A 115,343-nucleotide genomic window follows, 5' to 3' on the forward strand; every position below is an offset into this window, starting at 1 on the left:
TATTCATATAAACGTAGCCGTATCCTATATCCTTCTCCAAATTGCGAATCTAAAGAAAAGAAAACAAATGTTCTTTTCAATCCATAAGCATTAAAAATACCTGTAAACCAACAGAAACATCGATCACCTCTCCTTATATACTATAGAGCATACTTACCTAGTATATTATACTATAGCTGAAAACAAGAAGATTTCAGTATTATGTAAAACAACCAACAAACTAATCTCTACTTCTATTTTTATGTATTATTAGCAGAATACAATTGACCAACAAAGAGAAATTACTTCAATTTCAGCAAATAAAGCAATTATACCTTCTTAAAAAAGAAGCTAAACAAAAACCAACAACTTAACAAACAACACTTTAACTATTTCACAAAATAAACATTTTACACATCTTATCGGTTTTTTGTTATTCTTACTATATTTGCATTTATAAATTTTTGAATTAAATGATAAAGATTACGCTACCCGATGGTTCGGTAAAAGAGTTTGCTAAAGGAATTTCTCCTATGGATGTTGCAAAAAACATCAGTGAAGGATTTGCAAGAAATGTTATTTCTGCTTCTTATAATGGTACAACAATTGAAACGACCACTCCTTTGACGGAAGACGGATCACTTATACTATATACATGGAATGATAAAGAAGGCAAGAAGGCTTTCTGGCATTCTACTTCTCACGTCCTTGCTCAGGCTTTACAGGAAACTTATCCGGGTATCAAACTTACAATAGGTCCTGCTATTGAAAATGGGTTCTATTATGATATAGATTTCGGTGAACATTCGTTTGGTGACAAGGATTTTAAAATGATTGAAGATAAAGTTTTGGCTATTGCAAGAGAAAAGTATGAATTTACTATGCGTTCTTCTACAAAAGCAGATGCTTTAGCTTTCTATGCAAAAGAGAATAATCCATACAAAACTGAATTAATAGAAAATCTGGAAGATGGTACTATCACATTTTGTGATCATTCAACTTTTACAGATTTGTGTCGTGGAGGTCATATACCAAATACCGGTATTATCAAAGCAATGAAAATCATGAGCGTTGCCGGTGCTTACTGGAGAGGTAATGAAAAAAACAAACAACTTACAAGAGTATATGGTATATCTTTTCCTAAACAAAAAGATCTGACAGAATATCTGGAGTTACTTGAAGAAGCTAAAAGACGTGATCACAGAAAACTAGGGAAAGAACTAGAATTATTCGCTTTTTCTCAGAAAGTAGGTCAAGGTCTTCCTTTATGGCTTCCGAAAGGAGCTGCACTGAGAGATCGTTTAGAACAGTTTTTAAAGAAAGCACAAAAGAAAGCGGGATATGAACAGGTTGTCACTCCACATATCGGACAGAAAGAACTATATGTAACTTCCGGACATTATGCAAAATATGGAGCAGATAGCTTCCAGCCTATTCACACTCCGAATGAAGGAGAAGAGTTTTTATTAAAACCTATGAACTGTCCTCATCACTGTGAAATTTATAACACTAAGCCATGGTCTTATAAAGATTTACCGAAACGTTATGCTGAATTTGGCACTGTTTACAGATATGAACAAAGCGGTGAGTTACATGGTTTAACTCGCGTAAGAGGATTTACTCAGGATGATGCTCACATTTTCTGTACTCCTGAACAATTAGACCTGGAGTTTAAACATGTTATTGATCTGGTATTATATGTTTTTAATTCTTTAGGATTTGAAAACTTTACTGCTCAGATCTCTTTAAGAGATAAAGAGAATAAAGAGAAGTATATCGGTTCTGATGAAAACTGGGAAAAAGCAGAAAATGCAATTATTAATGCAGCAAGAGACAAAAATCTAAATACTGTTATTGAGTACGGAGAAGCTGCTTTCTATGGTCCGAAACTAGATTTCATGGTAAAAGACGCTTTAGGAAGACAATGGCAATTAGGAACTATTCAGGTAGATTACAATTTACCGGAACGTTTTGAGCTAACTTATAAAGGAGCAGATAATGAATTACACAGACCTGTTATGATTCACAGAGCCCCTTTTGGTTCGATGGAACGGTTTGTTGCTATTTTATTAGAACATACAGGCGGAAATTTCCCACTTTGGCTAATGCCTGAACAGGCTATTATATTATCTCTCAGTGAGAAATATGAGAAATATGCTAAAAAAGTTTTAGATTTGCTAGAAAATCACGAAATTCGCGCCGTGATTGATAACCGAAATGAAACAATCGGTAAGAAAATCCGGGATGCAGAAATGCAGAAAGTCCCGTTCATGCTGATCGTAGGAGAAGAAGAAGAGAAAAACGGAACTATTTCCATCCGTCGTCATGGTGATTCCGGAAAAGGAAATATAAGTATTACAATAGAAGAATTTGCTTCAATTGTTAATGAAGAAATAAATAAGACATTAAAAACATTCAAAGTTTAACTTAAAATTTTAAGGCCATAGCAATAAGAAATAATAGGGGTTACCAACCTAGAGTAGAAAAGAAAGATGCGCATAGAACAAATGCAGCAATCCGTGTTCCAGAGGTAAGACTTGTAGGGGAAAACATTGAGCCTGGGGTTTTTAAAACTTCAGAAGCTCTAAGACTTGCGGAAGAGTTTGAGCTAGATTTAGTTGAGATTTCTCCAAATGCGGAGCCTCCTGTCTGTAAAATCATGGACTATAAAAAGTTTCTTTATGAACAAAAGAAGCGAGATAAAATACTTAAAGCAAAATCTACTCAGATCACAGTTAAAGAGATTCGTTTTGGACCTCAGACAGATGAACATGATTATGAGTTTAAGAGAAAAAATGCTGAGAAGTTTTTAAAAGAGGGTTCTAAACTAAAGGCATTTGTGTTTTTCAAAGGACGTTCTATCATATATAAAGATCAGGGACAGATTCTTTTATTAAGGCTGGCTACTGACTTAGAGGAATATGGTAAAGTAGAAGCAATGCCTGTATTAGAAGGAAAGCGTATGATTATGTTCATTGCTCCAAAGAAAAAGAAATAAAAATAAAGTAGTAAGATAAATTTAAACACCTAGGAAGAAGATGCCTAAAATGAAAACCAAATCTAGTGCTAAGAAGCGTTTTAAGCTTACTGGTTCTGGAAAGATTAAAAGAAAGCACGCATTTAAGAGTCATATTTTGACAAAAAAATCTAAAAAGCGTAAGCTTGCCTTGACACACTCTACATTAGTTCATAAAGCTGATGAGAAAAGTATTAAGCAACAATTAAGATTAATCTAATTAATCTTTAGGTTAAAAACAATTTAATAACCTTGGAGTATGGCCTTTAAGTTTTCAGAATCATTCTGAAACGCCTGCTACAAAAAAAAGTAAAATTATGCCAAGATCAGTTAACTCTGTAGCTAAAAGAGCTAGAAGAAAAAAAATAATGAAGCAAGCCAAAGGTTTCTTTGGTAGACGTAAAAACGTTTGGACAGTTGCTAAAAATGCGGTTGAGAAAGCAATGTGCTATGCTTACCGTGATAGAAAAGTGAATAAGAGAAATTTCCGTGCTTTATGGATTCAGCGTATTAATGCCGGAGCCAGATTAGAAGGAATGTCTTATTCTCAATTCATGGGGAAAGTAAAAGCTAACGGAATCGAATTGAACAGAAAAGTTCTTGCAGATTTAGCGATGAACCACCCGGAAGCTTTCAAAGCAATTGTAAATAAAGTTAAATAAAACGTTTGTAAAACATAATTTATCTTACTTACTTTAAAAAAAGCCGACTTATAAAATTATAAGTCGGCTTTTTTACTTCTGATAATTTTTCAGATACATAAAAAATACAAGTATAAAAAAACCATTCATATTAATATAAATGGCATTTTATCTTCTCTCTTTATTTTGATATTACAGAACCAGTAACGGAGCTATAAATCCTACACTTAATCTGCCTGTGTTATAATCTGATTGCCCCAGTACATTTTCTGCATAGTTTGAATAATCATAACTACGTCCTATGTAAGATACATAAAATCTTAAATCTAAATCTTTAAACGGTATGAACTGAACTGAAGGTATGAAACCATAACTTGTTACCAGCCTATCGGAAGCGTTTGGATCGGGGTTTCCTTTCCAATAGGTATTATTTGTCATTAAGGTTAATGATAAATTAATTTTTGGGGTAATCAGGTATTCCATTCTTACCCAGTGTTCTAAATAAGCAACATCCTCGGCAGCATATGGATAAACACCGTCAATAATATTGGAAGCAATTAATTTTCTATCTAAAGCTTCATTACTATACTGGAAATCATACATTAAAGTAAAATTCTTATTATGATATTTATTACCAAGAGCAATATAATTCATTGCTTTATTTTTTGCTTCTGTAAAATGACTGAAACTGTATGTTGTTTCGAATTTACCGTCAAAGAAACTCCCTCTCCAGTTTCCTACAAGAGCTAAGGGCGCTTTTGCTTCTTTGATACCGGGAGGTATTTTTCCATCATATATTTCACTAAAGTTTCTGGCTCTTGAATTCAGTACCTGAAAGTTCACTTTATGTTTTTCTGTCAACTGATGACTAATACCGACTCCTGTTAAGAAGTTATCTGCATTTTCGAGAATATCATTATATTCCAGAACATCAATCGGGTTGAGATCAAACTCATATCCCCCCCAGTCAGCACATAATTTACCAACTGTAAACTGTGTTTTTGATGTCACATCTATACCTATGAAAGCCAAATCTGTTGTTCTGCTGATATTATCACGAGATCCGGGATCAGCAGATCTTGTATATCTGTCTCTGAACCTGAAATACACTTTTTCATGGATCTTTCCTTTGATCTCTAATCTGAACTGATTTACATCGAATTCAGAATTATTATATTTCCCTTCATTAAACTGATTATCAAAACCAACTCTGGTATTAAAAATCACATCAACATTTTTCAGTAATTTCTGCTTGTCAGTGGGAATTAAAGGTTTAGATAAAGAATCCTGACTGGCTTGTTTATCATATTGCCCGTAAACAATAACTTGGGCTAAAAGAACTAATGTAAAAAATATTTTTTTCATACTTGTATATTTTATATTGTGCAATCCTGTATTTTATTATCCTATTTTATAATATTACAGCTCCGATAAGAAAACCTGCGGCAATTGCTGTTGCTATAGCTACAAGTCCGGGTATCATAAAACTATGATTTATAACGTATTTCCCTATTTTGGTACTTCCTGTTCTGTCAAAATTAATAGCGGCTAATAATGTTGGATATCCAGGTAATACAAAGTCTGAGTTAACTGCCGGAAAAATAGCAATTAAGGCTGGGTTAGATACTCCTAATGCCATACCTAACGGCATCATTGTTTTTGTTGTTGCAGCCTGACTAAACATAAGCGCGCCTAAAACGAAAACAGCGATAGCAAAAGTCCATGGATGATCTGTAACGACTCCTTTCATAAAGGCTTTAATAACAACTTCATTATGGGTCATAAAAGTCGCACTCATCCAGACTACACCGAAAACGGAAACAACGGCGGAAGCCATAGAAGAGAATAAACTAACTTTTGTTACTTGTACAGCACTTGTTTTTGTAATTATCATCATTACAGCGGAAGCGGTTAATGTAACAATACTGATAACGGTTACCATTTGTATTTCACCATTGGCTTTCATTACTAAATTTCCAACGCCGGGTTCAAATTGTGGTAACAAATGTGGAAAAGCTCCGGCAAAAACAATCATCAGAACTGCTATTCCAAAAATAACTACTGAGGTTTTTGCTCCTTTTCTTAATTCTGTTTTATCTCCTCCCTGATCTGAATCTAAACTGTGGGCAAATTCAGGGTCTTTCATTTTTTCAATAAAAACAGGATCGTCTACTAATTCTTTTCCTTTTTTCAAAACTGAAAAACAACCAAACAGTATTCCAATAATACAGGCTGGGATACAAACCATCATAATATCAACTAATGCGCCCGGATAAGCCAGAATACTTGCTCCTGCAAAGGCTGCTGTAGCTGCACTCATGGGACTTCCTGTTATGGCTAAATGTGATGCTATAACGGAGATACTTAATGGTCTCTCGGGTCTGATTCTTTTTTTAGCTGCAACTTCTGAAATAATCGGTAATAATGAATACAATAGGTGGGCTGTACCTGCAAACAGGCAAAAGAAATAAACTGTAAAAGGTGCTATAAAAATAATATTGGAAGGATTACTTCTAATTATTTTTTCGGCTAAACTTACCAGATAATCTAAACCACCGCAAGCCTGTAGGGTTGCTGCTGTTGTCACAATTGCCATAATAACAAGCATTACATCAATGGGAGGGTCTCCGGGTCTCATATGAAAAACAAAAACAAAGATCACCAAACCGACCATTCCCATCACTCCTAAACCAATACCTTTCATTTGTGATCCTATAAGGATCATAGCAATAAGGGTTATAAATTGAATTAATAGCATATGTCTCTAATTTTAATTAAAATTTTGTGAACTAGTCACTTACAAAAAAGGAGAGTTGTTATTTTTTTATCAAAAAAACACTCTCCTTTTTTCTTAATAGTTTTCAAAATCACTAATATGTACTCTATTTAATATTCTAAGAACATTTGCTGAATTTTTTCTCTGTCTCTTGTCTGAGTTAATGCCAACATTAATAGTACTCTTGCTTTTTGTGGATTTAAATCATCTGCAACTACAAAACCTAAAGCGGCGTCGTCTACTTCATTTAGTAAAGTAACGCGACCGGCACCGGCACGAGCGGATCTGCAAACTAAAACTCCTGCTTTTGAAGCATTTTCGAGAGCTTTACCAACTGGAGCATTGAAGTTTCCATTTCCCATACCTGCGTAAACAAGTCCTGAAACACCTTCTTCAACGGCAGCATTTACTGCTCTCGGGCTTGCATCTGCATAACCGTAAACAATCTCAACTTTTGGAAGTACGGATAATCCTGATACATCAAATTTTTGTTGTGGGGAACGAAGTGTTTTGTAGTAGTAACTTACTTTTCCATCATATATTAAACCTATTGGTCCAAAGTTTCTTGACTGAAAAGTTGCGGTACTTGTAGTAACTGTTTTTGTTACGTCACGTGCAGCGAACACTAATTCATTCATTGCAACTACAACTCCTACTCCCTGACTTTTTGGTGAAGTAGCAACCATAACAGCATCTAATAGGTTTCTGTTACCATCCTGACTCATTGCTGTTGACGGACGCATTGCTCCTACTAATACCACCGGTTTGTCTGAATTAACGGTTAACTCAAGAAAATAAGCTGTTTCTTCTTGAGTGTCTGTTCCATGCATTACTACTACTCCGTCGGCTTCATTATTTACAAAAATTTCATTAATTCTTTTACTCAGTTTTAACCAGGTTTCAATATTCATATCCTGACTACCAATTTGCGCAATCTGCTCTCCTTTTATATTGGCTATATCCCGCATTTGAGGTACTGCATTCAATAGATTATCAATTGGAATTTTACCTGCTGTATAAGCTGCTTTTGTTGAGGATTCTCCTGAACCGGCAATTGTTCCTCCGGTTGCTAAGATAATTACTCTGGGTAAATCTTTATTAGACTGATTCTTCGTATTCTTTGTTTGTCCCTGAACCTGAAAAGCAAGAACAAATAATAGAGCAACTGTTAGTAATTTTTTCATTTTCTATAAAGTTTAAATTATGAATTAATGAATTTTGGATGAATCAGATTTTCAAGAGAGAATATTTCATTCCATTTATCCTGGGTAATCAGTTTTCTTTCTAATACAACTATTCCGTGGATGCTTTTACCTGTTTTCAGGGCTTCTCCTGCAATACTGGCACTCATTTCATATCCTAAAATAGGATTCAATTGTGTTACAATACCAATACTGTTCATTACTAAATTAGCACAGTGTTCTACGTTTGCTGTGATACCTACAATACATTTATCAACTAATGTCTGAATCGCTTTACCTAAGTAATCTAATGACGTGAACATTGCGAATGCAATAACGGGTTCCATAACATTTAATTGTAACTGACCTGCTTCTGAAGCCATTGTTACTGTTAGATCTTGTCCAATCACATAGAAACAAGTCTGATTCACAACTTCTGGAATTACAGGATTGACTTTACCTGGCATGATGGATGAACCGGGCTGACGTGCAGGCAAATTGATCTCACCGAAACCTGTACGTGGTCCTGAGCTTAATAAACGTAAATCATTACAAATTTTAGAGATTTTAACCGCAGATCGTTTTAATGTACCCATAATTTGAACATATGCTCCTGTGTCTCCGGTAGCTTCAATTAAATCAGGGGATAATGTTAAAGGTAATCCTGTTTCTTTTGCTAAATAGTCAACACATATTTGTGGATATTTTTCCGGTGCGTTTACTTTAGTACCAATTGCTGTAGCTCCCATATTAATTTCAAGAACTAATTTTTGAGCTTCTTTAAGTCTGAGTATATCTTCTCCTATTGTAGTAGCGTATGCTCTGAATTCTTGTCCTAAAGTCATAGGAACGGCATCTTGTAACTGAGTACGTCCCATTTTAAGAACTGAATCAAACTCTTTTCCTTTAGCTGCAAATGCATCCTGAAGATTTTTTAATGTTTTAATGAACGTTTCCATTTTTAAATAAAGTGCAATTCTGAAAGCGGATGGATAAGCATCATTTGTAGACTGAGAGCAGTTTACATGGTTATTGGGATGTAAAAACTGATATTCTCCTTTTTTATGTCCTAAATATTCTAAACCGATATTAGCAATTACTTCATTTGCATTCATATTCACAGAAGTACCTGCTCCACCTTGAATTAAATCACTTACAAATTCATTATCAAATTTACCGGCAATAACCTGATCGCTTGCGTAACCTATTGCCTCTGCAATTTTTGAATCAAGAACTCCACAATCTTTATTCGCTAATGCAGCTGCTTTTTTTACATATCCTAAAGCTTTAATGAATAAAGTCTCTTTAGAGATCTTGATTCCGGTAATATCAAAATTTTCTACTGCTCTGAAAGTCTGAATACCATAGTATAATTCATCGGGAATATCTAATTCTCCTAAAAAATCATGTTCTTTTCTTGTTTTTTTCATAATATAAGATTTAATTTCTGACTAAATTTAATGTTTTTTACAACAAATACAAGATAAATTATCAAACAAAAGTTAAAATAAAACATATTGTTATATATTCTTCTAAACATTATGTTTTACTTATTAAAATAACAAATCTAATGCGTTTTGTTTTATTTATACCAAAGTTCTTTATTTTATCCACTCAAAAAAATGATATTTATCATTAAAAAATGACTTTAACTCCTTAATACTATATTTAATTTTAATGAAAAAGAAAACGATTTCGTAAATAAAAAAAGTAATAATTTTTAAATGTTTAATGTATTTATAATGTTAAATACTGAAAACTTATCAAAAATTAATTTTCTACACTAAACTTCCATATACTCTACATATTTGGAAAACACATCACATTATGCAAAAAAAAAATGAATTGTAAAGCAATCCATTTTCTCTATATAAACGATATAAAGCTAAAAGTATTTTAACTCGTCAGAATATGACAACTATATTTATTACGTTTTAAGTTTTTTCTTTTTTGCTGCCGGAAACAGAACATTATTTAAAATAAGTCTGTAACCGGGTGAGTTGGGATGCAGATCCAGAACAGTCGGGGCATCTCCTACTCTGTGTTGGTAATCTTCGGGGTCATGCCCTCCATAATAGGTAAACATTCCCTTTCCTTTTGTACCATGAATATATCTTGCCTCTCCATTCACCTGATTTTCACCCATAATTAGTACATTGGATTTAATCAGTTTTCTTTCAAAAGCGGTTGTCTGCCCCATAAATCCTTTTACGAGTTGTGTATGGTTCTGACATAGCATTGATGCAATCGGATCCCATTTTGCAGAAAACTCCATTAAAGTAAAGTAATCTTTTTCCGGAGGAATATCTCTTTTGGTAGTCATATCAATATCTGAAAACTCATATACTGCGGGACTGCGCTCTAAAATATAATCTTTGAAAGCAAATGTTTTGTTATAATCAATTAAAGACTGATAATTTGGTGTACTTTCATCTCCGTCAAACATCGGTTCGCATATATCAACTCCTTCTGCAGAAAGTGCAATATCAAAACTGTCGGTTGCGGAACACATCGCAAACATAAAGCCACCACCTGCTACAAAATCACGGATTTTTTCGGCAACTGCCAGTTTAGCATCTGAAACCTTTTTATATCCTAATTTAGCTGCCAGTTCTTCTGATTCTTTCTTTTGTTTAATATACCAGGGTACGTTTTTATAAGCACTGTAAAACTTTCCATATTGTCCGGTAAAATCTTCATGGTGTAAATGCAACCAGTCATATAACAGTAATGCATCTCCTAGAACTTCTTCATCATATATTGATGTGAAAGGAATTTCGGCGTAAGTAAGTACTAATGTTACTGCATCATCCCAGGGCATTTTTCCTTTTGGGGTATAAACGGCTATTTTTGGTGCTTTCTCCAGTATTACGGTTTCCATATTTTGTGATGGACTGCTGATGTCATCTAATATCGAATTAGTCTGAGCATCGGTAAGTAACTCAAAACTAACGCCTCTAATCTGGCATTCTCTTCTTATTTCGGGTACATCAGGCATTAAAAATGAACCTCCTCGATAATTCAGCAACCAGCTTACTTTGTATTGTTTTTCTAAAGACCAGTAAGTTATACCATACGCTTTTAGATGATTTTGTTGTGATGTTTCATCCATTGGCAGCAATATAAAGGAAGCCTTTGCTTGTATACTACTAATTAATAACACAATACAAAACAACAACGTACTACCCTCTTTTAATAATCTCATTTAAAATTTTTCTTTCGAAGATACATTTAATTCTTAGTTTTAACAAGAATAAACTATTACTAAACTATTATAATTTTAGAGAAAGAAGAAGTGAATTGATCGTTTATTGCTAAATCAGAAATTGAACCACGGGAATTGCGAAGTGTTATACAAAAGCAATTTATAACAAACCATTCTACTCAGTAAATATAAAATAACTAATCTCTCTTTCACTTTTGAATTATCTGCATTCTATTTTAGTAACTAAAAAAGTATTCTCTATATATAATAACACAAAAAAATTAACCAAAAAAAACTACGGATTATATTTTTAAAGCATATAAAATAAATTTTAACATCAATGGAATTATAATTATTATTTATATATATAAATAATAAATTACAAATAAATAGTGAATATTTAATGTTATTTTTTATAACTATTTTTTTTTAATAGTAAAAAATAATTATAATACTATATAGCAAAAAAACACAACAAAAAAACATTAAAACACTGTAAATAAACATTTTAAATAAAAAATAGTCTTGTGTTTAAAAAAAAGAAAAGATTAACCTTTCTTCTTTTTTTGTAGGTTTGCCATAATTAAATGGTTTTTTTACGTACAGGTATCAGATTTGGCTAGTATAATCTGTATTGTTAAATAATACAAATGTTGTTTATTCTGTTTTTATAAACTTTAAAACCATGATAATTATTAATTAAAAACAAACAAAAATGACAAAAAAACTATTCATCTTACTATTACTAATATTATCTTTTAGCTCAAAAGCCCAAACAACTATTGGCGGAAATAAACAAGCAGAAAGTTTCTCTATATTAGAAATAGTAAGTAATGGAAAAGGAGGAATAAGACTCCCCAGATTAACGACTTTAGAAAGAAATTCATTGCCCATTTCCTTAAATTCCTTAGCAGAAGGGCTGAAAATCTATAATCTGGATACTAAAACAGAAGAATATTGGGATGGAACAAAATGGATCGCTACAAAAATCATTTCTACTAACGGTCTCACAAAAACAGACAACAACCTTCGTTTAGGAGGAGAATTAATAAATCCAACCATAATTACGTCTACGGATAAAGCAAATGGTTTAACGTTTAATGCTAGTCAAAGTGGAGCCAATTTTATAATTAACGGGGAAGCTAATTTAGGGGTTGGAACAGATATCCCTACAAAAAAACTAGATATTCTTGGCGACTCCCAAATAAAAGGAAATCTGTTTCTAGACCTTCCGGCTGAAACAAAAGAAGTAAAATCCTTAAGCACAAAAGACACGCCTCTTTATATTGATATTGGGTCAAATAATGTTAAAACGATGTCCAGACCTATTTCACAAACAGTAGGAGGCTTTAGACCGGGAAGTCCTTTTCTGGTAACAAAAGTAGATTCTAAAAATACAATAGCCAGAATTAATTTTGTTTTCCACGTAGATCAGAGTGATTACGTCAATAATCAAATAATTGAAGCATATACATACGGTGATTTTGTTGTAATTGGTCATCCGGATTTTCCTCTGAGAATTGTAGAAACCAATATAAGGGGGTATGATGGTAAACCTAAAACAGGTCTTACAGTAACTGATACTGTTATTTCCTGGACAAATCCTTATCATGGTGACTGCAGTATAAAGATCGATCCGGCAACCGGAAGGATAATCGCGGAAGGAGGATTTGTATTCAGTTTCATTTTTAATATAATGGGAGGAATTTAATAGACCATAATTTTACTAATGCTAAAAAACATTAAGAGATATTATTTTAAAAAAGAAAAAACAATATCTCTTTTATATTATAATTTATAGGATTTACTGTTAACTGTAAGATTAAAGATTTTTCTAAATCTAAAAAATACAGAAACTCAATTCCTTTTTACAAGATTGTCAATTGTAAGTTATCGCTTCTTACAAAATCAGAATTTCAGATTCAATCCCAATTTTACGTTTCTTCCTTTTGTTGTGTATCCTATATTTTCAATAAAATCTACATTGAATATATTGTTTACGGAACCGAAAACGGATAATGTGTTTTTAAGTAATTCATAACGAACCATTCCGTTCAGTAGTTGATAGGATCTCAATACAACATTTTCGATCTGGAAGGTTCCTCCGTCATAATAAGCATCATTTCGGGAATCAACATACTGATAACTAATATTGAATGCTAATCTCGGATTCAGAAAATAATCAAATGAAGTATTTACTTTATGTTTTGGAACTAACAAATTCAGGGCTTTTTCTACTTCTGTAAAGGTATAATTAGCTCGTAATTTGAATATATCACTGAAATTGTAGGTTACTTCTGTTTCTATTCCTCGTGCGGTATAGGTTCCGTCAACATTGACATAATTGGAAACATAATTTATCGGATTGGTATAAAAACCTATGGTATTGGTCTGTTCTCTGTAAAAACCAATGGTATTGAAAGTCAGTTTTTTATTTAGTAATTCGATTTCAAATCCTGCTTCTACTGTTGCATTTTCTTCTGGTGTCAGATCTAAATTTCCGTAAGGGGAATATAGCTGATAGATACTTGGAGTAATATAAGCAGTACTGTAAGAGGCTAATAATTTTAAAGGATTCTCTCCGCCAAAGTTAAAGGAAGGATTCACATTAAACACCATATGATTATCATATACACTGTGAATATTAAGACGGGCTCCTGTGTTTAAATTAAATCCAAAGTCTGATGTATATACAACGGTCACATATGGATCTACGGAACTGAACTTTGCTTTATCTTTAGAGATTTGATTATATATTGTTGTTATATCTGCATCGTGAAACTGAAAATCGGTTCCTGCTACTATAAAAATCTGATCTGTAAATGTATATTTATTGAACAGATCGGCATTGACACTTCTGGACTTATAATTAGACATATCAATTGTATTGGTCCATGAATTCAGTTGCTCGTAAGTACGTTTTACTCCATTAAAACTGGCGTTTAGTACTAATTCTCCTTTTCTGTATTTATATTTTGGTGTAAAACCCAGACGATATTGTTGTGTTGTACTGGTATTTACAGGATTATCTGTATCGCTTACATTGTCAAAGGAATCATCAAAATCATTTCTGATCCTGTCAAAATTAGCAAAGAAGTCGAGTGATAAACGTGAAATTGGTGCATAACCTAGTTTTACTAAATAATTAATTCTTGAGAAAGGGTCTTCTTCATAACTAGCTTCTTTAGTATAGGAAGTGGTTTGAGAAAGTCCTTTTGTTTCGGTACTATTCATCGAAGCAAAATAGGATACTTTATTTACTTTTCCATTAACTGAAAACCCTTGATTGTAATCATTTGCCTGTGTACGAAAGCGCTCTGCAGTATTCTGGGTTCCTATGTTCAAATGTACATTTCCGCCTATTATTTTATTTCCTGCTTTTTTCAGGGTAATATTAATTACACCGGTTGCTGCTCCTGAACCATAGAGTGTACTGGAGGCTCCTTTCATAATTTCTATACTCTCAATTTGGTCAACGGACAGTAAACGCAAATCGTATTCCAGATTGATCCCGGTAGCATCTGTTACGGGAACACCATCAATTAAAATCAGAGTCTGTCTGTTCCTTCCTCCTCTTACATAATAACCAATATTTTTACCGGAAGCTGCCTGATTACCATTCACTTCAACTCCTGCAACAGTATTCAGTATATCGGCAACGGTCTGCCCCGGACTGTTCTTTAAATCTTCGGCAGTAATTAATTCGATTACTTTTCCTGATTTTTCTTTTGGTAACACAAATCTGGAATCGGATATTACCACTTCTTTTAGGGAATGGATACTATCATTTTGTTGTGCAAATGCTCCGGAAAACCATAATAGACACAGTCCGCCGAAACCAAAAATTTTTTTGTTCATTTTTAGTTTTAATTAAATAATAAAAATGGGAAAAGTATGAGAAATCACACTCCAGATTTTTATCCCGAAAATCTGATAATCATATACTTAAGGCAGGTCTCCTGGCTTGCGTCCTGTTTGTTTACCTTCCCGTCAGCAAACTGCTTAACAGTGGTTCAGAGATAACAACAGGCATAATAGCTTACAGTTGCGGGTACAGCTCAGGAATAGTAAATTATATTACGTACCTGATTCCCTTTTCATGTGGTGTATAAAACATACGGCCACAACCTTAATCGAAAGCAAATATACTTGATATGTTGACGATACTGTAATAAAATATGTGAATGCTGTAAAAAAATTCAGCTTTCCTTTTATCTTTGTAATACTCAGTACAATTGTACTGTCAAAAACTGTTTATTGTTGCTAAACAAAATAAAAATCTATTATAATGAAATCTTTTTTAATTAAGATCCTGCTTGTTTCTTCTCTTATTAGCTTTATGGGCTGTAAAAAGGAAAACGGGACAACAACTGTGAAAACGATACAGTCCAACAACACTATTGAGTATGCGAAAGGATTTGAACTCTATCATTATAACGGGTACAGTATTATAAAAGTAACTGGTCCATGGCCTAATGCATCAAAAACCTACTCTTACATATTAAAGGAAAAAAACGGTATTATTCCGGACAGTTTACAATCGTTTCCGGTTATTTCTATTCCGGTTCGGTCTATTGTAGTAACCTCAACTACTCATATTCCTGCACTGGAAATGCTTGGGGTTGAGAATACTCTGGTCGGTTTTCCTTTTACGGAGTATATCTCTTCTGAAACTACTCGCAGACATATCGATGCCGGTAAGGTAAAGGAAGTGGGGAGCAATGAAAGTCTAAACACTGAGGTTCTGATTGATCTGGCTCCGGAAGTAATTGTGGGACATGGAATTGATGATAAAAACCCGGTTCTTGATAATCTGCAGAAAAGTGGATTAAAGGTAATGCTGAATGGGGACTGGAACGAACAGACACCGCTTGGAAAAGCGGAATGGATCAAATTCTTCGGCGCTTTATACGGAATGGATCGGAAAGCGGATTCTCTCTTTTTGAATATTGTAACGGAATATAAAGCGGCACAGGAACTGGCAAAAAAAGCAACTGTAAAACCAACTGTTTTTAGTGGTGCTATGTATAAAGATCAATGGTATCTTCCGGGGGGTAAAAGTTGGGTCGCTACTTTTATTTCGGATGCTCATGCTAATTATCTATGGTCGGAAACTACGGGAACGGGTAGCTTATCTGCTACTTTTGAAACGGTTCTGGATCGTGCACAGGATGCTGAATTTTGGATCGGTGCGGCGCAGTTCTCTTCTCTGGATGAAATGGCAAAAAGCAATCCTCATTATACTCAGTTCGCTGCTTTTAAAAATAAAAGGGTATATTCGTCTACTATTAAAAAAGGTGCTACGGGAGGTGTTCTTTATTTTGAATTGTCTCCTACCCGCCCCGATATTGTTCTGAAAGATATTATTAAAATTATTCATCCGGAACTGTTATCGAATCATGAGCTTTTTTTCTTTCAAAAATTAGAATAGTTTGCAAAAGACTAATAAATATATTTTACTATTCAGCCTGTTAGTTGTGCTGTTAATTCTGCTGTTCTTTATCAATATCAGCATAGGTTCTGTATCTATTCCTTTGAAAGAGGTTATTACGAGTCTTTCCGGCGGAACGGCAGGTAAAACAACTTGGGAATATATCATTATCAATTACAGATTACCAAAAGCCATAACTGCAATACTCGCAGGGGTGGCATTATCGGTAAGCGGTCTGTTCATGCAGACCTTATTCCGAAATCCTCTTGCGGGTCCTGATGTACTGGGACTTAATTCCGGAGCAAGTCTTGGTGTTGCTTTTGTCGTTATGGGTGCGGGATTCATTCCTTCTTATTTGTCCGGTTTTCTGCTGTCGCCTTATGGAATCGTTATTGCTTCCTGTTTGGGTAGTTTTTTGGTATTACTGGCTGTTCTTGTTGTTTCTCAGAAAATGAGAGATACAATGGCTATTCTGATTATAGGATTAATGTTCGGGAGTTTTACGAGTGCTTTTGTCAGCATTCTTACTTTTTTCAGTACGGCGGAACAATTACAGAAATTCTCATTCTGGGCTCTGGGTAGTTTAGGTAATTTATCCTGGTATGCCATCCGTATCATTACGGCATGTTGTGCAACGGGTATTCTGCTGAGTATTCTTTCTATTAAATCACTGAATGCTCTTTTACTGGGGGAAAATTATGCTAAAAGTCTTGGTGTTAATTTTAAAAAGGCGCGCTTATTAATCATACTGGCAACAACTATTCTTACGGGAAGTGTTACTGCTTTTATTGGACCTGTTGCTTTTATCGGTCTTACGATTCCACATATTACAAAACTGGTATTTCAGACTAGTAATCATAATGTTCTGTTCTGGGGTACTCTTTTATTCGGACCTGTAATATTGTTATTCTGTGATATTGTGGCACAAATGCCGGGAACGGATTTCACTTTACCTATTAATGCGATCACGTCTGTTATTGGTGCGCCAATAGTAATTTGGTTATTGGTAGGCAAACGCAAAAAAGTACTGTAATGAAAGTAACGAAAATACTACTGGAAGTAAAAAACATAAGTATCGGCTATCGTTCTAAAAAAAAGAATACTGTTATAGCTGATGCTGTTACTATAACGCTGGAAACGGGAAAACTAATTGCTCTTGTGGGAGCAAACGGAATCGGGAAATCTACTTTATTAAAAACAATCACAGGGATCCAGAAACCGATCTCTGGTGATGTATTACTGCTCAATAAAAGCATTTACACCTATAATACAGAAATACTGGCGCAACATCTGAGTATTGTCCTTACGGAAAAACTACCTCCGAGTACTCTTTCAGTTTATGAATTAGTGGCGCTCGGACGTCAGCCATATACAAACTGGCTGGGTTCTCTGACAGATGAAGATCGTAAAAAAATAAATCAGGCAATGGAACTGACCGGAATCACTTCTTTAGCTGATAAAAGACATTATGAGATCAGCGATGGACAATTACAAAAAGTACTGATCGCACGCGCTCTTGCACAAGATACTCCTCTGATTATTCTGGATGAACCTACAACACATCTGGATCTGTTGCACAAAGTGGCTTTATTAAAATTACTGAAATCGCTTACTCAAGAAACTGAAAAATGTATCTTGTTTTCAACGCATGATATTGATATGGCAATACAGCTTTGTGATGAAATGATCATCATGACACCGAATCACTTTATTCAGGACAGCCCCTGTAAACTGATCGAAAATGGCACTTTTAATACTATTTTTAAAGATGAACACATTTCTTTTGATGCAGAAAAAGGGAAGTTTGTTATTCGTTAATTCTTGGTTACTGGTTGGTAGTTGTTGGTTCTTGGTTACTATTTTTGATTTTCTTTAATAAATAACTAATCTGTTCTACTTCTTGGTCTGTTAGCCCACCATATACCTGTTGATCCAGAATATTCAGTTTTTTACTGACCTGATCCAAAAGAAGTGCTCCTTCTTCTGTAATAGAAACAGCAATAAGACGCTTATCAGATGCTGCTGTTTCTTTTATAACCAGTTTTTTAAGAATTAAACGATCTACCAGACGGGAAACTCCTGCATTCTTTTCACTCATCTGTGCTAGTATATCAGAAGTTGATAGGGCTCTATGGTTTTCTTCCAGTATCTTTAAAACATTATACTGCTGAGAAGTCAGTCCGTATTCGGCAAAAAACAACTGAGACTGAGTATAAGCCCAGTTAAAAGTTTCAAGTAAATTCAAACCTAATTCTCTCCTTATGGAAGAGGTCGTATTTATATTTTTGTCGGCAGCCATAATTATATCTGTAAAAGAAATATAAAAAAGAAGAGAAGTAAATATCTCTTCTTTTTCTCCTAAATTCTTTTCAAAAATACTATTATTGGATCAAATATCCACCATCTATCGGCAAATAGGCCCCTGTACAATAACTTGCGTCATCGGAAGCCAGAAAAAGAAATACTTTTGCAATCTCTTCCGGTTTTCCGAGACGTTTCATTGCGGTTTTTGACTTTAAGTATTCGGCTGCTCCGGATCCTGCATTATCCATTAATATGGGAGTTTCAATATATCCGGGACCAATAATGTTAACACGAATATTTTCTGTTCCATTTTCCAAAGCTGCTGCTTTTGTCAAACCAACTACTCCGTGTTTTGATGAAACATAGGAAGCAATTCCCATATCTGCCACCTGACTCATAACGGAACCGATATTCACTATAGAACCGCCTCCTTGTTTACGCATCTGTGCAATCTGGTATTTCATACCGTAAAATACACCATTCAGATTAATGGAGGTTACTTTATGCCATTCTTCAAGTGTTTTTTCATTGATCGGTTTTAAACTGGTGTCGACCACACCTGCATTATTAAGGGCTACATCAAGTCTGCCAAAAATTTTTACGGTTTCGTTTACTGCATGTTCTACTTCTTCAGGTTTAGAAACATCGCATTTTACAAAAGCGGCTTTTCCTCCTGCTTTTATTATTTCTTCTACCACTTGGGAAGTTTCACTCAAATCTGCAATCATTACTGCTGCTCCTTCTTTTGCAATGGCAATGGCTGAAGCTTTTCCTATTCCTGAATTACCTCCTGTAATAAAGGCTACTTTATTTTCAAAACGTTTCATATTCATTATTTTTCAGATTAATAATCAAAGTTAATGATTAATCATTGATGTCTAGTCAATAAACAGTTAAATAAAACACAAAGCCAGGAACTCTTCTTTTAACTACAGACTTAAAAAACATAACATAATGATAATAAATAACATATAACAATTAAAAATAAAGCACTTTAAAACAGATCAACAATCCTATTTTAAAAAACAAACCACATAAAAATACCTTCTGAAATCTTTATATGGTTCTATTTAATTGGTTCGTATTGCAAAAAGTAGCTTAACTATAGAGTTTTTTCAAATATTTTGCCTGATTTTCAAGTTCTGGAAATAAAGTGGCTTCACTGATCCCTAGAATATCAAGTTCTTTTAATATTGCATTTTTAGTATCATTGACCACTTCCAGATCAATATCTTGTGGTCCGGAATTTAATATCCATTCTTCCGGTATATGTGCCGGACGGGTTTTGATCTTATCAATTCCAAAGATCAGAAATGCACCGCTTTGTTTAATGATTCTGCTGTTACTTTGTTTTACTTTTACAGCCACTACTCTTTCGATATCTGCCGGATCTATCATCGGCTGAAAATACGATTTCTCTTCTTTGATCTCATACAGTAACGAAGAGATTGCTTTCTCTTTATTAAATTCTTCCGATTCCAGCCTGTAACTGTTCTCTATCGAAAATTCAGTATTTCTTTTTGCAATATTGGAAATAATAGATACAGTATCACTGTCATAATACTTTACATCTCTTTTTGGTATTTTGAACACTAATACTTTTCCGTCCTGTTTTCCGCGTTCATAACAGGCAAAGAACAAAGCAACCAGCGGATTGCTTGTCAGATCCAGTAATCGAGTCGGCAAACCGTAATGCTGCATTTTTACTAATTTTTCCAGTGTGCTTCTTTCATCGAGAAAATCATGAGGTGTTCTTACAATGAACTCTTTAAAAATTTCGTGTTCATAGCTTATTGTTTTTTCATTTCGATAAATACTGGGAAGCAGATTATAATTTTTATCTGAATGACCCCTAAAATAAATTTCATGATTTTTATTTCTGGAAACCTTTTGTAATTCACTGATAAAATCTGCTATACTACTAATAGCCATATTTTTACTTTTTTATTCTGTCATTAAAAAGAAAATGATGTTTTTATTTCTGTTCCTGCAAAAACCATAATGGTCTAAATACGATGATAATCGGGCTTCCAGTCCTTAATTGCTTTTTTGACTGCATTACCGGAAAGACCTTCGTCAATTGCTCTTTTTACCAGTCCGGGTAATTCTTTATCTGAAGCAAAACGCAATGCAAATAACTGTGCATGGGAAAGCTGATCTTCAATCAGTTCCAGTCGTTCCTGCGTAAGTACATAATACCTGAAACGAAGCTCCGATCGGATAATCCGGTCCTGGAGTAGTATGGCATAATGCTGACGGAGCATGAACGATAACCAGATGATCACTATAAGAATGATACTTATAAAAATCCAAACCATTGACTGTGCTTCGTCTTTAAAACTATAATAAATACTGAATCCCAGTAAAACCAACATTACGGGATAAAAAATAAAATGATGCGGAGGATAAAACTGAATGTGATTCTTGTAATTCTGTGTTTTCATAATAGTTATTTTTAGTCGGATGTCAAATGTCGAAATTAGTAAACTGTATTCAGTATTCAAAAAAACTTTTCTTCTTTGCGCTTTTCGAGCAGCTATTTTGCAAATTTTACGGTTTATACCTGCTCTGCAAAAATTATTAATTATCCATTTAAAAAGACCACCCCGTCCTCCGGACACCCCTCCAAAGGAGGGGAAACGATATCAACTTTTCATATTTTACAAAAAACATCTTACAAAATTTATCGATTATACGATTCTAGGAATTGTAAAAAAATACTATCTTTGTTCTTCAAAATTCAAAACGATGTATGCAATTGTGGTTTTCATCTAACGAAAACAAATTATTTTAATACGCATTTCTAAAGACAAACTGTCGTCTCAGATGGTATTTGTCCATTCGTTTATCTCTTTTATATTTTATTTATGACACAATCAAAACCAGCCCAAAATAGGTTTTTACGTATTTTTACTATTATAAAACAGTCTTTACGCGGTGAAGACATTGATTATACTTCAGGAAGCATTCGTCTTTCTGTTCTTTTATTAGCAATACCGATGATGCTGGAAATGGCAATGGAATCGGTATTTGCTTTAGTTGATCTTTATTTTGTAGGGCATCTGGAGCACAGCAGTTATGCGATACAGACGGTAGGACTCACAGAATCGGTACTGACGATTATGTATGCTTTTGATATCGGTATCAGTATGGCTGCAACGGCGCTTGTTGCCCGACGTATCGGTGAGAAAAATCCTGTTGCGGCGGCAAAAGCGGGGATGCAGGCGATTATTATTTCACTGGTTATTACTTTCGGATTCAGTATTGCCGGATTTATCTATGCTACTGAAATATTACAATTAATGGGGGCTTCTCTTGAAGCTGCGGAACACGGAACTGCATTTATGCAGATTATGATGGGTGGTAGTTTTATTATTATGCTGTTGTTCCTGATTAACGGTATTTTCAGAGGGGTGGGAAATGCGGCTATTGCAATGAAAAGTTTATGGATCGCTAATATTATTAATATTATCCTCTGCCCGATTTTCATTAATGGCTTTGGACCTGTTCCTGCTATGGGGCTTACGGGTGCTGCGGTTGCGACTACCATTGGTCGTGGTTCGGGTGTGATCTATCAGCTGTGGAACTTATTTAACGGAAAAGGGATTTTAAAAATAGTCCTTTCTTATTTTATACCGGACTGGAAACAAATGAAAGCTATTATTGCTATTGCTGCTCCTGCTGTGGTGCAGTTTATGATCGCTTCATGCAGCTGGGTCTTTCTGGCGCAACTAGTCGCAACAACGGGAGGTGATAACGGTTCTGCGGGCTATCAGACGGCACTGCGACTAATGATGTTCTTTTTACTGCCTGCCTGGGGATTAAGTAATGCTGCGGCTACATTAGTGGGACAGAATCTGGGTGCAAAACGGGTAGACCGTGCTGAGGAAGCGGTACTGAAAACGGCTAAATATAATGCTATATTTATGTTTTGTGTTTCGCTGATCTCTCTTCTGGGAGCGGAGGTACTGGTTTCTTTCTTTACAAATGATATTCATGTTCAGGAAGTTGCGGTTCGTGCAGTTCGTATTCTGGCGACGGGTTATGTGTTCTATGGTATCGGAATGGTAATGATCGCTTCTCTAAATGGTGCGGGGGATACTAAAACGCCTACCTGGATTAATTTCTTTGGTTTCTGGATGTTTCAGATTCCGTTAGCGTATCTACTGGCAAAATATTTTAAAATGGGCCCTGATGGTGTGTTTATTGCTATTCCGGTTGCGGAAACGGCTATTTCAATTGCGGGATATGTATTGTTTAAAAGGGGACGCTGGAAAACGGTAAAAATATAACATACATCTTTCGGGAATCGAAACAATAAAGATTCTCTTATTCTACAGAGGGTTACCGAAGAACGGAAATAATAAACCCTTAATGGAATAGAAAAAAAGTGAAAAAAAATTATTTTACATAGAATATGTTCTATATTTGTAATTATCTGTTATACCTATATTTTATTTTTAAAATGTAGATTATTTATTTTTTTAGGGTAGAGATAGCAATATTTCTGCCCTTTTTTTATTTATAGAATATATCTTATAAAAACATCTGATCTCTATTACGGTTTTCCTCTTTTTCTATTCCTGTTTATTTCTTTTCTTTAATACAATACACCAAAAAACAAAGATTATGATTAAAAGAACACTTCTTGTAGAAAATAAAACAAGTATTACCTGTAAAAACAACCAGCTGATACTGCGCTCTGAAAGTGGAGAACGTACGGTTCCTATTGAAGATACGGGTTATTTAGTACTGGACCATCCGGAAATTTATCTGAGTATTCCGGCTATGAATGCACTGGTCGAAAACAATACAGCGGTTATTATCTGTACTACGGGGCATCTGCCCTCAGGTATGTTCCTGAACCTCAACGGACATTACATACAGCAGGAACTTTTTAAAAACCAAATTGAAGCTTCTGCTCCTTTAAAGAAAAACTTATGGCAACAGACTGTTATTGAAAAAATAAAGAATCAGGGGGAACTACTCGGCAGAATCCGACAGGAAAAGAACCATTTTGACTATCTGGCAAGTAAGGTACTGAGTGGGGATACAACGAATATGGAAGGGGTTGCGGCACAACATTACTGGAAATTCTTTTTTGAAACGAATTTTAAACGGGAACGTTTTGGTAACTATCCTAATAATTTTCTGAATTACGGTTATGCGATCCTGAGAGCGGCAACGGCAAGGGCTTTATCGGGAAGCGGATTACTGAATACATTAGGGATTCATCATCGGAACAAATACAATGCTTTTGCTCTGGCGGATGATATTATGGAGCCTTTCCGACCGATCATTGATGAAAAGGTGTATCATATCCTGCAAAACTATGAGGAACAGGAACTGACTACGGCTATTAAAGCGGAATTACTACAGACTTTAACGCAAACGGTTTATTTTAAAACCGAGAAAAGTCCGCTGATGGTAGGACTGCAAAAAACAGCGTCTTCTTTACAGCAGTGTTATACGGGTACTCGAAAGAAAATAAAATATCCTAAATTATGGAATTCAATGCCTATCGAATAATGTGGTTGTTTGTATTCTTTGATCTGCCTACAGAAACGAAAAAAGATCGAAAAAATGCTTCAGGGTTTCGGACGAGTCTGCTGAAAGATGGTTTTACGATGATGCAGTATTCGGTTTATACTCGCCATTGTGCCAGTAGCGAAAGCGCTGATGTTCATGAAAAACGAATTCATAAACTGTTACCGCCCATGGGAAAGGTAAGTATACTGCGAATTACGGATAAACAGTTTGGTAATATTATGAACTTCTGGGGGAAAACGGAAGTTGGGAATGAACCAATACCGATGCAACTGGAACTGTTCTAAATGAAAAAATGCCTCAAATACAGCGTTTCTTACTGTAAAAGAGGCATTTTTATTTACGATATTCTCTACTAATCTTATGATATTCAGAAGCTAACAGCACAACTAATATCGTAATCTCTAATCTTTAATCAAACTACAACACGGTTTGTAATTTCCTTTTACCGTTTGCCAATATCGTAATCTCTAATCTTTAATCAAACTACAACGCAACTAACAAACTCATTGTCTGGAACAAAATATCGTAATCTCTAATCTTTAATCAAACTACAACGATTCCAAAGGACAGGACGAATCTATCATAATATCGTAATCTCTAATCTTTAATCAAACTACAACTACACGGATTTATCTTATCAACGTCGATGTAATATCGTAATCTCTAATCTTTAATCAAACTACAACGAATAGATTCCACCGATCAAGATTCTATCAAATATCGTAATCTCTAATCTTTAATCAAACTACAACACAACTAACAAACTCATTGTCTGGAACAACAATATCGTAATCTCTAATCTTTAATCAAACTACAACCAGCTGGCAGTTTTTTTATATGTGATATAAATATCGTAATCTCTAATCTTTAATCAAACTACAACTAGCAGGGGTTATTTACTAGGCACAGCTGCAATATCGTAATCTCTAATCTTTAATCAAACTACAACAATCGGCTAGTATAGATAATTCAGCAGATAATATCGTAATCTCTAATCTTTAATCAAACTACAACTAAGATGTAGAGCTAAATTAAATAAACTAAATATCGTAATCTCTAATCTTTAATCAAACTACAACACGAGATCCCTGATATGCAAGAGCTATAATAATATCGTAATCTCTAATCTTTAATCAAACTACAACTACGTCGCTGAATTCGTCAAAGCGGTGTCCAATATCGTAATCTCTAATCTTTAATCAAACTACAACTGTTAACGAAAAATCAAAAAAGTTTATAGAATATCGTAATCTCTAATCTTTAATCAAACTACAACTCGTCCTTGATCCTGCCATTATTATAGTTAATATCGTAATCTCTAATCTTTAATCAAACTACAACTGATACATAGGTCTATCGGCGGAGACGGACAATATCGTAATCTCTAATCTTTAATCAAACTACAACTGTAAGAGAAAAGACATTTTTACATGCTATAATATCGTAATCTCTAATCTTTAATCAAACTACAACTGAGTCGCTTACATTCCATTTAAAAGAGTAATATCGTAATCTCTAATCTTTAATCAAACTACAACTAAAGGGACTGAAAGACAAGGGGTTGTATAATATCGTAATCTCTAATCTTTAATCAAACTACAACTCTTTTCGCCAGATACATTAACTCCCGTCTAATATCGTAATCTCTAATCTTTAATCAAACTACAACTACGTCGCTGAATTTGTCAAAGCCGCGTCAAATATCGTAATCTCTAATCTTTAATCAAACTACAACAACCCGCCCACAAAGAATCACTGGTTATATAATATCGTAATCTCTAATCTTTAATCAAACTACAACGGGATAACGTTGCGTTTCGCGCGAATCAACAATATCGTAATCTCTAATCTTTAATCAAACTACAACAATCCACCCACAAAGAATCACTGGTTATATAATATCGTAATCTCTAATCTTTAATCAAACTACAACAACACATTCAGGACAACGACCACAAGGAACAATATCGTAATCTCTAATCTTTAATCAAACTACAACGAACATCAAAGCGGAATATGATAAGTTATTAATATCGTAATCTCTAATCTTTAATCAAACTACAACGAGTCCTATTTCTACAATATGATGTAGAGTAATATCGTAATCTCTAATCTTTAATCAAACTACAACACAACGGATCCTAATGCATTAAATCGATACAATATCGTAATCTCTAATCTTTAATCAAACTACAACTGGGAGTCGTTTATGGATCTCATGTTACAAATATCGTAATCTCTAATCTTTAATCAAACTACAACTATAGGATTTTACATATACTCTTCATCTGAAATATCGTAATCTCTAATCTTTAATCAAACTACAACATAATTTGAGCAGTTTTGCCATTCTACTCTAATATCGTAATCTCTAATCTTTAATCAAACTACAACTACAGCTTTCTCAAAAGCATAAGATGCCCAATATCGTAATCTCTAATCTTTAATCAAACTACAACAGGTGAATTTATCGGGAAATTCAAGACACAAATATCGTAACTTCTAATCTTTAATCAAACTACAACTTAAATCAATGTGACTGTACGAAATTGCCAAATATCGTAACTTCTAATCTTTAATCAAACTACAACTTATTGTTAAACAAAGCTCAACATCTTTGAATATCGTAACTTCTAATCTTTAATCAAACTACAACAGGATTAGCATTGTCTAAAATAGGAACACCAATATCGTAACTTCTAATCTTTAATCAAACTACAACTACAGCAACCGAATCATTTATAAATAAATCAATATCGTAACTTCTAATCTTTAATCAAACTACAACACCATTCTAAAAGAATGTGGAATGTTTAAAAATATCGTAACTTCTAATCTTTAATCAAACTACAACTACGTAACTTGCATTTACGCCCAAACTAATAATATCGTAACTTCTAATCTTTAATCAAACTACAACAATTTGAATTAGATAGTCTTCAAATTTTTAATATCGTAACTTCTAATCTTTAATCAAACTACAACCGGCGGAATATACATAGGGTGCAATGGAAAAATATCGTAACTTCTAATCTTTAATCAAACTACAACTAAAATTAAATGAAGCAAATGAACCTGAAGAATATCGTAACTTCTAATCTTTAATCAAACTACAACTGAAGCAGCTCTCATTATAAATTTATTATCAATATCGTAACTTCTAATCTTTAAAATTATTTTTTATTATTTTACCAAACGAATTTATCTTAACCTTTATTGGAGTAATTAAACTTAATCCTTTTAAACTTAATCGGTTTTCTTCTTCTTTATTATTAATAGATGAAGCTTTATGAAGTCTAAAGAAATAATCATTACTTGTTAACTTCTGCACTCTATATAAATGTTCCTGTAGCACTTTATGATCCGGATTCTCCCAAGTGATCTCTTCTTCATTAATCCCTAATAAAAAAAGATCATTAATATGTAAAGTAGTTATGATTTCCTTACCGTCCTCAGGTAACTGATAAACAGGCATTCCTTGTCGTTTACGCTCTACTACGGTCCAGAACGTCTCCACTACTTCGTTCAGTGTTCCGGCTGTATCTTTATAGATTAGTACATGATGATTATTTCTCGGATTTACCCACTGGTTGGTCTCTGTTTTTAATTGTTCGGCTCTTCCTATATTTTCTCTCATTCTTACTTTTAATATCGGAACCGGATTTCCGTTTTTATTGGGTAAAAAGAGCTGAGGCTGTTTTATTCCTTCTTGATCGACGATAAAAAAAGTATCGGCAGGAATTTTATCTTTTACAAAACCACCTAACAGATGTACTCGTTTTAAAATCAGTTCCCGAATCACCGGATCGACCACTTTCTCAATCTGTTTTTCGGTGGTTAAGCCGTCTATCGGCTTTCGAACATGAAAGGCTTCTTCACTACAGGGAGCGGTTCGCCTGCCGTAAATCGTTTCTTTATGTAAAGGTCCACGAGCAGCAACACCAATATTTGTATATTCTTTTCCGTTTTTCTTTGTTTTATGTTTTCGAACGGTTATAATGGTATTGACCTGCTTATGAGAAACCAGAATCTGGTCTGTTGCCTGCTCTGCATCAAAACGAAAGGTCGTCCAGGGCAATGGAAAATCTTTCAAATCATAAGTCCGATCATAACGGTTCCATTTTGATAACTCTTGTAAATAGCTTGTTTTACTGCATGCCATTACCAACGCATCAATGGCATGGTGTCGATGATCTTCACGGGACTTAGTAGCATTATCGGTATTGAGGATATGATTCAGCCCCCATTTCTGACGTAGATTAGCGGTCATCTGTCCTGGTGAGACTGCTACATTTTCACATATTTGTACCAGATAATCCTTTGCTTCTTTACTGATATAACGGGTATCGTTTAACTGTCGGGAAGAAAAATCATCATCAAATTTTTGCTGTACAAAGCGTTTGAATTTTGCATATGCATTCGGATAAGCAGGCGTATCGGAAAACAACTTTAAAGCACGTTCTTTCATCGCTGCCCAGTTCGCTTCGTCATCACCATAGAATTCAAAAGGGGTTTTATTTCCTTTTTTTCGGTTCTCATCTGCCCAGCAAAGAGTTTTATTGGAAAAACTATCGTTTAATGAACGACTCCACGGATGAATATGTTCGATCTGGATTTCTCCTGTAAATAATTTTTCAACAGGTATAGTAACTCCGGTATACGGACAAATCTGTCTGCACTCTTCCCATAACTTATATTTTAAAACGGCTTCATGTGTGGGGCGCTGACCATATTCCTGTAATCGCTCTTTTACTCTGTCATTTTCTCGCTCTAATCGCTGTTGGTCTCTTCTAATCTTGTTCCGCTGCGTTTTTGAAACTTTTAGATCCCGTGCCATTTCCACATTAATCTGATCGATCTTTCCATATTCATCAATTAGTTCATTTACCAATTTTCTGATTTCAAACAGAGCGGTAATAACAATCGGATTACGGATATTCTGAATTTCTTTATCTGCTTCTTTCCCTGTCGGCAGTTTTTCCAGCAGTTGTGTTGCAGTGATGGAAGCGGAATGATGATAGAGTTTTTTCAGCTGCTGTTCTGTCAATCCAAATTCTTTTCGCAACAGTTCGCGTATCGTTTCTATAAAGCCTCCTGTTATTTTAAAACGTACAATGGAAGGTACGTTATCCAAAATAAAGGCTTTCTTATCCTCGGGAAGCAACTCCCACTCTTTCCCGAAAGCATTTCGTATTCCTCCCAGAACAACTGCAATATCATATTCAAAACCCAGTTGTAGAAAAGGCAAAATAGAACCAATCGCTTTTCTGCTCAGACTGGAATAACCGTCTTTTAAATTAAAAGAAGCAATTGCCTCTGCCTGATCGGCAGTAAAACCCCAGTATTTCAGTGCATATTCTGCTACTTTTTCTTTACTATCAAAGAAATAAAGGATGTGCCAGATATCTTCCTGTTCTTTTTCGGTAAGAGAGAACCATTTGTTACCAAAGAATTTTTTATTAGATAAATTTGAAATAGTATAGGTTCCTACTATCTTATCGACATCTTTATAATTGAATTTATACTGTGCTTCTGTTTTCCCTATTGCTTTACGCAATTCTTTAAACGTTGGTTTTTCTTTCCGGAACAGCATCTCAGCCATTGCTTTTCTTTCGGATTCGTTTAACTTAGTATCATTATATTCAACGGTATTTACCCACTGATATACTCTAAACTGTTCGAAAGGAACGGCACTGAGAGGACATTTGGTTTTTGAAGGTTCAAGGGAACAGTTCCCTACCAGATGTTTCTGGGAACGCAACGGACGCTGATGAAATAAAATACCTTCTTCTGCATAACCATCCTGTTTTCTGCCTCCGAAAAGGGCTTTCAGTTCTTCTGTCAGCACGGAATGGAACTGACACTGTTTGTTCCAGATCAGCTCAAATTCATCTACATACATCTGACGGGTCGTATATCGGTTTCGGATACGTTCTGCTCCGGATACGAAAGGCTGATTCTCTTTTGGATGGATCTGATACAGAAAAGCACCAAGTGTGGTATCCTGTATTTCCTGACGGGTTTGATCAATCCCAATCTTACCTTCTTTCGGATTGCCTTTAAAAATAGCACCGTCATCTTTTCCGGCGCTTCTGCTGTTGCTCAGAAAACCCCTGCGTTGAATGATATGATAAAAAATACGCCCAATTTCTTCCAACGATAATTTTTCGTGTAATGCTCTATACCGTAGTTCATACGGATTAATCGCAAACCACTCCGCTAACTTCGCTGACGGAAAGGCTTTTGTTTTTTTCCAGTCTTCAAAATCGGCTTCGATCATCGGACACATTCCGTTCTCGGAAAGCGCCTTTAATAAGATTTTTTTGCGTAATCGCCTTCTGAAAAACTGTCTTCTTATTCCTCTTGCTCCTGTTCTTCCTGCATTTTTGGAAACTTCGCGATCTCCGTCTCCTAAATTTTCTACGCCCATCGGGAACACTCTGCTGCCCATTCCGATGATCTTCTGTAATCGGTCATCAATCAATGCCCAACCTATGGAATTGGTGCCCAAATCTAATCCTAGTATTCTTGCCATAATCTGTATTTCTATAATAAGGTTAAAACTACAACAAAAGAAAATTTCGTTTTTACGGTTTCCCTCAGTGGGTAATCTAATTATTTTATATACCTTTGTAAGGTGAAAATTTTATTCTAATCTTTAATCTTATCACAATAAGGCTATATGCCGTAGATGAAAATCTTGAGTCCTGCTTCGGTGGGACTTTTTTTATGCTCTTACAAGAAACAAAATAAAAACAACTTCTATATTATAATTTTTAAATATTTTTAAATAAAATAGTTTTAATTCACTAATTTACAACTAATATTTAATAGTTTTATGGAATTGGAGATTTAAGCGCAAAGGTTTACGCAAGGGACGCAAAGCTGTTTTGAATACTGCTACTGAAAACGGTTTACTGAATACTGATTTTCACATTATGACATTTGACCTTAGACTTTCTGACTAAATAGAACTAATCCAATTTTCAGCTATAAGTCGAAAACAATTTGTTATTTTTACTTTTTAAAAAAATAAAATCTCCATGACCGAAATTGTACCGATCGTTTTTGTTTTTATTCTTGCTCTGGCAATAGGTGTTTTTATTGGGAAACTCTTATTCTCTGCCCGTTTTAAATCTGAAAAGATCTCTCTGGAAGAAAAACTGATTAGTCTGAACACACAGTATGACAGCCTGAAAGAACAGGTTCTGAATGATAAAACCGCTTTTGAAAAACAGTTACAGATCGTTTCCGGTGAAAGGGAAGAAATCCGTCGTGAGAAAGATGCTTTTGCGTTACAGCTAACCAAAAAAGAGGTTGATTTTGATAATCTTCGGGAGCGCAATCAGGAGCAGAAACAGGAGGTGGAACAGCTACAGGAAAAATTCACTAAAGAATTTGAAAACCTTGCCAATAAAATATTGGAAGAAAAATCGAATAAATTCACGGAACAAAACCGCGAGAATATAAAAAATATCCTTTTGCCATTACAGGATAAAATCCAGCTATTTGAGAAAAAGGTGGAAGACACGCATAAGGAAAGTATCGATTATCACGCCGCTCTGCGTCAGCAGATTCTGGGCTTACGGGATATGAACGAACAAATGAGCAAAGAGACTATTAACCTGACCCGAGCTTTAAAAGGCGACAGTAAAATGCAGGGGAACTGGGGCGAACTGGTCTTAGAGCGTGTTCTGGAAAAATCAGGTCTGGAAAAAGGCAGGGAATATGAGGTACAACAAAGTCACGTAACGGAAGAAGGTAGCCGTGTATTACCGGATGTGGTAATTAATCTGCCGGACGGCAAAAAAATGATCGTTGATTCAAAAGTATCTTTATCAGCCTATGAAAAATATATTAATGAGGAGGATGAACAGCTGAAAAACACTTTTTTACGGGATCATGTCACTTCTATTAAACGTCATGTGGAACAGCTGGGAGAAAAAAACTACCATGATCTGTATGAAATGGAAAGTCCGGATTTTGTATTGCTGTTTATCCCAATGGAACCGGCTTTTGCACTGGCACTGAATATGGAACCGGCTTTATATAATAAGGCTTTTGAAAAGAATATCGTTATTGTTACGCCTTCTACTCTTCTGGCTACTTTACGTACTATTGACAGTATGTGGACGAATCAGAAACAACAACAGAATGCATATGAAATCGCCCGTCAGGCAGGTGCTCTGTATGATAAATTTGAAGGCTTTGTTTCGGATCTGGTAAAGATCGGTAAGAAGATGGAGGAGGCTAAAAGTGAATATGGTAATGCAATGAATAAACTCGTTGACGGAAAAGGAAATATCATTACCAGTATCGAAAAACTGAAAAAAATGGGGGCTAAGGCTAAAAAAGCACTTCCGGAAAATATACTGCAACGGGCAAACAGTAAAAATGATGAAATTGAAGAGGAAATTACGTGAAAATTAGTTTTCAGTTTTCAGTCTCAGTATTCAAAACAGCTTTGCGTCCCTTGCGTAAACCTTTGCGCTCTTAACGTAAATTTCCGGTTCTGCAAAAAACTTTAAACCTTAAACTTTAAACAAAATTTACAACTATCAACTAAACACCAACAACTGATAACTAAAAAATGGAAAAACGTTCTAAATCTATACATTCATCCCGCATTTCAATATCCCAGTTAATGCTTCCTTCTCACTCTAACTTTAGTGGAAAAATTCACGGAGGTTATATATTGTCTTTACTGGATCAGATCGCTTTTGCCTGTGCTTCTAAATACTCGGGGACTTACTGTGTAACGGCTTCAATTGATACGGTAGATTTCCTGAATCCTATTGAAATAGGGGAACTGGTTACTTTAAAAGCATCTGTTAACTATGTCGGAAACAGTTCTATGGTGGTGGGTATTCGTGTAATTGCAGAAAACATACAGACGGGGAAAACAAAACACTGTAATTCTTCTTATTTTACCATGGTTGCCAAAGATTCTGATGGAAATAATGTAATGGTTCCTAAACTGATCCTCTCCGACCTCAACGATGTAAGACGTTTTTATGCCAGTATCAAACGGATAAATCTCAAAAAAGAGAAAAGCCACCACGAAGAAACTTTTGATCATACTACTAAAGAGGCTATAAAAAATCTGGCTTCTTATAATGTGGAAATAGATTTTAAATAATAAAAAAAGGTTCCAACTAGTTGGAACCTTTTTTACAATCCTAAGCTTATTTACTCAGGTACATTTTTCTTCTGGAATATAATTCATAGAACTGATCGTCTTTTAGACTGTCAATAAACAAAATACTTTCTCCTGTACTCTTCATTTCGGGTCCTAATGCTTTATTTACATTGGGGAATTTATTAAAAGAGAAAACGGGTTGCTTAATCGCAAATCCTTTTAACTGAGGGTTAAATTTAAAATCGGTTACTTTATTATGACCCAGCATTACTTTTGTTGCATAATTCACATACGGTTCTCCATACGCTTTTGCAATAAAAGGAACGGTACGGGAAGCTCTTGGATTTGCTTCGATAATATAAACCAAATCATCCTTGATCGCAAACTGAATATTGATCAAACCAACGGTTTTAAGTGCTAAAGCAATTTTCTTAGTATGATCCTTGATCTGCTGCATTACAAATGCTCCAATATTGAATGGTGGTAAAGTAGCATTACTGTCCCCGGAATGTACTCCGCAAGGCTCAATATGCTCCATGATACCAATGATGTATACATTCTCTCCGTCACAGATAGCATCTGCTTCTGCCTCAATCGCTCCGTCAAGGTAATGATCTAGTAACAGTTTATTTCCCGGAATATTCTGTAATAAACTGATTACATGTTCTTCCAGTTCTTTTTTATTAATCACAATCTTCATTCCTTGCCCTCCCAACACATAGGAAGGTCTTACCAATAAAGGAAAATCCAGTTTATCAGCTAAGGCTGACGCCTGATCTGCTGTTTCTGCAATTCCGAATTTAGGGAATGGTATTTTCAATTCTGTCAGTAATTCTGAAAATCGTCCTCTGTCTTCTGCCAGATCCAGTGCTTCAAAACTGGTTCCAATAATCTTTACACCATGCTTAGACAGTTTTTCCGCCAGTTTAAGAGCCGTTTGCCCTCCTAGCTGCACAATTACACCTTCTGGTTTTTCGTGCTGAATAATGTCATAGATATGCTCCCAGAACACCGGTTCAAAATATAATTTGTCTGCTGTATCAAAATCAGTTGAAACGGTTTCCGGATTACAGTTAATCATAATTGTTTCATAACCACACTCTGCCGCAGCCATTACACCATGTACACAGGAATAATCAAATTCGATTCCCTGCCCGATTCGGTTAGGTCCTGAACCCAGAACAACTACTTTCTTTTTATCGGTAACAATACTTTCGTTATCGACATATCTTTCGCCATTTGGTTTTTCTATTTCAGCTTCAAACGTAGAGTAATAATAAGGTGTTTTCGCTTTAAACTCTGCGGCACAGGTATCTACCAGTTTATAAACACGTTTAATCTGAAACTCTTCACGTTTTTTATACACCTGACTTTCTAAACAGTTTAGCATATGAGCAATCTGTCTATCAACAAATCCTTTTTGTTTTGCTTCGAGTAACAGTTCTTTTGGTAAAGTCTCTATTGTAAAAGTAGATATTTCTTTATCTAGTATATAAAGTCCTTCATACTGTTTTAAGAACCACATATCAATCTTTGTAATCTCATGGATTCTGCTTAGCGGAATTCCTTTTGCAATCGCATCATAGATTACAAATACACGATCCCAGCTTGCGTTGGTCAGTTTATCAATGATCTGATCGTAGTTTGTATATCCTTTTCCATCTGCTCCCAGACCATTCCTTTTTATTTCTAAGGATTGTGTCGCCTTGTGTAAGGCTTCCTGAAAGGAACGCCCAATACCCATTACTTCACCTACGGACTTCATTTGTAAACCTAAGGTTCTATCTGAACCTTCGAATTTATCAAAGTTCCAACGTGGTATCTTCACAATCACATAATCCAGTGTTGGCTCAAATAAAGCAGAGGTCGATTTTGTAATCTGATTTTGTAATTCATCCAGATGGTATCCTAAAGCCAGTTTCGTAGCAATCTTAGCAATCGGATATCCGGTTGCTTTTGAAGCCAAAGCGGAAGAACGGGATACACGAGGATTAATCTCAATAGCAACTATATCTTCTTTTTCATCGGGACTTACTGCAAACTGAACGTTACATCCTCCTGCGAAATTACCGATACTACGCATCATTTTAATCGCCATATCACGCATTCTCTGGAAAGTTGTATCGGAAAGAGTCATTGCCGGTGCTACTGTAATGGAATCTCCTGTGTGAATCCCCATCGGATCCATATTTTCAATAGAACAAATAATCACTACATTATCATTCTTGTCTCTTAATAATTCTAATTCGTATTCTTTCCATCCCAGTAAAGCCTTATCAATTAATACTTCATGGATAGGAGAAGCTTCAAGACCACGTGTCAGTAAATCATCAAAATCTTCTTTATTATGTACAAAAGCTGCTCCTGTTCCTCCTAAGGTGAAGGAAGGACGAATTACTAACGGAAAACCAAATTCCTGTGCGATCTCTTTTCCTTTCAGGAAAGAAGTAGCCGTTTTTGCCGGTGCAGTAGGAATATCAATTCGTTCTAATAACTGTTTAAACTGTTCTCTGTCCTCAGTAATGTTGATTGCATTAATATCTACACCAATCAATTTTACATTAAAATCTTCCCAGATTCCTTTTTCATCTGCTTCCAGACACAGGTTCAGAGCGGTCTGCCCTCCCATTGTGGGTAAAACAGCATCAATATTAGGATGTGCTGTTAAAATTTCAATGATCGATTTAGTAGTAAGTGGTTTTAAATACACATGGTCCGCCATTGTAGGATCTGTCATAATCGTAGCAGGATTCGAGTTGATAAGCACAACTTCTATTCCTTCTTCACGAAGTGAACGTGCCGACTGAGACCCGGCATAATCAAATTCACAAGCTTGTCCGATAACAATTGGTCCGGAACCAATAATTAAAACCGATTTTATAGAATTATCTTTTGGCATTATATATTTGTTTGTTTTTAATTTTAAAGTTTATAAAAAAATTAAAGTCACTGAACATCAATCCTAAACTTAATGTAAAAGAACCTTTCGTAACCAGATATAAAAAAAGGCGTTACTAAAATAAGTAACACCTTTTATTTATGCTTAAAAACAAGAACATTATTTTTTATGTCTTGGTTCACAAGAAACAGTTAATTTGTGTCTTCCTTTAGCTCTTCTACGAGCAAGCACCTTTCTGCCGCTAGCGGAAGCCATTCTATCCATGAAACCATGCTTATTTCTTCTTTTTCTCTTTGATGGTTGAAACGTTCTTTTGCTCATTGCTTTTTATCTTTAGAATCTTGAATTTAAATATCTCTTTTGTGGGGTATTAAAATTTTATTCGTTTTAAAACCGAGTGCAAATATACAAAGAGTTTTTTCTCTCACAAATGGTTTTATAAAAATATTTATATTTGATTTTACTATCTTTGCAAATTAACATAAAAAACGAACTATGTTTCATAGGAATATTAAACTGATTATTGCTGCACTGATTATTGCTGCGGGCATTTGGCAATTTACAGAAAGTAACATTGGGAACGGAATTTTCTTATTACTTCTATCCACCATATTTATCTTTCTTTACTTCAAGAATGAATTCATTCTTCTTGCTTTCTTACAATTAAGAAAACAAAATTTTCCGGGAGCTCAGAAATGGCTAAACAAAATCAAACATCCGGAAACGGCTTTAGTAAAGAAACAACAGGGTTATTTTAATTACTTGCACGGTCTTATGGTTTCACAAACGAACCTTACTCAGGCAGAAAAATATTTTAAAAAAGCAATAGAACTGGGTCTGAATATGGATCAGGATCTGGCTTTAGCTAAATTAAATCTGGCAGGTATTGCAATGACTAAAAGAAGAAAAATGGAAGCAACTACCCTGCTTAATGAAGCTAAAAAACTGGATAAACAAAACATGCTAAAAGAACAGATTCAACAGATGAAACAACAAATGAAGAAAATATAAGAAAGCAAAGTCGAAAGTTTAAAGGTCTTAAAGTTGGTATACAATTAAGGCTTTCGACTTTAAGACCTTTAAACTTTCGACTATAATTAATAATTAATATCCAGCAACAGGAATATCAAGAACATATTTCTTATTCTTAGTATTAGTCAATTTCGTATCTCTTAACCAGGGATTGTGTATTTTCAATACTTTATAATTGATTCCCTGTGCAATAGCAAAATCTGCCCAGTTTGTTACAGTTGTATCTACTTCTATTTGTTTTATAGGAGGATTAGTGTATAATTCTTCTTTTGTCGTCAGATTATATCCGTAAGCTTCCGGATTACTCATAACTTCTTTAACCGCAATAATTCTGAAAACATATCTGGAGGTCTCATCTGTTAAAAGGAGATCGTAATAATCATTCACTTTCTGAATACTTATTTGTTTTGTAACACCAGCCATACCACCATTATAAGCCGCTGCTGCCAGAGTCCATGTTCCCAGTTTGTTTTTAGCTGCTAATAGATATTTACAGGCTGCCTCAGTAGATTTCTCTAAATGATATCTTTCATCTACTTCATTTGTAACCTCCATACCTTGTTCTTTAGCTGTAGCCGGCATAAACTGCCATATACCACGAGCTCCGGCAGGAGAAATCACATTTACCAGTCCGCTTTCTATGACTGCTAAATATTTAAAATCATCAGGAACACCATATTTTTGCAATATCGGTTCCATAATAGGAAAAACCTTATTCGCTCTTTTAAGAATTAAATAAGTATTGGAATGCCAGTTTGCATTCACTAATAATTCTCTGTCAAATCGTTCTTTAACATCTGAAATATGTAAAGGCGTTTTCTCTCCTGCAAAATTTACATCCTGAGGAAGGTAGCTCCCTTTTTCATTTCTCATCTGTCCTTTAAGATGCTCTCCTGATGTAGCATGCATTAAAAAACCACTAATAGCCACTACTACGACTACTGCCCCTACGTTCTTTATCCAGTTCATATTTATTTTTTACTTGTAAAGTTACAAAAACCAAACCAAACTTTTTTTCATCAGTCTTTCAAAATTATTTCAGGCAGATGCTCATTAAACCATTTATACCTGATAACGATCATAATATGCGTACCTTTTTTCACATGAATATAATTTTTTATATTCTTTGTGGAAAAGATCTCATCTCTGTCTCCCTGAATATGAATCACTTTTTTATCCGGAACGCTCCTGTCCCACATAACGATCTGTTCTATTGCCCAGTTCAGATATTTCGGATCGGTAACGGATAAATATTTTCTGAATAGCTTTAAACGATTTTTTGATTTATTTCTGAAAAACAGTTTTGACAACTCCTCTATTCGTATCAGAAAGGTAGGAACAAGTTTATATATTCTTATTTTCCTAGCCAGTTTTATTCTTAGGGGAAACTCAAGATTCGATTTCACACTTGAAATAATAATTACTTTTCTTACCTTAATGAGCTCTGCAATTTCCTGAACCAGAATCCCTCCAAATGAAACGCCTATCAGTACAGGATTTTCATGTTTTATATTTTTGATCATTCGCTCTGCATACTCTTTCAAAGTCTCTTTCTCTAATGGAATCATCCATTCTAACATGAAAACATCAAAGGAATCTGACGGCAATTCTATTTTTTCAAAAATTAAAGAGTTTGCTGCCATACCAGGCATAAAATAAACCGGAATTTTACTCATCATTACTATAAATTAAAAAAACAATCCATTTTTCACACCATATTCTCCGGCAAATAACCGCCTGTTTTTATTTCTGTTCAAAGATTATAGAATAATTCCCTGATCTGCAATCCCTGAATTAACCGGGTAATCTCTACAAGATATTATTTTTATTTTAAAAATAAAAACATTCTGGTAATACGCATAAGATATATCGAAAAAATATTTGATATTGATTTGAAAACCAGTATCTTTGCTGAGTCTAACCCTAAGGACATTAAAAACGCAGAAATAAATTCTTACTAATCCCAAAAGAACTTACAAAGCACGTAATTATTTCTGTATACAATCAAAAAATTAGGTTCTAAAGCCTGAAATTATTTTTTAATTGTCAACAATGTATTAAACTATTATAGCTTAATAATTAAGCTGTAACATAATATTTAATTCTAATAAAGCACAAATTATGGAAATTAAAGACAATGAATTCTCTAGACAATTTGAAACCTTAGCAGACGGACAGTTAGTTACTGTAGAATATTCTTTTCAGGAAAGAAAAATATTTCTGACTAGAATAAATTTACCTGATAACTTTAATGATGAAGAATTCCTGAATAATTTCCTAAAAAAGATCTTAGAAATCAGCGAAGAAAGAAAACTGAAAGTAGTCCCTATTAATCCAAGGATCGCTTCTTTTTTTAGAAAAAATCCTATTTACAAAGAATTACTCCCTCCGGGAATCAGAATTTAAATAATTATAATAAATGGAAATCTTAAAAGGTAAAAATGCCATCATTACCGGTGCCGGAAAAGGTATTGGTAAAGCAGTGGCAATTGCACTGGCAAAAGAAGGTGTAAATGTAATTTTATTAGCCCGCACAAAAACGGATCTGGATCATGTTGCTTCTGAAGTAAATGCTCTTGGTGTCAAATCATTAGTTTTAACAGCAGATATTTCGGATATCAATTCTGTAAATACAGTTATGGAACAGGCAATCTCCGAATTTAAATCTATTGACATCCTGATTAATAATGCAGGAATCGCTTCTTTTGGAAAATTCATGGAACTGGAACCAAAAGAATGGGAACGTATTATTCAGGTAAACTTAATGGGAGTATATTATACTACCCGTGCCGTTTTACCTAATATGATCGAAAGACAAACCGGAGACATCATTAATATTTCATCTACAGCCGGTCAGAGAGGAGCAGCGCTTACAAGCGCTTACAGTGCTTCAAAGTTTGCCGTCTTAGGATTAACCGAATCTCTGATGCAGGAAGTACGCAAACACAATATCCGTGTTACCGCCTTAACCCCAAGTACTGTTGCAACAGATATGTCAAAAGAATTAAAACTTACTGACGGAAATCCTAATAAAGTAATGCAGTCCGAAGATGTCGCAGAATTAATTATTGCTCAACTGAAATTAAACAGAAGAGTTTTTATAAAAGAAAGTGGAATCTGGTCGACTAACCCTTAAATATTTAGTCAAAGGTCTTAATGTCTTAACGTGAAATCAGTTTACAGTCTCAGTATTCAAAAGAACTTAGCGCAATTATTTTGCGAGCCTTGCCTTGCGTAAATCTTTGCGCCCTTAGCGGTTAAATCTATGATTCTGCAAACTTTAAACTTTTAAACCTTTACACTAGACTACTCTCGTTTATAAACTCCATTCTTACTGTTCCGTCCTCATCAATCTTTGTTAAATGAACGGCATGCAATGTATTTACCAATTCAGGATTCCAAGGTGTTTTTACTTTTACATAATTCTCCGTAAAACCATGGATGTACCCTTCTTTATTTTCGCTTTCAAATAAAACAGTTCTGTCCGTACCTAACTGACTTTCATAAAACGCACGGCGTTTCTTTACTGACAACCCTCTGAGCATTTTACTACGTTTACTGCGTACATTCATCGGCACAACGCCTTCCATATCCACTGCTGCTGTATTATCTCTTTCTGAATATGTAAATACATGTAAATAAGAAATATCCATTTCATTCAGGAAATTATAGGTCTCTAAGAAATGTTCGTCTGTTTCTCCCGGAAACCCAACAATCACATCTACACCAATACAGGCATGTGGCAATACTTCACGAATCTTAGTTACACGATCTGTATATACTTCTCTCAGATAACGACGGCGCATTGCTTTCAAAATAGTATTACTTCCGGATTGTAACGGAATATGAAAATGCGGTACAAATGTTTTACTTTTTGAAACAAATTCTATAGTTTCATTTTTTAATAAATTTGGCTCAATGGAAGAAATACGCAGTCGTTCTATTCCTTCTACCTTATCTAAAGCTTGTACCAACTCATAAAAAGTATGTTCGTGTTTTTTATTTCCAAACTCCCCTTTTCCGTAATCTCCGATATTAACTCCTGTCAGAACAATTTCTTTGATGTTCTGCTGAGAAATTTCTTTTGCATTCTGTAAGACATTTTCTAAAGTATCACTTCTTGAAATACCTCTCGCCAACGGAATGGTACAATATGTACATTTGTAATCACAACCATCTTGTACTTTCAGAAAAGCTCGGGTTCTGTCGCCTATGGAATAACTTCCTACATAGAAATCCGCTTCGGATATCTCACAGGAATGTACTTCTCCAAAATCGTTTTTGGACAAATCATTAATATAATCTGTTATCTTGAATTTTTCTGTAGCTCCCAGAACTAAATCAACACCATCTACTGCTGCTAATTCTTCCGGTTTTAACTGAGCATAACATCCTACTGCTGCTACAAATGCTTTATCATTATTCTTAAGTGCTTTTTTTACAACCTGTTTGAACTGCTTATCCGCATTATCTGTTACTGAACAGGTGTTAATTACATAAATATCTGCAACATCCTCAAAATCCACACGATCAAAACCTTCATCCTGAAAACTGCGTGAAATAGTGGATGTTTCTGAAAAATTCAGTTTACATCCCAAAGTATAAAAAGCAACTTTTTTTCTGTTCTCCATAACTTAAATTCTCTTATTTAAAACGGTAGATTTTTCTTTACAAATCCTTTCCTGTTACTCTTCTCAACAGAAACAAAACTTTATCCTTTTACATTCGGATTTTAGTATATTTACATCTCAGAAAAGAGTCTGCAAATTTACATACAAAATTCGGTTTGATGAAATTATTAATTCGTTACATATCAATTATTTGCATTACATTCCTAACCTGTTCCTGTAAAAAAGACTTCAGAGAAAATCAGGATCATTTGGTTTTCAGATATAATGAAAGTGCTAATATAACTTCATTAGATCCTGCATTTGCCAAAACACAATCTAATATCTGGGCTTGTAATCAGATCTTTAACGGATTGGTTCAACTAGACGACAGTTTACATATCCAACCGGATCTTGCCAGCTCATGGACTATTTCTGAAGACGGAAAAACCTATACTTTTCAAATAAGAAAAAACATTTATTTCCATAAAAATAAAGTTTTTAACCGACAAAAACCAGTCAGCGCTCAGGACTTCGAATACAGTTTTAACCGACTCCTTGATGTTACTGTTGCCTCACCCGGGAGATGGATATTACAGAATGTAACCCGTTTTAAAGCTGTTAATGATAGTATTTTTCAGATACAGCTAACAAAACCGCTCCCTGCCTTTCTGGGTTTATTATCCATGAAATATGCTTCTGTTGTACCTAAAGAAGCTTTTGAGAATAAAGGGTATGATTTCCGTTCTAACCCCATTGGTACCGGCCCTTTTCAGTTTAAATTATGGAAAGAAAATGTAAAACTGGTACTTCGAAAAAATCCTGATTATTTTGAAAAAGACGAAAAAGGAAATCAACTCCCCTACTTAGAAGCAGTTGCCATTACTTTTTTACCAGATAAACAAAGTGGTTTCCTTGAGTTTATTCAGGGAAAAATTGATTTTGTTTCCGGTCTTGATCCATCTTATAAGGATGAAATCTTAACCCAGAAAGGAGAGCTGAGAGAGAAATATCGTAACGAAGTTACCATGATCTCTGGTCCTTACCTCAACACGGAATATCTGGGATTCAGAATGGACAGTAAGGATAAAGCAGTTCTGGACAAACGGATTCGCCAGGCAATGAATTATGGTATTGACCGACAAAAAATGGTTATGTATTTACGGAATAATATGGGAACACCGGCTGTAAACGGAATTATCCCTCCGGGTCTGCCCGGTTTCAACAACCTGAAAGGTTATGATTATAACCCTGAAAAAGCAAAAAAACTGATTGCTGAATATAAGAAGACAACAGGTGATATGAATCCAAAAATCATACTAAGTACTATTGGTGCTTATATTGATTTTGGAGAATATCTGCAACGGGAATGGGAAAAAACAGGACTTCAGGTACAAATAGATATTAATCCTCCTGCTACTCTAATTCAATCTATTGCTACAGGAAAATCTTCGTTTTTCAGAGCAAGCTGGATCGCTGATTATCCTGATGCGGAAAACTACTTATCGTTATTTTACAGTAAAAACTTTACGCCTAACGGACCTAATTATACCCACTTTAAAAATACTGAATTTGATAGATTATATGAACAGTCTTTTCAGGAAACTAATACCGAAAAAAGATACACTCTATATCAAAAAATGGATGCTTTAGTGATTGAGGAAGCGCCCATAATTCCACTTTTTTATGATCGTGTAGCTCGTTTTTCAAGAAAAAACATTGAAGGTTTAGGAATTAACCCTTTAAATTTACTAACGCTAAAAAGAGTAAAAAAAAGAGTTGCCATTTCAGATAATCTGAAGCAACAACGCACTTACTTGCTAAATAATAAAATAAAATCTTAATAATCGTTATTAATACCAAAACATTAACTACCTTCCACAGATAAACTATAAAACCAAAATCTATGAATGCTTTTCTAAAAAACACTCTTGCCTTACTATTGTTTGTAACAACTGCTATTACAGCAAATGCTCAGAAACAAACGATAAAGGAATCAGAATTGCCAAAAGAAGCTACTACTTTCCTAATGAAACATTTTAAAGACAAAGTGATTCACCATGCTGCTAAAAATGCAGAAGACATAAAAATAGAGTATGAAGTACTACTAGCAGATGATACTGAAGTAGAATTTACGGAAAAAGGGAAATGGAAAGAAGTAGACGGAAAGAAGCAAACAATCCCTACTACTTTTATTCCTAAACCGATCTCAAAGTATGTAAAAACACATTACCCTAAAGAAGCAATCGTCAAAATTAGTGAAGGACATCATAATATTGATGTTAAACTTACGAATCAAATCAAACTTGAATTTGACATGAACGGTAAATTTGTGAAAATAGATTAAATAAACAACCCGTAAACAAAAACTCCGCGTAAAATTTCATTTTACACGGAGTTTTTTAAATCATAAAAATTTCTAGTTTTTATTTCATTCCTAATTCTTTCCTAATTCATGTTGTACTATTGTATCAAATTTAAAAATAAAAATAGATATGAAAACATTAAACTTATTAGGAACATTATTATTTATACTTTTCACAGTACAAATAAACGCACAGGATATTACAATCACTACGACAGAACTTCCTGCACCTGCACAGACTTTTTTAAAGACCCATTTTAGTAACGCTACTGTTCTTCATGCTATAAAAGATGTAGGAAACAGAAAAACAGATTATGAAGTAAGATTATCAAACGGTACTGAAGTAGAATTTACAGAAAAAGGAGAATGGAAAGAAGTAGACGGAAAAAGAGGAATAATTCCTACCACCTTTATTCCTAAATCAATTCTGGATTATGTAAAAACAAATTATCCAAACGAATCTATCACTAAAATAGATAAAGGACATTATGATATTGATATTGATCTTACTAATGGTCTGGAATTAGAATTCGATCTGAACGGTAAATTTAGAAGAATTGATTAATCACAACATTTTATAAATCCAAAACCTCATTCTGAATAATACTTCGGAATGAGGTTTTCTCTTTAATAAGAAACAGAATTTTCGGTTTATCCTCTATTCTTTTCAAAAAGCATTATTATCTTAGCCTAATTTTTATAACTTGATTTGCATTTATATTTTAATCCAACATGAAAATATTAATTATTGAAGATGAACCGGGACTGCAGCAGGTAATGCAGAAATCATTAGAGAAAGAAAAACACATTATTGAAATAGCTTCTGATTTTTTTTCCGGTTTGGATAAAATCGTAGCTTTTGAATATGACTGTATATTAATTGATATTATGCTACCCGACGGTAACGGATTAGATCTTCTGGAAGAAATTAAAAAATTAAAAAAGAAAGCCGCCTTAATTATTATCTCTGCTAAAGATTCTGTTGATGATAAAGTAAAAGGTCTGGATCTCGGTGCTGATGACTATTTGGTAAAACCTTTTCATTTAGCTGAGTTACATGCCAGAATAAAATCAGCTATCCGAAGAAAAAATCATGATGGTGATACTCTGATTACCTGGAACAATCTGGTTCTCTCTCCGGAACAAAGAACAGTAACGGTAAACGAAGAACCTCTTGTTCTAAACAGAAAGGAATTTGACCTGCTTTATTATTTTATTATTAACCCTAATCGTCTTATTAATAAAACTGCCTTGGCAGAATATGTCTGGGGAGATTACACAGATCAATCCGATAATCTTGATTTCGTTTATTCTCAGATTAAAAATTTACGAAAAAAACTGAAAGATACGGAAGCAGAAATTGATATTCAGGCAGTTTACGGAATTGGTTATAAAATGACCTAAAAAAATAAAAGAATGAAATTACAAAATTACATACTCCGTTACCTCGTCGTCTCATTACTTGTCGTAATTGCAGTATGGGCAAGTATATTTTATCTTTTTATCCTGGATGAAGTATCTGATAATATTGATGACGGTCTGAAAAACTCCAAAATTCTAATTATTCGCGAAGCATACAGCAATCCTGAAATACTAAAAACTACTGATTATGGCATTAATCAGTTTAAAATAACCCCCTTACCTAAAGGGGAATATTCTAATAAAAACCAGTTCATAAGTACTACTGAATTTATGGAATATGATGATGATTATGAACCTATCCGGTTACTTAAAACTGTATTCAATGATGCTAAAGGAAACTCCTACCTACTCGAAATAAAAGCTTCAACTGTTGAAGAAGACGATCTGTTACTAGACTTACTAATTGCCCTTATTGCACTATATCTTATGTTAGTGGTAAGTGTTGTTATAATCAATCACCAGATCTTAAAACGTGTATGGAGACCTTTTCATAAATTATTATCAAAATTACAGGAATTCAAATTAGGGACTGGAAAATTTAAAGCTCCTGAAACCCCTTTCAAGGAATTTCAAGTGCTGGGAACAGAAATAGAAAAAATGCTGGCACGAAATGAAGCTACGTATACCAGCCAGAAACAGTTTCTCGAAAATGCAGCTCATGAATTACAGACTCCTCTTGCTATTACAATCAATAAACTTGAATTGTTTGCAGAACACAATACTATTACAGAGGAACAAATGTCTGAAATAAGTAGTATAACAGATACATTAACCCGATTAGTACGCTTAAATAAATCACTGCTTGTACTTTCTAAAATAGAAAATCAACAATTTACGGATGAAGAAGCGGTGAATTTCAACACCTTAACAGAACAAATTGTTGAAGATTTCTCTGATCTGGCAGATTATAAAAATGTAGATATTCAGGTTATTTCTAAAGGCAAACTTGTTGCAACCATGAACAAAGGACTGGCAATTACCTTAGTTAATAATCTTCTGAAAAATGCAATTACACACAATCATCCTAATGGTATTATTGAAATCACAATAACCGAAAAAAGCTTCTCCATTAAAAACAGTAGTTTCACTAATCCACTAAACTCTGAATATATTTTTAATCGTTTTTATAGACACACCACTCATGAACAGTCAACCGGGTTAGGATTAGCGATTGTAAAATCAATTATTTCAAATTACCCTAATATGAATATTGAGTATACCTTTAAGGAAGGACATATTTTCACTGTTTATTTTGTGTAATTTTTTTGATCTCATTCGTTTTTCCTAATTCTTTCCTAATTCAGGATGTAATATTGTATTGAATTTAAAACGGAAATACAATGAAGACATCAAAACTATTAAGCACTTTATTATTTTTATTATTTGTTGTAGTACAGACAAATGCACAGGAAACAACAATTAATGCAACTGAACTTCCTGCAAAGGCACAGTCTTTTTTAAAAACACATTTTGCTAAAGAAACAACAAGTTATATATTAAAAGACTCTGATACTTTTTCTACAGATTATACGGTGAAATTAACAAACGGAACTAAAATTGAATTTGATAATAAAGGAAACTGGGATGAAGTAAAAGGGAAAAAAAATCCACTGCCGGAAACCTTTATTCCTGCCAGTATTGTAAAATATGTAAAGGAAAAATTTCCTAATAATACGATTACCGAAATTGATAAGAATTACTGGAATTATGAAGTAAAAATATCCAATGGTCTGGAACTTAAATTTAATTCTAAAGGGAAGTTTTTAAAAATCGATGATTAATCAAAATTACAGTAATACAAGAACTCTGAAAAACAAAAATCTGTTCTGTAGCCTTTTATTCCTCTTTACAGATCTGTATACAAATAAAAATAATTAATAAACATTAAATACCTATTTACAATGAAAAAAGCAATTTTTACAAGCCTGTTAGCCTTAGTACTATCAATATCTTTTGTTTCCTGCAGTAGCAGTGATGACGACAATAATACAAAACAAAGTATCGCTTATTCTACTTTACCGGAAACTGCAAAAACTTTTATAGAATTACATTTTCCACAAGTAACAGCAACTTTAGTACAACAAAATTCTGTTCCTGATCTTGACGGTTCTATCTATGATGTTTATCTCTCAAATGGATTTGAAATAGATTTTACTGCAGATGGGAACTGGACTGATGTAGATGGAAAACTACAGGCTGTACCAACGGCTATTATACCTGCTCTTATTAATGAGTATGTTACAACTACTTATCCTAATCTGTTTGTAACTTCTATTGAAATCGAAGCCTTTGGTTATGATATAGAACTTTCAAGTGGTCTGGATCTTCTTTTTGATCAACAAGGAAACTTTATCCGAATTGATCATTAATACATCAACTGTTATAAAACAAAAATCCCGTAATTTAGATTACGGGATTTTTTGTTTACAGGAACAATTATCTATAGTGAACGTACCTCAGCTTATAAACAAATAATGTCAGTTAGGATCAATATCTGAAGTACACTACAAATATGATGTTCATAAAACAGGGAAAACTATATATTCTTAATTATCCAGATGCTTATTTCTCAATAGCTAAAACCCCTTCTACAAATTTATAAGCACATAAAAATATATCCGATAAATAGAAATAAACATCTATTCGGGGACTTTAACCCAAAATCATAAAGAAATCATAATAAAAGAGAAATAGAGCCGTTAAAGCATAGTCTAACCAAGTTAGAAAAATAACCCTTGTAATAAAAACAATCTAAACACAAATTACAAATGAAAAAAATGTTCTTTACAAATCTGTTAGTAGCAGGATCATTAATTTTATTAACCTCCTGCAGTGCTACGGATAATAATCTTGATGTCAATACTGATAGTAGTACTAATACTGGTACTAATAATAATACTGAAACTAACACCGAAACTGAAACTGATATTCCATCAGTTGCTCAGTTCTCTTTCCCTCTTGGCGGAAATACTTATAGTTCTGCTCCTATTAGCGGAAATAAAACAGTTACAAGCAACGGAATAGAACAATGGACCAATCCGACAGATTCTTTTACTGCCTATTTTAGAATTTCTAAACCAGGTGTTTTTTCTATTTCAATAGATACTGATTCCTATACAGCTTTTGGAAAATCAACTCTGGAATTCACTATTAATAATGAATCCAAAATGGTTGAATTTGATGAAACAAAAAAGACACCTGTTAAAATAGGAAACTGGAACATTAAACAAACAGGCTATGTTGCTCTGAAAATAAAAGGAATCAATAAGAGTGCAAACAATTTCCCTTCTATTTCAAGACTAGCCATTAACAGTTCCATTTCAATAAATGAAATAACTTTTGTTAAAAATAATGAAAGTAACAATTTTTACTGGGGAAGACGCGGACCGTCCGTACACTTAAATTATGTAATTCCTGCAAATGCAAAAGCGGAATGGTATTATAATGAAATTACAGTTCCGGCAGGTCAGGACGCTATAGGTTCTTATTACATGGCAACTGGTTTTGCTGAAGGCTATTTTGGAATACAGGTTAATTCCGATAAAGAACGTAGAGTATTATTCTCTGTCTGGAGTCCTTATGACACAAATGACCCTATCAGTATTCCTGAATCTCAAAAAATAAAACTTATTAAAAAAGGAGAAGGTGTAGTAACCGGAGAATTTGGTAATGAAGGTTCCGGAGGACAAAGTTACCTTAAATACAACTGGATAACAGGAAATACCTATAAATTCCTACTTCGCGGAGTTCCTCAAGGCGATAATACAACAACTTTTACTGCTTACTTTTTTGCCCCTGAATTAAATAAATGGCAACTGATTGCCAGTTTTAATCGTCCTGAAACAAATAATTATTTAAAACATTTCCATTCTTTTTTAGAGAATTTTAAAACAGAACAAGGAGATAAATCACGCGAAGTATTGTTCAGTAACCAATGGTACCGTGATAACAAAGGAAACTGGGAAGAAGTAAATTGTGCAACATTCACAACAGATAATATCGGTACTATAGGATACCGTATGGATTATGCCGGAGGTCTAAATAAAAACACTTCTTTTTATTTAAAGAACGGAGGCTTTTTTAGTAATCCAACTACTCCTAAAACTAAATTTACAAGACCATTCTTCAATAAGAAACCTAATATTGATTTTAATAATCTACCATAAATAAAGAGCCAGGGGATAACTCTCTTTATTTAAATATAAAAAGCAGTCTGAATAGTAATTCAGACTGCTTTTTATATTTATACGTTAATTCAGATATTAGAAATAAAACTATTATGATCTGAATACTAATCTTTTCTCCATTTTTTAGTTTCTTCAAATACATGCTCCAGTATTCTTGCTTCCTTCTCATCAAATTCTATATTTCTACGAGCCATTACAACCTTAGCTGTTTCAAAAGCTTTTTTAGTAATATAGGTCATAAATCCGGAAGCACCTCCCCAAGAAAAGCTCGGAACAAAATTGCGAGGAAAACCACTTCCAAAAATATTGGTACTGACGCCTACAACCGTTCCTGTATTAAACATGGTATTAATACCACATTTACTATGATCTCCCATCATTAATCCACAAAACTGTAATCCTGTCTTTGCAAACCCCTCTGTTTCATAACTCCATAGTTTCACTTCTTCATAATTATTCTTCAGATTCGAATTATTAGTATCCGCTCCTAAATTACACCATTCCCCAAGTACAGAATTTCCTAAAAAACCATCATGTCCTTTATTTGAATAAGCAAACAGTACAGAATTACTTACTTCTCCTCCTATTCTACTGTGTGGTCCTACTGTAGTCGCTCCGTATATCTTTGCTCCCATCTTAACTACAGCTCCTTCACACAAAGCAAAAGGACCCCGGATAATGCTACCCTCCATTATTTCTGTATTTTTCCCTATATAAATAGGTCCTGTAGAAGCATTTAATGTAACAAAATCCAACTTAGCTCCTTCTTCAATAAAAATATTTTCAGGTGCAATTACATTAACCGTTTTTGGGATTGACTGTGAATAACGTCCTTCTGTCAGTAACTCAAAATCCTCTCGTAAAGCAATATCATTCTTAGAAAAAATATCCCAGGTATGTTCTATTTTAATACAGTCATTATTATATTCAATAATTTCATAAGTATCAAAATCGACCTCTTCCTGAGAATCCTCTGTATAAAAAGCAATTACTTCTTCATTTTGAAAAATAGCCTGATTAGGATTCAAATTACTAACCATTTCCGATAATATACTATTAGGAAGAAAAGAAGCATTGATCATTACATTACTCTCCATTTCCACCATTGGATACTTCTCCATTAAATACTCCTCTGTTAATGTAGTAGTAGTTAATCCTAAATATTTTTCCCATTTTTCACGAATAGTAAGAATCCCTATACGGATATCTGCTACCGGCCGCGTAAAAGTAAATGGTAATAAGGCATTACGCACTGTTCCATCAAAAAGTATATAGTTCATAAGAATTTAATTTTATCACAAAAGTAAATAAAAAAGGAACATGATAATTTAAAGAGAATTGAATCATCAATGGTTTCAAAAAAAACTGTCTGAAAGACAGTATATCTTCCATCAATTACTTTATAAAAAAGTAAAAAAGATATACTGTTTCTCAGACAGTCTGAAAACTTATAAAATATTATTTTAAGGTTCGTAATTCAACTTTACCTCAAAAAAATTATTTTTTAGTAAGAATATTATAGGATATTTTAGAATATTCAATCCCATCTACTTTTGAATCAAGAGAAGATCTCATTAGTAATTGCCAGAACATAACTCCATCACCTTTACCTGCTCTGTTTTGAGTTCCTCCTTTTACTACATATTTAGTATACTCTTCTACTTTTTCTTTAGTATAAGTATAATGTGGACCCCATGGTTCCTGAGGAACATGCATACCAAATGCTACTTTAAAACCATATTGATTACCATAATATGCGTATGAATCATACATGATTTCACGACCCTTGGCTGAGCCAACATTATAACCTTGAAAGGCAACAAAATCAAGCATATGACCTACTTCCTTAAACACAGGAATCATGTGACCCGTGGAGGTAAAGCCATATAATGAAATCGTATATCCCTCCTTGCTTGTTGAATTAAATTCATTAGTAGTTGATTCTCCCGTTACCTGAGTTCTTTTCTCATAAGAGTAAGGGGAAGCTAAATCATTATTATTAATTCCCCCTAGCGCTCCACAACCAGCTGGAGCACAAGCAATTTCATATCCAGATGATTTTGGAAGCAGATTTCGCATTTCACGAATCATAGTAATAAAACGCTCAACATTTTTTTTCTCTCCAATAGCCCCAAAACTACCATCAGGCTCAAAATCCCAGTCAACACCACCAAAACCAAAATCTTCCACAAAATCACGAATCTGTCCGTAATTTATATTATATGCGTCCCCTGAATTCCAATACGTCTCACCTCCAATAGAAAGAATAACTCTTGTTCCTTTTGCTTTCAGAATAGCAACTGTTTCTTTAAGCATATTACCACTGTAAGGAACTTCAAGACCAGTCCCTGTAATATCATAAGAGCCTTTTGTATACCTCATATTTGGTTTTACAAAAGATAAGAATACATGGGTAACTTCTTTTGGTAACTCTCTTAGCTTAGAAGAATTACCTGATGGCCAGTTCTCAGACCAAGAAGGAAAATAACCTATAACTAAAGCATCCCCTGTACTTGGATTTGGATTTTCTCCCGGTTTTTCCCCCGGATTATCCCCTGGTTTTTCTCCCGGTTTTTCTACTGGAAGTTCAACATTTTCATTCTCATCTACTTTTTCATTCTCTAATTCTGAATCCTTAGAACAGGATAAAAATAAGCTAATAATAATAAAGCAACATAATAGTTTGTTTTTCATTGTCTTTGTAAATTTTATTTTTAAACGCCGAAATATATTATTTAGTTTAATAAATCTAAACTATTTCATAATTTACCAAAGCAATGTACCGTAAAAAAAGACTGTGAATCAACTGTTTAAACACAAAAACAATGAAGGAATTGGAAAATTAACAAATAACATAAAGCATATAAATTTATTTTCCTTTATTAGGGGTAAATACAAAAAAATAATAAATTTATTTTTTTTAACAAAAGTTTATATCTTACAACAAGTAACTTCCCCTATATAAATTCTAAATCAGATCAGTAAACTATTTACCTGTCTGACTCATTTTTACACTCCGATATTACTTATTATAAATTCTGTACTAATTTTTTCTCTAGATTCTAACAACTCCTACTGAAAATGTGTCTAGTACTAAAATAAAAAAGCCTCCTAAAATTAGGAGGCTTTTTATATAATATATATAAACTAAATTATTTAGTGAATTTAGAGTATTTCGTTCTGAATTTATCAATACGTCCTGCAGTATCAATAAGTTTAGATTTACCTGTGTAAAAAGGATGAGATGTTCTGGATATCTCTAATTTAACAACTGGATACTCAACACCATCAACAACGATAGTTTCTTTAGTGTCGGCTGTAGATTTAGTAATAAATACATCTTCATTAGACATATCCTTAAATGCAACTAATCTGTAATTTTCTGGGTGAATTCCTTTTTTCATTTGTAAATTGTTTTTTTATTTATCCGCTGTAACCTACTATGAAGCTTTCTCTTTCAAAAAAGGTATAAATACGACTACAACTTCTTTCCTTTAAAATTTAAATTATTTTCAGTCTGCAAATTTACACTTATTTTTTAATAAACAAACAGATCGCTCACTTTTTTATCTAAGTATATAATACTGTTTATTGATAGTAATATATTACAGAATTTTAGCGTAGTATATTACACCATAAGTACGGAATTCCTATATTTGTAGATTATTAAAACCCTACAGGTATGAAAGAAACAATTTCACCATCAAAATCAGCAATCCAATTTGGAGCATTATTTGGCATTATCATGATACTTGAATTTGTGATATCTTATATTATGAATATAGACCCTAAAGAAAATCCTTCTATCGGAATAATCATAAATATATTGAATTTCATGATACTACCTGTTATATTGATTGCTATTGGGTGTAATAATTTTAAAAGAAACTATAATAATGGATTTATTTCTTTTGCACAATGTTTAAAAATCGGCGTTTCAATAACTGTTATCGGAGCTCTTATATTCAGCTTATTCAATGTTGCCTTTAATCTGATCTTCCCTGAATTTGTTGAAGAAACCATTAGAAAAACCAGAGAAGTAATGATAGAAAGCAACCCATCAATGACTTCTGAACAGTTAGAACAAGCAATAGAAATGACTAAAAAATTCATGAGTCCGGCTATTTCAATCCCGTCAACAATGGCGGTTTATGCTGCTATTGGATTATTATATTCACTTATAATAGGTGCTCTTATTAAAAATGATAAACCTACCGGATATTAATTCATGAATCTATCCATCGTCATACCACTTCTCAACGAAGAAGAATCACTTAAAGAATTGTATCAGTGGATTACTTCTGTAATGACTGATAACAAATTCTCATACGAAATCATTTTTATTGATGATGGAAGCACAGATCATTCATGGTCTGTCATCAAACAGCTATCTGAAGAAGATCTTTCCGTAAAAGGAATTCGTTTTCTTAGAAACTATGGGAAGTCTCAGGCTTTACATGCAGGTTTTGCAAAAGCTAACGGAGAGGTCATTATAACAATGGACGCTGATCTACAAGATAATCCGGAAGAAATACCTGAATTATATAATATGGTTGTGGATCAAGGGTTTGATTTAGTCTCAGGCTGGAAAAAGAAGCGCTATGATTCCGTTGTCACAAAAAATATACCTTCAAAACTGTTTAATTATGCTGCCCGAAAAACATCAGGAGTAAAACTAAATGATTTTAACTGTGGATTAAAAGCTTATAAAAACATTGTTATAAAAAACATTGAGGTTTCAGGAGAAATGCACCGTTACATCCCTGTTTTAGCTAAAAATGCAGGTTTTGGAAAAATAGGAGAAAAAGTAGTAAAACATCAAGCTCGAAAATATGGTTCTACTAAATTTGGAATGGAACGATTTATAAATGGTTTTCTTGATCTGATCACAATCTGGTTTCTTTCTCGTTTTGGAAAAAGACCTATGCATCTTTTTGGAGCATTAGGCTCTATTATGTTTGTTATTGGCTTTATTTCTGCCGGATATATCGGTTTCAACAAACTGTATAAACTATACCATGATCACCCTACTGTCCTGGTAACTGACAATCCTTGGTTTTATATTGCCTTAACAACAATGATAATAGGTACTCAGTTATTTTTGGCGGGATTTTTAGGTGAAATTATTCTACGAACAAAAAATAATAATGATAGATATAATATTTCAGATACAATTAATATGTAAAATATTAATTGTATTCTCAGAATTTTAAATGACTTATAAATATGAAAATAGAACAAAATATTTTAGACAAAGCAAACGTATGGCTTACCTCTACATTTGATACAACAACACAGGAAGCAATCAAAAAAATGATGACTTCTTCTCCTGCAGAATTAACAGAAAGCTTTTATAAAAATTTAGAATTTGGTACCGGTGGTATGCGTGGTATAATGGGAGTTGGTACAAATCGTATCAACAAATACACCCTAGGTAAAAACACCCAAGGTATTTCCGATTATATGCACAAATCTTTCCCCGGAGAAAAACTTAAAGTTGCCATCGCCTACGACTGCCGTCACAATAGTGACACTCTGGCAAAAATAGTAGCAGATGTATTTTCTGCAAATAATATTGAAGTTTACTTGTTCTCAGAAATGAGACCTACGCCAGAATTATCTTTTGCAGTAAGACATCTTCACTGTCATTGTGGAATTGTCCTAACAGCATCTCATAACCCACCCGAATATAACGGATATAAAGTATACTGGCAAGACGGCGGACAAATAGTTCCTCCTCAGGATTCAGAAATTATACAGATAATTGAAAAACTGAGTTATGAGAAAATTAAATTTGAGCCAAACAATAGTTTGATTCACTATGTAGACAAAACTATTGATGAAGCTTTCATCGAATCATCAATTGCTAATGCAAGTTTTAACACTCCTAAAACAGATAAAGAAAATTTAAAAATTGTTTTTACCTCACTTCATGGAACCTCTATTAAACTGGCTCCAAAAACACTGGAAGAAGCAGGGTATACCAACCTACATATTGTTCCTGAACAGGCAGAACCAAATGGAGATTTTCCAACAGTACATTCGCCAAATCCAGAAGAACCTGAAGCTTTAACCATGGCATTAGCTCTGGCTGATAAACTTGATGCTGATATTGTTATTGGTACAGACCCTGATTCAGATCGAATAGGAGTTGCCGTTCGAGATACCAGTAATAAGATGATTTTACTCAACGGAAATCAGACCATGGTACTGATGACACACTTTTTACTGGAACAATGGAAAAAGAACAATAAAATTACAGGAAAAGAATTTATCGGATCTACTATTGTTTCTACTCCGATGATGATGGAACTTGCAACAGCATATAATGTAGAATGCAAAGTAGGTTTAACCGGATTTAAATGGATTGCTAAAATGATTAAAGACTTTCCTGAACTGAAATTTATTGGTGGTGGAGAAGAAAGTTTTGGATTTATGGTTGGTGACGCCGTTCGTGATAAAGATGCAATTGCTGCTTCACTCTTGGTTTGTGAAATTGCTGCTCAGGCAAAAGCAAAAGGTAGCTCCATGTATAAAGAACTATTACAATTGTTTATTGATTACGGATTCTACAAGGAACATTTAGTCGCTTTGGTCAGAAAAGGTATTCAGGGAGCAGAAGAGATCAAACAAACCATGATCAACCTGCGTGAAAACCCTTTAACTGAAATTATCGGACTACGTGTTGTAATGGTAGAAGACTATCAGAGCTCTATCGCAAAAAATATGCTTACAAAAGAAGAGGAAACTCTGAAAGTTCCAAAATCAAATGTATTAATTTACTATTTAGAAGATGGAACAAAAATCGCTGCAAGACCAAGCGGAACAGAACCAAAAATAAAATTCTATGTAAGTGTAAATGAAAAACTTGATTCGTTACAAGATGTGCAAAAAGTAGAACAACAGTTGAACAAAAAAATAAAAGATATTATTACTGAACTTAAAATCAACTAATGAGTAATTTCAAGAAAATCTTTGCGTTCATCAAACCGTATAAAAAGTATGCTTATTTAAATATTTTTTTTAATATCCTATACGCTCTTTTTAGTACTATTTCAATGGTAGCATTAATACCAATGTTAACTGTTTTATTTGAAGAAGCTAAACCATTAACCATTAAACCTGTTTATAATGGTATATGGGGAATAAAAGATTATTTACAAGAATATTTAAATTATTTTATCACAACCTCAACACAGGAAAAAGGAATTCAATATACGCTAGCTACAATGGTAGTGGTTATTATATCCTTATTCTTATTAAAAAACCTTTTTAATTATTTAGCAATGTTTTTTGTTACATTTTTAAGAAATGGGGTTTTACAGGACATGAGAAATGCTTTATATAAAAAAATAATTCATTTACCATTATCTTTCTTTTCAGAAAAAAGAAAGGGTGATGTTATCTCTCGAATTTCCGGTGATGTGAATGAGGTGCAAACTTCCTTTTTATCAATATTGGAATTAATTGTAAAAGAGCCTTTAACAATCATCTTTGCAATAATAATGATGTTTAATATTAGTACTAAACTTACGTTATTTGTCTTCTTTTTTATTCCAATTTCAGGTTTTATTATTTCTAAAATAGGAAAAAGACTGAAAAAACAGTCTACAAAAGCTCAACAAGAACAAGGAGTATTCTTATCCACCATCGAAGAAACCTTAGGGGGTTTAAAAGTTATAAAAAGCTTCAACGCAGAAGGTTTTTTCAGTAAAAAGTTTCAGGATTCTACTTATCGCTTTTTTAAACTGTCAAACAGTATAGGAAACAGACAAAATTTAGCTTCTCCTGTAAGTGAATTTTTAGGTATCATGGTTATTGCTATCTTATTATGGTATGGAGGTCATATGGTGTTAATTGACAAAAGTATAACCGGATCAGCATTTATAGCTTATATGGCTCTGGCATATAACATCCTCACCCCTGCTAAAGCCATCTCTAAAGCCTCCTATGATATCAAGAAAGGTAATGCAGCAGCAGACAGAGTTTTAGAAATACTGGATGAAGAAAACCCTATAACAAGCAAACCTGATGCTATTTATAAAGAAGAATTCGAAAAAGACATAAAGATTAAAAATATAAACTTCCAATATGAACAGGAAAAAGTATTGAATGACTTTTCTTTAAATATTAAAAAAGGACAAACTGTAGCATTAGTAGGTCAGTCTGGTAGTGGAAAAAGTACTATTGCTAATCTATTGACTCGTTTTTATGATGTTCAGGAAGGAAGTATTTCCATTGATGACACGAATATAAAAGATATGAATCTGCATTCTTTAAGAAGCTTAATGGGATTAGTAACACAGGACAGTATTTTGTTTAATGACACTATCAGAGCCAATATATCTCTGGGGAAAGAAAACGCTACAGATGATGAGATCGTTGAAGCTCTGAAAATCGCAAATGCTTATGAATTCGTAAAAGAACTTCCAAATGGTATTGATACCAATATTGGTGATAGTGGAAATAAATTATCCGGAGGACAAAAACAACGTTTAAGCATTGCCCGTGCAGTATTAAAAAACCCTCCTATCATGATTCTCGATGAGGCTACCTCAGCTTTAGATACAGAAAGCGAAAGACTAGTACAGCAAGCATTAGAAAATATGATGAAAAACAGAACTTCAATAGTTATTGCACATCGGCTTTCAACCATTCAGAAAGCAGATGAGATCATTGTTATGCAAAAAGGAAAAATTGTAGAACAAGGAAACCATGAGGAATTAATAGCTAAAGACGGAATGTATAAAAAACTGGTTACACTACAATCTTTTGAATAATGTATATAGCTGATGATCAAATCAATTTACCAAAAAATCCAGACACAATTGTCTGGAAATATCTTGATTTATCAAAGTTTTTAGACTTATTATTATATAAAAAACTATTCATGTCACGATCTGATAAATTTGAAGATCAGTATGAAGGTACTTTTAGTGAACCTACTTTCGATGAAATAAAAAAAATAACAGAACACAACTCCGATTTTCTTGATTTTTATAAATCCCGCAGAAAAAATATAGTAATTAGTAGTTGGCATATTAATGAATATGAATCTTTTGCCATGTGGCAGATCTTTACTCAAAATAGTGAAGGGCTAGCTATTCAATCCACTTTAGGACGAATTCAGAAAGCATTAAAGCTCGAAAATCAATATGAACAACATATAGGTGAAGTGAATTATATTGATTACAAAAAAGAATTGACTCCTTTTGAAAACCCGTTTTTCCCCTTTCTCTTTAAAAGAAAAAGTTTTCAGTATGAAAGAGAGATCCGAATCATTTCAGATCTTACCACACACAATCTCCTCATTAATGAAGGAATAAAAATAAATATCGATATAAATCAGTTAATCGAAAAAATTTATATTCACCCTAAATCAGAAAACTGGTATAAAAACCTGGTTATCGAATTATTAAAAAGACTGGATTTTGATTTTAAAATAGAAAAATCAGATTTAGAAAGTGACATTCTAATCTGATTTTTCTATTTATTTTTTGTTTTTTTCTGTAGATAAACTATCATCTGTTGGCATATTTGAAACCGGATCATATTTCACAATCTCCCACTTCGGATCATTAAGATTTACATAATGATAATGCATCAAATCTTTTTTGTCAAATTCACCATTTTTATTTGTATCTTCAATGGTTCTAAAATATAACCTGCTGTTAGCTTCTATTACATTCCAGTCCACTAACTCATGATATTGTGGAGAAAGTTTTGTAAACTTCTTTCCACTAAGTGTACTAATATAAAGCGTTTTCACATCATTACTATCTAATTTCCCATCTCTGTTCGTATCTGTGTCAACAACAGAATAGATCAATATCTGACGCTTATCTTTCTCAAAAACAGTATTCAGAAAGGTTACGGTCTGGATTAAAATATGTTTATCTGTTAACGGTCTGATCGCTGTAGAATCAATATGTTGAAACTTCAGATTGTCTAAATATCCTGTTAGTTCAAAACGATTATAATTAGATATTGAAAAACTAACAAAATTACTGTAATTGGAAGACCCGAAAGATTTCTTAGATCTTCCTTCGTAAACTCTTACATCCCCAATAGGATAGATCAAATATTTTGTCCCTTCCATATTAACAGGAAGATCTGCCACCTTAATTTGTGTAGAATCTATTTTAGGTTCAATTACTTTTGTTTTCTGAGATTCCTCATAAATTACTTTTGGTCTCTCCTGTTCTTTTTTACAACCAGCCAACAATAAAATAGAAATACCAGCCAACACTATATTTAATTTTTTCATCTTCTAAATTATAATTATATACTTAATCTCCTAAAACCGAATATTTTGTTTTAACTTATATTACAATACTAATTAATAGTATCAAATATATAAATTTTTAAGTTAAGGTAATGAAGAATAAAATACTAAAATTTTCATACAAAATTTTCTGTATAGATAAAATTTATCTATTACTTCCCAGATCGGAAGAAATAAGTCTCAAATGTAGTTGAATTCCCTATATCATCTGTAACAACAACCTTCAGATCATTTCTGCCTTCTACAACTACATTATCATTAAAATAATGGATAATCTTCTTAGTCTTGTAATCATATTCCATCAAAATCCATTTTCCATTCAGGTAAGCATTATAATCTTTTATTCCGGACATAGAGTCACTAATTTCAAGCTCTAATGTACTTTGAGTACTCAACCGCTTCCCTTCTGCAAAATTAACTGCTTTTATTTTTGGAGCAATAGTATCCTTTACTAAAGCAAACTTTCCTAATGTTTTTACTTTTGCAGACAAGGAATTCCCTTTTAAGAGAGTACTGTTATACCCTATTTTTTTTCCACCAATAGAAGCTATAAAGGTTTTTTCTCTTTCTTCTTTTGACATCTTCTCAACATCAAAACTGATTGTAATATCTTTATGAACTGCAATAGTATCTTCTCCAAAAATCAAAACACCATCTTTAACATCAAAATCTACATAGAAATCTTCGTAAAAAGTATTAGCAGGAACAAATACAGAAATATTATCTTTTCTGTAATTATAATCATTCTTTGCTTTTATAAAATAATCTGTCTTTTTTATGTCTTTACACACAGGTAAAGTCTCTCCATCGTATTGTATAGGAATTGAAACTACTGTTGTATTTCCATTATAATCAGAAACTTCAATTCTATAATTGTTATTCATCATCGGTTTTACATCAATTATCCCATTTTCCTTTTTCGTTTCAATTATACTCAACGGATAAAATGTAGTCATAAAAAGTTCCTGATACCTCTGATTCATCCTTTTAAATCTGGAATAATCAATTAAAGCATTTACATAACGGCTTTCATCAAAAGCAAAAGTTTCAAACCGATATCCAAAGAAAGCACTTCCGTTTAAATAAGTCTGAACTTTATAAATCCCGTTTTTATTATAGTTATTGTTCCAGGTATCATATGTATTGATTCCAAAACCTATTTTCCCTTGTGCCAAAATTTTGGAACTTATATAAGTACCATCTTTTTGCATAGATAAACTGACCATTATAGGTTTTGAAGATTTATTAACTGTTGTACTGTCCCCCAGAGGATATGCTATAACTCCAATTACTGAAGGTTTTTTTGTATCCGGAATTTTTACATCAAATCCAAAACATAGCGGATTAATTATTTTTTCCGTCTTACTGTCACGGAATTCAAAATGTAAATGAGGACCTCCGGATCCTCCTGAATTTCCGGATAAAGCTATAATGTCTCCTTTCATTACCTTTAATTCAGCCGATGAAAGAAACATTTCAACCTCAAACGATTTTTTAGCATATTGCCTTTCCTTAACATATGCTTCTATTTGCGGAGCATATCTTGACAAATGTCCGTAAACAGTTGTATACCCATTTGGATGAGTAATATAAAGAGCTTTCCCATATCCCCATGTAGACACTTTTATTCTGGAAACATATCCATCAGCAGCAGCATGTACATCTAATCCTGTTCTTTGTTCTGTCTTAAGATCAAGTCCTGAATGAAAATGATTTCCTCTCAATTCTCCAAAAGAGCCCGAAAGCTGTAATGGAATAGTTAACGGAGAGATAAAATAATTTTTTGGATACTGATTTTGAGAAAAAAGAATCGAAGTAAAGAATAAAAAAATTAGAGAAATTTTCATATCAATCATTTAAACAAATTAACAAACTAATGTAATACAAAAAAAGTTGAAAAAACAATCTAAATGATTATTTTTAAACAACTATTAAACAACATATTACGGTAATAAAAATTAAAAATACAAAATTTAATCAAAAATATTGTAATAATTAAATAGTAATACTAACTTTGTGGTTAAGTAATGAAAGAGAACTAATATGAGTGAAATTACAGATATTGTTAATTCTCTTGAAAGTAAAATTCAAAAACTAATCCAGAAAATGGAAAGTTTAGAAAAAAACAATCAAGAATTAAGATCAGAATTAACCAGATCTGTTACTGTGATTCACACTCAATCGGAACAGATTGAAACAATGAAAACCCAGTATGGCACTTTAAAAATAGCGAATTCATTATTAGGTAGTGATGATAATAAAAGAGAGACTAAGCTTAAAATAAATTCATTAATTCGTGAAATTGATTACTGTATAGCACAACTTTCTGATTAGAAAGAAATTATGGACGAAAAGCTTAAAATAAAAATATCAATTGCAGACAGAGTATATCCTCTGACTGTAGATATGGCACAAGAAGAAGGACTAAGAAGTGCTTCCAAAAAGATTGATGCCATGATTAAGCAATTTGAAGAAAATTATGCTGTACGTGATAAGCAGGATGTATTAGCCATGTGTGCTTTACAGTTCGCTTCACAATTAGAACAAAAACAAATTGATAAATCTGCAATTGGGGAAGAAACCAATGAAAGACTTCAAAAAATGAATGATTTGCTGGCTTCTTATCTCAACAAATAAAAACGTTCTTTAACATAAACTAAAATACTGCCTACATTAGTTCATTTTTGGTAAACTCAACACTAACAAATTAAAATGAGTAAATCTTCATTTCTAAAGCATGCTGCCCTGAGCAGAAACTTGAACAGTGAGTTAGCTCAAAACTTGTCTTTACGAGTTTATACAATCACTCTAATGTAGGCTTTTTTTATATATAAACTAAACTAAAACATGGACAGTACACTAATAATTATAATTGCTGGCATTGTAGGAATTCTCATTGGATTTGGTATTGCTAAAATCATGGAGAAAAGCAATGTTTCTAATTTAATTAAAAATGCTAAAAAGGAAGCAGCTTCTATTTTAAAAGACGCAAAAGCAGAAGCGGAAACGGCAAAAAAAGATAAAATTCTGCAAGCAAAAGAAAAGTTTATTGAATTAAAAGCAGAACATGAACAAGTAATCTTATCAAGAGATAAAAAAATAGCAGAAGCCGAAAAAAGAACCCGTGATAAAGAGTCGCAAATCTCTAATGAGCTTGCCAAAACTAAAAAGATCAATGATGAAATTGAAGCCAAAATCGATGACTACAATACTAAACTGGATCTTTTAGAAAAAAAACAAACCGAAACAGACAGACTACACAAAAGTCAGGTAGAACAACTGGAAGTAATATCAGGTCTATCAGCAGAAGACGCCAAAAACCAATTAGTCGACAGTATGAAAAATGACGCTAAAAGTAGCGCCATGTCATACATACAGGACACTCTGGAAGAAGCTAAATTGACTGCCCAACAGGAAGCTAAAAAAATAATCATCAATACTATACAAAGAGTTGGTACTGAAGAAGCAGTGGAGAACTGTGTTTCTGTATTTAACATAGAATCAGATGATGTAAAAGGAAGAATCATTGGTAGAGAAGGAAGAAATATCCGAGCTCTTGAAGCTGCTACCGGAGTAGAAATTATTGTTGATGATACACCAGAAGCAATAATCTTATCTTGTTTTGATCCGGTAAGAAGAGAGATCGCAAGATTAGCGCTACATAAATTAGTTACTGATGGTCGTATTCACCCTGCAAGAATTGAAGAAGTTGTTTCTAAAACAGCTAAACAAATTGATGATGAAATCCTTGAAGTTGGTAAACGTACTGTAATTGATCTTGGTATACATGGTTTACATCCTGAACTGATTAAAGTAATAGGCAGAATGAAATATCGTTCTTCTTATGGACAGAATCTATTACAACACTCCAGAGAAGTTGCCAAACTTTGTGGAATTATGGCTGCTGAACTAGGACTGAATGTGAAACTGGCTAAAAGAGCGGGTTTACTTCATGATATTGGAAAAGTACCGGACACAGAAAGTGATTTACCACACGCAATATTAGGTATGCAATGGGCTGAAAAATATGGTGAAAAAGAAGAAGTTTGCAATGCTATCGGAGCACACCATGATGAAATTGAAATGAAATATTTGCTTTCTCCTATCGTACAGGTATGTGATGCTATTTCAGGAGCAAGACCCGGAGCAAGAAGACAAGTATTAGATTCTTATATTCAAAGATTAAAAGATCTTGAAGAAATTGCTTTCGGATTTACCGGAGTAAAAAATGCTTATGCTATTCAGGCTGGTAGAGAATTACGCGTTATTGTAGAAAGTGAAAAAGTAAGCGATGAACTGGCTGCAAGCCTTTCATTTGATATATCTCAAAAGATACAAACAGAAATGACCTATCCTGGTCAAGTGAAAATTACCGTAATCAGAGAAACAAGAGCTGTTAACATTGCTAAATAAAAGTTCCTCTTTTACAACAAAATAACCGAATCCTGATTTTTTAAATAGAATCAGGATTTTTTATGATTATTGAATTATTGGATGGTTCGATTTTTAGATTATTCGAAATAAAACCGAAACTAAATACCTAATTTATAAAAAAATAAATTGACAGGATTAAAATGTCTCGTTCTAAAAAAGATTATATAAATGTGTAAACCTATTTCTATACAACTCCTATTTATATGGTTGATAATAAAGTCTTTGAAAATAGATGGTTTAACTTCTCAAAATATAAAAAACCAAAATTGAGGCTTTTCAAAGATGTATTGGATATTCAACAATGTTTTACATTGTCATGTGATTTTAGGACAAGACTCTTCGCAGAACAGGGAGAATTGAATGCCAATCACAAAACGAACAGACAAACAATCTAAAAATCGACCTCAATTATTTTCTAGGATGAAATGTATTCACAACTTCTGACAAATACTTTCTGTCTAAATGCATATAGATTTCCGTTGTTGTTATGGATTCATGTCCTAGCATTAATTGTATGGATCGCAGATCTGCTCCGTTTTCTAATAAATGAGTAGCAAAAGAATGTCTGAAAGTATGCGGGCTAATCGTTTTATTTAAATCTATCTTTTTAGCAAGATCTTTTATAATCGTAAACACCATTGCTCTCGAAAGCTGCTTTCCTCTTCTGTTAAGAAACAATGTATCTTCATGCCCTTTCTGGATATTTAAGTTACTTCTAATCGATCTTCTGTAAATTGTGATATACTTTTGCGCTACAGCTCCAATAGGCACAAAACGCTCTTTATTTCCTTTTCCCAGAATCTTAATAAAACCTTCCTCAAAAAACAGATCTGAGATCTTTAAACCAACCAACTCAGATACGCGAAGACCACAACCATATAATGTTTCCAGCATAGCCCTGTTTCTCTCTCCTTCAGGAAATCCTAAATCTATAGCTACTATAAGCTTATCTATTTCTGTAACGGATAATGTATCTGGAAGCTTTCTTCCAGTTTTAGGAATCTCTACAAGCTCTAATGGATTATCTTCTCTGTAATCTTCAAAAATGATATAATTAAAAAAACTTTTTAATCCGGAAATGATCCTGCTCTGAGAACGAGCATTTAGTTCCTTTGCAACCTGATAAATAAATTGTTGCAACACTTCTTCTGATATAGTAACTGGAGAGACATCCATCTTATTTTCTAATAAATAAGTACACAAACGAGCAATATCATAAGAATAATTATCTATTGAATTCTGAGATAATCCTCTCTCTATTTTCAGATAAGACTGATAATCTTTAATATAACCGGACCAATTCATAAACAGAATAATATATTGACAATGAAACAGAATATATCTTAAACAAAATTAATATCTTTTATTACTATTTTTCAGCACAATATACAACTACAAAAATTTTAATCAAGTAAAATTAAATTAAATTAAATAATTCAGATTGATTCTAAAGTTAATCTATAAATAATATAATAATTTAAAACAATAAATTAATTAATATACATAAAAAAAACATCCTTGAATTACCTCAAGGATGCTTTAATTATTTTTTTAATAAAATTAGAATTTATAAACTAATCCTAATTTGATCTCTCTTAAATCAAAACCAAAATTAAACTCTTTAGTTCTGTCAGTTCCATCTGCTTTTGCTGTATTATAACCAAACAAACCAAATGATGCTTCAAGAGCAAAATTATTAGAAACAAAATAACTGATACCTGGAGCTAAGCCTATATTGACACCATCTGATTTCACATCGCTGCCAATAAGCTGTTCTGTTTTAGAATGTCCATAACCAACTGCCAGTTCTCCAAATAAAGAAAATGGATTCGCCGGAGTGAGATAATATCTACCGAAAACCTCTGCTGAAAATGTTGTTGATTTTAAGTCCAGTTGATTTTTATTATGTTCAAAACCTAAACCAACACCTACAGCAATGTTATTCGTTAAAAAATAACCCGCCTTAGGAGAGATTGCAAAACCATCTGTTTTAACATCTCCCGTTTTGGTTGAATTAAAATTTACAGCGCCGGACGCAAAAGCATCTCCCTGAGAAAACCCCTTGCCTTGTTCTTCTTGTGCACTAACAAATCCAAATGCCATTATTGCAATAGCTGAAAACACTATTTTTTTCATAATTATACATTTTATTAGTTAATATACTACAAAGGTATATAAAAAAACAATCCCAAACCGAAAATATTTTCAGTTTAGGATTATTTTTATAATAAAAAACATCCACTATTAGTGGATGTTTTTATATTTCTAAATCTTAATCTTTCAATTATTAAGATTAGAATTTGTAAACTAAACCGAATCTAACTTCTGTTAAGTCAAGACCGAAATCATAGTTATTAGCACTTTTTCCACCTTTTGGTTTGCTATTTGTATATTCAAAAGCACCAAATGAAGCTTCAATTGCAAAATTACTAGAAACGAAATAGCTAATACCAGGAGCAAATCCTACATTAAAGCTATTAGTTTTAAGATCGTCAATTCCAGCACCTAATTCTTGTTTAGAGTGACCATATCCAACTGCTAATTCTCCAAATACAGAAAATTTGCTTGCAGGAGTAGCATAATATCTACCAAAAACTTCAGCACCGTAAGTTGTAGTTTTTAATTTTGAAGCATCTTTATCTTGTCCAAAAGTTAAACCAACACCAACAGCTATATTATCACTTACAAAGTAACCAACTCTTGGAGAAACTTCAAAACCATCCGTTTTTACATCTCCAGTTTTAGTAGAATTAAAGTTTGCAACTCCAGAGATAAATAAATCCCCATTAGCAAAACCATGTGTAGTAGTAGTTTCTTCTTCTTGTGCACTTGCAAAACCAAACGCCATTAAAGCAACGGCAGAAAATATCAATTTTTTCATTTTAATTATTTTTATTAGTTATTATTATTCAAAATTAAATAATATTCTTGAAAATAAATTTTCGATTAGAATTTGTATACTAATCCTAATTTAATTTCTTTTAAGTTAAGACCTAAATCAAATTTATCTGTTTTAGGCTGATCTGCTACGTGATTAGCCGGTTTAGATGTATTGTACTCAAACAAACCAACAGAAGCTTCTAATGCAAAATTTTTAGAAACAAAATAGCTGATACCTGGAGCAAATGCTACATTGAAACCTTCAGTATTATCATGTCCACCAACAAGGTTAGTATCCACTCTATCACTTCTGAAACCTGCTGCTAACTCTCCAAACAGAGAAAACTGATTTGCCGGAGTAACATAATATCTACCAAAAACATTTGCTACAAACTCTTGTGTTTTCTGTTTGTTTTCAGCTTTAACTTCTCCAACGCTTAAACCAACACCCACAGCAACGTGGCTTGACACAAAATAACCAACTTTTGGAGAAATTTTAAATCCACTATTTTCAGAACCATCTGCGTTCTCAGTAAATTTTAAATTAACAGCACCAGAAATAAAGACATCTTCCTTAGAAAATCCAACTTTTTCCTGTGCAGTAGCAATTCCAAAAGTAAATACAGCTACAGCTGCAATTAAAACCTTTTTCATAATTATTACTTTTTAGATTAATTTTATTCTAGACAAATTTATTAATTATAAAACAGGAAACAACCGGATTTTTTTTTATTATACTTTTTAATCTATTAACGTTAATTTTACATAAAACAAAACATAAAAAACACAATAAACAATCGTTTTTAATAATCAAAAGTGTGTTTTTTTAAATTTTAAACACTCTTATTCATCAATAAAAAGTTATAAAAATCAACTTTAGTAAGGAAATTACGCTCAAATCACTAGTGAAAACAAAAATCAACATCAAAACAAACGTAAAAGAAGCTCAAAACCCACTCTCTTAAATCCTAATTAACATAATCCATATAAAACTTCTTTATTTAACAAAACCCTTTAATGAATACTAAAATTTATGTAATTTCGTTTCTGTTAATAAGTAACCCCCTAAAATCTTTATATTATGAAAAAGTTATTTTTACTGACAATACTACTAATCTCTAGTATTGCAACTGTACAAGCTCAGCTTTTAAAGTTTGGTGTGAAAGCTGGTGTTAACTTTGCAAACCTAAACGGAGGTCCCTCAGGTATTGATTATAAATCTTTAACCAGCTATCATGCGGGTGTTGTTGCAGAAGTTAAACTACTAGGAGGTTTCTCTATACAACCTGAACTTTTGTATACTACTCAGGGAGCCACAGCAAAATTTAGCGATGCTGTTAGTGACTTTAAGAAAAAAACAGCTTATATCTCTATACCTGTAATGGCAAAATATTATCTTATTTCTGACAAATTAAGTATTGAAGCCGGCCCTCAGTTCTCTTTTTTAACAAGCGAGAAAGACAATGTTAAGATAGGTGACAGTAATACTTTCGATTTCGCTATTGGAGGTGGTTTGGGACTGAATATTACAAAAAGTCTGTTCGCCCAAGCAAGATATACCATTGGTTTAACAGATGTTCAAGCTAATACTGATGTGAAAAACTCTGTATTTCAGCTTTCTTTAGGTTATTTTTTCTAAAAAAACAACCTAAAGATTTATAAAGTCATCAGGATAGATTCCTGATGACTTTTTTATTTAGTAAAACTATTTTATTAAACTAAATAATTACTTTTACAAAAAACGAACCTGATGAAAATTATAATAATAAATGGTCCTAATCTGAATCTACTAGGCAAAAGAGAACCTGAGATTTACGGAAGTCAAACATTTAATGATTATTTCCAGATACTGAAAACTAAATTCCCTTCTGTTTCTTTTGATTATTTTCAAAGTAATATAGAAGGTGAAATTATTGATAAAATTCAAGAAACCGGATATAGTTATGATGGCATCATTCTAAATGCAGGAGCCTATACGCACACTTCTATAGCCATTGGGGACTGTATTAAAGCAATTACAACTGCAGTAATCGAGGTACATATTTCAAATACCTTTTCCAGAGAAGATTTCAGACATCAATCTTATATTTCGCCTGTTGCAAAAGGTGTTATTCTTGGTTTTGGTCTACAAAGTTATGAACTGGCTGTTACTTCTTTTTTAAAATGAATCGACCATTAGATGGTACGATTTTTAGATTGTTCGAAGAACTGAACCAGAACGTACCATTCAATAATCGATTAACAAACAAACTTATTAACCAACACAACAAATAACCTTTAGAGAATTCGAACAATCCAAAAATCCAAAAATCGAACCATCTAAAAGTTATAATCTTACGATTTTAGCTCCTAAAGCCCCCGCTGGCGCGAGCATCTTGCTCGTGACCACATAAAACTATTTCCTAAAGTTAAAATAAACTAAAACATTACGAACTAGGACACGAGCAAGATGCTCGCGCCAACAGAGGAAGATGTTCATTTTGAATATCTTTCCACATTTTTACCCTTTTGTGTAAACTTATTTCTATACAACTCCTATTTTATATCGTTGAGAATAAAGTCTTTGAAAACAGATTATTTAATGCCTCAAAATATAAAAAATTAAAATTGAGGCTTTTCAAAGTTGTATTGGATATTCAACAATGTTTTACATTGTCATGTGATTTCAGGACAAGACAATATAATTTAGTAGATTATAGTCTGACGATTTTAGCTCCCAGAGCTCTTAATCTATCATCAATATTTTCATATCCTCTGTCAATCTGTTCAATATTCTGAATGGTACTTGTACCTTTTGCTGAAAGTGCTGCTATTAATAACGCGATACCTGCTCTGATATCCGGAGAGGACATTGTTGTTGCTTTTAACTGAGATTTAAAATCATGTCCGATAACGGTTGCACGATGTGGATCACATAAAATGATCTTGGCTCCCATATCAATCAGTTTGTCAACAAAGAACAAACGGCTTTCAAACATCTTCTGATGGATTAAGATACTTCCTCTTGCCTGTGCTGCTACTACAAGAACAATACTCAGTAAATCCGGAGTAAATCCTGGCCAGGGAGCATCTGCAATAGTTAAAATAGACCCATCTATATAACTCTGAATTTCATATCCGTCTTTATGTGCGGGAATATAAATATCGTCTCCTCTTCGTTCTAATGTAATTCCCAATTTCCTGAAAGTACCCGGAATAACACCTAAATTCTCCCAACTTACATTTTTTATTGTAATCTCACTTCGTGTCATCGCAGCCAGACCAATCCAGCTTCCTATTTCGATCATATCCGGAAGAACAGTATGCTCACATCCTATTAACCCCTCTACTCCTTCTATTTTCAACAAGTTGGAGCCTACTCCTGAAATCTTAGCTCCCATGGAATTCAACATTTTACAGAGCTGTTGTAAATAAGGTTCACAGGCTGCATTATAAATTGTTGTTGTTCCTTCGGCTAAAACAGCAGCCATAACAATATTTGCTGTTCCTGTAACAGAAGCTTCATCCAGTAGCATATAAGCTCCTTTCAGTTTTTCTGCTTCTACTCCATAGAAATAATCTTCTTTATTATATCTGAATTTTGCACCTAAATTAATAAAACCCTCAAAATGAGTATCTAATCTTCGTCTTCCTATCTTATCTCCTCCGGGTTTTGGAATATATCCTCTTCCGAATCGGGCTAAAAGGGGACCAACAATCATTATAGAACCTCTTAATTCGCTACCTTCTTTTCTGAAAGCTCCTGATTCCAAATATTCTAAATTAACGTCATCTGCCTGAAAGGTAAAAGAGCCTTTTCCGTTTTTTTGTATTTTCACTCCCAGATTACCTAATAATGCAATCAGTTTGTTTACATCAATAATATCCGGAATATTATTAATCGTTACTTTTTCCGGTGTCAAAAGAACTGCACATAAAATTTGTAATGCCTCATTTTTTGCACCTTGTGGTGTAATTTCACCTTTTAAGTGAACGCCTCCTTCAATTTTAAAAGTTCCCATATTGATTATTAAAAATTAAGGTTTTCTAGTTGTATTTTTTATTATTGTTATTGTTCGGATTATTATTATTTCTGATATTCTTAGGTTTTTGCTGATTGTTTTGCTGAATCTTATTGGAAAGACGTTTATTAGTACGCATCAAATCACTTGAATTGGACAACTCTTCTGCTGATTTTAATAAATCTATTTTTCCATCTGACAATTCATATAAATGTTGAAATATAACCTCATCTTTTACCGTATCTTTATTCCAGCTCAGATATGATTTTTTCATATGATTTGCTATCACAATAACTAGAGCATTTTTCAACTCTCCTTCTTCCCATTTATTAGCAACATCAATCATGAATTTAATATTGTTTCCATAAAACCGGTATCTCGGGAAATTCTGAGGATATTTTAAGATCTCCGGCTTTTGCTGTAATAATTCACGTGAAGGAATTGGATAAGGAGACTCCACATCCAGTTTAAAATCAGACATTATAAACAGCTGATCCCATAATTTATGTTGGAAATCCGGAACATCCCTTAAATGGGGATTTAAATTCCCCATTACATAAATAATATATCTTGCTGCTTTATTTCGTTCAGTCTTATCTTCAATTACAGTAGCCTGATCAATTAGTTTTTGCAGATGACGTCCGTATTCCGGAATAATTAAATGAGGTCTTTCTGCATTATATTCCAGATGCGCAACAGCATCGTTCGGGTTTTCTTGCATAATCTAAATTAAGTTGATTCTTTAGAGAGAGACAATCCCCTCTATTTTTGACATTTTAATATATTTTTCAATAACACTATCAGGATCTTTCATTCTGACATTAATAGAAACACTTGTATATTTCCCTGTTTTCGATTCTTTTGTTTCAATAACTGCCCCCATACTATTAAAAGAATTTTCTATACTTTCAATCTTCTCTTTTTCTGAGGGAACTATAAATTTGAATAAATATTCTGAAGGCCATTCACTTGTATCTTCAAGCTCTTCTCGTAATCTCTTGTAGAATTCTTCTGTTTTCTTATCCATATGGTACTAAAAATATCAGCAAATATACAGTTTTACAAATCTTTTTTAATAGAACATCTGTAAATTATTTTGATTATCTCTTCAAATCTACGCAAACAGTAACAGCTTAAGGATTACTGTTTAAACTATTTACAACATTAAAAACATCTGAATTTTATAAATATACGTAAAACTTTGGACTTTAGAGAACATACCTAAATCTTCAAATCCTACATTTTAAGTCTGTATATCGTTCTCTATTCAAAAAATGTTAAGTAAATTTGCACCTTATTTTTTCAAAAAATGAACAAGGAGATTATAGTCATTATTGGAGGACCCGGAACCGGAAAATCCACGATCATCGACAGATTGACAGAAAAAGGATACTGTTGTTATCCTGAGGTTTCACGTGAAGTTACCTTAGAAGCCAGAAAAAAAGGTTCTGAACAGTTGTTTCTTGAAAAACCTCTTTTGTTTAGTGAAATGTTATTGGAAGGAAGAAAAAAACAATTCAAAAATGCTCAGAAAGAAAACAGTTCTATCGTTTTTCTGGACAGAGGAATACCTGATGTTTTAGCGTATATGCATTATATTGACGATACCTATCCGACACATTTTGATCAGGCGTGTAAAGAGCATAAATACACAAAAGTCTTTATATTACCACCCTGGGAAGAAATCTACACTGTTGATGATGCCCGATATGAGAACTATGAACAGGCAACACAGCTCTACCGTTTTTTGAAGGAAACCTATATAAACTACGGTTATGATCTGATTGAAGTACCTAAAGACACTGTGGATAACAGAATTATTTATATCTTAGGGCATATTTCTTAAACAGCAATATGCAGGAAGCACTTCTAATTCTTCAAAAATACTGGAAACATGATAGCTTTAGAGCTTCTCAGGAAGCCATAATAGAATCTGTTATAGAAGGGAAAGACACTTTTGCTTTAATGCCGACCGGTGGTGGAAAATCAATCTGTTTCCAAATACCGGCTATGATGAAAGAGGGAATTTGCCTAGTAATCTCTCCTCTTATTGCTCTTATGAAAGACCAGGTTCAGAATCTTCAGGACAGAAACATAAAAGCAATTGCTCTTACGGGCGGAATTAAAACAGATGAAATAATCGATCTGCTGGATAATTGCCAATTTGGAAATTATAAATTCCTCTATCTGTCTCCTGAACGCTTGCAGTCACAATGGATTACAGAGCGAATTAAAAACCTGCCCATTAACCTTATTGCTATTGATGAAGCTCATTGTGTATCACAATGGGGACATGATTTTAGACCGGCTTATCTAAAAATTGCAGAACTCAAATCCTTTTTCCCTGAAATTCCTTTTTTAGCCTTAACTGCTTCAGCTACTCTGAGGGTTCAAAAAGATATTATTCAACAGCTAGGATTAGAAAATCCCGTTATTTTTAAGGAATCTTTTGCCAGACCGAATATCGCTTATATGGTTTTTGAGATTGAAGACAAACTCTATCATTTACAACGTATTTTAACAAAAAACCCGGAACCTTCTATCATCTATGTCCGTAACCGAAAAGCATGCCATGAAACAGCTTCTCAACTACAATCTTTAGGGTTTAAAGCTACTTTTTATCATGGAGGATTACCCACAAAGGAAAAGGATAAAAACATGCAGTCCTGGATGGATGAAGACAATCAGATTATTGTTGCTACTAATGCTTTTGGAATGGGAATAGACAAACCCAATGTAAGAACTGTAATTCACATTAATATTCCGGACAATCTGGAAAATTATTATCAGGAAGCGGGAAGAGCGGGAAGAAACGGAGTAAAATCATTTGCTGTGCTGCTAACCAGTCCTTCTGACTCCATACAGGTGAAAAATCAGTTTATTGATGTTTTACCTGATAAATTCTTTCTGAAAGAAGTTTATATAAAATTATGCAATTATTTTCAGATTGCTTATGGAGAAGGAATCAATGAACAGTTTTCTTTTAAACTAAACCATTTCTGCACTCAATACAAACTTCCTGTTCTAAAAACCTATAATGCCTTTCGTTTTTTAGACCGACAGGCTATTATTACTTTATCAGAGGAATTTTCAGAAAAAATAACAATACAGTTTATTATATCTAACAAAGAGGTTCTTCGGTATATCAGCTTAAACCCAAAGGAAGAAAATATTATCATTACAATTCTACGTACTTATCCCGGTATTTATGAAATGCCTGTTGCTATTAATTTACAATTAATAGCTAAAAAGTCCAATACTTCGGAATCTCAGATATACAATATTTTAAATCAACTAAATAAAAAAGAAATAATAGATTATCAGGCACAAAACAATGATACTCTGCTAACTTTTAATGAGATTAGGGAAGATGAGCGAACTATTAATCGTGTTTCTAAGTATTTAGAAACTCATAATGCTCTGAAAAAAGAACAATTAAATGCGATTCTCCATTATATTGAAGAAAAACATTCTTGTAAAAGCAGAATTATTCTATCTTATTTTGGAGAAACAGATACTACTGATTGTGGTATCTGTTCTTACTGTATCACAAAAGACGCACCAAAAACGGATTTAAAAATAATGGCAATGGAATTATTCCAATTAATTTCTGAAAAATCATATAGTTCAAGAGAAATACACACTATAACAAATTATGAAGAAAGAGATATTATCTTTGCTCTTCAGCTTTTACTGGATAACAATAAAATAGCAGTCAATACCAATAATCAATATTTTATCAAAAAATAATGGAATCATTACGAATTATATTTATGGGTACCCCTGATTTTGCAGTAGGGGTACTTGATACTATACTACAAAACAACTATGAGGTTGTAGGTGTAGTAACGGCAGCGGACAAACCCGCAGGAAGAGGTCAGAAAATAAAATACTCTGCTGTTAAAGAATATGCTTTAGAGAAAAAATTACCCCTTTTGCAACCGATTAATCTGAAAGATGAAAATTTTCTGAAAGAACTGAAAGCATTAAATGCAAATTTACAGGTTGTTGTTGCTTTCAGAATGCTTCCTGAGGTAGTATGGAAAATGCCGAAACTGGGAACTTTTAATCTGCATGCTTCATTACTTCCTGACTATAGAGGGGCTGCTCCTATTAACTGGGCTATTATTAATGGTGAAACTAAAACAGGTGTTACATCCTTCTTTATTGATGACAAAATCGATACGGGAGCAATGATCTTAAATAAGGAAATCAAAATCACTCCTGATGAAAATGCAGGAATGCTACATGATAAATTAATGGTTCTGGGAGGTCAAACCGTAATTGAAACTTTAGCTCTTATCAATAAGGGAGAAGTCAAAACGACAATACAAACAGATTCTGAGGATATCAAAACAGCTTATAAATTAAATAAAGATAATTGTAAAATAGACTGGACAAAGAATGCTGCTGAAATTCATAATCTAATAAGAGGACTAAGTCCTTATCCTACTGCCTGGTCTTTTTTCTATGACAAGAATCAGGAATGGAATGTAAAAATATATGAAGCCGATATAACACATGCAAATCACTCAGATACTATCGGCTCAGTTATAACTACCAAAAAAGAACTTAAAATTGCTGTTAAGGATGGTTATATCAATATCCTGAGTCTTCAATTTCCTGGTAAGAAAAAAATGAGCACTTCTGAATTATTAAACGGAATCCATCTTTCAGAAAACACTAAAGTTATCTAAAGGCTGATATATATTGGCTTTGCTGAAATTTGAAAAAAACAAGTAAGTTTATTAACAAACAACTCAAGTTATCAACAAATAAAGTAAAAACTTCTGTAACCCCTTGCATGATCAGGAAATCCGCTTAAATTTGTAGTGTTAGTAATAACGGAATGTTTAACCAAACTATAAATAACCATTTATCATGAACAAATCAGAATTAATCGATGCAATCGCTGCTGATGCAGGTATTTCTAAAGTTGCTGCAAAAAAAGCTTTAGAATCATTTTTAGGAAATGTAGAAAAAACTTTGAAATCAGGTGGTAGAGTTTCATTAGTAGGTTTCGGATCTTGGTCGGTTTCTAACAGAGCTGCAAGAGATGGTAGAAATCCACAAACTGGAAAAACTATCAAAATTGCTGCTAAAAACGTAGTAAAATTTAAAGCAGGTGCTGAATTAGAAGGTGCAGTAAACACTAAATAATTTAACCCAACAAAATACAGAAGCCTTCCTAATCAGGAGGCTTTTTTTTTGAAAAAAAACAAATTTATTTAGAATAAATCATATTATTTTTTTAATTTTAATAAAAATTACATCATTATGATATTGACAAAGCCTCAGAAAGGGAGTCTTCTCATTGCAGAGCCCTCATTAACAGGAGATTTATCATTTAACAGATCTGTAGTTTTATTAGCTGAATATAACCATGATGGTTCAGTAGGATTTATTCTTAATAAACCATTACGTTATACCGTTAAGGACTTACTTCCCGAAGTCAATGCTGAATTTAAAGTATATAACGGAGGTCCTGTTGAACAAGATAATCTCTACTTTATCCATAATATCCCTAAATTAATTCCCAACAGTATTGAGATATCGAACGGAATTTATTGGGGTGGTGATTTTGAATCTACTAAAAATCTTATTAACGAAGGTAAAATTAAAAAAAATAATATTCGCTTTTTTCTGGGATATACTGGATGGGATACACAGCAATTAGAAAATGAGTTGCACTCAAATACTTGGATCGTTTCAGAAAACATCTATAAAAACAAAATCATCTCTAAATCTCCGATTCATTTCTGGAAAGAGAAAATAATGGAATTAGGTGGCGAATATCTGATATGGTCTAATGCTCCGGAAAACCCTATGTTGAATTAGGACAAACGAATCATTGCATTTAAACGTTTTAACAGATCATGAGCTATTGTGGTCTGATATTCTTTTTTACGATATTTTGTAATGGGCTGAATCCCTTTAATAACATTAGTAATAAAAAGCTCATCTGCTTTCTGAAGATCGAATGGAGAAACCGGAGCTTCCAGAACTTCAATCGAATCTATTTTTCTTGCAAGTGCTAAAACCTGCTTTCTCATTACGCCATTAAGGCAGCCTTCTGATATTGGCGGAGTAATCAACTTATTGTTAATTAACATAAAAAGATTACCTTGTAATGCTTCTATTACATTTTTATCATCATTTAATAATAAACAATTATCCAGTCCATTTTCATCTGCAAAAATACTTCCTGTAATATTAAGCATCCTGTTTGTTGATTTAATGGTAGAAAGCAACTGTTTTGTAATATAGAAATCTTTATACAGATCGACTTCGTAGTTACCTTTTTCAATAGTATAAAGTATTTCACTTAAAGGAAGGAAAGTTATAATAAAACCGACAGTATTATCTTTTGGTAAATAAAAACCTCCTTCATTTCTGTAAACAGATATTCTTGCACGATAAGAAACCGAACCATCCGTTACAGTATGAATCAAATCTAATATCTGTTCTTCAAGATATTCCATTGTGAAATTCATAGGAATCTGCATTCGTACTATCCTCATAGAAGACATTAAACGAAAATAATGATCTTCGAGAAAAAGAATCTTATTGTCGATTATTTTAACTGTTTCAAAAACAGCGTCTCCATAAAGAAAAGCACGGTTGTTACAGAAAATATCTGTGGAGGGAATAATATCCCCATTAAAATTAATCATAAAAAAAGCCCTAAAAATGAATTTAGGGCAAATATATGAAAATTCTATACAGAACCTATAACATGTTTTAAATCTGATATCTGATTTTCCCAAAGCTGTCTGGCTTCTTGAAGCTCTCCTTCTTCAGCAAAATCGACTACTACCAAGGATACATCTTTAGTAATTTCGTCAACCAGAATCCTTAATTCAAAATAATAATCTGTATCCTGATTCTCTTCATCAATCCAACGATACTTTACCTTTTCTCCCGTTTTTTTAGATGACAATCTAGCTTTTTCTTCTGAATCATCCCAAATGAAAGTAAAAAATTCTCCACGTGAATTCACATTATCAGCAAACCATTCAGAAAGTCCGGATGGAGTAGATATATACTGAAACAATAACTGAGGAGAAGAATTCAAAGGAAACTCTATTTCGTACCTAATTTTATTATCCATAGTTGTTAAAATAATTTTTCGGAAATATATAGAATATAAAATTCAAAAAAAAGTATTTTCAAAAAAAATAAAATTTTATGCTATTGTGTTTGTAAACTATAAATTTAATTTTATATTTGCACCCGCATTGGGAGAGTTTCTCTCTTTGAAATAATGGCGAGATAGCTCAGTTGGTTAGAGCGCAGGATTCATAACCCTGAGGTCACGGGTTCAACTCCCGTTTTCGCTACAAAAAAAGAGATCCAAAATATTTTGGATCTCTTTTTTTATATTTAATTTCACCTCTCTTTTCTTACTAAAAATCTAAATAGCAAGTTTAATTTAAACACTAATATCATATTCTTATTTCATTACGTCCGGAAGAAACAAAAAACAAAGTGTTACATTATTAATTCTATTGTGAAATTATCTTCTTTTATCTCTAATATAAATCAATATAATAACAACTACAGGAATCAAAAAAACATATGGTAGTCAGGAATTCTAATAAGAAATTGCTTACAAATAAATAACCAGTCTAAAAATGATTATGAATGAGGAAAAAGAAAATAGCAGACAAAACAAATATTTTAAAAGTATATTATAATCTGAATTTTGTGGGACTTTAATCCTTGATTTTATTTTTATAAAACACAAGTCACAATTTTATTACGCTGAATAGTATATTATAGCAAATATTTTTTACTTTTGTCATCAGCTGATTCTAAAAAAGAAGTACAAAATAAAAATGAAAAAACAATTATGCAATATGAATTCAATGATAATGTGTAAAGGGATTTACGCAGTGGATTTTATTGTTTAATTAAGAATATAGAAAATTAAAGTAAAACCTCTGCATACTCTATGTGCAGAGGTTTTTTTATATTTAAAAATACGATTTTATAAAAATGATTCAATTAGAAAATGTAACCAAAACTTTTCATCAGAAAAAGAGAGCTATTACAGCGTTGGATAATGTTTCACTACATGTACCAAAAGGTAAAATTTTTGGGATAATAGGAGCATCCGGAGCCGGAAAAAGCACATTAATTCGTTGTGTAAATTTATTGGAAAAACCAACCTCTGGAAATATTATAATAGACGGGGATAATCTTGTGAAACTATCACATTCAGAACTAATCAGAGTCAGAAGACAAACAGGAATGATCTTTCAGCACTTTAATCTATTATCTTCCAGAACGGTTGCCCAAAATGTTGCTTTTCCTTTGGAATTAAGTAATACTCCTAAAGCTAAGATACAGAAAAGAGTAACAGAACTATTATCATTAGTGGGTCTAAGTGATAAAGAAAATGAATACCCAACCAGTTTATCAGGCGGACAGAAACAAAGGGTTGCTATAGCAAGAACTCTGGCAAATAGTCCGAAAGTACTTTTATGTGACGAAGCAACTTCTGCTCTAGATCCTGCAACGACACGCTCCATTCTGTCTTTACTAAAAGACATTAATCAACGTTTAGGAATAACCATTTTACTTATTACCCATGAAATGGATGTTGTAAAACAAATCTGTGATGAAGTAGCTGTTATTAGTGAAGGACGACTAATCGAAAAAGATGAGGTAAGTGCTATTTTTTCCCACCCGAAAACAGATCTAGCAAAACAATTTATAGAATCAACTATTCATCTTGAAATCCCCGATGATTACAAAGAACGTATAAACGGTTCTTCTAAACATGGAAATCCTCTTTTACAGCTAGAGTTTACCGGAAAATCTGCGGACAGTCCTGTATTATCTGAAATCGCCAAACAATTTAAAGTAGACACTAATGTTATTAGTGCACAAATGGACTATGTAGGAGGAGTGAAGTTTGGATTTATGCTAACGGAACTTTCCGGAGAAAAAGAAAACAGAGATAAAGCAATTGCTTTATTTAAAGAAAAGAATATTAAAGTAAAAATACTAGGTTATGTCTGAAGCAATGATCTCATTAATAATTAAAGGAATAGGTGAAACTCTTATTATGACTTTTATCTCCTGTCTTTTTGGATTTATTTTAGGGCTACCTGTTGGCATTTTATTATTCACTACTAAGACAGGTCAAATTTTAGAGAATAAAGTTATAAACTCAATTCTGTCTTTCTTTGTAAATATTTTCAGAGCGATTCCTTTTATTATACTTATAGTCTGGATTATCCCGTTCACAAGACTTTTAGTAGGTACATCAATTGGTGTAGAAGCTGCTCTAGTCCCTCTAAGTATAGGCGCTGCTCCGTTTATCGCCAGAATGATAGAGAACAGCTTATCAGAAGTCCCTTATGGTCTTATTGAAGCAGCAAGAGCAATGGGTGCCAGACCATTACAAATTATAACAAAAGTACTGCTACCTGAAGCCCTACCCGGAATTATAAACTGTGTAACAATAACACTTATCACTTTAGTGGGTTATTCTGCTATGGGTGGAGTTGTTGGAGCCGGAGGATTAGGTAAAATCGGTTATGATGAAGGCTTCGTAAATTATAATTTTGCAGTTATGAATACTGTTTTAATATTACTTATAATTATTGTATTCATTATACAATTTATAGGAGATTACGTCTCAAAAAAAGTTAACCATAGATAAAACTATATAAATAATTAATTATGAAAAAATTTAAAAATACAGGAAAATTAGTTGCTCTTACACTACTGTTTGGTCTACTAAGCTGCGGTGGTAATTCTAAAAAAGAAGATCCTAATTATATCAAAGTAGGTGTTATATCAGGACCGGAAACAAATGTAGCAGAGGTAGCAAAAAAAGTTGCAAAAGAAAAATATAATCTGGAAGTGGAATTAGTGACTTTCAGTGACTATATAATTCCTAATGAAGCATTGAATCATGAGGATATAGATGTAAATGTATTTCAGACTCAGCCTTTCTTAGAAGGTCAATCTTCACAAAGAGGATATAAATTCGCTACTGTAGGAAAAACTTTTATCTTCCCAATAGCAGCTTACTCTAAACAATTAAAAACAATAGAAGATTTAAAAGAAGGAAGCAGTGTGACTATTCCAAATGACCCAACCAATGGCGGAAGAGCTTTATTATTACTTGAAAAACAAGGACTACTAAAACTAAAAGAGGGCGTTGGGATTTTTCCAAGAATAACAGATATTATTGAAAATCCTAAAAAATTAAAGATCGTGGAGCTGGAATCACGTCTTCTTCCCGGATCATTAGATGACCAGACTGTTGCCCTTTCAGTAATTAATAATACTTACTCTGTAGGCGCAGGTTACACATTAGACAAAGCAATCTTTGTTGAAGATAAGGACTCTCCTTATGTGAATATTATTGTAACGAAAGAAGAACATAAAAATGACGATAAAATTCAACGATTTGTAAAATCATACCAATCAGAAGAAGTAAATGAAGTTGCCAATAAAGAATTTAAAGGTGGTGCAATCAAAGGATGGTAATGTCTAATCAGATAAAAGAATCAAGAGTCAAGAAGAAAGAATTTGAAGATTTGGAAATTCGGATAATTTGAAAATGATATAATTCTGTAATCACTAAATATTTTTCAATACAAAAAGCCCTCTGAAAAGTTTTTCAGAGGGCTTTACTTTTAGTAAGTAATACTAATATATTAAATTTTACAGAATTTGTAACTATTTTATTTTCAGTCTTTCTTCTTGACTCTTTCTTCTCGACTGTAAAAGCGTTTACAATCCTTCGCTTAATGCTTCCTGTAAGCCTCCGAAATCAACTGTTATCTGCTCTCCTGAGCTTAAGTTTTTAATCTTATAATTATTCTGATTCATTTCTTCTTCACCAACAATTACAGCAAAAGGAATCCCTCTTTTATCTGCATGCTGAAACTGTTTGTTTATTTTCGAACTATCCGGATACATTTCTACATTAATTCCAACCTGTCTCAGTTTTTTAATTGCCTGCATACTATACAGAGCCTCCTTATCTCCAAAATTCAGAAATAATGCTTTAGAAGTTGCTGTAACTGTTTCCGGAAATAAATTCAGTTCCTCAAGAACAAGATAGATACGGTCTAATCCAAATGAAATCCCAACGCCACTAACATTTTTTAAACCAAAAATACCGGTCAGATCATCATAACGACCTCCTCCTCCTATTGATCCCAAACTAACTTCTTTTGGTGGTGCAATTTCCAAAATAGCGCCTGTATAATAATTCAGCCCTCTAGCTAAAGTCACATCCAAATCTAAAATAGATGTTCCCAAACCAAGAATATTAATATTCTGACATATAAACTGTAATTCGGTTACCCCTTCCATTCCTTCTTCTGAAGAAGATAAAAGCAGAGAAAGTTTCTCTAATTTTTCTGTAGTTGTTCCTGTAAAATTAAAAAGAGGCTGAATTTTAGTAATCGCTTCCGAAGATATCCCTTTTTCAATCATTTCTTTTTTCACGCCTTCTTCTCCTATTTTATCCAGCTTATCTAAAGCAACTGTAAAATCAATCAGCTTATCTTTTGCACCGATTACCTCAGCAATTCCGGATAAAATTTTTCTGTTATTGAGTTTAATAGTTACCCCTTCCAAACCTAAAGTAGTAAAAACAGCATCATATAATTGTACTAATTCTACTTCCTGCCATAAAGAAACTGAACCAACAACATCTGCATCACATTGATAAAACTCTCTGAAACGTCCTTTTTGTGGTTTATCAGCACGCCAAACCGGTTGTACCTGATATCGCTTAAACGGAAATACAATCTCATTCTGATGTTGTACTACATATCTGGCAAAAGGAACTGTCAAATCATAACGCAATGCTTTTTCTGAAATAAACGAAGTCAGTTTATTACTTTCTTTATTCTGTAATACTGCATCATCTGCTTTACTAAGATAGTCTCCGGAATTCAAAATCTTAAAAATCAATCGGTCTCCTTCTTCTCCATATTTACCCATCAACGTTTCTGAATTCTCAAATGATGGTGTTTCAATAGGCTGAAAACCATACCTTTCAAAATTATCTTTTATAATCTGAACAATATACTGACGTTTTGCTACTTCTATCGGTGAAAAATCTCTTGTGCCTTTTGGAATACTTGGTTTTGCCATTTTTCTATAATTCTATGTGTAATTACAAATATCATATTTTTTGAGCAGTAATAAAAATGATTATTCGACTTTAAATTTAGAAACAAGAACAAAGAAACAAATAAAGTCCCTGCTTCGCAAAATCTCTGATTTTGTGAAAATGTCGGTCAGTCTCTGACTGACGTTATAAATATCTATTATCAGTATTTACAAAGGTCAGGAGACCTTTTAACACTCTTACAAAGTCGGAAGCTTTGCAGAGCTTCGAACAATCGAATAATCTAAAAATCCAACAATCGGAATAAAAAAATAATTGTACTTTAGAGCCATAAAATAGGATTTATGTTTAAATTATTTAAAGAAAATACCCGAATTGCTCTTGGTTCTATCAAAAGTCAGTTATTAAGAACCATTTTAACGGTACTAATTATTGGAATAGGAATTACAGCTCTGGTAGGTATCTTAACTGTTGTTGCGGCACTTGAACATACTCTTTCTTCTGATTTTGCTTCTATGGGAGCCAATACTTTCAATATCAATCAATATGAACTTACTACACAAACTCATGGCGGAAATGAAAGAGAAATAGTGAATCCTGTCATTACTTATCCTGAAACGAAAGATTTTAAAGAAAATTACATCTATCCTTTTACTACTACTTCTGTTTCTTTTACAGCAACATCAAAAGCAGAGGTAAAGTATGAAGCAGAAAAAACGGATCCTGAAATATCCATTGTTGGTGTTGATGAGTATTTTTTACCTAATTCCGGTCTGGAAACTGTAAAAGGACGAAACTTCAATAATTTTGATATTAGCAACAACAACTATGTCTGTATAGTGGGTTCTGATTTTGAAAAAGGACTGTTGAAAAATATAAATCCTATTGATAAAACAATTTCTATTCGCGGTGCCCGATTTAAAGTTATTGGTGTACTAAAAGAGAAAGGTTCTACTTTTGGAAATAGTGAAGACCTAAGGGTATTGATTCCTATTCAGGTAGCCCGTTCTTTATTTTCTGCTCCAAAAATAAATTATACCGTAAGTGTAATGGTTGATAAAAAGGAACTATTGAATGAAGCAATAGATCACGCAACAATCACTATGAGAAAGGTTAGAAAATTAAATCCTATTGAAGATAATAATTTTGGAATTGTCAGAAGTGATGATCTGATTAATCGTATCTTATCTATTACCAGTTATCTAAATATTGCGGCTTGGGTAATTGGTGTTATTACTATTTTTGGCTCTTCTATTGCTTTAATGAACATCATGATTGTCTCTGTTACGGAACGCACACGTGAAATTGGAGTCAGAAAAGCACTGGGAGCAAAAAGAATTACAATCGCTTCACAATTCTTTACAGAAACAATCATTATAGGTCAGTTGGGAGGAATCGTCGGTATTATATTAGGAATTCTAATCGGTCTACTTATATCTATTGTTCTGAACTTCAGCTTTATTATTCCATGGATAGCTATTTTCGCTGCAATAGCTACAACTTTTTTAGTGGCAATATTTTCAGGTCTATACCCTGCAATCAAAGCTGCTTATTTAGATCCTATTGAGGCTTTAAGATATGAATAATCTATTTTGAATATTCTCCTTTCAACATTCTGTCATTATCATAAATATCTTTACGTAACTGAATATTTTGAAAGTTTTTATCTGACAGTAAATTGATCATTTCCTGTCCCAGATACTGATTGATCTCAAAATATAAAATTCCTTTCGGATCAAAATTAGTCTGTGCTAGTTCTGTTATTTTTTTGTAAAAAATCAAAGGGTTTTCATCTGTTACAAATAACGCAAGATGGGGTTCATTCTCAAGCACATTATTTCGGATTTCCTGTTTTTCTAAATCTCTGACATATGGCGGATTGGAAACAATCACATCAAATTTTTGAGGGAGATCCTTTACTTCTAATATATTTTTCTGAATAAAAGTGACTTCTACAGCATTAGATAAAGCATTTTTCCTGGCTATTTTTAAAGCTTCTCCAGACACATCTATTGCATATACTTTTGCTTTTGGTAAAAACTTTGCAAGAGTAATTGCAATACAACCACTTCCTGTCCCTATATCAAGAATATTAATTTCTTTATATTCATTATCTGTAATGATCCATTCTACCAGTTCTTCTGTTTCCTGTCTTGGGATCAGCACATTGCTATTGACTTCAAAATCTAAACCATAAAAGGAAGTTTTCCCTAACAAATACTGAATGGGTTGCTCTTGTTTCAACTCTTCAAGAAAAAAAGACCATTTCTTCACCTCTTCTGATGTAAAAACGGCTTCATGCTGTAAAGCCAGATCAATACGCTTCATATTTCTTAACTCTTCCAAAATGAGATAAAAAAAACTTTCAGCTTCATCAACTCCATATAAAGAAGTTAACTGCTTAATAAAATGGGCTCTGTATTCTTTAATCAGCATTATAGAAAAATTTAGATACAAAGTTAAGTAAAACCTGTAAACTAAATAATGAATCTGATAATTGAAAAATTATAGATTAATATAAATTAATACTGTAGCAACTGAATACTCAAGTCTGAAAAACAAACAAAAAACAAAACATTCAACAACAAAACAGACTTTGTCAGTACATTCAAATTGCTACATTAATAAATCATTGCATTGTTATATTAATGCAGACATTCAAATACGATTACGGCTAATAATGCACCTATTACAGGACCTACAACGGGAATCCATGCATAACTCCAGTTAGAATTTGATTTTCCTTTCATTGGTAATACTGTATGCATGATACGTGGTCCCAAATCTCTTGCCGGATTAATTGCATAGCCAGTTGTTCCTCCTAATGATAATCCTATAGCAAATACTGTTATTGCTACCGTTAAAGGTCCTAAAGAAGCCAAACCGGCATTACCGTCTGTACCAGCCCATAACACAACAGAAACTAAAACAAATGCCCCTATTAATTCACTAAAAATATTTCTAAAAATATTCGGAATTGCCGGACTTGTAGCAAAAGTAGCTAACTGTCCACCCGGATTATCAGACGAAGCGTCATAATGATCCTTATACATAATCCATACTATTGTAGTACCTAACATTGCTCCTGTTATTTGAGCCAAAATATAACTAGGAACTAGATTCCAGGATAAACTCTCATGATAAGCCATTGCTAATGTTATTACCGGATTAAGATGTGCTCCACTAGGCTGTGCTATAACAACTGCACAGAAAACGGCAAAAGCCCATCCTGTTGCAATAGCTATAATACCTCCATTATTACCGTATGTTTTATTCAGGATAACATTTGCTACTACTCCATTCCCTAATAGAATCATAACCGCTGTTCCTATAAATTCTGACAAAAATACATTCATAGTTTATTCACATTTTATTTCATTAATAATCAAATCATTTCAGCTGAAAAGCTTTCAGATTTTACACTATTCACTTCGCCGAACAAAAATAATATCCAACCATTGCGAATCTAGTCTTCAATCCAATTTTTAGAACGATCAACGGCTTTTTTCCAGTAAGCCAACATCTTTTTACCTTCCTCTTCGTCCATTTCCGGTTTAAATATTCTGTCTATTGTCCATTGTTTCTTGATCTCCTCAATATCTTTCCAGAACCCTACTGCTAATCCGGCAAGATAAGCTGCTCCGATAGCGGTAGTCTCCATTGTTTTAGGACGAACTACATTACTACCGAAAATATCTGCCTGAAACTGCATCAGATGATTATTTGCTACTGCCCCTCCATCTACTCTGAGTTCTGTTGATTTTTTACCGGCATCAGATTCCATTGCTAATAACAGTTCAAGTACCTGAAAAGAAATCCCTTCCAGAGCTGCTCTGGCAATATGTGCTGATGTTGTACCTCTTGTAATTCCAAATATGGCTCCTCTGGCATACTGATCCCAGTAAGGCGCTCCAAGACCGGTTAATGCAGGTACAAAATATACTCCTCCATTATCACTTACACTGGTTGCCAGTGTTTCGCTTTCACTACTTGTCCTGATAATTTTTAATCCGTCTCTCAGCCATTGTACTACTGCTCCTCCTACAAAAACACTACCTTCTAAAGCATATGTTGTTTCTCCGTTAATTTTCCAGGCAACTGTAGTAAGTAAATTATTTTTTGACAGAACGGGTTTTTTACCTGTATTCATCAGCATAAAACATCCTGTGCCATAAGTATTTTTTGTCATTCCTTCTTCTACGCACATCTGCCCGAATAAAGCAGCCTGCTGATCTCCGGCAATACCGGCAATGGGAATTTTTGTGGAAAATAAAGTTGTAGCTGCATCTCCGTATACTTCACTACTTTGTCTTACCTCAGGCAACATATTTTTGGGAATATTCATAAGCTCCATTAACTCTTTATCCCATTCCATAGTATTAATATTAAAGAGCATTGTTCTGCTGGCATTGGAAACATCTGTAATATGCATTTTACCTCGTGTCAATTTCCATACCAGCCAGCTGTCTACCGTTCCAAAACATAATTTTCCTTTTTCTGCTCTTTCTCTTACTCCGTCTACATTATCAAGAATCCACTTTAGTTTGGTTGCAGAAAAATAAGCATCGATAACTAATCCTGTTTTTTCATGAATCTTACCTTCCCATCCTTTCGCTTTTAATTCGTCACAATATCTGGAAGTACGCCGATCCTGCCAGACAATGGCATTGTAAACGGGAATACCTGTTTCTTTATCCCATACAATAGTTGTTTCTCTCTGATTGGTAATTCCGATTGCTGCAATATCCAGCCCTGTAAGATTTGATTTTGCAATAACTTCAGCGACTACTGAAGATTGTGAATACCAAATTTCGGAAGCATCGTGTTCTACCCAACCCGGTTTTGGGAAAATCTGTTCAAAACTACGTTGTGAAACGGCTACTATTTCACCGCCATGATTAAAAATGATTGCGCGGGAACTGGTTGTTCCCTGATCTAATGCTAATATATATTTCTTCTTGTTATCAGCCATATTCTAGTCTTTTATAATTGTGTTTAAGATACGGATAACAGTATCTCTTCTGTATTTATTAAAGGATATATCCTTTTGCTAAAGTCGTAAATTCTGTTACCTGATCTTCAATCCAGTTCTGATCTTTGTTCAATAGTTCTGCCATAATCTGAGCTACTACAGGTGCTGCTTTAACGGCTGCATTTGCATCAAGGAACAACATTCTGCATCGTCTTGCCAACACATCATCTACAGTACGAGCAAATTCATGTTGTACTGCCCAAACGACTTCTGCTTTGGTATAATCATATTCCTGTACCAGTTTCTCAGTTAGCTCCAATCTCTCTTTCATAAATTGTTCTATTGCTTCTCTGTCGGAACCGTAAACATATAAACGATCTTCTTTTATAAAAGGTTGGCCCGGATCTTGCGCTGTTTTAGCAGAAACTGCTTCTTTAGGAGCACCATGAATCTTTAAATGTTCTGTAACGCATTCTTTAAATGGTAATCCGACAGTAGCAACTGCTTTATTTACAGTATCCTCTGCCATTCTTCTGTAAGTAGTCCATTTCCCCCCTGTAATAGTCACTAAACCAGTAGAAGATACAATTATTTTATGATTTCGTGAAATTTCTTTTGTTTTTTTACCTTCTCCTTTTGGTGCTGCTAATGGTCTTAGTCCTACAAATACTGACAACACATCTTTACGGGTAGGTTTTTTATCCAGATAACGTCCGGCTGTATTTAATATAAATTCAATCTCCTGTTCTAAAGCATGAGGTTCTAATTCCGGATGATCTCTCAATGTATCTGTTGTTCCTACTAACGTTTTATTGTGCCATGGCACTGCAAAAAGCACGCGTCCATCATCTGTTTTCGGAATCATCAGAGCATTGGTTGAGGGTAAAAACGATTTATCCAGCATAAGGTGTATCCCCTGACTTGGTCGAACCATTTTCCCTGCTTTCGGATTATCCATTTTAATGATATCATCCACAAATACTCCTGTAGCATTGATAACTACTTTACCTTTTATCTGATAGGATAACCCTGTTTCAATATCTTTTATTTCTACCCCATTAATTTTGCCGAAAGCATCTTTATGTATATTTTCTACTTTGGTATAATTAAGGATCACGGCTTCTTTTTCCATAGCGGTCTGTGCAATATTTACTGCCAGTCTGGAATCATCAAATTGACCGTCATGATATAAAACCCCTCCTTTTAATCCTTCTTCTTTTATGGTAGGTAAATATTCTTTTACTTTCTTTTTATTAAGATATTTTGATGCTCCTAAGCTTAATCTTCCTGCCAACAGATCGTATAAGGTAAGTCCAACGGTATAGAGTACATTATCAAACCAGGTATAATTGGGAATAATAAAAGACATATTCTTTGTTAGATGAGGTGCATTTTTCAGTAACAAACCTCTTTCTTTCAACGCTTCACGAACAAGAGAAATATTTCCCTGTTCTAAGTATCTCACTCCGCCATGCACTAATTTAGTACTACGACTTGAGGTTGCTTTTGCCAAATCGGACTGCTCAAATAATACTGTTTTATATCCTCTTGAAGCAGCATCTAAAGCAACTCCCAATCCTGTAGCTCCTCCTCCAATAATCACAAAATCCCAAATCTCTTCCTTACTTATCCTTTCGATACTATGTTCTCTATTCATAACAATATGGTATTTATACTTAATTTATCTTTATTTGATAACAAAGCTAAATATTTTTTTTATTAAATACTATTTTTTTGTTTCTTTTTGTTTCTTTTTAATTGCTTTTGATTTCGATATAGTTGTTTTCATTTTAATACAAAATTTTTTCAATCCTAAAAAATACTTCTTTAAAATCAATTATTTAAATATAAAATAGTTTTATTCAAAATTTAAACACACCTTATTTTTCATATTAGACACTCCTTATTTACTATCTTTGCATTAATAAGTCATTTCTAAATAAAGCAAAATGAAATCATTTTCAATAAATAAACGTCATGCTTACATTCTTAAACGTCTTGAAGAGGAAGAAGAAATACGTGTTATTGATCTTAGTAATGAACTGGAAGTTTCATCTGTAACGATTCGAAAGGATCTGAAACTTCTTGAAGACAAAAAGCTTCTTTTTCGAACGCACGGAAATGTTTCTAAAACAAATCCTTATACGCAGGATATACATGTTTATCAGAAGGAAACTATAAATGTTGCTCAGAAACTTCGAATTGCTCAGAAAGCGGCAAGTCTGGTCAGTCCTAATGATGCTATTATTATGGCTTCGGGAACAACTCTTCTTTATATGGCACAGGCAATAGAAGCACAGGAGCAACTTACTGTACTTACTTCTGCACTGAATGTAGCTATGGCTCTTATAGAAAAACCAATGATCGATGTTATACAGCTTGGAGGGATTGTCAGAAAAACATCTACTTCTGTAAACGGTCCATTCACGCAACATATGCTTTCTCAGTTTGCCTGTAGTCAGCTTTTTTTAGGAGTTGATGGTATTGATGTACAATATGGCTGTACCACAAGTAATCTTATGGAAGCAAATGTAAATCAACTAATGATTGCCGCAGCTCAACGTACTGTTGTATTAGCCGATTCTTCTAAATTCGGACGAAAAGGATTTGGTCGCATTTGTTCTTTTGACGCAGTAGATCAGATCATAACAGATAATATGGTCAATGAAAAAACGGTAAAAACACTTGAAGATATGGGGGTTGAAGTACTTATTGTCTGAATACTATACAGTATAGGCAAAAAAGAGACTCTTAACAAACATTGATATTACTCATGTGTCCTTTCTTTAGAACGAACTCTTAAAAACTTATCTGTAATTTACATTGCAATATATGTAAATATTTATCTTCAAAATTTAGATTATCAAGATGTTGATAGCCATAATTAACCATGAATCGAGCATATTTATTAAAGTAATAATTCATTCCAAAAGTATATGAATTTACTCGTCCTCCAGCCATACTATAGTTAAAATTTGGAGGGTCAATCCCTACTCCTTTGTCGGGATCATAAAACTTACCATTGTACCAAATTCCATCAATATCATTTAAGTCAGTATAGTTATAACGAGCAATTATTTCAATAGCTCCCTTTTCTCTACAGGGTCTGTTTATAGCCTGAAATCGGTCATAGTTATATTTTCCACCCCTAATCAAATAGCCTACTTGTAAATAAACCCCTTTGAACGATAAATCCCGAAGATCTTTTCCATACCATCTCTCCCATGCTTCAATAGTAGGAAAACTCCACATCCCTCCTAGTTGGTTCTCAAATAGTTTCTGATTATCTCTTTTTCTAGTAACTTTAGCAGATGTAAATTCAGATTGTACAAAGAATTTACCGGTAACCAATAATACTTCTGTATTGAATCGTAACTCATCTTTTGCATGTTCAATTTTAGCATCAATAATCTTTGTTTTATCAACAGTAGTTTCTGCATTTGACGAATACCGAATAATTCTGTTATAATCATCATCTCCTTCATCAAATCCATTTGGGTCTGAAGTACGATACGACACTCCTCCTCCGATATGAAAAATCATTCCAACTATTTGAGGATTAAAAATAAATCTCCCACTCACTCCCCATGAATCATCTCCTTCTTTCTTTTGATTTATATTCCCTCCAAAAACACCAGCTTCACTCCAAAAATTATTATTATAAATACGATATGAAATTCCAATTCTACGATCTAAAGTCAGGGCATTAACTGTTGCTGCCGGTCCAATCAGAAAACGATCAACGGTACTGGCTGTTCGCTCCATTGAAAAAGGAGCTATATAATGACCAACTCTCAGCGATGCATTTTGAACCATATTCCAACGAACAAAAATATCTCTAAAAACCATATTGCTAAAAGCAAAATCTAAATCCAGCTTAACATCTATATCTTTACTAAAAGATGTAAATACACCTAAACGTGCTTCTCCTATTTGAGCACCTGAACTCATATCCATTTTATCATTAATGTAATGAACCCCCTCAAAAGATACCCGCCCTCCTACTTTAATGACTATATCCTGATCTTCTATATTATACTTTATTACGCTTGTCTCACTATCAGAATCATTCTGAGCAAATAAACTTCCAAAACCTAAAAATGAAACAATTATTATTAAACTTGTTTTTTTCATAATATTATATTAAATGGAATGAACTTATTTTGTATACCCTAACTCCTCTAAGATTTCTTCGGGATGTTTATCATTTCCCGAAATGTTATTCGGTCTTACTTTTTGAGTTTTATAAAAATCAATTGTTATTTCCGATCTATTGGTAAACATAGCATCAGTCAATGGTTTGTTTTTAACTTCACCCTTTTCAGTTCCAAAATATAAACCATAATATTTCTCCATTTGTACGCGAGAATCAAACGAATAAGCGTGTACTTTTAACTTTGCTCTGTGAGCCATTTTGGCCTGCCATAATAATAATAGATCTGAATAATTATTTGGAGCACCCGCTATAGACGGACCGATATAATGCGTATGGTGATCAACGGCAAAATTAATCGCGGCGGCATATTCTAACGGAGCACCTACTTTTAGAAACTCAGAATGAGCCCACAACAGGTAACAAACCGGAATTTTACCTTGAAAGTTTTTTTCGATTTCAAGTAAGCTATTTGAAGAAAAAGTTTGTAATACAACCCGACCATTTGTATTTCCGGTATTTACTTTTCCGTTTTTAAAATACTCCGTATCTGTTTGTGGATTTGTAATACTATTCCAACCTAAGCGATCAAGTTCCTTATAAATATCTTTTTCTACTCCGGGAAACATCCATGGTTCTTTTGTTTCAATATATACCCCCGGACGATTACCATTATCTGCAGGATCAGGTTCATAATAAAATGTATATTGTCCGGTAGTTGCATCTCTGGTATATTTTCGGGTTCCGTCAACATTTCGGGCAAGTCGTTTTCCTTCTGCTATCCTAATTACATCTTCTAGTGTAGAAATATATTGTCCGGAAAATGAAGATCTGGCTTGATTTGGAGAAGCGTGATTAAACCAAGAACCTGCATCCAATTTCATAATCTCCTCAAATGTAAGGTCATATACATAAAAATCTTGTTTGATAGGAAATACATTCCCAATATTAGATGTTCGTTGAAGATTATCATCGTGTAATGCCAGCAACACTCCGTCTTTTGTTCTTTGTATATCAATTTCAAGATAGTCTGCCCCTATTTGACGTGCCCATCTGAAAGCTGCTTCAGTTTCTTCCGGTGCCCAATAGGTAGAGCCACGATGTGCAATAACAGCATTCTGATAAACATAATCTCTTACTTTCTCCATTTCAGAATTCAATGTTCTTACTTTTATTTCTTTAGCTATATTCATATCTGATCTATCTGATTGGTCCCTGTGACATGAATAAAATCCAAAAACAAGAATGGATAAATAAAAAAACTCCTTTTTAATTAAATTTAATTTAGTCATAAGTATAATGGTATTTAATTTAGTCATAAATTAATTTTATAGTACAGAACTTTCTTTTTGCTCTCTTGTCCACGTGAATGAAATAAACACTATGGAAAGAAGACAGGCTATTATCAAAATAAGAAATCCACTATCCCATCCCCAATTATCAACTACAAAACCAAAAACAATATTCGCAAATAAAGCTCCACCTAAATATCCAAACAACCCTGTTAAGCCGGCTGCTGTCCCGGCTGCTTTTTTAGGAACAAGATCCAGAGCCTGAACACCAATAAGCATAACAGGTCCATAAATAAGAAACCCGATAGCTATCAATGCTATATTATCAATCCAAATATTACCTGCCGGGTTTTTCCAGTATAATATGACAGCAAACATTGTCAACAACATATAAATAATTATTGCCGGTGCTCTACGACCTTTGAACACTTTATCTGATATCCAACCACAAAGCAAAGTTCCCGGTATACCTGCCCATTCATATAAAAAATAAGCCCATCCTGTTTCTTTTACTGAAAAACCTTTTACTTCTTCGAGATAAGCGGGTGCCCAATCAAGGACTCCATACCTTACTAAATAAATAAAAGCATTAGCAAAGGCTATTAGCCATAAAACTTTATTGTTTAAAACATACTTTAAAAAAATCTCTTTGGTTGTAAGTTCCTTCTCTGAATCCTTTGTATAAGTAGAAGGGTAATCATTACGATACGCTTCTATATTAGGCAAACCACAAGATTGTGGTGTATCACGAACTAACAGATAAACAATTACAGCTACAAACATTGCTATAATAGCCGGGAAATACAGCTTACTCTGCCAATCACCAAAAATAAAAACTCCTAAAATAGCTAATGGTCCAATGATTCCTCCACCTACATTATGAGCTACATTCCAAATTGACATTTTGGTTCCTCGCTCATTAGTCGAAAACCAGTGTACCATTACTCGTCCACAAGCAGGCCACCCCATTCCCTGAAACCATCCACTAACAAAAAGCATCACAAACATAATAGTTATACTAGAGGTCAGAATAGGTATTGTCCCAAACATAAATGTAACAATTGCAGATAAAAACAATCCTAAAGCAAGAAATTTTTGAGCATCACTTCTATCTGAAACACTCCCCATTACAAACTTACTTATCCCGTAAGCTATAGAAACTGCTGACATTGCAATTCCTAATTCCGTTTTTGAATACCCCATTTCTATAAGGTCAGGAATCACTAAAGAAAAATTTTTCCTTACCAAGTAATAACCTGCATATCCAATAAAAACGCCAAAAAACACCTGCCAACGAAGTCTTTTATATTCCTTATCAACTTTATTTTCCGGTAAAAGTGGTTTATGAGCAGATGGTTTTAAAAAATTTGCCATGATTTTAGTTTTATTTTAGCGTTATTCTATTCTTTAATGTTTCTTTAAAGAACATAAAATAAATTATGTAATATGGTCAATTGAAACTATTCTTTTTGTAGTAGCTAAATAATAAAGAAAAGAAATATATCTCGAACTAATCTATACAAAACTCAGTTGGCAATATATAAAAAAACAAAAACATTATGACTAAAAATAAAATAAAATTAATATCAAAATCTAAAAATTTTAATATTAAAGCAAACAAAAATATAAAAATGTATTATTAATACAGACAAATAAAAAAATAATTAGGTTAACGGAAATCTGATTATATAGTTTAAAAAATCTACTCAAAAAGCAACTATAAAAAATCAAGTTCTTTTAAATTTATGTATTCTTTATTTATAATACATATTGTTATCAGAATATATTATTTTTGTTTAGTGGAGATACATGAAAAATATATAAAACGCTGTATAGAATTAGCTAAAAACGGACTGGGAACAACCTATACAAATCCTCTTGTGGGTAGTGTAATTGTCTATGATAATAAAATCATAGGGGAAGGATGGCATCAAAAAGTAGGCGAAGCACATGCTGAGGTCAATGCGGTAAACTCTGTTGCAGATAAAGAATTATTAAAAAGTGCCACTATTTATGTGAGTCTGGAACCCTGTAGCCATTTTGGTAAAACACCTCCCTGTTGTGATCTGATCATTCAGCAACAAATACCGAATGTGGTTATCGGAACTATGGATCCTTTTGCTAAAGTAGCGGGAACCGGAATAAAAAAACTAATTGAAGCGGGTAAAAATGTTACTATTGGTATTTTAGAAAAAGAATGTATTGAACTAAATAAAAGATTCTTTACTTTTCACCGGCAGAAAAGACCTTATATTATTTTGAAATGGGCAGAAAGCAAGGATGGGTTCATAAGTCCATTATCAAAGAAAGAACAAAAACCAATTTGGATCACCAATATTTATTCTCGTCAGCTGGTTCATAAATGGCGAAGCGAAGAACAGGCTATTCTGGTAGGAACAAAAACAGTACTGGATGATAATCCTAAATTAAATGTAAGAGACTGGACCGGAAACAATCCTGTTCGAATAGTAATAGACCGAAATTTAAAATTACCTAAGGAAAGTTTTGTTTCTGACACCACGGTCAAAACAATATTTATTACAGAACAAAACAAAAAATCCGAAGAAAACTGTATCTATGAAACAATCTCTTTTGCCGATTCTATAATAGAACAAATTACAATAATTTTATATAAACAAAATATACAATCCGTTATCATAGAAGGAGGAAGACAAACTTTACAAACTTTTATTGATTCCGGTATCTGGGATGAAGCAAGGGTTTTTAAGGGAAATATAAACTTCAAAGAAGGCACTAAGGCTCCTGTTTTAAATTCTGAATATATTTCAAAACAAAACCTTCTCGATGATGAACTTTTAATCTATAGAAACTATGATCAATACAATAATTTTTGATTTTGGAGATATTTTTATCAACCTTGATAAAGAAGCAGCAACGCAGGAATTCAAAAAACTGGGACTTAAAGAATGGAATGCAGATTTAGAAAAACTAAATCGAAAATTCGAAAAAGGAAAGATAACAGAAGAAAAATTCCTAAAAGGTATTCAGCAACAAATCCCAAACGTGAGCTCTGAAGCGATTAAAAACGCATGGAACAAACTCTTATCCGATTTTCCGTTATATCGTCTTGAATTCTTAGAAAAACTATCTGATAAATACGATCTGTTCCTACTCAGTAACACTGATTCGATCCATATTGATTCTTTTGAACAAACAGTCGGACAAGCTTTTTTCAGAGATTTTTACCAATGCTTTAAAAAAGTCTATTTTTCATTTGAAATGGGCATGAGAAAACCGGAACCGGAAATTTTTAATTATATCATTCAGAAACATGAACTATCTCCAAACAGGACTCTTTTTGTGGATGACAATAAAGACAATACGGATATAGCTCAGACACTTGGTTTACAGGTCTGGAATTTGCAGGTTGGCGAAGAAGATGTTATTCATTTATTTGATAAAAAAATAATACTCCTCTAATTATAAAAACCCTATAGAACATCATTTTGTACTTAACAATTATATTTACTCTTTTTATTGGTTTAACTAAAACGAATTTTGGAAATTAAAGACACTTACAGAACACTAGAAACTCCTTCAGAAGAAGTTTTATACAAAGATAAAAGCAGTAAGTTTTTTGGCTATGCCTACCCTGTTCAGTCTGAAGATGAGGTAAAAATCATTATTGAAGATCTGAAAAAACAACATCATAATGCTCGACACTGGTGTTATGCTTACCAGATTGGCACCGAAAAGATTTCTTTCAGAGCAAATGACGATGGCGAACCCAGCAATAGTGCCGGCGCCCCTATTTACGGTCAAATTCAATCTTTTGAAGTAACAAATGTACTTATTGTTGTTGTACGCTATTTTGGCGGTATTAAACTTGGCGTTGGCGGATTAATAACAGCCTATAAAGCAACAGCACAAATGACACTTGAAAACGCTGATATTATCGAAAAGACAATTAACATTCACTATATTCTTGATTTTGATTATAAGAATATGAATAAGGTTATGCGTGTTATAAAAGAAAAGAATTTGGAAATTGCAGATCAGAAAATGGAAATGAGTTGTAAAATTGAAATTACAACCCGAAAAAAAAATGCCGAAATGGTTTTCGACATTTTTAATAATTTGTATGAAATTGAAATAAAATTAAAAGAATAATACAAACATTACAACTCTTTTAATTTCTCTTTTACATATTCCGGAGGAAGAGTTGGTTTTCCGGTTTTCATATCAACAAATACTAAAACAGAATTTCCAATTGTTAATAACTCTTCTTTTTCATTATAAATTTCATAATCAAATTCGATCTTAACTGAAGTCTGACTTTTGAAAATTGTTTTAACTGTAAGAAGGTCATCATAACGAGCCGGCTTTTTATAATTCATAGTCAATGAAACAACCGGAAGCATAATTCCGCTTTCTTCCATCCATTTATATGAAACCCCCAGCTTTCTCAACCACTCCACGCGCCCCATTTCAAAATACTGAGCATAATTCCCATGATATACAACTGCCATTTGATCTGTTTCGGCATAACGAACCCTAACTTTAAATTCATCTATTTTCATATATTTTTTGTTAATTTATTTTTATTTTCAAAAAAGAATTACTTACGATATTTTTTCCTCAAAATCAACCACAATAAGATTTTTTTTTAAAGAAATTTGCCCCATATTTGTTGTCTAGAAGAGTAGTACTTTTTACACCCCTCTTTTAGTAAGACTATTCTTTGTTTAACAATTATAAACTTGAATTCATGAACAAAACTGCACAATCAGTATGGGAAAGCTGTTTGTCTTTTATCAAAGACAATATTCAAGATCAAGCATACAAAACTTGGTTTGAACCGATTAAATCAGTTGAGCTTACAGATAATGCATTGTACATTCAAGTTCCCAGTAAATTTTTCTATGAATGGCTGGAGGAACATTATGTAAAACTACTAAAAGTAGCATTAACTAAAGAACTTGGTAAAAATGCAAAGTTACTCTATAAAATTAAAATGGAGAATACTTATGGCAATAAACAACCATTTACAGAACAATTACCAAGCGCGCACAGATCTCCTGTTAAACCACAGGAAGTTGATGTTCCTTTACATAATAAAAACCCGGAATTAAAAAATCCTTTTATAATCCCGGGAATCAGAAACTTAAAAATAGAATCTCAATTAAATGCCAATTACAGTTTTGATAATTTCCTGGAAGGAGATGCTAACCGATTAGCAAGATCTGCAGGAATGGCTGTTGCTAATAAACCAGGAGGGACTTCTTTTAACCCATTACTTATCTTTGGAGGAGTCGGGTTAGGAAAAACACACTTAGCACATGCTATTGGCGTTGAAATAAAAGATAAATACCCCGAAAAAACCGTTTTATATATTTCTGCTGAAATATTTACACAACAATATATTGACTCTGTAAAAAGAAATACAAGAAATGATTTTATTCACTTCTATCAGTTAATTGATGTTCTGATTATTGATGATGTGCAGTTCCTTTCCGGAAAAACAGGTACACAAGATGTGTTCTTTCATATCTTTAACTACTTGCATCAAAACGGTAAACAGGTTATATTAACCTCTGACAAGGCTCCTGTCGATATGCAAGATATTGAACAACGTTTATTATCCCGTTTTAAATGGGGACTTTCTGCCGAATTGCACCAACCGGACTATGAAACCAGAGTTTCTATACTAAAGAACATTCTGTATCGTGATGGTGTTGAAATGCCGGAAGAAATCATTGAATATGTTGCCAGAAATATTAAATCAAATGTAAGAGAACTTGAAGGAGCTATTATCTCTTTAATTGCTCAGTCTTCTTTTAATAAAAAAGAAGTTACAATAGAGCTGGCAAAACAAATTGTAGAAAAATTTGTTAAGAACGTAAAACGTGAAATTTCTATTGATTATATTCAAAAAGTAGTTTCTGACTACTTTCAACTGGATTTAGAAGTCCTACAATCGAAGACAAGAAAACGTCATATTGTACAGGCAAGACAACTGGCAATGTTCTTCGCAAAAAAATATACTAAGGCTTCTTTAGCTAATATTGGTTCCCAAATTGGTGATCGTGATCATGCTACTGTATTACATGCCTGCAAGACTGTCGATAACTTAGTTGCTACCGACAAACAGTTCAAAAAATTTGTTGACGATATCAATAAAAAACTATCTCTATAATATAATATGATTACTAAAATCTTAATGGTCTGTTTAGGTAATATCTGTCGGTCTCCATTGGCAGAAGGTATTTTACAATCTAAATTACCTAAAGATAAATTCATGGTAGATTCTGCCGGCACAAGTGCCTGGCATGTTGGACAACATCCCGATGAAAGGGCTATTGCTATTGCTAAAAAGAAAGGAATCGACATCTCTTCTCTTATCGGTCGTCAGTTCAATTCTGTTGATTTTCTGGAATTTGACTATATCTATGTAATGGATCGTGAAAATTATCACGCTGTTATCCAGTTAGCTCCAAATGAAAAAGTCAAAAAGAAAGTCAAAATGATTCTTAATGAATTATTTATTGATGAAAACAGAAATGTACCGGATCCTTATTTTGGTAAAGAAGATGGATTTGAAACGGTATATACTATGCTGAATGAGGTTTGTGATGTTATTACTAAAAAACTAATTGAAAAAGATACTCTTTAAGCATATATCTCTGTAAACATAACTTCAGTATTGCAAAAAGAATATCTTATTTTATTTTCCTGTCTTATTTTTTATGATAAATGTTCCAACCATGATCTTCCTGAGCATCAGCCGACGGCATAGGGAAGCTTTCTGCTTCGTTTAGGTCTGTACATTGTTTTTTAAAAATAGTTACAGTAGAGTCTGTTATATCTTTAAAAAACATTAAAAAATATACACCATCTTTCCCTCCCCCCTTTCCTATACTTATACATCTTTGTTCTTTCGAATCATATTTTTTTATAATCTGCATATATTCATTAGTATAAGCACTTCCAATCATATTATATTTGATTGAATCCTTATAAAAGGCATGAACAGAAACCTGCTTACTTATATTTGGAATCTCGAAGTTCCATTCATATACTCCCTGAACAGGTAATAAATTTATTGTTTTTAAATTATCATCACTTGAACTTGAACAAGATAATAAAATAACAGGAATAATAAAAAGCGATAAGAATAGTATATTATTTCTCATGATTTTTTTGTTTTGAATTACTATTCCATAAAGATATCTATTATTTATATTCATTCTAAATAATAGATATCTTTTTTTACTTTTATAGGAATTTATCTTTTAAAGCAAGAAAAATCACTAATCTTTACCTTGATTATGTCTAACCGATTTTAAAAATCGGTTAGACATAAAAACATTTTACTAAAGCAGTATATCAAATTCTATTTTAGAATTTATACCCTAAAGAAAACTGTAATACGGAATTCATATAACGAAAATTATTATCAAGACTATTGGGAGATTTCTTGTTTACATAAGTCATACCTATATTATATCTTCCTTGAAAAAAGACTCCACTTTCCAACTCATAAGTCGCACCAATATTTAAACTGATATCCAACTGATTAATTGATTTTTCATGTTTATATGTATCTCCTAAAAAGCTAAAATAACCTTCTTCAAGCATATTAAACTCTACACTTTCACTATGTCCGGGTCCTTTAATATTCCATTTGTTTTTTGCACTCACTACATAACCAATCTGTGGACCAAATTCACCATAAAAACGATCTATTATTTTATACCTCAAAATTATTGGTAAATTGATATTGGATAACTTTATATTTTGTTTCATAGTAACTTTATATCTATCTGAATTATCCCCATTTACCATCTCAGAATCTTTAAAAATAACTCCTTGTTGTGAAAACAACAATTCCAGTTGTATCGACAGTCCATCTGTCAAAGGAATTTCAACTAGCCCTCCAATATGAAAACCTATTCTTGGACTTTTATCTAATCCGTCATTTGTATTACTAATTAAAAAGGCCGTATTTAAACCTCCTTTTACGCCAAATTTCACCTCCTGGGCATTTAAATAATTCGTTAAAGTTGTAATCAACAATATTGAGAGTAAAATTTTTCTCATTCTTTTTTATTTATTAGTTATTATAATACACTACTGCCTACATAAACAACACAACAGATTAAATAGTATCATTTTTAAGAACAGTCGGTAAACATAATTAAAACAAACTAATTTAGTTATTAAAAAATAAGATTTTTATTACAATACAAACTAAGGTATCATAATCTAGTAGAAGTTAATTAGAGAGAATAAACACAAGCATTTCTTTTTTTGATAAATTAAAAAAGCTCTGTATAAGTATTTTAATTCTCTAAAAACTAGACAATACTCCATTTACTCCATAAATCAAAATATTATTTACCAGATCTCCTATAAGATACTTCTATTATTGAGCATAAAAAGTTATTTGTTTTAACATCGTTTAATAACAAGTTTTTAAAATCATAATGAAAGAGTATAGAATTTCTATTTTTGAAAGTATCTTTGTATTCTGAATTTTTATAAGCCATATCATGAAACCAATCCAATTTTTAGGGAAACTATATTTAATACCAATAACTCTTGGTGATTCTGAACCAATGGATGTGTTACCGCAAACTGTAAAAAGAGCTATTGATTTTATTGATACTTATATTGTTGAAAATGAAAAAACAGCACGTAAGTTTATTAAAAGTATACACCCTGAAAAACAGCAATCGTCTTTACAGTTAAGTACTTTAAATAAGCATACTGAAATAACGGAATATGAACAGATGATTAAACCGTGTCTGGAAGGAAGAAATATTGGATTAATGTCTGAAGCGGGTTGTCCGGGAGTAGCTGATCCGGGGGCAGTAATCGTGAAGATTGCTCATGAAAGAGGTATTCAGGTGGTTCCTTTAGTGGGTCCATCTTCTATATTACTGGCGTTAATGGGATCGGGAATGAATGGGCAGAGTTTCGCATTTAACGGCTATTTACCTATAGATAAATCAGAGAAAAAACAGGCTTTAAAGAATTTTGAGAAGTTATCTCAGGATAAAAATCAATCACAGATCTTTATTGAAACGCCTTACAGAAATAATAAATTAACGGAGGATTTGTTACAGATATTACATCCTTCAACTTTACTATGTATTGCTTGTGATATTACATTACCGACGGAGTACATTAAAACAATGAAAGTTATGGACTGGAAAAAAAATAAGGTCGATTTACACAATCGACCTTCTATCTTCATCATTCACAAAATGCAGTAGTATTAATTCATTACTACTTTAGCTCGTGAATTGGCTATAATATTAGAAGTATCATAACCACCAAATTTTTCCATGTAACTTACAATTGAAGTTCCGAAACCATCTCTGAACTTTCTTTTTCCGTTACTTTTCAAATAGCTTTTCACTGATCCTGCTCCTCCCAGATGGGCTGCGGCAAGAATTCCGGATTCTGTTATTCTTACTCCGTCTATTACTGTTCCTTCAAACTTTTCTATTTCTTTTCTCAATTCCCATTTATTTCTGGCTAAAAGCGCTTTAAACGCTTTTTCCTGCATTTTAGGACTGTTCAAGAATGCTGTTTTATTAGAGACACCAACTGTTCTCAGAGCACTACCCCCGAACTGATATTTACCCATATATCCAAAAGGATTGATCAATTTATATTGTCCCTGGGACTCTTTTTTTGCAACAGCTTGTTTGAAGCCTGTAAACGATCTTCCTGTAAACGGAAAATCAAAATCAACAAATTTGATTTCATCTTCTGACGGAACAATGCTTTCTACTGCATTATTTTCGTCTACGTGAAACCAATCATACTTTTCTAACTCTACAGATTTAAATCCTAAACTTAGGAAAGCTACCAGGATTATTAAACCTGAATAATAAGACCATTTTTTTATCATAATATTGATTTCTCATAACGCTGTCCCATTATGAAATTTCTACGGTGGCAAAGATACAACTAATTTTATAAATCTGTAAATCAGCATGTTAATGTTTTCAAAAAACAAAAAAGTCTCATATTCTATTCTAAATCAACCCTTTTCAAGTACTCAACAATGATAAATCAAGGGAACTTTATTTTATTTATAAAAACTCTAAATAGAGAAATAAAACAAATATTTAACATTTGAGAACTATCTGTAAATTCCTTGCTTATTAATCCAGGCAATATATTTTTGTCGATTTACATTATGTTGTGCTAATGTAGAAGCAAATTCATGGTACCCAAAATTAGTCACACTTGCACAGAAATAAATATAATTATGTTGTTCTGGATTCAATACAGCATCTATTGCTGTAATATCCGGCATTGCGATAGGTCCGGGAGGTAAACCTCCATAAAAATAAGTATTATATGGTGAATCAATTTTCAGATCTTTTGACAATACTCTTTTAATTACAGTATCAAAATCATTTGATTCTTTTTTTATTGCATAAATAACAGTTGGGTCTGCTTCCAAGCGCATTCCTATCTTCAATCGGTTTAGGTAAGCACCTGCTACTCTTGGTCTTTCATCTGTTTTTACGGTTTCCTTATGTACAATCGAAGCAAGAGCACTGACTTCTAAAGGAGTCAGATTTTGTCGTTCTGCTTTTGCTTTTCTTTCATCATTCCAGAATTTTCGATATTCTTTAGCCATTTTATTTCTAAACTGGTCTGCTGAGGTATTCCAAAAAAACTCATAGGTATTCGGAATAAACATACTCAAAACATTCTCTTTTGTAAAACCATTATCTGCCAAAAACTTTGGATCTTCTATGGAGTTTAAAAGACTGATACTGTCTGCTTCAATCTGTGAACTTACTCGTCCAACAAATTTTTCTATTGTTTCCTGATTATTGAACGCTAATTTTACGGGAACATTCCGGCGCAGAGAACTAACAATATCGTTACTGCTCATTCCTTTTTTCAACAGAAATTTCCCCGATTTAACATTATTTGGATATTTTTTCTTTTTAGCAACCATTCTGAAACGATCCATGTTTTTTACAAACGGAGCAATAATGGTTTCTACATCAGAATATGAAGCGCCTGTCGGTACATATACAAATGTTTCTTTTTTTTCAAATTTAGTATTTGCAGAGAAAATATCTTTATAAATCATATATCCGTAAACGGATGCGAATGTTACAAAAACTATTAAAAAAATAGTTCCAATTTTCTTTAGACTCAAAATATATACTATTTATTGGTTATTAATTAGCTGAAAAAGGGCTTCATCTTTATAAACACCATTTTCCAGATTCCATTGTTTTTTTATACCTGAACTTTCAAAACCAAAATTAGTAAAAAGTCTGATACTCGGTTCATTATCTATACCAATATTAGCATATAACTGATGTAGATTTAATTTACTAAAAGCATATTGAATTAAAAGCTCGAGAGCCTGAGAACCTAAACCGGTATTTCTGTGTGCTTCCTGCTGAATAACGATTCCTATTCCTGCCCGGTTATTTTTAGGATCAAAATCAAACAAATCGATTAATCCGATTGTTGAGAAATCTTCATTTTTACAAATCGCCAGTCTCAGCTGTTTTGCTTCATAAATATCCTGTTGTGCATTTTCAAGATATTGCCGAATCAGAAAACGACTGTAAGGAGTCTGTGTATTACTGACTTCCCATATGGAAAGATCATTTTCAATAGTATATACAAATTCCAGATCTTCCGGCTCTAACGCTCTTAAATAGATAGTATTCCCTTGTAAAGTCAGCATTTTATATCTCCTTTAAAAACAAATGTAGCCGGTCCTTTCAAAAAAACATCTGAAAAAACAGTTCCTTCTTGACGGAATGAAACTTCTAAACGCCCTCCTTCTGTATTTAACTTAACGGAATGCACTTTTGTTTTTCCGGTATATTTCATAGCGATTGCAACGGCTGTTACTCCTGTTCCGCAAGACAGTGTTTCATCCTCTACTCCTCTTTCGTAAGTACGCACGGCAAAAGTATCTTCATTGATCTGGGAAACAAAATTCACATTACTTCCGGGTTTACCATATAATTCCCCATAACGTATAGCAGCTCCGTTTCCTTTTACATCCCAGTTTTTCAAATCTTCTACTATTTCAACATGATGGGGTGAACCGGTATTTAAAAAAGTATAGTTCGGAAATGTATTGATCTCTTCTACATCTTTCATCTGTAGTGAAACGATACCGTCTTCTAAAACAGTTGCATTATGCAATCCGTCAGTTGCTATGAATGTCGTCTTGTCCTGAATAACTCCTAATGCTTTTGCAAAAGCAACAAGGCATCTTCCTCCATTACCACACATCGAACTCTCATTTCCGTCTGCATTATAATAAACCATTCTAAAATCAGCGGTTGCATCGTTCTCTAAAAGAATAAGACCGTCTGCCCCAATTCCAAATTTCCTGTCACATAATTTAGCAACTAGCTGAGTATTATCTTTTGGAAATTCCTGCTTACGATTATCAATCATAACAAAGTCGTTTCCTGTTCCCTGATATTTATAAAAAGTAATGTTCATAATCTGTTTTATATCCTACAAAAGTACAAATATTAATGAAAGGTTAATGATTGTTAACTGAGCGTTAAACCATTTTAATAAAACAATAACAACTTTTATTTTTACTGTTAAATAACTAATTTATTATTTTAATTATGAAGAAAATACTTGATTTATTTCTAGTATCCTTGTTAAGTGGTGTTATCACGTTGGGAGCGTACAAGCTGCTTTTCGAAAAGGACACAGTACTACAAAAACAAAACTCAATAACAACAAGCGATCAGAAACTCCGACCTGTTGGATTATCTCCTGAAACACTGGATTTTACGGAAGCGGCAGAGAAAACAATACATTCGGTCGTTCACGTTAAGAACGTATCGTATATGACAACTCGTACTAATCCTTTATTAGAATTTTTCTATGGTTATAAAGGGGGGCAACAGGCACAGGTGGGAACAGGTTCGGGTGTTATTATTTCGGAAGATGGTTATATTGTAACCAACAATCACGTTATTAAGGATGCTTCTGAAATAGAAATTACATTGAACAATAAGAAATCCTATAAAGCAAAATTGATAGGAACGGATTCTAAAATGGATATTGCATTGTTAAAGATCGATACAGGAGAAAAACTACCTTATACCACTTTTGGCGATTCAGACAATATAAAGGTCGGAGAATGGGTATTAGCCGTTGGAAACCCATATAATCTGACTTCTACTGTAACGGCAGGAATTGTTTCTGCAAAAGCAAGAACTCTGGGAGTGGCAGTTCAAAGTGATATCCAGTCTTTTATACAAACTGATGCAGCTGTAAATCCGGGTAATAGTGGAGGTGCACTGGTCAACACTAACGGGGAACTGATAGGAATCAATACAATGATATCCTCTATAACGGGTTCTTATATAGGGTATTCATTTGCGGTTCCTTCTAATATTACCAGAAAAATAATTGAGGATATTATGGAATTTGGTAATGTACAAAGAGGTATACTGGGCGTACAGGGTGGTGAACTAAACAGTGTTGTGTCAAAAGAACTGGGAATATCAGAAACACAGGGCTTTTATATTAATGGGGTAACTAAAAATTCAGGATCGGAAAAAGCGGGAATCAAAAAAGGAGATATTATCATCAAAATAGATGAAACTGCTATTACTTCTTATGCTGAACTATCCGGTTATATTAACACTAAACGTCCTAACGATGTGGTAAATGTCACTTTTATTCGAAACGGTAAACTAAAAACAGTCGCAGTTACTCTTTCTAAAAGAGAATTTCTTACTTATGATTTTAACGGATTAACACTAGAAAATATTGATTCCGGTGATCAGAAAAAATTTAATCTCAATTATGGGGTAAAAATCAAGAGTGTTGCTAATTCAAGCTATAAAGATTTGGTAGGAAATATTATTTTATCTATAGACAATGTTAAGATCAAAGATATTGAAACGGTTTCTGATCTCTTAAACAAAAAGCAACCTAATACACTTACAAAAATCGAAATGTTAAATAAAAATGGTGAACTGGAACGTTATCTTTTTTAAAAAAATTAGAAAAAAGAAGAAAGAGACAAAAAGAAAGATATAAAGTATTCAGTCACAGTTCTCAGTATTCTGTTGGTTGTTCGTTATTGGATTTGAAACATTTTATATTTATAAATTCAATAAAAAATTTATTTAATTCTGATACCCAATCTAAAGAAACTGGGTTATTCTTTATAAATCAAATTTATTTGACAAAAGACTTCACGAAAACGTTTGAAATGGGTACTTTTGCGCCAGAAAACAACACACAATAACTATTTTAATTCTTTTACTTTATGAACAGCAACGTTTTATACGAAAAAGAAGTTTCTTTTCAGGCCAACAGAAGGAGAGCCGGTGTAGAATTCATCAAGATCATAAGTGATCTGTGGTTTGACAAATCTATTGAATTAGTATTATTCAAAAATGAACTAATCAACAGAAATGTAAGCGACATTATCAATCTGCATGAATATGCAGGTGAATTTGTTCAGAAACCAATCTCTGTTTTTGACTCTGTAGAAATTGCAAAAGCAATCTTATCTCTTGACCTTCCTCCTTCTAAACTGGATATTGGAAAATTAACCTATGAATTTCATCTGGAACAAAATAAATATAATGATGCGAAAGCGTTTGTTATTGATAAATTAAAAAATGCAAAAGATTCTAAAGGATTCCAACCTAAAGATGTTGTATTATACGGTTTTGGAAGAATAGGACGTTTACTGGCACGGGAATTAATGTCAAAAATGGGTACGGGAAATCAGATGCGTCTGAGAGCTATTGTTACTCGCGATAAAAATGATACTACTATTTTAGAAAAAAGAGCTTCATTATTACGTTATGATTCTGTACATGGTGATTTCCAAGGTTCAGTAACAGCTGATCCGGAAAATAATGCTTTGCTGATTAACGGAACAACGGTTCATATAATCTCTGCTAATACACCTGAAGAAATCGATTATACTCAATATGGTATTGAAGATGCTCTAATTATCGATAATACGGGTGCTTTTACTACTGAGGAAGCTTTAAGCAGACATTTAACTTCTAAAGGGGCAAGTAAAGTTTTACTTACTGCTCCGGGTAAAGGGGTTCCAAATATCGTACATGGAGTAAACCAGAAAGAGTATAATCCGGATGAAGTGGATATTTTTTCAGCTGCATCTTGTACTACCAACGCAATTACTCCGGTATTAAAAGCAATAGAGGATACTCTGGGAGTTGTAAAAGGACATCTGGAAACTATTCACGCTTATACGAATGACCAAAATCTGGTAGACAATATGCACAAAAAATACCGCCGAGGAAGAGCTGCTGCTCTGAATATGGTAATTACTGAAACAGGGGCAGGTAAAGCAGTTGCAAAAGCATTGCCTTCGCTAGAAGGAAAACTAACTTCTAATGCAATCCGTGTTCCGGTTCCAAATGGTTCTTTAGCGGTTTTAAATCTGGAAGTATCAAGACCAACAAGTGTTGAGGAGATCAATTCTATCATGAGACATTACGCTCTGGAAGGAGAACTGGTGGAACAAATCAAATATTCACTGAACAATGAACTGGTCTCTTCTGATATTGTAGGAACTTCTGCTCCTTCAATTTATGATAGTAATGCTACTATTGTTTCTGCTGACGGAAAAAGCATTGTATTATATATATGGTATGATAATGAATATGGTTACAGCCATCAGGTAATTCGTCTGGCAAAATATATATCAAAAGTAAGACGTTATACGTATTATTAGTATTGATTATTGGATTGTTTGATTTTTTAGATCTTTTCGACTAAATAGATTAAGGAATACAATAATTACACAATTCAAAAAATATTATATCATTTTTATTAAAGCCTATTTCAAATCTGAAATGGGCTTTTTTATTTTATCGTTTGTCTCGTCCTAAAACCTACCATCTGGACACAACTTTTTTTGAGAGAAAATATAAATATTTTACTATATCTATCAACTATAGATTATCTAAATAATACCTAACAGGTTAAAAAAAACCTGTTAGGATAGAGGAATATATTAAAGGTAATTATCACTAGTATCAATACATATAAAAGATTAGACACTCTTTAGAGATATGTCATAAAACAGGTTGACACAAAAAATTAATTTTAGAGATACTATTCTTTTCAACATTTCACACTACACTAACTCCCTGATATACCGTTAATAAAAGTATCTACAAAACCTAAAATCTTATTTAATATTCGATCTCCTATTTCTTTAGCGTTCAACACACTAGGTCTTCCTTCCACCCGAAGAGCTAAAATTTCCTTCCTTAAAGGTTCTCGCTCGGTAAAAAGATAGTTTTCTATTAGTTTTTCCGTTTTTTCTTCGGATAGATTCTCTGTTTTAATCAAATCCCAGAGTGCTTTTTGCTGTTCCAGATTCCAGAATTTTTCAAATTCATCAGGAATAGTATCGGTATCATCAATGTGTGGTAAACTTTCCTTAATAAATCTCTCAATCAATTCTCTTTTACTCCTTAATGATACTTCAGTATTTAATAGATTGGAAATCTCTTTTTCAATACTTTCTTTATCTTTAGTACTTTGTTTTGACTTGAACTCAATCAGCAACTGAATAATATAAGTAACATTGATGGTATCACGTCTTATTAACTCCAACTCAAAATCTATATCATTCAGAATAGATGTTTTTTCTGGAGAGGTATTCGGTTCAAGTGTATCTTTTAAATCCAAATATTTGCTGGTATAATCTGCAAAAAGCTGTTCTTCCATTTGCAGATCATTCCAAGTGAACTCAGTATAATGGCTCATTTTTTTATGTAAACGCATTAATGCACGAAATGTTAAAATAAACTGTAGTTTATCTTCTTCTGTGTATAAATTATCTACCGCATTTACCTGAGGAACGATTTCCAATAACTTTTGAGTTACTTCATTAAATTTCTCTACATATACTTCGTAAGGTTCAACAATAATTTCGTCAATGGCTTCTTTATTACTAAACAAAGCGATAGCTTGATCTGTTTTATCTTTCAGATTTCGAAAACAAACGATGTTTCCTTGTGTTTTGTTCTTATCTAAAATACGGTTGGTACGGCTAAAAGCTTGTATCAGTCCGTGATATTTTAGATTTTTATCAACATATAAAGTATTCAAAAATTTACTATCAAATCCCGTCAAAAACATATTTGCAACTAAAAGGATATCTGTTTCATTTTGTTTGGATTTTTTAGCAATGGCATTGTAATAACTGTAAAAACCTTCGTTATCTTTACTGTTTTCTGCCATTCCAAACATTTCGTTGAAATCCTGTACATAATTTTCTAACAGCTCTCTACGGTGTGGTTTATAGCCATATACAACTTGTGGCTCTGCTGCCATATTTAATTGGGAAACAACTCGTTCTTCTATTTCTTCCTCGTTTTGAGCATAGCTGAAAATAGTTGCGATTTTTAAATTATGTTCACCATTCCATTTCTTACGCTTAAAAGCCTCATAATATTCAATAACTGCATCAATATCTTGTACACACATCATCGCACAGAATTTTCTGTTTTGTGTTTTTTGATCGTGATATTGAATGATGTAATCAACAATAGCATTTTTACGTTCAGGAGCTTCAAACACCTCTTTTTCATTGATTTGCTCTACTTTCAAATCAATGATATGTTCTTTCTTTTTAAATGTTTGAATGTATTCTACCGAGAATTTCAATACATTTTCATCTCGTATAGCATCAGTAATCACATATTTATGCAGGCATTTTCCAAATAAACTTGCCGTCGTTTTTTCTCCATCAGCATTTTCGACTAAAATTGGTGTTCCGGTAAAACCAAACAATTGAATATTTGAAAAATAACCAACAATGTTTTTATGTGTATCGCCAAACTGAGAACGATGACATTCATCAAAAATAAACACCATACGTTGATCCTGAATAGATTTCATTTTGGTAAGATTCCTGTCAGAAATCGCATTATTAAGCTTTTGAATGGTAGTAACAATAATACTAACATTTACATCATTGAATTTTCGGATAAGATCATCTGTATTGGTTGCAGAACTTACTGATCCTTTACTGAATTTATCATATTCCTGATTGGTTTGATAATCTAAATCCCTTCTATCGACTACAAAAACTACTTTTTTGATTGCCGGAATTTTGGATAAAATCTGACTTGTCTTGAAACTTGTTAAGGTTTTTCCACTTCCTGTGGTGTGCCAGATATAACCGTTTTTTTCTACGTTATAATTATTTAATTTTTCGTTTTCAGTTACTTTTTTGATAATACTTTCAACGGCATAATATTGATACGGACGAAGTACCATCAACCGTTTATCGGTTTCGTTCAGTACAATATATTTACATATCATTTTACTGACATGGCAAGGTTCTAAGAAAGCATCAGTAAAACCATTCAGAATGTTATTCAATGGATTATTATTCTCATCAGTCCAATGAAAAGTCTGGAGATATTCTTGTTTGTGGGTACCGAAATTGCTGAAATATTTGGTGTTTACACCATTGCTAATAATAAATAGTTGTACAAAGTGAAACAGACCTTTACCTGCTCCAAAACTATGCTTTTGATAACGGTTAATTTGGTTAAAGGCTTCTTTCATTTCCAGACCTCTTCGCTTTAGCTCGATTTGAACTAAAGGTAAACCGTTGATAAGCAAGGTTACATCATAACGATTTTTATATTTACCTTCTTGTGTGATTTGATTGGTTACCTGATATTCATTCTGACACCAATGCTCGACATTTAGAAATTCAAAATAAAGGTTATCTCCATTGTCTCTTAAAATATGATGCTTCTTTTCACGTAGTATTTTTGCTTTTTCAAACACAGACCCTTTATTGAGAATATTCAGTACTTTTTCAAATTCACTATCACTAAACCGGATATGATTATGTTTTTCTAACTGAATTTTCAAATTTACCAATAAAGCTTTTTCATCAGTAATAGTACTATATTTATAACCCAATTTTTGTAATTGGATAATGAGTTGTTCCTCTAAAACTTGTTCTGACTGCTTGCCCAAAATAATTATGAATTAGGAATTTATTATGTTCATTTCATCTATAGGAACTCAATTATAAAAGTTTAAATGAGTTCTATACAGATTTAACTAAATAAAGCATTTTATTCCATTTCTCCTAATTCATAATCTAAAACTTATCTCAATGCTTTAATCATTTGTTCAATAGCTTTCTTTTTCTGCTCCATATTGGGATGAACATAGAGGTTTAAGGTTGTACTAATATTGGAATGCCCTAAAAGAACACTAACTGTTTTGTAATCACAATTACTTTCTATACATCTGGTTGCAAAACTATGCCTTAATCCGTGAAATTTAAGATCCGGCATCTTTAATTCTTTCATCAGATTTTTATAATAACTGCGATATGTTCTGGGTTCAGTTGGTTTAGCATCATTGGTTAATACAAAGAAAGAGGAATTAACAATTTTTTTAAAGGGCTTAAGTATTCTCAATAAATCTTTACTGATAGGAATCTCACGGATAGAATTTTTTGTTTTAGGGGTATCCAGAATGAGTTCTGTTTTTCTACTTCCGTCTTCTATAACATATATGCGTTGGATCGTTCTATTAACACTGATAACGCCCTGGTCTGTATCAACATCTTCCCAAGTCAGCGCACAGACTTCTCCTATACGCATACCTGCGCTCAAACAAATGTAAACTCCTAAATTTCGAAACGTAAAATGTTCCTGTATATACTTCATTATTTTTTTCTGATCTGAACGACTTAATACTTCAATAGTATATTTTTCCCGTTCTGTTGGAAATTGGATATCAAATGGTGTATAATCTAACCATTTATGCTTTGCTCCAAACTTGAGAATCATTTTTAAGACAATTAAAATATCTTTGATTGTCTTTTGACTTAAACCGGATTCCAACTTTTGAAAAACGAAAGCCTGTACATCTGATTCTTCAATCTCATATTTATTACCAAAGACGGGAGACAAGTGATTCTCAATCAAGAGCATATAAGCGGAAAAACTAGATCTTTTCACATACTGTTTTTTGTCTGCTTTCCACAGACCAATCACTTCTAAAATTTGTTTTTGTTCATTCATTATTATTAATTTTTATGAATCCCAAAGAAAAGAAATAAAGAATTGGGGTTTTAACCTCACTAAGGTTCCTAATTTGAGATTTAAGGGGTTTGAGGAGGAATGGGAAACAAAAAAGTTAGGGGAAATTGCTACATTTTCAAAAGGAAAAGGAATTTCAAAAAGTGATATTGAAGAAAGCGGTACTAATGAATGTATAAGATATGGAGAATTATACACATATTACGGTGAAACTATCAATGAAATAAAGTCAAGAACCAATACAGATGTATCAAAATTGACACTAAGTGAAGCAAATGATGTTATTATTCCAGCATCTGGAGAGACAACAATTGATATTGCAACAGCTTCTTGTGTTTTAAAATCAGGAGTTGTGTTAGGAAGTGATTTGAATATAATTAAAACGAAAAATAATGGAGTATTTCTATCCTATTACTTAAACAGTAAAAAGAAAATGGAAATAGCTAATTTAGCGCAAGGAATTTCCGTAGTACATTTATATTCAAGTCAACTAGCAATATTAAATCTAAATATCCCTACATTAAAAGAACAAAATAAAATTTCTGCTTTTTTTACTAAGTTGGACGAAAGAATTCAAACCCAAAACAAAATACTATTACATTATCAGTCCCTAATTAAAAATCTCAGAAATGATATATTCCAACAGAAATTAAGGTTTAAAAATGAAGATGGAACTGATTTTTTGGAATGGATAGAAGTAAAAACTGGAAATATACTGGAAATTGGTAGTGGTAAAGATTACAAACATTTGCAAACAGGCAATATTCCTGTATTTGGAACTGGAGGTTTTATGACTTCAGTTGATGATTACCTATATAATGGGGAAACAGTTTGTATTGGGAGAAAAGGAACCATTAACAAACCGATGTATCACAATGGTAAAATTTGGACTGTAGATACTTTATTTTATACACATTCGTTTCAATCTTGTATTCCAAAGTTTATATTTCATCTTTTTCAAACAATTAATTGGTTAGAGTATAATGAAGCATCTGGTGTTCCGAGCCTGTCTAAAACCACAATAGAAAAAATAAAAGTGAAGATTCCTTCGATTAAGGAACAGAACGTTATTTCAACATTCCTTTGTTCAATAGATACAAAAATTGAAATTGAAAAACAATTATTGATTCAATATGAAAGTCAGAAAAAGTACTTGTTACAAAACTTGTTTGTGTAAGTCTTTACTCGAAATCAATTTCAAAATAGTTTAGAATAGCTTTGTAATTATCTTGTGCAGAAAGGCAAATATCCATTAAATATTCTTTAATATTATCCCATTGTTGCAACCCACGATAATAAAATAATTTCAGTTCATCATCAATAATAAAAGGAACAATTATGTTGGCAAGACATTCTTTGAACATTATCAATCTTCCCACACGACCATTGCCGTCTTGAAAAG

At 33.0% G+C, this 115,343-nt stretch carries 101 protein-coding genes, 1 tRNA gene, 1 other RNA gene, 1 CRISPR repeat array and 1 riboswitch (1 of these 105 running past the window's edge); of the genes, 55 read left to right on the top strand and 48 right to left on the bottom strand.

Features of this window, described 5'->3' with window-relative positions; translation table 11 throughout:
- The first annotated feature begins 452 nt into the window (after positions 1 to 452).
- The 4 genes from thrS (at position 453) to rplT (ending at position 3,657) form a co-directional block, all read left to right on the top strand.
- Positions 453 to 2,405 (top strand): threonine--tRNA ligase, encoded by a 1,953-nt coding sequence (thrS, locus tag AC4FQX_RS07965; protein ID WP_491167158.1) that lies wholly within the window; start codon positions 453 to 455, stop codon positions 2,403 to 2,405.
- Between the two features lie 23 nt (positions 2,406 to 2,428).
- Positions 2,429 to 2,977, top strand: a complete 549-nt coding sequence (gene infC, locus AC4FQX_RS07970; RefSeq protein ID WP_491167380.1) for a translation initiation factor IF-3 — start codon at positions 2,429 to 2,431, stop codon at positions 2,975 to 2,977.
- 40 nt (positions 2,978 to 3,017) lie between these two features.
- The gene (rpmI, locus tag AC4FQX_RS07975; protein WP_491167159.1) at positions 3,018 to 3,215 is read left to right on the top strand and encodes a 50S ribosomal protein L35; all 198 of its coding nucleotides are present in this window, start codon (positions 3,018 to 3,020) and stop codon (positions 3,213 to 3,215) included.
- 97 nt (positions 3,216 to 3,312) lie between these two features.
- Complete coding sequence (gene rplT / locus AC4FQX_RS07980; RefSeq protein WP_491167160.1) at positions 3,313 to 3,657, top strand: 50S ribosomal protein L20; 345 nt, start codon at positions 3,313 to 3,315, stop codon at positions 3,655 to 3,657.
- 171 nt (positions 3,658 to 3,828) lie between these two features.
- Here rplT and AC4FQX_RS07985 read toward each other — a convergent pair whose 3' ends face one another.
- The 5 genes from AC4FQX_RS07985 to AC4FQX_RS08005 all read right to left on the bottom strand — a co-directional run bounded on the left by AC4FQX_RS07985 (position 3,829) and on the right by AC4FQX_RS08005 (position 10,798).
- Positions 3,829 to 5,001 carry a porin gene (locus AC4FQX_RS07985; RefSeq protein WP_491167161.1) on the bottom strand — a complete coding sequence of 391 codons (1,173 nt, stop codon included), beginning with the start codon at positions 4,999 to 5,001 and terminating at the stop codon, positions 3,829 to 3,831.
- Between the two features lie 46 nt (positions 5,002 to 5,047).
- A complete protein-coding gene (locus AC4FQX_RS07990; protein WP_491167162.1) occupies positions 5,048 to 6,394 on the bottom strand; it encodes an anaerobic C4-dicarboxylate transporter family protein in 1,347 nt (448 codons plus the stop codon).
- A gap of 128 nt (positions 6,395 to 6,522) precedes the next feature.
- Entirely contained in the window at positions 6,523 to 7,596 is a 1,074-nt protein-coding gene (locus tag AC4FQX_RS07995; RefSeq protein WP_491167163.1) for a type II asparaginase, read from the bottom strand.
- Positions 7,597 to 7,613: 17 nt separating this feature from the next.
- Complete coding sequence (gene aspA / locus AC4FQX_RS08000) at positions 7,614 to 9,023, bottom strand: aspartate ammonia-lyase (protein ID WP_491167164.1); 1,410 nt, start codon at positions 9,021 to 9,023, stop codon at positions 7,614 to 7,616.
- A gap of 497 nt (positions 9,024 to 9,520) precedes the next feature.
- Entirely contained in the window at positions 9,521 to 10,798 is a 1,278-nt protein-coding gene (locus AC4FQX_RS08005; protein WP_491167165.1) for an asparagine synthetase B, read from the bottom strand.
- A 715-nt stretch (positions 10,799 to 11,513) separates the two neighbouring features.
- Between AC4FQX_RS08005 and AC4FQX_RS08010 the strand changes: the two genes are divergently transcribed.
- The gene (locus AC4FQX_RS08010; protein WP_491167166.1) at positions 11,514 to 12,509 is read left to right on the top strand and encodes a phage tail-like protein; all 996 of its coding nucleotides are present in this window, start codon (positions 11,514 to 11,516) and stop codon (positions 12,507 to 12,509) included.
- Positions 12,510 to 12,706: 197 nt separating this feature from the next.
- Here the strand turns inward: AC4FQX_RS08010 and AC4FQX_RS08015 are convergent, their stop codons facing one another.
- Complete coding sequence (locus tag AC4FQX_RS08015; protein WP_491167167.1) at positions 12,707 to 14,656, bottom strand: TonB-dependent receptor plug domain-containing protein; 1,950 nt, start codon at positions 14,654 to 14,656, stop codon at positions 12,707 to 12,709.
- 74 nt (positions 14,657 to 14,730) lie between these two features.
- A riboswitch (cobalamin riboswitch) is annotated at positions 14,731 to 14,945 on the bottom strand.
- Between the two features lie 141 nt (positions 14,946 to 15,086).
- Between AC4FQX_RS08015 and AC4FQX_RS08020 the strand changes: the two genes are divergently transcribed.
- Genes AC4FQX_RS08020 through AC4FQX_RS08030 form a run of 3 tightly spaced genes read left to right on the top strand, consistent with a single transcriptional unit; the run spans position 15,087 to position 18,047 of the window.
- Entirely contained in the window at positions 15,087 to 16,229 is a 1,143-nt protein-coding gene (locus tag AC4FQX_RS08020) for an ABC transporter substrate-binding protein (protein WP_491167168.1), read from the top strand.
- A gap of 1 nt (position 16,230) precedes the next feature.
- Entirely contained in the window at positions 16,231 to 17,262 is a 1,032-nt protein-coding gene (locus tag AC4FQX_RS08025; RefSeq protein WP_491167169.1) for an iron chelate uptake ABC transporter family permease subunit, read from the top strand.
- Positions 17,262 to 18,047 carry an ABC transporter ATP-binding protein gene (locus AC4FQX_RS08030; RefSeq protein ID WP_491167170.1) on the top strand — a complete coding sequence of 262 codons (786 nt, stop codon included), beginning with the start codon at positions 17,262 to 17,264 and terminating at the stop codon, positions 18,045 to 18,047. The genes AC4FQX_RS08025 and AC4FQX_RS08030 overlap by 1 nt, the downstream gene beginning before the upstream one ends.
- A 7-nt stretch (positions 18,048 to 18,054) precedes the next feature.
- On the opposite strand, the gene AC4FQX_RS08035 is transcribed toward AC4FQX_RS08030, so the two are convergent.
- The 4 genes from AC4FQX_RS08035 to AC4FQX_RS08050 all read right to left on the bottom strand — a co-directional run bounded on the left by AC4FQX_RS08035 (position 18,055) and on the right by AC4FQX_RS08050 (position 20,977).
- The gene (locus AC4FQX_RS08035; protein WP_491167171.1) at positions 18,055 to 18,528 is read right to left on the bottom strand and encodes a MarR family winged helix-turn-helix transcriptional regulator; all 474 of its coding nucleotides are present in this window, start codon (positions 18,526 to 18,528) and stop codon (positions 18,055 to 18,057) included.
- An 82-nt stretch (positions 18,529 to 18,610) separates the two neighbouring features.
- The gene (locus AC4FQX_RS08040; RefSeq protein ID WP_491167172.1) at positions 18,611 to 19,360 is read right to left on the bottom strand and encodes an SDR family NAD(P)-dependent oxidoreductase; all 750 of its coding nucleotides are present in this window, start codon (positions 19,358 to 19,360) and stop codon (positions 18,611 to 18,613) included.
- Between the two features lie 271 nt (positions 19,361 to 19,631).
- A complete protein-coding gene (locus tag AC4FQX_RS08045; RefSeq protein WP_491167173.1) occupies positions 19,632 to 20,465 on the bottom strand; it encodes an FRG domain-containing protein in 834 nt (277 codons plus the stop codon).
- 74 nt (positions 20,466 to 20,539) lie between these two features.
- Positions 20,540 to 20,977 carry a DUF6526 family protein gene (locus tag AC4FQX_RS08050; protein ID WP_491167174.1) on the bottom strand — a complete coding sequence of 146 codons (438 nt, stop codon included), beginning with the start codon at positions 20,975 to 20,977 and terminating at the stop codon, positions 20,540 to 20,542.
- Between the two features lie 423 nt (positions 20,978 to 21,400).
- Here AC4FQX_RS08050 and AC4FQX_RS08055 point away from each other — a divergent pair, with 423 nt between their 5' ends.
- From AC4FQX_RS08055 to cas2, 3 genes are all read left to right on the top strand, one after another.
- The gene (locus AC4FQX_RS08055) at positions 21,401 to 22,825 is read left to right on the top strand and encodes an MATE family efflux transporter (RefSeq protein WP_491167175.1); all 1,425 of its coding nucleotides are present in this window, start codon (positions 21,401 to 21,403) and stop codon (positions 22,823 to 22,825) included.
- A 337-nt stretch (positions 22,826 to 23,162) separates the two neighbouring features.
- Complete coding sequence (gene cas1, locus AC4FQX_RS08060) at positions 23,163 to 24,062, top strand: type II CRISPR-associated endonuclease Cas1 (protein ID WP_491167176.1); 900 nt, start codon at positions 23,163 to 23,165, stop codon at positions 24,060 to 24,062.
- A complete protein-coding gene (cas2, locus tag AC4FQX_RS08065; RefSeq protein ID WP_491167177.1) occupies positions 24,038 to 24,367 on the top strand; it encodes a CRISPR-associated endonuclease Cas2 in 330 nt (109 codons plus the stop codon). Before cas1 ends, cas2 begins: the two co-directional genes overlap by 25 nt.
- Positions 24,368 to 24,471: 104 nt before the next feature.
- Positions 24,472 to 27,200: a CRISPR direct-repeat array (repeat unit 36 nt; unit sequence AATATCGTAATCTCTAATCTTTAATCAAACTACAAC).
- Positions 27,201 to 27,243: 43 nt separating this feature from the next.
- Here the strand turns inward: cas2 and cas9 are convergent.
- Positions 27,244 to 30,618, bottom strand: a complete 3,375-nt coding sequence (gene cas9 / locus AC4FQX_RS08070) for a type II CRISPR RNA-guided endonuclease Cas9 (RefSeq protein WP_491167178.1) — start codon at positions 30,616 to 30,618, stop codon at positions 27,244 to 27,246.
- Between the two features lie 508 nt (positions 30,619 to 31,126).
- Between cas9 and AC4FQX_RS08075 the strand changes: the two genes are divergently transcribed.
- Together AC4FQX_RS08075 and AC4FQX_RS08080 are read left to right on the top strand one after the other, a co-directional pair.
- A complete protein-coding gene (locus AC4FQX_RS08075; protein ID WP_491167179.1) occupies positions 31,127 to 32,506 on the top strand; it encodes a DNA recombination protein RmuC in 1,380 nt (459 codons plus the stop codon).
- A gap of 167 nt (positions 32,507 to 32,673) precedes the next feature.
- Positions 32,674 to 33,222 (top strand): acyl-CoA thioesterase, encoded by a 549-nt coding sequence (locus AC4FQX_RS08080; RefSeq protein WP_491167180.1) that lies wholly within the window; start codon positions 32,674 to 32,676, stop codon positions 33,220 to 33,222.
- A gap of 46 nt (positions 33,223 to 33,268) precedes the next feature.
- On the opposite strand, the gene carB is transcribed toward AC4FQX_RS08080, so the two are convergent.
- Positions 33,269 to 36,121, bottom strand: coding sequence for a carbamoyl-phosphate synthase large subunit (gene carB / locus AC4FQX_RS08085; RefSeq protein ID WP_491167181.1), 2,853 nt, complete (start codon positions 36,119 to 36,121; stop codon positions 33,269 to 33,271).
- Between the two features lie 159 nt (positions 36,122 to 36,280).
- On the bottom strand, positions 36,281 to 36,442 hold the full coding sequence (gene rpmH, locus AC4FQX_RS08090) for a 50S ribosomal protein L34 (protein WP_491167182.1): 162 nt from the start codon (positions 36,440 to 36,442) through the stop codon (positions 36,281 to 36,283).
- Positions 36,443 to 36,616: 174 nt separating this feature from the next.
- Here rpmH and AC4FQX_RS08095 point away from each other — a divergent pair, with 174 nt between their 5' ends.
- A complete protein-coding gene (locus AC4FQX_RS08095; RefSeq protein WP_491167183.1) occupies positions 36,617 to 37,132 on the top strand; it encodes a DUF2892 domain-containing protein in 516 nt (171 codons plus the stop codon).
- A 93-nt stretch (positions 37,133 to 37,225) separates the two neighbouring features.
- Here AC4FQX_RS08095 and AC4FQX_RS08100 read toward each other — a convergent pair whose 3' ends face one another.
- Both AC4FQX_RS08100 and AC4FQX_RS08105 read right to left on the bottom strand, forming a co-directional pair.
- Positions 37,226 to 38,122, bottom strand: a complete 897-nt coding sequence (locus tag AC4FQX_RS08100) for a lytic transglycosylase domain-containing protein (RefSeq protein WP_491167184.1) — start codon at positions 38,120 to 38,122, stop codon at positions 37,226 to 37,228.
- Positions 38,123 to 38,172: 50 nt separating this feature from the next.
- On the bottom strand, positions 38,173 to 38,832 hold the full coding sequence (locus tag AC4FQX_RS08105; protein ID WP_491167185.1) for a YqiA/YcfP family alpha/beta fold hydrolase: 660 nt from the start codon (positions 38,830 to 38,832) through the stop codon (positions 38,173 to 38,175).
- A 442-nt stretch (positions 38,833 to 39,274) separates the two neighbouring features.
- Here AC4FQX_RS08105 and AC4FQX_RS08110 point away from each other — a divergent pair, with 442 nt between their 5' ends.
- Both AC4FQX_RS08110 and AC4FQX_RS08115 read left to right on the top strand, forming a co-directional pair.
- Positions 39,275 to 39,559, top strand: coding sequence for a GNAT family N-acetyltransferase (locus AC4FQX_RS08110; protein WP_491167186.1), 285 nt, complete (start codon positions 39,275 to 39,277; stop codon positions 39,557 to 39,559).
- Between the two features lie 13 nt (positions 39,560 to 39,572).
- Positions 39,573 to 40,289, top strand: coding sequence for a 3-ketoacyl-ACP reductase (locus AC4FQX_RS08115; RefSeq protein ID WP_491167187.1), 717 nt, complete (start codon positions 39,573 to 39,575; stop codon positions 40,287 to 40,289).
- Between the two features lie 160 nt (positions 40,290 to 40,449).
- Here AC4FQX_RS08115 and mtaB read toward each other — a convergent pair whose 3' ends face one another.
- Entirely contained in the window at positions 40,450 to 41,784 is a 1,335-nt protein-coding gene (gene mtaB / locus AC4FQX_RS08120; RefSeq protein ID WP_491167188.1) for a tRNA (N(6)-L-threonylcarbamoyladenosine(37)-C(2))-methylthiotransferase MtaB, read from the bottom strand.
- Between the two features lie 158 nt (positions 41,785 to 41,942).
- Between mtaB and AC4FQX_RS08125 the strand changes: the two genes are divergently transcribed.
- The 8 genes from AC4FQX_RS08125 (at position 41,943) to AC4FQX_RS08160 (ending at position 49,713) form a co-directional block, all read left to right on the top strand.
- Positions 41,943 to 43,604: an ABC transporter substrate-binding protein gene (locus tag AC4FQX_RS08125; protein WP_491167189.1), complete on the top strand. Its 1,662-nt coding sequence runs from the start codon at positions 41,943 to 41,945 to the stop codon at positions 43,602 to 43,604.
- A 62-nt stretch (positions 43,605 to 43,666) separates the two neighbouring features.
- Positions 43,667 to 44,107, top strand: a complete 441-nt coding sequence (locus AC4FQX_RS08130; protein WP_491167190.1) for a PepSY-like domain-containing protein — start codon at positions 43,667 to 43,669, stop codon at positions 44,105 to 44,107.
- Positions 44,108 to 44,255: 148 nt separating this feature from the next.
- Positions 44,256 to 44,690: a PepSY-like domain-containing protein gene (locus AC4FQX_RS08135; protein WP_491167191.1), complete on the top strand. Its 435-nt coding sequence runs from the start codon at positions 44,256 to 44,258 to the stop codon at positions 44,688 to 44,690.
- 167 nt (positions 44,691 to 44,857) lie between these two features.
- The gene (locus tag AC4FQX_RS08140; RefSeq protein ID WP_491167192.1) at positions 44,858 to 45,529 is read left to right on the top strand and encodes a response regulator transcription factor; all 672 of its coding nucleotides are present in this window, start codon (positions 44,858 to 44,860) and stop codon (positions 45,527 to 45,529) included.
- Between the two features lie 12 nt (positions 45,530 to 45,541).
- Complete coding sequence (locus AC4FQX_RS08145; RefSeq protein ID WP_491167193.1) at positions 45,542 to 46,807, top strand: sensor histidine kinase; 1,266 nt, start codon at positions 45,542 to 45,544, stop codon at positions 46,805 to 46,807.
- A gap of 80 nt (positions 46,808 to 46,887) precedes the next feature.
- Positions 46,888 to 47,328, top strand: coding sequence for a PepSY-like domain-containing protein (locus AC4FQX_RS08150; RefSeq protein ID WP_491167194.1), 441 nt, complete (start codon positions 46,888 to 46,890; stop codon positions 47,326 to 47,328).
- A gap of 120 nt (positions 47,329 to 47,448) precedes the next feature.
- Positions 47,449 to 47,916 (top strand): PepSY-like domain-containing protein, encoded by a 468-nt coding sequence (locus AC4FQX_RS08155; RefSeq protein ID WP_491167195.1) that lies wholly within the window; start codon positions 47,449 to 47,451, stop codon positions 47,914 to 47,916.
- A 399-nt stretch (positions 47,917 to 48,315) separates the two neighbouring features.
- Positions 48,316 to 49,713 carry a DUF3472 domain-containing protein gene (locus AC4FQX_RS08160; protein ID WP_491167196.1) on the top strand — a complete coding sequence of 466 codons (1,398 nt, stop codon included), beginning with the start codon at positions 48,316 to 48,318 and terminating at the stop codon, positions 49,711 to 49,713.
- Between the two features lie 125 nt (positions 49,714 to 49,838).
- On the opposite strand, the gene AC4FQX_RS08165 is transcribed toward AC4FQX_RS08160, so the two are convergent.
- The 3 genes from AC4FQX_RS08165 to AC4FQX_RS08175 form a co-directional block, all read right to left on the bottom strand.
- Positions 49,839 to 51,014, bottom strand: a complete 1,176-nt coding sequence (locus AC4FQX_RS08165) for a GlmU family protein (RefSeq protein WP_491167197.1) — start codon at positions 51,012 to 51,014, stop codon at positions 49,839 to 49,841.
- Positions 51,015 to 51,231: 217 nt separating this feature from the next.
- Positions 51,232 to 52,428: a glycosyl hydrolase family 18 protein gene (locus AC4FQX_RS08170; protein ID WP_491167198.1), complete on the bottom strand. Its 1,197-nt coding sequence runs from the start codon at positions 52,426 to 52,428 to the stop codon at positions 51,232 to 51,234.
- Between the two features lie 458 nt (positions 52,429 to 52,886).
- Positions 52,887 to 53,138 (bottom strand): type B 50S ribosomal protein L31, encoded by a 252-nt coding sequence (locus tag AC4FQX_RS08175; RefSeq protein WP_491167199.1) that lies wholly within the window; start codon positions 53,136 to 53,138, stop codon positions 52,887 to 52,889.
- Between the two features lie 278 nt (positions 53,139 to 53,416).
- Here AC4FQX_RS08175 and AC4FQX_RS08180 point away from each other — a divergent pair, with 278 nt between their 5' ends.
- The 5 genes from AC4FQX_RS08180 to AC4FQX_RS08200 are packed head-to-tail and all read left to right on the top strand — an operon-like array spanning position 53,417 to position 59,215.
- Positions 53,417 to 53,959: a DUF4199 domain-containing protein gene (locus tag AC4FQX_RS08180; protein ID WP_491167200.1), complete on the top strand. Its 543-nt coding sequence runs from the start codon at positions 53,417 to 53,419 to the stop codon at positions 53,957 to 53,959.
- Positions 53,960 to 53,962: 3 nt separating this feature from the next.
- Entirely contained in the window at positions 53,963 to 54,919 is a 957-nt protein-coding gene (locus AC4FQX_RS08185; RefSeq protein ID WP_491167201.1) for a glycosyltransferase family 2 protein, read from the top strand.
- 41 nt (positions 54,920 to 54,960) lie between these two features.
- Positions 54,961 to 56,688: a phospho-sugar mutase gene (locus AC4FQX_RS08190; RefSeq protein WP_491167202.1), complete on the top strand. Its 1,728-nt coding sequence runs from the start codon at positions 54,961 to 54,963 to the stop codon at positions 56,686 to 56,688.
- The gene (locus AC4FQX_RS08195) at positions 56,688 to 58,514 is read left to right on the top strand and encodes an ABC transporter ATP-binding protein (protein ID WP_491167203.1); all 1,827 of its coding nucleotides are present in this window, start codon (positions 56,688 to 56,690) and stop codon (positions 58,512 to 58,514) included. Before AC4FQX_RS08190 ends, AC4FQX_RS08195 begins: the two co-directional genes overlap by 1 nt.
- Positions 58,514 to 59,215, top strand: a complete 702-nt coding sequence (locus AC4FQX_RS08200) for a hypothetical protein (protein ID WP_491167204.1) — start codon at positions 58,514 to 58,516, stop codon at positions 59,213 to 59,215. The genes AC4FQX_RS08195 and AC4FQX_RS08200 overlap by 1 nt, the downstream gene beginning before the upstream one ends.
- A gap of 9 nt (positions 59,216 to 59,224) precedes the next feature.
- On the opposite strand, the gene AC4FQX_RS08205 is transcribed toward AC4FQX_RS08200, so the two are convergent.
- Together AC4FQX_RS08205 and AC4FQX_RS08210 are read right to left on the bottom strand one after the other, a co-directional pair.
- Entirely contained in the window at positions 59,225 to 60,001 is a 777-nt protein-coding gene (locus AC4FQX_RS08205; RefSeq protein ID WP_491167205.1) for a hypothetical protein, read from the bottom strand.
- Between the two features lie 170 nt (positions 60,002 to 60,171).
- Entirely contained in the window at positions 60,172 to 61,866 is a 1,695-nt protein-coding gene (locus tag AC4FQX_RS08210; protein WP_491167206.1) for a M23 family metallopeptidase, read from the bottom strand.
- Positions 61,867 to 62,062: 196 nt separating this feature from the next.
- On the opposite strand from AC4FQX_RS08210, the gene AC4FQX_RS08215 reads away from it, so the two are divergent.
- The 4 genes from AC4FQX_RS08215 (at position 62,063) to rny (ending at position 64,432) form a co-directional block, all read left to right on the top strand.
- Positions 62,063 to 62,353: a coiled-coil domain-containing protein gene (locus AC4FQX_RS08215; RefSeq protein WP_491167207.1), complete on the top strand. Its 291-nt coding sequence runs from the start codon at positions 62,063 to 62,065 to the stop codon at positions 62,351 to 62,353.
- A 9-nt stretch (positions 62,354 to 62,362) separates the two neighbouring features.
- Positions 62,363 to 62,656, top strand: a complete 294-nt coding sequence (locus AC4FQX_RS08220; RefSeq protein ID WP_491167208.1) for a cell division protein ZapA — start codon at positions 62,363 to 62,365, stop codon at positions 62,654 to 62,656.
- Positions 62,657 to 62,710: 54 nt separating this feature from the next.
- A non-coding RNA gene (gene ssrS, locus AC4FQX_RS08225) (6S RNA) lies at positions 62,711 to 62,816 on the top strand.
- 50 nt (positions 62,817 to 62,866) lie between these two features.
- A complete protein-coding gene (gene rny, locus AC4FQX_RS08230; RefSeq protein WP_491167209.1) occupies positions 62,867 to 64,432 on the top strand; it encodes a ribonuclease Y in 1,566 nt (521 codons plus the stop codon).
- A 429-nt stretch (positions 64,433 to 64,861) separates the two neighbouring features.
- Here rny and xerD read toward each other — a convergent pair whose 3' ends face one another.
- The 4 genes from xerD to AC4FQX_RS08250 form a co-directional block, all read right to left on the bottom strand.
- Positions 64,862 to 65,758 carry a site-specific tyrosine recombinase XerD gene (gene xerD, locus AC4FQX_RS08235; protein WP_491167210.1) on the bottom strand — a complete coding sequence of 299 codons (897 nt, stop codon included), beginning with the start codon at positions 65,756 to 65,758 and terminating at the stop codon, positions 64,862 to 64,864.
- Between the two features lie 255 nt (positions 65,759 to 66,013).
- Positions 66,014 to 66,589 carry an outer membrane beta-barrel protein gene (locus tag AC4FQX_RS08240; protein WP_491167211.1) on the bottom strand — a complete coding sequence of 192 codons (576 nt, stop codon included), beginning with the start codon at positions 66,587 to 66,589 and terminating at the stop codon, positions 66,014 to 66,016.
- A gap of 157 nt (positions 66,590 to 66,746) precedes the next feature.
- Positions 66,747 to 67,334 carry an outer membrane beta-barrel protein gene (locus AC4FQX_RS08245; RefSeq protein ID WP_491167212.1) on the bottom strand — a complete coding sequence of 196 codons (588 nt, stop codon included), beginning with the start codon at positions 67,332 to 67,334 and terminating at the stop codon, positions 66,747 to 66,749.
- 65 nt (positions 67,335 to 67,399) lie between these two features.
- Complete coding sequence (locus AC4FQX_RS08250; protein WP_491167213.1) at positions 67,400 to 67,987, bottom strand: outer membrane beta-barrel protein; 588 nt, start codon at positions 67,985 to 67,987, stop codon at positions 67,400 to 67,402.
- Positions 67,988 to 68,414: 427 nt separating this feature from the next.
- Here AC4FQX_RS08250 and AC4FQX_RS08255 point away from each other — a divergent pair, with 427 nt between their 5' ends.
- Complete coding sequence (locus tag AC4FQX_RS08255) at positions 68,415 to 68,972, top strand: porin family protein (RefSeq protein ID WP_491167214.1); 558 nt, start codon at positions 68,415 to 68,417, stop codon at positions 68,970 to 68,972.
- 111 nt (positions 68,973 to 69,083) lie between these two features.
- Positions 69,084 to 69,500, top strand: coding sequence for a type II 3-dehydroquinate dehydratase (aroQ, locus tag AC4FQX_RS08260; RefSeq protein WP_491167215.1), 417 nt, complete (start codon positions 69,084 to 69,086; stop codon positions 69,498 to 69,500).
- Positions 69,501 to 70,026: 526 nt separating this feature from the next.
- Here the strand turns inward: aroQ and murA are convergent.
- Genes murA through AC4FQX_RS08275 form a run of 3 tightly spaced genes read right to left on the bottom strand, consistent with a single transcriptional unit; the run spans position 70,027 to position 72,361 of the window.
- Entirely contained in the window at positions 70,027 to 71,334 is a 1,308-nt protein-coding gene (murA, locus tag AC4FQX_RS08265) for a UDP-N-acetylglucosamine 1-carboxyvinyltransferase (RefSeq protein ID WP_491167216.1), read from the bottom strand.
- Positions 71,335 to 71,359: 25 nt separating this feature from the next.
- A complete protein-coding gene (locus AC4FQX_RS08270; protein WP_491167217.1) occupies positions 71,360 to 72,055 on the bottom strand; it encodes a DUF4290 domain-containing protein in 696 nt (231 codons plus the stop codon).
- A 21-nt stretch (positions 72,056 to 72,076) separates the two neighbouring features.
- Entirely contained in the window at positions 72,077 to 72,361 is a 285-nt protein-coding gene (locus AC4FQX_RS08275) for a DUF493 family protein (protein WP_491167218.1), read from the bottom strand.
- 282 nt (positions 72,362 to 72,643) lie between these two features.
- Here AC4FQX_RS08275 and AC4FQX_RS08280 point away from each other — a divergent pair, with 282 nt between their 5' ends.
- The 5 genes from AC4FQX_RS08280 (at position 72,644) to AC4FQX_RS08300 (ending at position 77,172) form a co-directional block, all read left to right on the top strand.
- Entirely contained in the window at positions 72,644 to 73,180 is a 537-nt protein-coding gene (locus AC4FQX_RS08280) for an AAA family ATPase (RefSeq protein ID WP_491167219.1), read from the top strand.
- A gap of 8 nt (positions 73,181 to 73,188) precedes the next feature.
- On the top strand, positions 73,189 to 75,084 hold the full coding sequence (locus tag AC4FQX_RS08285) for a RecQ family ATP-dependent DNA helicase (RefSeq protein ID WP_491167220.1): 1,896 nt from the start codon (positions 73,189 to 73,191) through the stop codon (positions 75,082 to 75,084).
- Positions 75,084 to 76,031 carry a methionyl-tRNA formyltransferase gene (gene fmt, locus AC4FQX_RS08290; protein WP_491167221.1) on the top strand — a complete coding sequence of 316 codons (948 nt, stop codon included), beginning with the start codon at positions 75,084 to 75,086 and terminating at the stop codon, positions 76,029 to 76,031. The genes AC4FQX_RS08285 and fmt overlap by 1 nt, the downstream gene beginning before the upstream one ends.
- Positions 76,032 to 76,215: 184 nt before the next feature.
- Positions 76,216 to 76,494, top strand: coding sequence for an HU family DNA-binding protein (locus AC4FQX_RS08295; protein ID WP_491167222.1), 279 nt, complete (start codon positions 76,216 to 76,218; stop codon positions 76,492 to 76,494).
- Between the two features lie 117 nt (positions 76,495 to 76,611).
- Positions 76,612 to 77,172, top strand: coding sequence for a YqgE/AlgH family protein (locus tag AC4FQX_RS08300; RefSeq protein WP_491167223.1), 561 nt, complete (start codon positions 76,612 to 76,614; stop codon positions 77,170 to 77,172).
- Here the strand turns inward: AC4FQX_RS08300 and AC4FQX_RS08305 are convergent.
- On the bottom strand, positions 77,169 to 78,008 hold the full coding sequence (locus AC4FQX_RS08305) for an aminotransferase class IV (protein ID WP_491167224.1): 840 nt from the start codon (positions 78,006 to 78,008) through the stop codon (positions 77,169 to 77,171). The two genes, AC4FQX_RS08300 and AC4FQX_RS08305, sit on opposite strands and share 4 nt — an antisense overlap.
- Before the next feature lie 44 nt (positions 78,009 to 78,052).
- Positions 78,053 to 78,445, bottom strand: coding sequence for an START-like domain-containing protein (locus AC4FQX_RS08310; protein ID WP_491167225.1), 393 nt, complete (start codon positions 78,443 to 78,445; stop codon positions 78,053 to 78,055).
- Positions 78,446 to 78,600: 155 nt separating this feature from the next.
- Between AC4FQX_RS08310 and AC4FQX_RS08315 the strand changes: the two genes are divergently transcribed.
- The 4 genes from AC4FQX_RS08315 (at position 78,601) to metQ (ending at position 81,843) form a co-directional block, all read left to right on the top strand.
- Positions 78,601 to 78,674, top strand: a tRNA-Met gene (locus AC4FQX_RS08315).
- A 658-nt stretch (positions 78,675 to 79,332) separates the two neighbouring features.
- The gene (gene metN, locus AC4FQX_RS08320) at positions 79,333 to 80,361 is read left to right on the top strand and encodes a methionine ABC transporter ATP-binding protein MetN (RefSeq protein ID WP_491167226.1); all 1,029 of its coding nucleotides are present in this window, start codon (positions 79,333 to 79,335) and stop codon (positions 80,359 to 80,361) included.
- Positions 80,354 to 81,007 (top strand): methionine ABC transporter permease MetI, encoded by a 654-nt coding sequence (gene metI, locus AC4FQX_RS08325; RefSeq protein WP_491167227.1) that lies wholly within the window; start codon positions 80,354 to 80,356, stop codon positions 81,005 to 81,007. Before metN ends, metI begins: the two co-directional genes overlap by 8 nt.
- 20 nt (positions 81,008 to 81,027) lie before the next feature.
- A complete protein-coding gene (gene metQ, locus AC4FQX_RS08330; RefSeq protein ID WP_491167228.1) occupies positions 81,028 to 81,843 on the top strand; it encodes a methionine ABC transporter substrate-binding lipoprotein MetQ in 816 nt (271 codons plus the stop codon).
- 246 nt (positions 81,844 to 82,089) lie between these two features.
- On the opposite strand, the gene hisS is transcribed toward metQ, so the two are convergent.
- Positions 82,090 to 83,466 carry a histidine--tRNA ligase gene (hisS, locus tag AC4FQX_RS08335; RefSeq protein ID WP_491167229.1) on the bottom strand — a complete coding sequence of 459 codons (1,377 nt, stop codon included), beginning with the start codon at positions 83,464 to 83,466 and terminating at the stop codon, positions 82,090 to 82,092.
- Between the two features lie 321 nt (positions 83,467 to 83,787).
- Here hisS and AC4FQX_RS08340 point away from each other — a divergent pair, with 321 nt between their 5' ends.
- Positions 83,788 to 85,029, top strand: a complete 1,242-nt coding sequence (locus AC4FQX_RS08340) for an ABC transporter permease (RefSeq protein ID WP_491167230.1) — start codon at positions 83,788 to 83,790, stop codon at positions 85,027 to 85,029.
- A gap of 1 nt (position 85,030) precedes the next feature.
- On the opposite strand, the gene prmC is transcribed toward AC4FQX_RS08340, so the two are convergent.
- The 4 genes from prmC to AC4FQX_RS08360 all read right to left on the bottom strand — a co-directional run bounded on the left by prmC (position 85,031) and on the right by AC4FQX_RS08360 (position 90,072).
- Positions 85,031 to 85,879: a peptide chain release factor N(5)-glutamine methyltransferase gene (gene prmC, locus AC4FQX_RS08345; protein ID WP_491167231.1), complete on the bottom strand. Its 849-nt coding sequence runs from the start codon at positions 85,877 to 85,879 to the stop codon at positions 85,031 to 85,033.
- 209 nt (positions 85,880 to 86,088) lie between these two features.
- Positions 86,089 to 86,799, bottom strand: coding sequence for an MIP/aquaporin family protein (locus tag AC4FQX_RS08350; RefSeq protein ID WP_491167232.1), 711 nt, complete (start codon positions 86,797 to 86,799; stop codon positions 86,089 to 86,091).
- 110 nt (positions 86,800 to 86,909) lie between these two features.
- Positions 86,910 to 88,415: a glycerol kinase GlpK gene (gene glpK / locus AC4FQX_RS08355; protein WP_491167233.1), complete on the bottom strand. Its 1,506-nt coding sequence runs from the start codon at positions 88,413 to 88,415 to the stop codon at positions 86,910 to 86,912.
- Between the two features lie 58 nt (positions 88,416 to 88,473).
- On the bottom strand, positions 88,474 to 90,072 hold the full coding sequence (locus AC4FQX_RS08360; protein WP_491167234.1) for a glycerol-3-phosphate dehydrogenase/oxidase: 1,599 nt from the start codon (positions 90,070 to 90,072) through the stop codon (positions 88,474 to 88,476).
- A 292-nt stretch (positions 90,073 to 90,364) separates the two neighbouring features.
- Between AC4FQX_RS08360 and AC4FQX_RS08365 the strand changes: the two genes are divergently transcribed.
- Positions 90,365 to 91,135, top strand: coding sequence for a DeoR/GlpR family DNA-binding transcription regulator (locus tag AC4FQX_RS08365; protein ID WP_491167235.1), 771 nt, complete (start codon positions 90,365 to 90,367; stop codon positions 91,133 to 91,135).
- A 79-nt stretch (positions 91,136 to 91,214) separates the two neighbouring features.
- On the opposite strand, the gene AC4FQX_RS08370 is transcribed toward AC4FQX_RS08365, so the two are convergent.
- The 3 genes from AC4FQX_RS08370 to glpT form a co-directional block, all read right to left on the bottom strand.
- Positions 91,215 to 92,549 carry an OprO/OprP family phosphate-selective porin gene (locus AC4FQX_RS08370; protein WP_491167236.1) on the bottom strand — a complete coding sequence of 445 codons (1,335 nt, stop codon included), beginning with the start codon at positions 92,547 to 92,549 and terminating at the stop codon, positions 91,215 to 91,217.
- A 24-nt stretch (positions 92,550 to 92,573) separates the two neighbouring features.
- Positions 92,574 to 93,761 (bottom strand): glycerophosphodiester phosphodiesterase family protein, encoded by a 1,188-nt coding sequence (locus tag AC4FQX_RS08375; protein ID WP_491167237.1) that lies wholly within the window; start codon positions 93,759 to 93,761, stop codon positions 92,574 to 92,576.
- Between the two features lie 135 nt (positions 93,762 to 93,896).
- Entirely contained in the window at positions 93,897 to 95,234 is a 1,338-nt protein-coding gene (glpT, locus tag AC4FQX_RS08380) for a glycerol-3-phosphate transporter (RefSeq protein ID WP_491167238.1), read from the bottom strand.
- 425 nt (positions 95,235 to 95,659) lie between these two features.
- On the opposite strand from glpT, the gene ribD reads away from it, so the two are divergent.
- The 3 genes from ribD to AC4FQX_RS08395 all read left to right on the top strand — a co-directional run bounded on the left by ribD (position 95,660) and on the right by AC4FQX_RS08395 (position 97,991).
- Positions 95,660 to 96,715 (top strand): bifunctional diaminohydroxyphosphoribosylaminopyrimidine deaminase/5-amino-6-(5-phosphoribosylamino)uracil reductase RibD, encoded by a 1,056-nt coding sequence (gene ribD, locus AC4FQX_RS08385; protein ID WP_491167381.1) that lies wholly within the window; start codon positions 95,660 to 95,662, stop codon positions 96,713 to 96,715.
- A complete protein-coding gene (locus tag AC4FQX_RS08390; RefSeq protein WP_491167239.1) occupies positions 96,693 to 97,301 on the top strand; it encodes an HAD family hydrolase in 609 nt (202 codons plus the stop codon). The genes ribD and AC4FQX_RS08390 overlap by 23 nt, the downstream gene beginning before the upstream one ends.
- 78 nt (positions 97,302 to 97,379) lie before the next feature.
- Positions 97,380 to 97,991, top strand: coding sequence for an IMPACT family protein (locus tag AC4FQX_RS08395; protein WP_491167240.1), 612 nt, complete (start codon positions 97,380 to 97,382; stop codon positions 97,989 to 97,991).
- 8 nt (positions 97,992 to 97,999) lie between these two features.
- Here the strand turns inward: AC4FQX_RS08395 and AC4FQX_RS08400 are convergent, their stop codons facing one another.
- Entirely contained in the window at positions 98,000 to 98,401 is a 402-nt protein-coding gene (locus AC4FQX_RS08400; protein WP_491167241.1) for an acyl-CoA thioesterase, read from the bottom strand.
- A gap of 188 nt (positions 98,402 to 98,589) precedes the next feature.
- Between AC4FQX_RS08400 and dnaA the strand changes: the two genes are divergently transcribed.
- Positions 98,590 to 100,017, top strand: a complete 1,428-nt coding sequence (gene dnaA, locus AC4FQX_RS08405; protein ID WP_491167242.1) for a chromosomal replication initiator protein DnaA — start codon at positions 98,590 to 98,592, stop codon at positions 100,015 to 100,017.
- A 6-nt stretch (positions 100,018 to 100,023) separates the two neighbouring features.
- Complete coding sequence (locus AC4FQX_RS08410) at positions 100,024 to 100,494, top strand: low molecular weight protein-tyrosine-phosphatase (protein WP_491167243.1); 471 nt, start codon at positions 100,024 to 100,026, stop codon at positions 100,492 to 100,494.
- A 64-nt stretch (positions 100,495 to 100,558) separates the two neighbouring features.
- Here AC4FQX_RS08410 and AC4FQX_RS08415 read toward each other — a convergent pair whose 3' ends face one another.
- Together AC4FQX_RS08415 and AC4FQX_RS08420 are read right to left on the bottom strand one after the other, a co-directional pair.
- The gene (locus AC4FQX_RS08415; protein ID WP_491167244.1) at positions 100,559 to 101,014 is read right to left on the bottom strand and encodes a hypothetical protein; all 456 of its coding nucleotides are present in this window, start codon (positions 101,012 to 101,014) and stop codon (positions 100,559 to 100,561) included.
- 205 nt (positions 101,015 to 101,219) lie between these two features.
- Positions 101,220 to 101,921, bottom strand: coding sequence for a porin family protein (locus tag AC4FQX_RS08420; RefSeq protein WP_491167245.1), 702 nt, complete (start codon positions 101,919 to 101,921; stop codon positions 101,220 to 101,222).
- Positions 101,922 to 102,373: 452 nt separating this feature from the next.
- Here AC4FQX_RS08420 and AC4FQX_RS08425 point away from each other — a divergent pair, with 452 nt between their 5' ends.
- Positions 102,374 to 103,099, top strand: a complete 726-nt coding sequence (locus AC4FQX_RS08425; protein ID WP_491167246.1) for an SAM-dependent methyltransferase — start codon at positions 102,374 to 102,376, stop codon at positions 103,097 to 103,099.
- A 2-nt stretch (positions 103,100 to 103,101) separates the two neighbouring features.
- On the opposite strand, the gene AC4FQX_RS08430 is transcribed toward AC4FQX_RS08425, so the two are convergent.
- The 4 genes from AC4FQX_RS08430 to dapF all read right to left on the bottom strand — a co-directional run bounded on the left by AC4FQX_RS08430 (position 103,102) and on the right by dapF (position 106,337).
- Positions 103,102 to 103,743, bottom strand: coding sequence for a peptidoglycan-binding protein LysM (locus AC4FQX_RS08430; RefSeq protein WP_491167247.1), 642 nt, complete (start codon positions 103,741 to 103,743; stop codon positions 103,102 to 103,104).
- A gap of 234 nt (positions 103,744 to 103,977) precedes the next feature.
- Positions 103,978 to 105,018 (bottom strand): endolytic transglycosylase MltG, encoded by a 1,041-nt coding sequence (mltG, locus tag AC4FQX_RS08435; RefSeq protein WP_491167248.1) that lies wholly within the window; start codon positions 105,016 to 105,018, stop codon positions 103,978 to 103,980.
- Between the two features lie 12 nt (positions 105,019 to 105,030).
- A complete protein-coding gene (locus tag AC4FQX_RS08440) occupies positions 105,031 to 105,561 on the bottom strand; it encodes a GNAT family N-acetyltransferase (RefSeq protein ID WP_491167249.1) in 531 nt (176 codons plus the stop codon).
- Positions 105,555 to 106,337, bottom strand: a complete 783-nt coding sequence (gene dapF, locus AC4FQX_RS08445) for a diaminopimelate epimerase (protein WP_491167250.1) — start codon at positions 106,335 to 106,337, stop codon at positions 105,555 to 105,557. Before dapF ends, AC4FQX_RS08440 begins: the two co-directional genes overlap by 7 nt.
- A gap of 134 nt (positions 106,338 to 106,471) precedes the next feature.
- On the opposite strand from dapF, the gene AC4FQX_RS08450 reads away from it, so the two are divergent.
- Complete coding sequence (locus tag AC4FQX_RS08450; RefSeq protein ID WP_491167251.1) at positions 106,472 to 107,860, top strand: S1C family serine protease; 1,389 nt, start codon at positions 106,472 to 106,474, stop codon at positions 107,858 to 107,860.
- 275 nt (positions 107,861 to 108,135) lie between these two features.
- The gene (locus AC4FQX_RS08455; RefSeq protein WP_491167252.1) at positions 108,136 to 109,584 is read left to right on the top strand and encodes a glyceraldehyde-3-phosphate dehydrogenase; all 1,449 of its coding nucleotides are present in this window, start codon (positions 108,136 to 108,138) and stop codon (positions 109,582 to 109,584) included.
- Positions 109,585 to 109,994: 410 nt separating this feature from the next.
- On the opposite strand, the gene AC4FQX_RS08460 is transcribed toward AC4FQX_RS08455, so the two are convergent.
- Together AC4FQX_RS08460 and AC4FQX_RS08465 are read right to left on the bottom strand one after the other, a co-directional pair.
- Positions 109,995 to 112,862, bottom strand: coding sequence for a type I restriction endonuclease subunit R (locus AC4FQX_RS08460; protein WP_491167253.1), 2,868 nt, complete (start codon positions 112,860 to 112,862; stop codon positions 109,995 to 109,997).
- A 134-nt stretch (positions 112,863 to 112,996) separates the two neighbouring features.
- Positions 112,997 to 113,923: a site-specific integrase gene (locus AC4FQX_RS08465; protein ID WP_491167254.1), complete on the bottom strand. Its 927-nt coding sequence runs from the start codon at positions 113,921 to 113,923 to the stop codon at positions 112,997 to 112,999.
- A gap of 73 nt (positions 113,924 to 113,996) precedes the next feature.
- Between AC4FQX_RS08465 and AC4FQX_RS08470 the strand changes: the two genes are divergently transcribed.
- Positions 113,997 to 115,118, top strand: coding sequence for a restriction endonuclease subunit S (locus AC4FQX_RS08470; protein ID WP_491167255.1), 1,122 nt, complete (start codon positions 113,997 to 113,999; stop codon positions 115,116 to 115,118).
- Positions 115,119 to 115,122: 4 nt separating this feature from the next.
- Here the strand turns inward: AC4FQX_RS08470 and AC4FQX_RS08475 are convergent, their stop codons facing one another.
- On the bottom strand, positions 115,123 to 115,343 hold the end of the coding sequence (locus AC4FQX_RS08475) for a Fic family protein (protein ID WP_491167256.1). The gene runs 673 nt beyond the window's last position; the window shows 221 of its 894 coding nt (coding positions 674-894); the start codon falls outside the window, past its right edge — the gene reads right to left on this strand; the stop codon is at positions 115,123 to 115,125.

The organism is Flavobacterium sp. AK-301 (assembly GCF_058310215.1).

Excerpts from the sequence above, each read along its gene's own strand:
- AC4FQX_RS08410 (WP_491167243.1), top strand. The coding sequence starts at position 100,024 with ATGATTACTAAAATCTTAATGGTCTGTTTAGGTAATATCTGTCGGTCT.
- AC4FQX_RS08170 (WP_491167198.1), bottom strand. The coding sequence starts at position 52,428 with ATGAAAAACAAACTATTATGTTGCTTTATTATTATTAGCTTATTTTTA.
- cas1 (WP_491167176.1), top strand. The coding sequence starts at position 23,163 with ATGATTAAAAGAACACTTCTTGTAGAAAATAAAACAAGTATTACCTGT.
- AC4FQX_RS08115 (WP_491167187.1), top strand. The coding sequence starts at position 39,573 with ATGGAAATCTTAAAAGGTAAAAATGCCATCATTACCGGTGCCGGAAAA.
- AC4FQX_RS08190 (WP_491167202.1), top strand. The coding sequence starts at position 54,961 with ATGAAAATAGAACAAAATATTTTAGACAAAGCAAACGTATGGCTTACC.
- rpmI (WP_491167159.1), top strand. The coding sequence starts at position 3,018 with ATGCCTAAAATGAAAACCAAATCTAGTGCTAAGAAGCGTTTTAAGCTT.
- metQ (WP_491167228.1), top strand. The coding sequence starts at position 81,028 with ATGAAAAAATTTAAAAATACAGGAAAATTAGTTGCTCTTACACTACTG.
- AC4FQX_RS08040 (WP_491167172.1), bottom strand. The coding sequence starts at position 19,360 with ATGAAACGTTTTGAAAATAAAGTAGCCTTTATTACAGGAGGTAATTCA.
- AC4FQX_RS08285 (WP_491167220.1), top strand. The coding sequence starts at position 73,189 with ATGCAGGAAGCACTTCTAATTCTTCAAAAATACTGGAAACATGATAGC.
- AC4FQX_RS08080 (WP_491167180.1), top strand. The coding sequence starts at position 32,674 with ATGGAAAAACGTTCTAAATCTATACATTCATCCCGCATTTCAATATCC.
- cas9 (WP_491167178.1), bottom strand. The coding sequence starts at position 30,618 with ATGGCAAGAATACTAGGATTAGATTTGGGCACCAATTCCATAGGTTGG.
- rplT (WP_491167160.1), top strand. The coding sequence starts at position 3,313 with ATGCCAAGATCAGTTAACTCTGTAGCTAAAAGAGCTAGAAGAAAAAAA.
- AC4FQX_RS08005 (WP_491167165.1), bottom strand. The coding sequence starts at position 10,798 with ATGAGATTATTAAAAGAGGGTAGTACGTTGTTGTTTTGTATTGTGTTA.
- AC4FQX_RS08275 (WP_491167218.1), bottom strand. The coding sequence starts at position 72,361 with ATGGATAAGAAAACAGAAGAATTCTACAAGAGATTACGAGAAGAGCTT.
- AC4FQX_RS07985 (WP_491167161.1), bottom strand. The coding sequence starts at position 5,001 with ATGAAAAAAATATTTTTTACATTAGTTCTTTTAGCCCAAGTTATTGTT.
- AC4FQX_RS08100 (WP_491167184.1), bottom strand. The coding sequence starts at position 38,122 with ATGAACTGGATAAAGAACGTAGGGGCAGTAGTCGTAGTAGTGGCTATT.
- AC4FQX_RS08135 (WP_491167191.1), top strand. The coding sequence starts at position 44,256 with ATGAAAACATTAAACTTATTAGGAACATTATTATTTATACTTTTCACA.
- AC4FQX_RS08430 (WP_491167247.1), bottom strand. The coding sequence starts at position 103,743 with ATGATAAAAAAATGGTCTTATTATTCAGGTTTAATAATCCTGGTAGCT.
- AC4FQX_RS08245 (WP_491167212.1), bottom strand. The coding sequence starts at position 67,334 with ATGAAAAAATTGATATTTTCTGCCGTTGCTTTAATGGCGTTTGGTTTT.
- AC4FQX_RS08240 (WP_491167211.1), bottom strand. The coding sequence starts at position 66,589 with ATGAAAAAAATAGTGTTTTCAGCTATTGCAATAATGGCATTTGGATTT.
- AC4FQX_RS08220 (WP_491167208.1), top strand. The coding sequence starts at position 62,363 with ATGGACGAAAAGCTTAAAATAAAAATATCAATTGCAGACAGAGTATAT.
- AC4FQX_RS08165 (WP_491167197.1), bottom strand. The coding sequence starts at position 51,014 with ATGAACTATATACTTTTTGATGGAACAGTGCGTAATGCCTTATTACCA.
- AC4FQX_RS08440 (WP_491167249.1), bottom strand. The coding sequence starts at position 105,561 with ATGCTGACTTTACAAGGGAATACTATCTATTTAAGAGCGTTAGAGCCG.
- AC4FQX_RS08255 (WP_491167214.1), top strand. The coding sequence starts at position 68,415 with ATGAAAAAGTTATTTTTACTGACAATACTACTAATCTCTAGTATTGCA.
- cas2 (WP_491167177.1), top strand. The coding sequence starts at position 24,038 with ATGGAATTCAATGCCTATCGAATAATGTGGTTGTTTGTATTCTTTGAT.
- AC4FQX_RS08145 (WP_491167193.1), top strand. The coding sequence starts at position 45,542 with ATGAAATTACAAAATTACATACTCCGTTACCTCGTCGTCTCATTACTT.
- mtaB (WP_491167188.1), bottom strand. The coding sequence starts at position 41,784 with ATGGAGAACAGAAAAAAAGTTGCTTTTTATACTTTGGGATGTAAACTG.
- AC4FQX_RS08140 (WP_491167192.1), top strand. The coding sequence starts at position 44,858 with ATGAAAATATTAATTATTGAAGATGAACCGGGACTGCAGCAGGTAATG.
- carB (WP_491167181.1), bottom strand. The coding sequence starts at position 36,121 with ATGCCAAAAGATAATTCTATAAAATCGGTTTTAATTATTGGTTCCGGA.
- AC4FQX_RS08105 (WP_491167185.1), bottom strand. The coding sequence starts at position 38,832 with ATGATGAGTAAAATTCCGGTTTATTTTATGCCTGGTATGGCAGCAAAC.
- AC4FQX_RS08035 (WP_491167171.1), bottom strand. The coding sequence starts at position 18,528 with ATGGCTGCCGACAAAAATATAAATACGACCTCTTCCATAAGGAGAGAA.
- AC4FQX_RS08030 (WP_491167170.1), top strand. The coding sequence starts at position 17,262 with ATGAAAGTAACGAAAATACTACTGGAAGTAAAAAACATAAGTATCGGC.
- AC4FQX_RS08185 (WP_491167201.1), top strand. The coding sequence starts at position 53,963 with ATGAATCTATCCATCGTCATACCACTTCTCAACGAAGAAGAATCACTT.
- dnaA (WP_491167242.1), top strand. The coding sequence starts at position 98,590 with ATGAACAAAACTGCACAATCAGTATGGGAAAGCTGTTTGTCTTTTATC.
- AC4FQX_RS08365 (WP_491167235.1), top strand. The coding sequence starts at position 90,365 with ATGAAATCATTTTCAATAAATAAACGTCATGCTTACATTCTTAAACGT.
- AC4FQX_RS08390 (WP_491167239.1), top strand. The coding sequence starts at position 96,693 with ATGATCAATACAATAATTTTTGATTTTGGAGATATTTTTATCAACCTT.
- glpK (WP_491167233.1), bottom strand. The coding sequence starts at position 88,415 with ATGGCTGATAACAAGAAGAAATATATATTAGCATTAGATCAGGGAACA.
- metI (WP_491167227.1), top strand. The coding sequence starts at position 80,354 with ATGTCTGAAGCAATGATCTCATTAATAATTAAAGGAATAGGTGAAACT.
- AC4FQX_RS08300 (WP_491167223.1), top strand. The coding sequence starts at position 76,612 with ATGATATTGACAAAGCCTCAGAAAGGGAGTCTTCTCATTGCAGAGCCC.
- AC4FQX_RS08180 (WP_491167200.1), top strand. The coding sequence starts at position 53,417 with ATGAAAGAAACAATTTCACCATCAAAATCAGCAATCCAATTTGGAGCA.
- AC4FQX_RS08250 (WP_491167213.1), bottom strand. The coding sequence starts at position 67,987 with ATGAAAAAGGTTTTAATTGCAGCTGTAGCTGTATTTACTTTTGGAATT.
- AC4FQX_RS08015 (WP_491167167.1), bottom strand. The coding sequence starts at position 14,656 with ATGAACAAAAAAATTTTTGGTTTCGGCGGACTGTGTCTATTATGGTTT.
- AC4FQX_RS08465 (WP_491167254.1), bottom strand. The coding sequence starts at position 113,923 with ATGAATGAACAAAAACAAATTTTAGAAGTGATTGGTCTGTGGAAAGCA.
- AC4FQX_RS08200 (WP_491167204.1), top strand. The coding sequence starts at position 58,514 with ATGTATATAGCTGATGATCAAATCAATTTACCAAAAAATCCAGACACA.
- AC4FQX_RS08175 (WP_491167199.1), bottom strand. The coding sequence starts at position 53,138 with ATGAAAAAAGGAATTCACCCAGAAAATTACAGATTAGTTGCATTTAAG.
- AC4FQX_RS08425 (WP_491167246.1), top strand. The coding sequence starts at position 102,374 with ATGAAACCAATCCAATTTTTAGGGAAACTATATTTAATACCAATAACT.
- aroQ (WP_491167215.1), top strand. The coding sequence starts at position 69,084 with ATGAAAATTATAATAATAAATGGTCCTAATCTGAATCTACTAGGCAAA.
- AC4FQX_RS08400 (WP_491167241.1), bottom strand. The coding sequence starts at position 98,401 with ATGAAAATAGATGAATTTAAAGTTAGGGTTCGTTATGCCGAAACAGAT.
- AC4FQX_RS08195 (WP_491167203.1), top strand. The coding sequence starts at position 56,688 with ATGAGTAATTTCAAGAAAATCTTTGCGTTCATCAAACCGTATAAAAAG.
- dapF (WP_491167250.1), bottom strand. The coding sequence starts at position 106,337 with ATGAACATTACTTTTTATAAATATCAGGGAACAGGAAACGACTTTGTT.
- thrS (WP_491167158.1), top strand. The coding sequence starts at position 453 with ATGATAAAGATTACGCTACCCGATGGTTCGGTAAAAGAGTTTGCTAAA.
- AC4FQX_RS08095 (WP_491167183.1), top strand. The coding sequence starts at position 36,617 with ATGTTTCATAGGAATATTAAACTGATTATTGCTGCACTGATTATTGCT.
- AC4FQX_RS08415 (WP_491167244.1), bottom strand. The coding sequence starts at position 101,014 with ATGAGAAATAATATACTATTCTTATCGCTTTTTATTATTCCTGTTATT.
- AC4FQX_RS08125 (WP_491167189.1), top strand. The coding sequence starts at position 41,943 with ATGAAATTATTAATTCGTTACATATCAATTATTTGCATTACATTCCTA.
- AC4FQX_RS08130 (WP_491167190.1), top strand. The coding sequence starts at position 43,667 with ATGAATGCTTTTCTAAAAAACACTCTTGCCTTACTATTGTTTGTAACA.
- fmt (WP_491167221.1), top strand. The coding sequence starts at position 75,084 with ATGGAATCATTACGAATTATATTTATGGGTACCCCTGATTTTGCAGTA.
- AC4FQX_RS08160 (WP_491167196.1), top strand. The coding sequence starts at position 48,316 with ATGAAAAAAATGTTCTTTACAAATCTGTTAGTAGCAGGATCATTAATT.
- aspA (WP_491167164.1), bottom strand. The coding sequence starts at position 9,023 with ATGAAAAAAACAAGAAAAGAACATGATTTTTTAGGAGAATTAGATATT.
- AC4FQX_RS08375 (WP_491167237.1), bottom strand. The coding sequence starts at position 93,761 with ATGAATATAGCTAAAGAAATAAAAGTAAGAACATTGAATTCTGAAATG.
- AC4FQX_RS08050 (WP_491167174.1), bottom strand. The coding sequence starts at position 20,977 with ATGAAAACACAGAATTACAAGAATCACATTCAGTTTTATCCTCCGCAT.
- AC4FQX_RS08420 (WP_491167245.1), bottom strand. The coding sequence starts at position 101,921 with ATGAGAAAAATTTTACTCTCAATATTGTTGATTACAACTTTAACGAAT.
- AC4FQX_RS07990 (WP_491167162.1), bottom strand. The coding sequence starts at position 6,394 with ATGCTATTAATTCAATTTATAACCCTTATTGCTATGATCCTTATAGGA.
- rny (WP_491167209.1), top strand. The coding sequence starts at position 62,867 with ATGGACAGTACACTAATAATTATAATTGCTGGCATTGTAGGAATTCTC.
- AC4FQX_RS08450 (WP_491167251.1), top strand. The coding sequence starts at position 106,472 with ATGAAGAAAATACTTGATTTATTTCTAGTATCCTTGTTAAGTGGTGTT.
- prmC (WP_491167231.1), bottom strand. The coding sequence starts at position 85,879 with ATGCTGATTAAAGAATACAGAGCCCATTTTATTAAGCAGTTAACTTCT.
- AC4FQX_RS08110 (WP_491167186.1), top strand. The coding sequence starts at position 39,275 with ATGGAAATTAAAGACAATGAATTCTCTAGACAATTTGAAACCTTAGCA.
- murA (WP_491167216.1), bottom strand. The coding sequence starts at position 71,334 with ATGGGAACTTTTAAAATTGAAGGAGGCGTTCACTTAAAAGGTGAAATT.
- AC4FQX_RS08295 (WP_491167222.1), top strand. The coding sequence starts at position 76,216 with ATGAACAAATCAGAATTAATCGATGCAATCGCTGCTGATGCAGGTATT.
- AC4FQX_RS08010 (WP_491167166.1), top strand. The coding sequence starts at position 11,514 with ATGACAAAAAAACTATTCATCTTACTATTACTAATATTATCTTTTAGC.
- AC4FQX_RS08150 (WP_491167194.1), top strand. The coding sequence starts at position 46,888 with ATGAAGACATCAAAACTATTAAGCACTTTATTATTTTTATTATTTGTT.
- AC4FQX_RS08280 (WP_491167219.1), top strand. The coding sequence starts at position 72,644 with ATGAACAAGGAGATTATAGTCATTATTGGAGGACCCGGAACCGGAAAA.
- AC4FQX_RS08310 (WP_491167225.1), bottom strand. The coding sequence starts at position 78,445 with ATGGATAATAAAATTAGGTACGAAATAGAGTTTCCTTTGAATTCTTCT.
- xerD (WP_491167210.1), bottom strand. The coding sequence starts at position 65,758 with ATGAATTGGTCCGGTTATATTAAAGATTATCAGTCTTATCTGAAAATA.
- AC4FQX_RS08075 (WP_491167179.1), top strand. The coding sequence starts at position 31,127 with ATGACCGAAATTGTACCGATCGTTTTTGTTTTTATTCTTGCTCTGGCA.
- AC4FQX_RS08270 (WP_491167217.1), bottom strand. The coding sequence starts at position 72,055 with ATGCAAGAAAACCCGAACGATGCTGTTGCGCATCTGGAATATAATGCA.
- AC4FQX_RS08340 (WP_491167230.1), top strand. The coding sequence starts at position 83,788 with ATGTTTAAATTATTTAAAGAAAATACCCGAATTGCTCTTGGTTCTATC.
- AC4FQX_RS08055 (WP_491167175.1), top strand. The coding sequence starts at position 21,401 with ATGACACAATCAAAACCAGCCCAAAATAGGTTTTTACGTATTTTTACT.
- AC4FQX_RS08215 (WP_491167207.1), top strand. The coding sequence starts at position 62,063 with ATGAGTGAAATTACAGATATTGTTAATTCTCTTGAAAGTAAAATTCAA.
- glpT (WP_491167238.1), bottom strand. The coding sequence starts at position 95,234 with ATGGCAAATTTTTTAAAACCATCTGCTCATAAACCACTTTTACCGGAA.
- AC4FQX_RS08455 (WP_491167252.1), top strand. The coding sequence starts at position 108,136 with ATGAACAGCAACGTTTTATACGAAAAAGAAGTTTCTTTTCAGGCCAAC.
- hisS (WP_491167229.1), bottom strand. The coding sequence starts at position 83,466 with ATGGCAAAACCAAGTATTCCAAAAGGCACAAGAGATTTTTCACCGATA.
- AC4FQX_RS08370 (WP_491167236.1), bottom strand. The coding sequence starts at position 92,549 with ATGAAAAAAACAAGTTTAATAATAATTGTTTCATTTTTAGGTTTTGGA.
- AC4FQX_RS08210 (WP_491167206.1), bottom strand. The coding sequence starts at position 61,866 with ATGAAAATTTCTCTAATTTTTTTATTCTTTACTTCGATTCTTTTTTCT.
- AC4FQX_RS08020 (WP_491167168.1), top strand. The coding sequence starts at position 15,087 with ATGAAATCTTTTTTAATTAAGATCCTGCTTGTTTCTTCTCTTATTAGC.
- metN (WP_491167226.1), top strand. The coding sequence starts at position 79,333 with ATGATTCAATTAGAAAATGTAACCAAAACTTTTCATCAGAAAAAGAGA.
- AC4FQX_RS08045 (WP_491167173.1), bottom strand. The coding sequence starts at position 20,465 with ATGGCTATTAGTAGTATAGCAGATTTTATCAGTGAATTACAAAAGGTT.
- AC4FQX_RS08305 (WP_491167224.1), bottom strand. The coding sequence starts at position 78,008 with ATGATTAATTTTAATGGGGATATTATTCCCTCCACAGATATTTTCTGT.
- AC4FQX_RS08360 (WP_491167234.1), bottom strand. The coding sequence starts at position 90,072 with ATGAATAGAGAACATAGTATCGAAAGGATAAGTAAGGAAGAGATTTGG.
- rpmH (WP_491167182.1), bottom strand. The coding sequence starts at position 36,442 with ATGAGCAAAAGAACGTTTCAACCATCAAAGAGAAAAAGAAGAAATAAG.
- AC4FQX_RS08350 (WP_491167232.1), bottom strand. The coding sequence starts at position 86,799 with ATGAATGTATTTTTGTCAGAATTTATAGGAACAGCGGTTATGATTCTA.
- AC4FQX_RS08155 (WP_491167195.1), top strand. The coding sequence starts at position 47,449 with ATGAAAAAAGCAATTTTTACAAGCCTGTTAGCCTTAGTACTATCAATA.
- AC4FQX_RS08205 (WP_491167205.1), bottom strand. The coding sequence starts at position 60,001 with ATGAAAAAATTAAATATAGTGTTGGCTGGTATTTCTATTTTATTGTTG.
- AC4FQX_RS07995 (WP_491167163.1), bottom strand. The coding sequence starts at position 7,596 with ATGAAAAAATTACTAACAGTTGCTCTATTATTTGTTCTTGCTTTTCAG.